The following is a 115,343-nucleotide window of genomic DNA, read 5'->3' as shown; positions in this document are numbered from 1 at the left end:
CGGCCATGAAAGCCGGGCGCACCAGATCGAACAACACCAGTTCCCGATCGGAAAAATGTTCGCGCCGCTTGCCGCGCCGAATGCGCAGATGATCGAAATTCGCTTCGCCCGACCAGACGAACAGGTCCGCGCCCGCATGCAGGCCATCGGCGCGCAGCACTTCGAGCAGGCGCCGCCCCACCTCGAGGCGCAAGGCGCCCTCCGGCAAGTTATGGTCGGCCAGCAGCTTGAAGACGTCGGCGATCAAGGCGAGTTCGCGGCTCGTCAGGTCCATGCTCGGGTGCGATGAGAAGTGGGCGCGTGCCTCGCTTGCGTGGCAGCGCAAACGTCAGAGCTTAATGACCCCGCCTGACGAATTCAAAATGCGGTCTGACTGTGAAGCTGTGAAGCGGAATGCCGGAAAGAAAATGGGGCGGCAAACGCCGCCCCAAGAAAAACACACGCCGGCAAAGGGCTGTCTTCCGCCGGAGGTTGCATAGTACGCGATGAATAACGGAGCGGCATCCCCAAATTTGAGGACAAACGCTCATGTCATGCAAACTTCTGCCACCCCGTGCGAGGTTGCCGATGCGAAATGGTTTGCTTTCATGCGCGGCGCATGGTTTCGCATCGGCGTCGCGGTTTTACTGGATCAAGCGCGACACGCCACGGCCGCGCGGATCGGAAACCGCGTCGGGCGTATCGCCGTTGATACGGATCGCCTGAATGTCACCGTTGAAGTCCTGGCCCTTCAGCACGTAGCCCTTCGCCTCGACCTGCTTGGCGAGTTCGCCGTCGATCGGCTGGTACGGCTCCCAGAAAATCGTGTTGGGCGGCAGCAACTGATGGTGGAAGCGCATCGCCGCCACGGCTTCCTTCAACGGCATGTTGAAGTCGTAGTTGTTGTTGATGACCTGGAACACCGACGTGAAGATGCGCGACCCGCCAGGCGTGCCGATCACGAGCGCCACCTTGCCGTCCTTCGTGAGGATGGTCGGCGTCATCGACGACAGCGGACGCTTCTTCGGCGCAATCGCGTTCGCGTCGCTGCCCACCACGCCGAACATGTTCGGCACGCCAGGCTTGGACGCGAAATCGTCCATCTCGTCGTTGAGCACGATGCCGGCGCCCGGCACGACCACGCCCGAACCGAAGTAGCCGTTGATCGTGTAGGTGTTCGAGACCGCGTTGCCCCACTTGTCGACCACGGAGAAGTGCGTCGTTTCCGCCTTCTCCGGCATCGAGGTACCGAGGCCCGGCTGCACGCTCTTGGTGTCGGAAGGCTTGTCGGGATCGACTTCGGCGACGCGCTTCGCGAGGTACGCGTCGTCGGTGAGCTGCGCGACCGGCACCTTGTAGAAGTCGGGGTCGCCGAGATATTGCGCGCGATCCGCGAAGACGCGCTTCTCGATCTCCGCGATCAGGTGGATGTACTGCGGCGAATTGAGCGGCACGTCCTTGAATTGCGGCGCGAGCATCGCCTTCATCTTGAGTAGCTGCACGAGACCCACGCCACCCGAACTCGGGGGCGGTGCGGTGATGATTTCATAGCCGTTCCACTTCGCCTCGACCGGCTGGCGCCACACGGCCTTGTACTCCTGCAGGTCGCGCTTCGTGATGAGGCCGTGGCCCTTCATCGAGGCGGCGATCAGGTCAGCGGTCTTGCCGTCGTAGAAGTCCTTCGCACCCTGGTTCGCAATGCGCGTGAGCACATTGGCGAGATCGGGCTGCTTGAACGTCACGCCTTCCTTCAGGTTGCCGAAGTATTCGTCGAAATTGGTCTTGCCGGCGAAGTCCTTCGCGGCGTCGTCGCGACGCTTCGCGAGCTGCTCGTCCACGACGAAGCCGTCGCGCGCGTAGGCAATGGCGGGGGCGAGCACCTTCTTCCACGGCAGTTTGCCGAAGCGCTTTTGCGCTTCCCACATACCCTCGACCGTGCCCGGCACGCCCACGGCGTCATAGCCGAACAGGCTCTTGCCCGGGATCACGTTGCCCTTGTCGTCGAGGTACATCGTACGCGTGGCGGCGAGCGGCGCGCGCTCGCGATAGTCGAGGAAGTACGGCTTGCCATTCACGTAGAGCGTCATGAACCCGCCACCGCCGATGTTGCCGGCTTCCGGGTATGTCACGGCAAGCGAGAAGGCAATGGCGACCGCTGCGTCGACGGCGTTGCCACCCTCCTTGAAGATCTGCTCGGCGGCGTCGGCCGCGTACTTGTCGGCAACGGCCACCGCAGATGCGTTGAGGACCGCAGGGCGTTGCTGCGTATCCTTCGCAAAGGCCGGCGTGACTTCGAGGAAGCCCGTGGACAAGGCGGACAGCGAAAGCAGTGCGAGAGCGGCAGCGGAAATTTTCGTTTTTTGAACCAGCTTCATTGAGTTCACCCCATGATTCGGTTTGTTGACCTACCTACCTGATACCTGCCTTGGCCTTATAGCACGCCAGGAAAACGTTTGCGATCCGGCGATCCGCTGATTCCGCTGCTGTGCAAAACGAACGTTGCGTCCTGAATCAAGCCTTGCCGCGCCGGCCGCGCGCAATTTCTTCTCCCGCATTCGCGGGCAAGCGCATCGTCACCGGAATCGACGCCACCGAAAAGAGCCCGACCACGAGAAACGCCGGCCAGAAATCGGACCAGACAATGGTCGAATGCCCTTGCACACGATGCGAAATCTGCAGCACGAGGCCCGCAATCGTCACGCCGAGGCCGAGCGACACCTGCTGGATCACGCTTGCCACGCTCGTGGCGCGGCCGATGTCGCGCGTCGGAATATCGGCATAGGCGAGCGAGTTAAGGCCGGTGAACTGCAGCGAAGGAAAGATCCCGCCCGCAAGCACGATGACCCAGATGAGCCACACCGGCATGCCAGGCGAAAACGAGCCGCATATCGCGATGGCCGTTCCCGCGAGCACTGCGTTGACCATGAGCGTGCGGCGAAAGCCAAAGCGCCCGAGCACGCGCGAAACGATCGCCTTCATGAAGATCGAGCCGAACGCCGAAGCGCAAGTGATGGCGCCTGAAGCGAACGCCGTCATGCCGAGCCCTTCCTGCAGTGCGAGCGGTAACAAAAAAGGTACGGCGCCGAGCCCGATGCGAAACAGCGACCCGCCGGCCACGCTCGCGTTGAACGTGGGAATGCGCAGAAATTTCAGATCGAGCACGGGGCGCTCGACACGTTGCGCATACAACCAATAGGCCGCGAGCAGCAACGCGCCGATCACGCACATCGTCACCGCCGTGCCAGTGGCGACGAGCTCGCCGCCCACGAGCGAAAGGCCGAGCATGAAGAGCGACGCCCCACCCGCGGAGAGCACGAAGCCAGCCCAGTCGAGCCGCCCCGGATGCTCCTCGTGCATGTTCGCGATATGCCGGTTCGCGAGCCAGATGCCGAGCACGCCAATCGGAATGTTGATGAAGAAAATCAGCCGCCAATGCAGATACGTGGTGATGAACCCGCCAAGCGGCGGCCCCACGACAGGCCCGAGCAACGCGGGCACCGTGAGATAGTTGACCGCGCGAATGAAGTCCGACTTGGGCAGCGAGCGGAAGATGATGATGCGGCCCACCGGCACCATCATCGCGCCGCCAATGCCCTGCACGAAGCGTGCGGCCACGAACATCTCGAGCGACCTCGAAGCCGCGCACAGGATCGACCCCGCCATGAAGATGCCGATGGCCGTGCGAAACACATTGCGCGAGCCGAAGCGATCAGCCACCCAGCCGCAAATCGGGATGAACACGCCCAGACCGATCACGTAGCTCGTGACGGCCAGCTTGAGTGTGATGGGGTCCTGGCCGAGATCGCGGGCCAGTGCGGGAAGCGAGGTGACGATGACCGTCCCGTCCACGTTCTCCATGAACATCGAGCACGCGACAATGAGCGGAACGATGAAGGTGCCGAGGGCTAATGGCATGGGCAGAAACGACGATCAGCGCGGCTGATGGCGTAAAGCTGCCATTATGGCCCTTGTTGCGGAAAACGGGAACCCGGCAACAGATGAAGCGGTGCGCTTTTGCAGGTGCGGCAGGAAGCCAACGCGCGCGCAAAAGCAAAAGCCGCGAAGTCCACCGCCGCGTTCAACCGGCGACAGACCTCGCGGCCTATATCAGCAATGAGCGTCAGGCAATCAGCGCCGATGCGCTTCAGACAGCCGTCTGCTTCACACGGCTCACCACCGGACGCAGTTGCGGCAGCACCTGCTCGGCAGCGCGCGTCACGTCATTGGGGAAGTCGATCTCGATCCACGGCGCACCGGTCACGTCCGCGGTTTCGAACTCGCTGCCGCGTTCGAGCAGCAGGTCGCGCAGCGCTTCTTCGTGCGGCAGGTTCGCGCGACCCGTATCGACATAGCCTTCGACGATCTGTGCAAAGCGGCGGGCCGTCGGTTCGTTCAGGCGGAAGAAGCCCACCGATTCGCCGATCGTGTCGTATTGCAGACCGACCGCCAGCTGCTTGCGCAACTCGACCGGCACACCGTCGCGCAGGCACAGCTTCACGGGCTCGTCGCCAGCTTCGAAGTCGCGGTCGATCAGCAGACGGTTGGCCGGCGCCGCCCCCGCCACGAGCGGCGCGAACACGCGCTCGTCGTACAGCACGTCGGCGTCCATGAGCAGCACGTCGCCGCCGCGCGTGAGCGCCTCGGCCGTGCGATGCACCGTGAGGACGCTGCCCAGGTCGAAGCGCGGATTCATCACGACCTCGACCTTGTGCGGCCAGTTGATGCGCTTGAGTTCGGCCTCGACCAGCTCAGGCTGGAAACCGAGCGCGAGCGCGACTTCCGTCACGCCCGCCTCTTCCAGCAATTGCAGATGGCGTTCGAGCAGCGTCACGCCCTCGAACTGCAGCAGACATTTCGGAAACTGTTCTCCAGCTTGTTGCTGAAGGCGCAGGCCGAGGCCTGCCGCGAGAATGATGGCGCGCATGCGCAAACGTTCCTTGGGAGAAAAAAGGTCAATCGGCGACTTCGACAGCACAGACGCGCGAGGCGCGCCGGCGTTGCCAGTTACGTTCGCTGAAATGCAGATACAGAAGGCCCGGCAAGCCGAGCAGGATTTCGCGCGCGCGCTTGGCGAGCGAGAGCGCGAGCGCCGCCTCGGGCGGCAGGCCGACGAGCGGCGCAAGCAGCAGATACCCGCCCTCTTGCACGCCCAGCGAGCCAGGAATGGCGAAGGCCGCACCGCGAATGGCCTGGCCGATGCTCTCGAGCAGCAGCGCATCGATCCAGCCTACGGGGTGGCCGAGAAAGCGCAGCGCGAGCCACACTTCCACCGTGCCCACGAGCCAGCCCGCGAGGCTCAGCGCGAAGCTGGCCGCCACACGCCCACGCTGGGCGTAAAGCGACTTCACGGCCGCGTCGATGGCGTCGGCGCGCGTGGCGAGCGTCGACCAGTCGCGCTTGCCGAACACTTTTGAGGCGAGACGCAGCAGGCGGCCGAACAGACCGCGGCGCTGCGCGACATAGAACAGCGCGATCAGGCCGCCGAGCACGGCGGTCGCAATCAGCGCCGCGACGCCGAGATCGCGCGGCGCGCCGTTCGCGGCATAGGCCGAAAACAGCACGATGCCGAATACGGCGAAGACGATCTGCGCAACGGCCTGCAGCGTGGTGCTCACGGTGATGGCCGCAGCCGCGTCGCGCATCGACATGCCGCGTTGGGCAAGCTGACGCACCATCGCCACGGGGCCGCCGATCTGGCCGGCCGGCAACAAGCTGTTCACGGATTCGCCTGTCCAGCGCGCGAGCAGCGCATCACGCTGATCGACGCGCGCGCCCTTGCCAAAGAGCACGGCGATCGCACCGGCGTCGAGCGCGAGCGGCACGATGTGGAATGCCGCGACGAGCACGAGCCCCCAGCCGGCGGCCGCAAGCGCGCCCGTTACCGAGCCGAGGCCCTGCCAGGCGAGCAGGGCAATGAAGAGTGCCGTGCCGATCGACAGCAGCAGGATGGCAGCACGGCTCACACCTTGCCTCCAAACGCTTTGCGGAACACCTGGCGGAAACCGAAGTACGCAATGGCGTCCTTCATGTTCGAGATAAAACGCCGCCACGGGCGCATGTTCGGGTTCGTCACGTATTCGAGCGTGAGCGAAACGCGCACTTCGCCTTCGAGGCTCGGCGTGACGCGATGGCGAAGCTTGTCGCCGTCGAACACGATGAGCGCACCCGGCGGATACTGCACCGAGCCCGGTTCATCCGCCTTGCTCGGGTCTTTCGTGTGCAGCTCGTAGTCGAGCTTGCAAGACGACTCGTCGATCACGCCGAGCAGCACCGTATAGCGGCGCCCGTCGTAATACGAGGTGTCGTAATGCCAGCCGATATGGTCGCCGGCGCGCGTGTAGTAATAGAGCGCGTACGCGTGCGGATCGTTTTCGGGCGAAAGCTGGAGGCGGTCGCCCGTGATCTTTTCGAGCCACGCGATCAGTTGCGGCGAGCGGTAAAGCTCGGCGATGTACGGCGCGAGGCGGTCGATGGTGTGACGGCTCACGCTGCCGCCCGCCTTATGGCCCGGCAGATAGTTGCGGTTGACTTCGGGAAGCAGCGCGTTGGCCGCATCGATCAACTGTTGCGTGGCGTCGGCGGGCAGGAAATCGGAGAGATACAGGAACGAGCCCTGGCTCTGGTAGTCGTCGCGCAGGCGCGCGGTGTTCAACGGTTGCAGCGCGCGGCCGATCGCGCCGTCCGGGTCGCCGGCCGCGGCGCGTGCGGCGCGGGCTGGAGCGGAGACAGGAGGCGCCACGACCTGTTCTTGTTCTGCTTGCAAGCTCATCTGCTGCTCCACACCTGACTGGTTTCCTTGGCGGGGCGCAGGCGGCGCGTCACGCGCACGTAGTCGAGCACCACCCAGATGGCGAACAACGGCGCCCCGATCGAAGCCGCGATAATGAACGGCGACACGACGCCCGTCAGCGTGACAAGGGGTAGCAGATACAGCACGTCCTCAGTCTCGAAGCCACCGGCGAACGCCTGTTGCGTGCCCGCCTTGCCGGCCATTTCCTCGATACGCATCCGCAGGAAAAAAATCACGGCGACCGCGACGCCCGCGAGGCCGCCGAGCACGGCCGGCGGCACACGCCATTCGGCGCCCGAGTGGCCCGCCACGGCGCCGAGTCCGTAGCCCATGCCAAAGAACAGCAGGACGGTGACGAGCGCGTCCGCCGCGAGATCGTAGAAATGTCCGATACGGCTGGCTTTGCCGCTGATACGCGCCAGTTCGCCGTCGGTATGATCAACAAAATTCGACAATACGATCAGAAATGCGCCAATATTGACGTGCAGAAAGCCGCCGTGCGCCAGATAAAAGCCGCCGGCAACGCCAATCAGGAGTCGCAGCGTGGTCAGGTGATTCGGAGTAACGCTCGTGGGTACGAGCGGAGTGACGAGCCAACGCGCCGCGCGAGCGTCCCACGTGCGCGGTAGCGGCACCGCTCGCGGAGCCGTTTCTACAGGTTTGTCTTTTTCGGTCATAACCGCGAAATATATACGCCTTCCAGAAAACTTGCAGGTGTTCCGACGTTCGCACCACTTTAGCTTGTAGTTTTGTAAGCAAAAGCGCCAGATCGGCACTCGCAGCGCCGCAAGCGAAATCGCCCGAACACGCGTAGAGTGCAACCCTTCGCGCCAGCCCGGGCGTTGTGTCCCCGCCGTATTCCGGCCCCGGCGCACGCACTTTCGCCATTCACGTAATGAAACGCTTTACCTTTGCTGCGCTTCTTCTCGCTTTCCTGACACTTCTTGCCGGCAATGCCCGCGCCGCGGTCATCGACGACTCGCTGACCTGCAGTGAGTCCGCGCACGACTTCATCTCAGGGCTGATCATGCAAAACCTGATCGATCCGAAGCCCATGAAGGTCGAGAGCAATTCGATCAACGCGTTCTGGCCCGCACGCGGCCAACACATGACCGCCTATGGCTTCAGTGTGTTCGCCGTAGTGGGTTTCCAGAAGGACGACCCGCTGTTCAAGACCGGCAACGGCGAGCCTATCGCCCCTTCGGCCTACGGAGCGGTCGTGGTCGGCACCCAGGCCAAGGTGCAGGCGGCGCTCACGGCGGCAGGCAATAACGCCATCGTCCACCATGCTGGTCCGCTATTGACTGCGATCTTCTGCAAGCAGGAGTGACCGGGCAGGTTCTGATAGTTACTCGATACGCCCGAAGCCGCCTTCGGCCCAGGCCTCGGCACGCGCCTTCGTGAGCTTGAAGTTCGGCGCGACGCGCGCCTGTGCGAGTTGCTCGCCAAACGCGTCGATCGCGCTGACGAGCGCATAAGGCTCGTACTCGTCGGGAACGATGTCGAGCGTCACATCCACGTCGCCCTCGGCGGTCTGCACGCTCACGCGCTTGTGAAGCAACGCGCGCAATTGCTGCTCGTGCCGGCGCAACACCTCGGAAGCGGTCTTCACGAGCGTGTTGAACGCCGACGTATCGAGCGGCTTGGGATTCTTCTTGTCACGACCCATGGTCCAAGGGCCAACGAGTGCCGGTTCCGGCTCGCCGTCCTTGATCATTTCGACGGCCCAGCCGTCGTCGTCCTCATTCTTGATCACGCGCGCGGTCCAGCCGTCCTTGCGCCACAGGCGCGCTTCCTGGATCACCTCGGCCGCGGCTGCGGGGTCATCGGCGGGGAAATCGGGATCGGTTGCGGGTGAAGAATCGGTCATGGCGAGGCTTTCATCGGGTTCTACGCGGGACTTGCCCGGCGCGGGGCAAGGGCAAGATTCTACCCGCATCGCGCCGCGCGTCGGGCACCCCGTGTTTGCCCCTGCAAAGTTTCGATTATCCGGCCACCGAACCCGAATATCTGCCGGCGATTTTAATCGTTACATTTTCCGCAACACACCATTTCGCTTCTCGCATTAATTGAAAATGATTTTCCACAGGCAAAAAAAACGCGGCCCGAGAGCCGCGTAAAAACAGATGAAAAAAGACCACCCTTGGTCGAGGGCTGAAGAAATTGTAGCGCCACACGGTGCACGTTTTCAGCCCATGATCTGGAACAGTACCTTTCACCAAACGACGAGAATCACACTTGAAAAATAATTGAAATCACGCTAAGCCAGTACCCGCGCGGCTTTGCCACACCGTCGCAAGTGCGCAACGGATTATTCCCGCGGATCATTTTGTCGCACCGGATAATAGAATTAGAAACCCCTTTAAATGCAGTGACTTACAACGATTAATGCTAATCACGAAATGAAATGAACGTATTGTTGCGCCGATCCGTGTAAAAACTCCGAATCTCAGGCCTACACTTCGTTGCGAATCAGCCGGGCACGAAATCGATTTTCAAAATATTCGGCCTGAGATTTCCCAAGTTCTGACCGGAGAAAAACATGAAAAAGGCACTCATCCTTGCTGGCGTCCTCAGCGCATTCGCCATGAGCGCCCATGCACAAAGCAGCGTCACCCTTTACGGCTCTCTCGACGCCGGCATCGTCTACGCGAACAACGCAGGCGGTCACAGCCTGTGGGCTCAGGGCAGCGGCGCCCTTTCCAACAACTACTTCGGCTTTCGCGGCGCCGAAGACCTGGGCGGCGGCCTGAAGGCGATCTTCACTTTGGAGAGCGGCTTCAATCTCAACAACGGCGGCTACAAGAACGGCGACAACGGTTTCAACCGCCAGGCCTACGTCGGCCTGAAGAGCGACCAGTTCGGCACGCTCACGCTCGGCCGGCAGTATGACTCGATGGTCGATTACCTCTCGCCGCTCTCGGAAGCCGGCGCGGGCTTCGGCAACAACCTCGCGGGCCACCCGTTCGACAACGACAACCTCGCCCAAAGCTATTCGATCAAGAACTCGGTCAAGTACGCCAGCGCCAACTACTCGGGCTTCCAGTTCGGCGGTCTGTACGGTTTCAGCAACGACGCGAACGGCTTCGCAAATGGCCGAGCGTGGAGCGTCGGCGCGTCGTACGGCAACGGCCCGCTAAACTTCGCGGCCGCCTATTCACAGCAGAACAACTCCGGCGGCCTGGGTGCCGCGAACAGCGCCGCTTCGGCTGACCAGAATATCTCGGCAAGGCTGCAGCGCTCGTTCGGGGCGGGCGTGAACTACACCTACGGCCCGGCCCAGGTTGGCTTCGTGTGGACGCACTCGCAGATCGACGGCATGCAGAGTCTATCGAGTGGCGGCAGCGCGCCGCTGCCGGGCCTCTCTGGCCTGAACCTGCACGTCGACAACTATGAGATCAACGGCGCGTACCATCTGACGCCCGCCCTCGCGTTCGTCGGCTCCTACACGTTCACCGACGGCACGGTCACGGGCAACGGCAGCAACAACAGCCCGAAGTGGCACACCGTGGTGCTTGGCACCGACTACTCGTTGAGCAAGCGCACGGACGTTTATCTCGCCGGCGTCTACCAGCACGCTTCAGGCTCGCTCGGCTACAACGCCGACGGCTCGGGCATCGCGAACGTGGCTGCGATCAATACGCTCTCGCCTTCCTCGACGAACAACCAGGTGGCCGCGACGATCGGTCTGCGTCACCGCTTCTGATCGCTCGGGTTTGGGCAAACGCGGTGCGACCCGCCGCGCTGCCCTTCCTTCGCGCAACGCACATGCGCCACACGCGCATGTGCGTTTTTTCTTGTTAGCTGTTGCATCTTTTTACGTCTGCGTGGGCCTTGATCCAGATCAGGGTGCGTATACTCATTGGCATAATCCGCTGCTTCGATACTGTCACGCCGCTTATGAAAACGCTCACGCTACGACTTCTCGCCGCTACCCCGCTCGCATTCATCGCCGCTTGCGGTTCGACACCGCCGTCCGGCACGGCTTCGAACGGCGAGCCGATGATCTACGCTTCGTCGGCACGTTCGGCGTCGTCGGTGGCGAGTTGCCTCGAAGACCGCTTGCCGCACGTGCACGCTTCGCAAGACGGCAGTACAACCGAGTTGAGCGTGGGCTCGCGCTCGGACGCATCGTACTTCGTCACGCTCACGCCGAACGGCCACGGTTCGGTCATTCGCGTGACGCATGGCGCTTCCACGTCGAACGATCCGCCTGAAGAAGAACTGCGCTTCGACGTAGCGCGCTGCGCGACCTGACTGCGCGACCTGACGCGTGAGTGGCTGGCGCGGGCACCGCCCGCGTCGCACGACGTACCTCGTGTCGCCCGCATGTCACCCCTGTCATATCGGCGACACATCTGCGAAGATTGCGCCCCTTCGACTTCGCAACATACCGCTTCATGGCATCAGGCACCGCACATCACGCCACGGGTTGGGCCGCAGGCGTCATCGCCGCCGCAATCGTCACGCATCAGGGCGCCGATAGCGCCTGGCATCTTTATGCCGCGCTCGCATTCGCCGCGGGCGTCGCGGGCGGATCGGCGCCCGACTGGCTGGAAGTCGCATGGTGGCGCAAGAAGCGGCGCCTATGGATCACGCATCGCACGCTGACGCACTGGGGCATCGGCTGGATTGCATTGCTCGTATGGTCGTATCACAAACTCGGGCACGCGCCGCTCGCGGCGCCCGCGTTCGGCTTCGCTTGCGGAGGCATGATCCACCTGTTCGCCGACTGGCCCAATCCGCTGGGTGTGCCGTGGATCTTTCAGCGGCACTCACTCAACTGGTGGCGCAGCGGAAGTTGCGACCTGATCGTTGTCGCCGCGTCATGGGTTGCCGCGTGGTTTTTCGCTGTGCATGGCGTGCCGCACGACTGGTCGCTCGCGCCGTTGCGTCGGCTCGTTTGATTGATCAGGTTTCCCAGGTAATCGCCGCAAACGCACACAGGCATTCGCGATTGAGCAACGTCGATGTGCCATTCGGGACCAGGGTTTATTAACGAGTTAATAACGCCGAAAATAAAAAACGGCGTCCCGTTTAAAGGACGCCGCCCCCTAAATCGCTTCAGCGGTATTCAGGCGGTTTGCTCGCACTCCGCGCGGCCCATGCGGTAGCCGACGATCAGCCCGGCGTCATACGCCGACTCCAGCGCGCGGCCAATATCCTCCGCGCTTACGAGGTGTACGTCGGCTGTCGGCTTACCGGTCAGTTCGAAGCTCTCGATCCCGAGCGTTCTTCGCGAGATTGCCAGCAATAATTCGAGTCGTTCGTCATGCATTTTGCTCTCTCCACTTGATCTACATCATCTGATTACAATGATAAATATCAAATCCCGTGGGAGCCGCGACGCATGGACGCATATTGAAGCGTCACTCTAAACCCGATAAATCTTTAAAATTTGTCAAATTGGCGGCGGATTAAGTTTTAAAAATCTTTAAATCGAATCGTTTTAATTCTCAATTAAATAGGGCAATAATGCACGATGGCTTGCCCCTGCCGCCCGCCGGCGCCGTGCCCCGACCGGGCCGGGCCAAGCCAGGCCAGGCTTTCGCGCGAGCAACCGTTTGATATGATCGGTAACACATCGCGCGGCCCAACAGGGCTTTGCGTCAGTCTTCGAACGTAGCCCATGGACTCCACGCTCACCCCATCCGCCAGTACGGCGACTACCGACCTCGGCCGCCGCGTGCGCGCCGCACGCGTCGCCCAGGACCTTACGCTCGATACGGCCAGCCGCCTGTGCGGTGTCTCGCGCTCGACCTTGTCGAAAGTCGAAAACGGGCTGATGTCGCCAACCTTCGACGTGCTGCAAAAGATCGTCGGCGGGCTCAGGATCGACCTGGCCGAGCTCTTCGGCACCCCACCCAAGCTCAATGCCGGCGGCCGCCGCGCGCTCACGCGCAACGGCGCGGGTCAGCGCCACGCCTATCGCGGCTATCAAATGGAGTTGCTCGCCACCGATCTCGCACACAAGGCGATGCTGCCGTTTCGCATCCGCATCACCGCGCATTCGCTCGACGCGTTCGACGACTGGGGCCGCCACGAAGGCGAAGAGTTTCTCTACGTGATCAGCGGCACTGTGTGCCTGTATTCGGAGCTTTACGCGCCCACCTACCTGGAAACCGGCGACAGCCTCTACTTCGACAGCCGCACGGGCCACGCGGCCATTTCGACAAGCGAGGAAGACGCCGAAGTGCTGTGGATGGCCACGAGCGCGCGCTTGCCCGGCGTTGCACCGGAAGCACCGGCTACGTCGAAGTCGCGCGCCAAGGCGAAGCTCTCCACCGGCTGAATCTAGAGCGCAGCTTCAACGCGTCGCGCTGGGCGAACGCTTGCCAGCGGAAGTGTTTGCAGCACGCGCACGGCGCGTGCGCGGCGCGGCGGAGCCATCCGGTCGCACTTCGCGCTCACGCGCCGCGCGCCTCACGGCCTCGATCAGCGCGCGGCCGGCAGGCGCGGGCTGGGTATCGGTCCGCTGAATCACCCCCACCGGCTCTTCGCCGCCTGCCGATGGCAGCGGCAGCCGCACCAGCGTGCCGCGCCGGAGGTCGTATTCGACGGCGCCGGCCGGCACGAACCACACCGCGTCATTCTGGAGCGCGAGCGCACGGCCCACCGAAACCGAAAGCAATTCGACGAACGCGGACAGCGGCGGCGCGCCCCACGCCGCGAGCAGGCTGTCCGCCGCCTGGCGGATCAATGTGCCGAACGGCGGCAGCACGAGCGGAAACGACGCGAGTTGCGCCGGTAGCCCCGCCCCCTGCGCGAGCGGATGCCCCGCGCGCACCACCACGGCGAGCGGCTCGTTGTACAACTGCTCGAAGCTCAGGCCCACCATGCGCTCGGGGTCGGAAACGCGGCCCACCGCGAAGCTGATCGCCCCGGTCTTCAGCCGCTCGAGCAGCTCGGTGTTGGCTCCCGTCACCAGCCGCACGCTCACGCGCGGCCATTGCTCCCCGAAGTGACGCAGCGCTCCGGGCAGCAACGCCGTCGCCACCGTCGGCAGCACGCCGATATCGAGCGTCGCGGTCACCGCGCCCTCGTCGCGCGCCAGCAAAGCCACGCCCTGGCGCAACGCGCTCACGCAGGCGCTCGCGTGTGGCATGAAAAGCTGCCCCTCGCGGGTCGGCACCGCGCCGTGCCTGCCACGCTCGAATAGCTTCACGCCCAGCACCAGTTCCAGCTCGGCGATCGTCTTCGACACTGCAGGCTGCGTGACCGACAGACTCTCGGCGGCCTGCTGCACGCTGCCCATCTGGGCCACGGCAAGGAAACACTGTAGATGGCGGAACTTGACGCGTCCGTCCGCGAGCCGGTTTTGCATAACGATTCGTTATACGAGATGCGAGAAAACGTCATTTTGCATAACTTTTCGCTTTGGATAAAGTGGCTGCATCGGCTCGCACTGCCAACCGCTGCCGGCGGCAAGCCCTTCCCCCAATAATCCAACTCAGGAGACACCCCATGGCCGAGTCCATCCTGTCGCCGCGCGACTTCGACTCGCACCCCGCGTACGTTTATCCGCCGTACCGTTCGTCGGTCAAACGCGGCCCCACGCTCCCGCTCATCCCCCTGAAGGAAAAGCTGCGCAACCAGCATGCGCCCGTGTACGGCACCGACGACCTCGGCGCGCTCGATCACGATCTCACGCGCAACGCCGCAAAAAACGGCGCGCCGCTCGGCGAACGCATCATCGTGACGGGCCGCGTGCTGGACGAAGGCGGCAAGCCCGTGCGCAACACACTCGTGGAAATCTGGCAGGCCAACGCCGCCGGCCGCTACGTGCACAAGCAGGACCAGCACGACGCGCCGCTCGACCCCAACTTCCTTGGCGCGGGGCGCGCGATCACCGATAACGACGGTCGCTATCGCTTCCTGACGATCAAGCCCGGCGCGTATCCCTGGGGCAATCACCCGAACGCGTGGCGCCCGAATCACATCCACTTCTCGCTGTTCGGCGACTACTTCGGCTCGCGTCTCGTCACGCAGATGTATTTCCCCGGCGACCCGCTGCTCGCGTTCGACCCGATCTATCAGGGCACGCCCGAGGACGCACGCGAGCGCATGATTTCGCGCTTCTCGCTCGACACCACCGAAGAAGGCTACGCACTCGGCTACGAATTCGACATCGTGCTGCGCGGCCCGAACCAAACTCCCACGGAGCGTTGAACCATGGCACTCAAGGAAACGCCTTCGCAAACGGTCGGCCCGTACTTTGCCTACGGCCTGTGTCCACAGCAATATGACTTCGATCTGAAGAGCCTCTTCACAGCCGACGTGGTCGGGCCTGAAACGCCGGGCGAGCACATCACGCTGATGGGCCGCGTGATCGACGGCGACGGCAACGCCGTGTTCGACGCGATGCTCGAGTTTTCGCAGGTCGACGCGAATGGCCGCTATCCGGCTTCGCGCGAGGAAATCGCGAAAGACGGCTTCCGCGGTTTTGCACGCGTCGGGACGGGCACGGACGCGCAGCGCCGCTTCATCGTGCAGACGGTGAAGCCGGGCGTCGAGAACGCCGGCGAAGCGCCGCATCTGAACGTGATCGTGATGATGCGCGGGATGCTCACGCACACCTTCACGCGCATCTACTTCGAAGACGAAGCCGCCGCCAACGCCACGGACCCGGTGCTCTCAGCCGTGCCCGCAGCGCGCCGCGACACGCTCATTGCGCGCCGCAGCGAACAGGCCGGCAGCATCGTCTACACGTTCGACATCCGCATGCAGGGTGAACAGGAAACGGTGTTCTTCGATCTTTAATGCATCGACGGATACGCGAGCCGAATCGCACGGACTTTCACATGCCTTTCATGAACTGGCCCTATGATCGTGCCGCTGCGATCTGATCGCGGAACTCCGAGCTGTACCTTATGAAGCCTGCCACGCGCAGGCTTCTTTTTTTGCAGCGCCCTTGCGGCGCTTGAGCCCTGCCAGGCGCTCAGCCGAGCGGCCGCACACCGATCAGCACGCCGTGCAGCCAGAAGGCGAACACGGCCCAGGCCACGAGTCCGACCACGACGACGATCACATCGCGCGACGCCTGCCCCTCAGGATAGACGACCCCGGCCTCGCGATCACGCCGGTTCTCGCCCCTAAGCTCGAACAGCGCCCAGACGAGGAAAACCGCGAAGAGAATGATGTCGTTGAGCGTGCCGTTGGCGAGCAGATGCGCGAACGCCCAAAGCGCGACGCCGCTCACGAAGGGCTGGCCGAGCGCGCGCTTGAAGTGATTGCCCGGCACATAGGCCGCGACGATCATGATGAAGGCAATGGCGGTGAGGAGCGCCGTGACGTGCGCCATCCAGAACGGCGGCAGCCAGATCGGAACCGGATAGCGGCGTGACAGACCGTAGCCGTAGACGATCAGTACAAAGCCCAGAATGGACAGCACCGCGAACGCGCCTCGCCAGGCACGAGGACCGAAGCGTTCGATCTGCGCGGCGCGCCAGGGCGCCGCCACGATGCGGATCGAATGGACACCAATGAAAATCACGAGGCCCAGCACGAGTATCGCCATGACAACCTCCCTGCCGCAGCAAGAACGGAATGGGCGAGATTGTCGCGCAGCTTGATCGCGTGGCCAACCGGAGTTTTCAAAAAAGCTGACTAATTACGCGCGCGCAAATGCCAGCAAAAGACAATGCATAAATCATTGCGCGCCTATACCTGCGCGGCAGATTAGGAAGCGCAATTAAAACCGGGCTCACGCCGAAAGGCATTTTAAAACTATGCTGAATAATACTGGGCGCCGCGCCAATGCGCGGGCTTTGCGGCATGCGCCGCATACGGTCTGGCGGTCGAACGGCAACACCGGCGCGCATTCACGCACCGTCATGGCTAGCAGCGAAAATGCTCGATATCCTGTCCCGCGTGCTTATAGCGCAACAGCCAGGACGGCATATCGCCCTCGCCATTCCACGTATTTCCGTATGCGTCGCGGTACTTGGGTAGTTTTTCGCTTTCAGCAATAGACGCTTCAAGCTCTTCGAACGTAATGCCGTACTCTTCCATGCGGCGTCGAATCCACACGATGAGCCGTTCGCGCGCCTCTCCATCGAGGTCGAACATCGATTAATTCCTCTCGCTTCGTCAAGGGCAAGGCGCCGATACTACGATCGGCATCGAATCGTCTTCCCTGAAAAGACAAAGGCTTCGCGAACAGACTGCGAAGCCTTGCTGCACTGATGAGATAGCCTGGGTGTGGAGCCCGCGACCGGTTCGGAGGGGACCTGCAGTCCACTGCTCCGCTCTCAGGTGGCGCCGCTACAGGTGAGCGAACGTTTGCTGCAAGCGGAACCCATAATACCTTGCGCTCGCGGCACAGATCAAGCGGTTTCAAGGCGGAGCGGGCTTCTGCGGCCCGCTCCATTTTTTAGCGCGAACCTGCCGCGCCCGTTGCGCGCCGCTCTGGTGCAGGTTTCCTTTCGGCAACGTTCGCGTCGCCCTGGCCGCGCGCCAGCACAGGCGCGAGCGCCGCGCCCGTATGGCTCGCCCGCACCTTCGCGAGCGCTTCGGGATCGGCAGCCGCGACAATGGTGCCACCACCCACGCCCCCTTCCGGACCAAGGTCGATGATCCAGTCGGCCTCGGCGATCACGTCGAGGTCGTGCTCGATCACGACGACGCTATGCCCCGCGTCCGCGAGTCGGTGCAGCACGCTGATGAGGCGCGCCACGTCGGCCATGTGCAGGCCCACGGTGGGCTCGTCGAGCACGTAGAGCGTGTGCGGCGCCTTCTGCCCGCGGCGCGTGATGTCATCGCGCACCTTGGAAAGCTCGGTCACGAGCTTGATGCGCTGCGCCTCGCCGCCCGAGAGCGTGGGCGAAGGCTGGCCGAGCGTGAGGTAGCCGAGACCCACGTCCTTCATCAGCTGTAGCGGATGCGAAATACTCGTGATCGCCCCGAAGAATTCCACCGCCTCGTCGATTTCCATCGTCAGCACTTCGCCGATATTCCGGCCGCGCCACGTAACCGCCAGCGTTTCCGGATTGAAGCGCTGGCCGTGGCATACGTCGCACGGGACCTTCACGTCGGGCAGGAAGCTCATGCCGATGGTGCGCACGCCCTGGCCTTCGCACGCGGGGCAGCGTCCGTCGCCGGTATTGAACGAGAAACGCGACGCGCTGTAGCCGCGGGCGCGCGCCTCGAGCGTATCGGCGAAAAGGCGGCGGATCGCATCCCACACGCCGATATAGGTCGCGGGGCACGAGCGCGGCGTTTTTCCGATCGGCGTCTGGTCCACTTCGAGAACGCGGTCGATGCTTTCCCATCCGCTAATCGAATCGCAGCCCTGCCACGTATGCGAAACGTCGAGCTTCGGCTTGGCGCTCGTGCGCGCGAGCACGCTCGAACGGCGCTCCGCCGCGCTCGGCGCTTTCTCCTTCACCGCCTTGCGCGCGCGGCGCTCGGCTGGCGAGGACAGCACCGAGCGCCCCACGGCGTCGAGCAGATTGGAGAGCAGCACGTCGCGCGCGAGCGTGGACTTGCCCGAACCGCTCACGCCCGTAATCGCCACGAGGCGGCCAAGCGGAATCTGCGCGGTCACGTTGCGCAGGTTGTGCAGCTTGCCGCCGTGCACGGTGAGCCATTGCCCCGGCACCGCTTCACGCCCGGCGCGCGCAGGACGCACTTCGCGGCGCGGTTGCAGCGGATGCTGGATCGGATGCGCGAGATAGCGGCCCGTGAGCGATTCGGGCTGCGCCGCGAGATCGGCAACACTGCCTTGCGCCACCACACGGCCACCGCGTTTGCCCGCGCTCGGGCCAATGTCGATGATGTGATCGGCGCGCCGGATCGTGTCCTCGTCGTGCTCGACCACGACGAGCGTGTTGCCCTTCTCGCCGAGGCTGCGCAACGCGTTCAGCAGAATCTGGTTGTCGCGCGGATGCAGGCCGATGGTCGGCTCGTCGAGCACGTAGCACACACCCTGCAAATTGCTGCCCAGTTGCGCGGCGAGACGAATGCGCTGCGCCTCGCCACCCGAAAGGCTCGGCGCTGCGCGATCGAGGCTCAGATAGCCGAGCCCCACTTCCTCCAGGAACTGCAGACGGCTGCGGATTTCGCTCACCACGTCACGTGCGATTTGCGCATCGCGGCCGTTAAGCTTCAGCGTATCGATCCAGCGGCGCGTGTCCGCCACGGTCCATTGCGCGACGTCGACGATGGGATGCGCGTCGAACGTCACGGCGCGCGCCACGGGATTCAGGCGCGTGCCGCCGCAATCGTGGCACGGCTCGTCGACCATGCCGTCGGGCTCCTGCTCTTCCGAAGGCAAGGTTTGTTCACGGCCACGGCCGTCTTCGGCCACGATCGTGTCGTCGTAGGCGGCGCGCTGTTCGCGCGTCAGTGCGAGGCCTGTGCCCACGCAGGTCGTGCACCAGCCGTGCTTGCTGTTGTACGAGAACATGCGCGGATCGAGTTCGGGATAGCTCGTGCCGCACACTGGGCACGCGCGCCGCGTGGACAGCACCTTCACCTCACCGACGCTCGCCGTCGAGCCGCCATTGCCAAGCACATGATCGAGACCGTCGAGCGGCGCAAGCAAGTGCACCACGCCTTTGCCCGCTTCGAGCGTCGCGCCGAGCATGGCGCGCAATTGCGCCTCGTTTTCAGGCTCGATCACGAGGTCGCCCACGGGCAGTTCAATCGTATGTTCGCGGAAGCGGTCGAGCTTGGGCCACGGCGCGACCGGCACGAATTCGCCATCCACGCGCAGATGCGTATTGCCGCGCGCCTTCGCCCACTTCGCGAGATCGGTATAGACGCCCTTGCGATTGATGACGAGCGGCGCGAGCAAACCGACATGCTGACCGCGATGTTCGCGCAGCAGTTGCGCGACGATCGCATCGACGCTCTGCGACGTCACGGGCGTGCCGTCATGCACGCAGTGCTGCACGCCGAGCTTCACGTAAAGCAGACGCAGGAAGTGCCACACCTCCGAGGTCGTGGCGACGGTACTCTTGCGTCCGCCGCGCGACAGGCGCTGCTCGATTGCGACAGTCGGCGGAATGCCGTACACGGCATCGACTTCGGGACGACCCGCCGGCTGCACGATCGAACGCGCGTAGGCATTGAGCGATTCGAGGTAGCGCCGCTGGCCTTCGTGAAAGAGGATGTCGAACGCGAGCGTGGACTTGCCCGAGCCCGACACGCCCGTGATGACGTTGAAGCGGCCATGCGGAATATCGACGTCGAGCGCCTTGAGGTTGTGCTCGCGCGCGTTCACGATGCGCACCACGTCTTCGCCCTGCACGTCGCGGCGCGCCTGCGCGGCACGCAACGCAGTTTGCAGCGCCACGCCGTCTTCTTCGGCCAGCAGTTCGGCGCCGCTGCCAAGCGCCGCTTCGTAGCGTTCGAGCGCCGCGCCCGTATGCGAGCGCGGGCAAGCGATCGCGTCTTCGGGCGTGCCGACGCACACCACTTCGCCACCAGCGTCGCCACCTTCGGGGCCGAGATCGATCAGCCAGTCGGCGGCGCGGATCACGTCGAGGTTATGCTCGATCACGAGCAGTGAGTGACCGCCTGCTAGCAGCTTGCCGAAGGCGCGCATCAGCTTGGCGATATCGTCGAAATGCAGGCCCGTGGTCGGCTCGTCGAACATGAAGAGCCGGCGACCCGCCTCCTTGCCGCGCGACTGCGCGGTCTCCGCGAGATAGCCCGCGAGCTTGAGGCGCTGCGCCTCGCCGCCCGACAGCGTCGGCACCGGCTGGCCGAGCTTCACGTATTCGAGGCCCACGTCCACGATAGGCTGGAGCACGCGCAATACTTCGGCATCCTCAGCGAAGCATTGAACCGCTTCGCTCACCGTGAGGTCGAGCACGTCCGCCACGGAAAGCGTGCGGCCGGCGCGCTCGATCTTCACTTCGAGCACTTCCGGGCGATAGCGGCTACCGTCGCAATCGGGGCAACGCAGATACACATCGCTCAGGAATTGCATTTCGATGTGCTCGAAGCCCGAGCCGCCGCAAGTCGGGCAGCGACCTTCGCCCGAGTTGAAGCTGAACATGCCCGCCGTATAGCCGCGCTGCTTCGCGAGCGTCGCCTTGGCGAACAGCTTGCGGATCTCGTCGAACGCGCCCACGTAGCTGGCCGGATTCGAGCGCGCCGTCTTGCCTATCGGCGACTGGTCGACGAACACGGCGTCGCTGATTTGCTCCGCGCCGCTCAGCTTGCGGAACGTGCCCGGCGCTTCCGTCGCTTTGCCCAGATGCCGCGCGAGCGCGGGATACAGCACGTCCTGCACGAGCGTCGATTTGCCCGAGCCCGAGACGCCCGTCACGCAAACGAGCCGCTGCAAGGGGATCTGCACGGTCACGTCGCGCAGGTTGTGCTCGCTCGCGCCTTCGAGCAGAAGATTCGGCGTGGACGCATCAACCGGGCGGCGCTCCCAGTGTGAAGCGTCGGCAACGGCGCGGTGGCCGCCCAGATACTCGCCCGTCAGGGTGCCCGAGGAGCGGATATCGTTCGGCGTGCCGTCGTAGACGATCGTGCCACCGCGCTCGCCGGGACCGGGGCCCATGTCGATGAGGCGGTCGGCCGCGAGCATCACGGAAGGATCGTGCTCGACCACGACGAGCGTGTTGCCGGCGTCGCGCAGACGGTGCATCGCTTCGACAATGCGGTTGAGGTCGCGCGGATGCAAGCCGATGCTCGGCTCGTCGAGCACGAACAGCGTTTTCGTGAGCGACGTGCCGAGCGCCGTGGTCAGGTTGATACGCTGCACTTCGCCGCCCGAAAGCGTGCGGCTCTGGCGGTCGAGCGTGAGATAGCCGAGGCCAACATCGCAGAGATACTTCAGACGCGTGCGCACTTCCTCGAGCAGCAACTTGAGCGCGTCGTCGAGCAATGCTGAGGAAAGCGAAAGATTGTCGAAGAAGCGGCGAATGCGCTCGATCGGCAGCAGCATCACGTCATGCACGGTGAGGCCCGGCAGCGCTTCGAGCTGCGCGCGCGTCCAGTCCACGCCGTGCGGCAGGAAGCGCCTCGATGGCGCAAGGACTTCGTCCGCGTTCTGCTGCGTGCCGAGACGCCACTGCAAGGCCTCGGTTTTCAGGCGCGCGCCGCCGCAGGTTTCGCACGGCGTGTAGCTGCGGTACTTCGACAGCAGCACGCGAATGTGCATCTTATAGGCCTTCGACTCCAGATACTGGAAGAAGCGCTTCACGCCGTACCACTGCGTTTGCCAGCTACCCTTCCAGTCCGGCGCACCGTTGATGACCCAGTCGCGCTGCGCCTGTGTAAGTTCGGACCATGCCGTATCGCGCGGGATGCCGGCTTTCGCGGCATAGCGCATCAGGTCGTCCTGGCATTCCTTCCACGCCGGCGTTTGCAGCGGCTTGATCGCGCCCCCGCGCAGCGTCTTGCGCTCGTCGGGGATCACGAGACCCCAGTCCACGCCGATCACGCGACCAAAACCGCGGCACGCGTCGCAGGCGCCGTAGGCCGAGTTGAACGAGAACAGCGCGGGCTGCGGATCGGCGTAGCGCAAATCGCTGTCCGGGCAATGCAGGCCGGTCGAAAAGCGCCAGATCTGCGGCTCGGCCGCAGCCTCCGCGTCGCCGCTCTCCAGCACGTAGATGTTGACGCGCCCGCTGCCGCGCTTGAGCGAGGCTTCGATCGCCTCGATCGCGCGGCTCTTCTCCACGTTCCGCATGCGGAAACGGTCGGCGACCACGTCAAGCAGCTTGCGCGTGCCTTCGGCGGTCTTCACCTCGCGCTGCGCCTGCACGCGCGTATAGCCGCTCGCGGAAAGCCATTGCGAAACTTCTTCCTCGGTGGTCGTGTCGGGCAACTCGACCGGGAACGTGACGACGAGACGCGGATCGCCCGCGGCCGTGCGCGCCATCAGTTCGGAGTAGATCGTCTCAGGCGTGTCGTGCCGCACGGGCTGCGCCGTGACGCGGTCGAACAGATTCGCGGCGCGCGCGTAGAGCAGCTTCAGGTGGTCGTTCAGCTCCGTCATCGTACCGACCGTGGAGCGCGAGCTACGCACGGGGTTGGTCTGGTCGATGGCGATGGCGGGCGGCACGCCGTCCACGCGATCGACCTGCGGCCGGTCCATGCGGTCGAGGAACTGGCGCGCGTAGGCGCTGAACGTTTCAACGTAGCGGCGCTGGCCTTCCGCGTAAAGCGTGTCGAAGACGAGGCTCGACTTGCCCGAGCCCGAAGGCCCGGTGACGACCGTCATTTCGCCGGTGTGCAGGTCAAGGTCGAGGTTCTTGAGGTTGTGCTGGCGGGCACCACGGATTCGGATAGATCGGTTTTCGCTCACTTGCGCTGGCATTCCGGCTGGGATCACGCGTGGGGCCGGGCGGCGCGCGTGGGGCGGCGCGGCCCGGAATCTTGCAGCGCGGCGCGCGCGGGAAAATCGGCGCGCAGCCCTGGCTGTCAGGCTAGGATTCTACTGTATATTTATACAGGCCGCTGGATGCCCATCTGGCCGAGGATATAACGCCGGATGCCCCTTATTTACGGACCGGATCGCCCTATTTCGCCGCGGCGCACCACATGCCTTCGTACGCCGCCTCGACGTCACGCGCGAAACGCTCGCCGTCCATGAGCGGCGAGGCCGCCATGCGCTCGCGCAGCGTCGCGCGCAGATTTACGAGGCGCGGCAGGTCGTTCGCTAGACTCACCGCCGTCTCCACAAACGCGTCGTCGGAATCAGCGGCCAGTTCGGCGAGGCCAAGGTTCGCCAGCTGGCTCAAGCCCGCGCGCCCCGCCACCGTCGCCCCGATGCGCGTGACGACGGGCACGCCCATCCACAGCGCGTCGAGCGACGTGGTGTGGCCGTTATACGGCAACGTGTCGAGCCCGAGATCGATCTCGTGATAGCTGCGCAGATAATCCGCGCGCGGCCTGAACGGCAGGAAGCGCACGCGCGCCGGGTCGATGCCGGCCTGCGCGAGCCGCTGCACGAGGCGGCGCCTCGCTTCGCCTTCGGCGGCCATGAGCACGAGGCGCGCGCGAGGCAAGCGGGCGAATACACGGGCCCACAGATTCAGCGTCGAATCCGTGAGCTTGCAAGGGTTGTTCAGGCTGCCGAACGTGACGTGTCCCGCGTTCGATGCCGGCAGCGCATTCACTTCGGGTTCCGAAGCAAGCGCGTCATAACACCAGAACGTATGCGGCAAACGCCACGACTTTTCGCTGTAGTGGCCATCGTGCTCGGGCGGATCGAGCCAGGGATCGGTAAGCCGCCAGTCCATCGAGCCGATTCCGGTCGTGCCGGGATACGCGAGCCAGGCGACCTGCACCGGCGCCGGCTTGCGCGCGAACAGCAGAGGCCGGCCATCGGACATGTGCATCGTGAGATCGACGAGGATATCGATGCCGTCCGCGCGGATCTGGTCCGCCAGCGCCGCATCGCTCAGCGTGCGTACGTCGTGCCACTTTTCGACGTGCGCGGCGAGACGTGCGGTCGTCGTATCGGGCCGCACTACGCTTGAATACGCGTGAATTTCGAAGCGCGTGTGGTCGTGGTGCGCGAAAAGCGGTGTCATGAACAATGCCTGGCAATGCTCACGAAAATCGCCCGATACGTAACCGATGCGCAATCGCCTTCCCGCTGCGGGTTCGGCAGACACGTGCGAGCGTTGCGCGCTGAGCGGCGCTTCGTGCTGCGCAGACCAGCGTCTCGCCTCGTCGAGAATCACCTGCGGATCGGCGGCCTGGAACGACAACGCGTACAGAAGGTTGCTGTGCGCGATGAGGTTGCCGGGCTCGCTCGCTACGGCCCGGCGAAAGCATTCGATGCCTTCGTCCAGGTCCCCGCTGTCCTTGAGCACGTTGCCGAGATTGTTGAGCGTGGCCGAGCGCGATGGGTCGAGGTCGAGCGCCTGGCGCAATAGCGCTTGCGCCTCGTCGAGGCTGCCGAGCGTGCGCATCAGGTTGGCGGCGTTGTTGAACGCGTCGACGAAATCCGGCCGCGTGTGGATGGCCGTTTCGTACGCCTCCTGGGCGCCCCGATGCTCGCCGAGATCGCGGCACACATTCCCCAGGTTGTTGGCCGCTTCCGCGTGCGCGGCATCGAGCGCGAGCGCGCGGCGATATTGCGCTTCGGCGTCGCGCAAACGGCCACATGCCTGAAGCGCGACACCGTAGTTGTAGGCCGCATGCGCGATATGCGGTTCGATGGCCACCGCGCGCTCGAGCAAGGGCAACGCTTCGTCGAAACGCTCGAGGCGAGTCAGCAGCACGCCGAGGTTGATCATCGCGACTGCGGTGTCCGGTGCGGCCGCCAGCGCTGCGCGCAAACTGTCGAGCGCCTCCTCGTCACGCCCTTGCTCCTGCAACAGCGAACCGAGGTTCGTCAACGCGTTGGCATCGCCCGGTTGCAAGGCGAGCGCGCGACGATAAGCCGCCTGGGCCTCGTCGGAATCGCCCAGCAGACGCAAGCAATTGCCGAGGTTGTTCCAGACATCGGCCCGATTCGCCTCGCGCTCCAGCGCCGCTCGCCACGCTTTCACCGCCTCCGCCAGCGCACCCTGCGCCTGCAACGCCGAGCCGAGCCCACACCAGAGATCGGCGGACGAAGCGTCGTCCGCCAGCAGGCCGTGATAGATCTGGGCCGCTTCGGCATGGCGCGCGGCCATGGCATACGCCTGCCCCAACGCTTCGCGGTAGCGCCGCTGACCGGGGTCGACGGCGAGCGCGCGCTGCAACCAGCCGATCGCATCGGCCGGCGCGCCTTCCTGCAAGCCGATTACGCCGAGGCGAAACATCGCACCCGCGTGCGTTGCATCGACTGCAAGAAGTTGCGCATACAACTGACGCGCGCGGGGCAGGTCGCCTGCGAAATGGCTCTCGCTGGCGCGCTCGTAGAGGGACTCGTTCTGCATCGGGCTCACTGAATTCGTGCAACGGGGTCGTTACCAAACCTTACCCAATATTAACGGCAGTTTCTTTCGAAAACTTCTCCCCATCTTCATTACCAACTATTGAGCACGTTCATCGCACGCGAAAACCCTTTCCTTCAAACTTGAAAGGCAGGCGGACGTGCGGCGGCACCGCGATGCGCAACGCATCCGGCCGCGCGCCGCCACTCAGCTTCGACAGGAGCCCGACGATGAACAAGACGATGCAAGCCGCGGTAGTCCGCGCATTTGGCAAACCCCTCGTGCTGGAGGAAGTGGCCGTTCCCACCCCGGGACCCGGCGAGCTGCTCGTGAAAATCGAAGCGTGCGGCGTGTGCCACACGGACCTGCACGCCGCGCACGGCGACTGGCCCGTGAAGCCGCAGCCGCCGTTCATTCCCGGTCACGAGGGAGTCGGTTATGTCGTGGGTGTGGGCGCGGGCGTCACGCACGTCAAGGAAGGCGATCGCGTAGGTATTCCGTGGCTCTATTCGGCGTGCGGCCATTGCGAACATTGCCTGGGCGGTTGGGAAACGCTTTGCGAGCAGCAGCAAAACACCGGCTATTCGGTCAATGGCGGCTTCGCTCAATACGCGAAAGCCGACGCGAATTACGTGGGCCTGTTGCCGAAAGATATCGACTTCATTGAAATTGCGCCCGTGCTTTGCGCTGGCGTGACGGTCTACAAGGGCCTGAAAGTCACCGACACGCGCCCGGGCAACTGGGTCGTGATTTCCGGCGTGGGCGGCCTTGGCCACATGGCCGTGCAATACGCACGCGCGATGGGGCTCAACGTCGCCGCCGTCGATGTCGACGATACGAAACTCGAGCTTGCGAAACGCCTCGGCGCGACCGTGACGGTCAACGCGAAAACGACCGATCCCGCGGCGTATCTGAAGAAGGAAATTGGCGGCGCGCACGGCGTGCTCGTCACCGCGGTCTCGCCCATTGCGTTTTCGCAGGCGCTCGGCATGGTGCGCCGGGGCGGCACGGTGTCGCTGAACGGCCTGCCGCCCGGCGACTTCCCGCTGCCGATCTTCGACATGGTGCTAAGCGGCGTGACCGTGCGCGGTTCGATCGTCGGCACGCGTCTCGACCTCGAAGAGTCACTGATGTTCGCGCAGGAAGGCAAGGTCAAGGCGACCGTCTCCACCGACAAGCTGGAGAACATCAACGACGTGTTCGCGCGCATGGAGCGCGGCGCGATCGAAGGCCGCGTCGTGCTCGATATGGCGGGTTAGGCGGCGCGCGGCGGCTCAAAGCTGCGTTAAGCCGCTCAAAGTAACAAGCGCCGGACACCGCTGCGAAGCGATGTCCGGCGCTTGCCAGTCACCATGACGAAAGCGGCGTCAGTCCGCGATGTCCACGCCCGTCAACATCGTCACCTCGGGCGGCTGCGCCAACCACGCACCGACCTGCGCGCGGAACGCAGCATAGTGGGCGCTCTCGCGATGCGCCTGCACCGCAGCTTCATCGACATAGGCTTCATAGAGGTAAAAGCCCGGTGCGCCATCTGCGCGGCGCAGCAGGTCGTAGCGCAAATTGCCCGGCTCCTTGCGCGTGTGCGTGACCATGTCGCGCGTCAGCGTTTCCACGTCGGCGACATGTTCGGGCTTGGGCGTGATACTCGCTATTAGATAGACAGTCATCGGAATTCCCTCGTCATCAACGGTTTTGCGGATCGGCAAATTTCAGCCGACCTTGTAGCGCTCGAGCCAGTGCGCGTACGGCGCGGGCAAGGTCCACGCGGCACGCTCGACACCCAGCTCCTGGGCGGCGTAATACGGCCAGTGCGGATTCGCGAGATGCGCGCGCCCGACCATCACGACGTCGAGCTGCTCCTTCGCCACCGAGCGCTCGGCCAGTTCCGGCGTGCCGATACCCCATGCCGACGACACCGGCAGACCGGTTGCGCGGCGCACCTTCTGCGCGATCGGCGCGAGGAACGCGGGCGCCCACGGAATCTGCGCGGCGGGCGTCGAGAAACCGACGCTCACGCCCAGCATGTCGAGGCCTTCGCGCTTGAAACCCTTCGCCACTTCGATCGATTCGGCGAGCGTTTCCTCGTCGCGGCCATCGTACTCGATCACGCCAAAGCGCGCCGTCAGCGGCAGGTGCTCCGGCCAGACCTTGCGCACCGCGGCCAGCGTTTCCAGCAGGAAACGGCCGCGGTTTTCGAGGCTGCCGCCATAAGCGTCGTCGCGGTGGTTCGAGTGCGTCGAGAAAAAGCTCTGACCGAGATAGCCGTGCGCAAAGTGCAGTTCGAGCCATTCGAAGCCGGCTTCGAGCGCGCGTTTCGCCGCGGCCACGAAGTCCTCGCGCACGCGCGCGATGTCGTCGATCGTCATCGCCTTCGGCACCTTCGGCAGATGCGCGCCGAACGGCGTTGCCGAAGGCGCGATGGTCTGCCAGCCGCGCGCGTCGCCTTCGACAATATGGTCGTCGCCTTCCCACGGGCGGTTCGCGCTTGCCTTGCGGCCCGCGTGCGCAATCTGGATGCCGGGCACCGCGCCCGCCGCCTTGATCGCGGCGACGGTCGGCTTGAACGCCTCCATCTGCGTGTCGTTCCACAGGCCCGTGCAACCCGGCGTGATGCGGCCTTCGGGCGAAACCGCCGTCGCCTCGACGATCACGAGGCCCGCGCCGCCGCGCGCGATCTGCGCGTAGTGGACGTGGTGCCAGTCGTTGATCACGCCATCGACGGCCATGTACTGGCACATCGGCGGCACGGCGATGCGGTTGCGCAGGGACACGCCCTTGAGCTTGAACGGTTCGAACAATGCGGACATCTACAGCTCCTTTCTTGGCACAGGTCGCGCATCGCGCGGCACCTGCGCCGGTTGGCAAAAAACGGGATTTCCTTGCGGCAACGCGCAGCACGACACGCGCTGCGAGAACGGCTCGCAGCGTTGCCGAAAGGAAATAGAGAGAAGCGAACGCGCTCGCAGAAAGCCGGCGCGTTCGCGAAGCATCAACGGCGGCGAAGCGCCGCGAGCAGAGCCTCGGCGACCGGTTCGGACGAAGCCGGGTTCTGGCCCGTGATGAGCAGCCCGTCAGTTGCGACGTGCGGCTGCCAGTCGGCGGCCTTCGAATACTGGCCGCCGTTGGCCTTCAACATGTCCTCGACGAGGAACGGCACGACGTCGGTCAGTTGCACAGCCGCTTCTTCGTCATTCGAAAACCCGGTGACCGACTTGCCGGCCACGAGCGGCTTGCCATCCGCAGCCTTCACGTGACGCAGCACGCCCGGCGCATGGCAGACGGCAGCGACAGGCTTGCCCGCGGCGATGGTCTTTTCGATCAGCGCGATCGAAACAGGATCTTCGGCCAGATCCCAAAGCGGGCCGTGGCCGCCCGGGTAGAACACAGCGTCGAACGCGCTCGCGTCGATATCGGCGAGACGTTTCGTATTGGCAAGCGCCGTTTGCGCCTCAGTATCGGATGCGAAACGCCGCGTCGCATCGGTTTGCGCGGAAGGATCGCTGCTCTTCGGATCGAGCGGCGGCTGGCCGCCCTTGGGCGATGCGAGCGTGAGTTCGGCACCAGCGTCGCGCAGCGCGTAGTACGGCGCGGCGAACTCCTCGAGCCAGAAGCCCGTTTTCTTGCCCGTGTTGCCGAGGTCCTCGTGCGAGGTCAAAACGATCAGTACCTTCATCGGCATTCCTTTATCGGTTAGGTTCGGATACCGGTCCCTCATGATCTATTAGACCGGTCGTCTAGTTCATCCGCGCAATACGCGACAATCGCGCGCAGTTCCCGCGCCGCTGCTTCGCGTTGGATTATTTGCCCGGAGGCAGGTTCAGCAGAATTCGTGTGGTCGCCAGGGCCGCATCGAGCGGCTTGCGGTCGCGGTGGATCTTTTCGAGCAGCGTCGCGCCGAGCCACAGTTCGTAGAGCGTCACCGCCATGCTCGTGGCATCGTTCACGCCCGCAAGCGAGCCATCCGCGCGCCCTGCCTCGATACACGCGGTAATGCGCGAGATAGTCGCATCGGTACCGCGACGCAGCGCCTCGCGCATCGCCTCGGAAAGGTCGCTCACCTCCGCGCCCAGCTTCACCGCGAGACACTTGCCTACAGGATCGTCGGCACACTGGATCAGGCGCCAGTCGTCCCAGTAGCGCATCAACTTCTCGGCCGCCGTGCCCGGCGCGCGCAAAAGCATGCCGTCGAGACGCTCCGCATATTCGGCGAAATACGACGTGAGCAACGCTTCGCCGAACGCTTCCTTCGAGCCGAAATAGTGATAGAACGACCCTTTAGGCACACCGGCGGCCGCGAGGATCTCATTGAGACCGACCGCGGAAAACCCCTTGCCCAGCAGAATGGGCATGGCGGTATCGAGGATGTGTTGCCGCACTTCAACGGCTGCCGTCGCATTCATGAGGTGGCATGTTACAGAGCGATTAGACCAGTCGTCTAGTAATCTCCCACGATGAGTAATGGCATTGCAGCGCAACCGGTCACATCACACGCGAGAGAGGCAACCCATGACGTCACGCACCCTGCTCTGTTACGGCGATTCCAATACGCACGGCACGAAGCCGCTTACCGTGCCCGGCGTGTCCGAGCGATTCGGCCCCGCCGAGCGCTGGCCCGGCGTCCTGCGCGAAGCGCTCGGCCCGGGCTGGACGATAATCGAGGAAGGCTTGCCCGCGCGCACCACGGTTCACGACGATCCCATCGAAGGGCGGCACAAGAACGGGCACGCTTATCTGCGCCCATGCCTCGAAAGCCAGTTGCCGGTGGACGTGGTCGCGTTGATGCTCGGCACCAACGACCTCAAGACGCGCTTTTCCGTCACGCCCACCGACATTGCGAACTCCGTGGACGTGCTGCTCGAAACACTCGTCGCGTGCCGCGCGGGTCCGGGCGGCTCGACGCCGCACGTCCTGCTCATGTCGCCGGTGCCGATCGAAGAGATTGGCTTCCTCGGCGAGATCTTCACGGGCGGCGCGGCCAAGTCGCGCCTGCTTGCGCCGCTCTACGAGCGCGTGGCCGTGAAGTATGGCTCGGCGTTTCTCGACGCCGGCGAGTTCGCCACGGTCAGCACGACCGACGGCATTCACTACGAAGCCTCGCAGCACCATCGCCTCGGCAAGGCCGTCGCGGAAGTCGTGCGCCAACGCTTTGGCGCATAACCGCACATAGAGCCGCAGAAATGAAAAACGCCGCCAGCCCGAAGGCCTGGCGGCGTTTCCATTTGCGCTTCACTCGAAACGAGCGAAGCGCAAGTCCAGCAACGATGAGCGCTTAACGCGACATCATGTTCATGCTGACGTTGTGCATGACCCACAGCGTACCGACGACCACGATCAGGACCGTCAACACCGTGAAGCCAAATGCCGTCACGTTCCAGCGCTGGCCCGACGACGTGTTCATGTGCAGGAAGAACACGAGGTGAACCACGATCTGCACCGCAGCCAGCGCGGCGAGGCCGAGCAGCGCGGTTTCGCGCGGAAAGCCGCCGTGCAGCACGAGCCAGAACGAAGCGGCCGTGAGCACCACCGCCAGGACGAAACCTGCCACGTAGCTGCCTACGCTGCCATGGCTTTCTTCTTCATGGATGGAATGAGCACTCATTTAAATCACGCTCGCAAGATAAACAAAGGAGAACACGCAGATCCAGACGATGTCCAGAAAGTGCCAGAAGAGGCTCAGGCACGTCAGGCGGCGCAGTTCGCGCTCGCCCAGCGTCGGGGCCTTCGCGACCTGAACCATCAGGACGATCATCCAGATCATGCCCATCGTCACGTGGATACCGTGCGTGGCGACCAGCGTGAAGAACGACGAGAGGAACGCGCTGCGGCTCGGGCCTGCGCCTTCTTCGATCAGGTGCGCGAATTCATGCAGTTCGAAGTACAGGAAGGTCGCGCCCAGCACGAACGTGATGGCCAGCCACAGCAGAACCTGGCCGGTGCGCTTCTTGTACGCCGCAATCATCGCGAAACCGTACGTGATGGACGACAGCAGCAGCACTGCCGTTTCCATGGCCACGCCCGGAATGTCGAACAGGTCCTTGCCCGTCGGGCCGCCTGCGAACTGGTTCTGCATCACGGCGAACACTGCGAACAGCGAGCCGAACAGAATACAGTCGGTCATCAGGTACAGCCAGAAGCCGAACACCGAGTGTGAAGGCGGGTGATCGTGGTGATCGTGCTCCGCCAGTGCGGCCGCACTTGTCTTCGTCAACATCAGTTGGCCTCCAGTGCTTCTTCAATCTTGCCACCGCGTTGCTTGTCGGCAAACGCCTTGACCAGTGCGCGACTACGCGCTTCTTCGTCTGCCCGGACCTTGGCGGCCGGGATGTAATAGCCTTCGTTCTTCTGGAAGCTGTAGGCGATGGCCGTGCCGAGAATGCCGACGAAGCCAACGATCATGAGCCACCAGATGTGCCAGATGCCAGCAAAGCCGAGCACCAGGCTGAAGAAACCGATGAACACACCTGCGCTCGTGTTCGAGGGCATGTGGATGTCGGTGTACTTCGTGTTCGCGACGTCCACGGTTTCGCGGCCGGTTTCCTTCAGGTGCGCAAACTCGTCGAGCTCGCTCACGTGCGGAATGATCGCGAAGTTATACGACGGCGGCGGCGACGAGATCGCCCACTCCAGCGTACGGCCACCCCACGGATCGCCCGTCAGGTCGCGGTTTTCCGGCAGGTTGCGGTCGCGGATCGACACGTACAGCTGCAGCAGTTGATGCGCGATACCGATTGCCACGAGCACGGCGCCAACCCACGCGATGATCATCCACGGCTGCCATGCCGGATTGTCGTAGTGGTTCAGACGGCGGGTTGCGCCCATGAAGCCGAGCACGTACAGCGGCGTGAAGGCGACATAGAAGCCCGAGAGCCAGAACCAGAACGCGCGCTTGCCGAGCTTTTCGTTGAGCTTGAAGCCGAAGGCCTTCGGGAACCAGTAGTTGAAGCCAGCGAGGTAGCCGAACAGCACGCCGCCGATGATCACGTTGTGGAAGTGAGCAATCAGGAACAGCGAGTTGTGCAGCACGAAGTCCGCGCCCGGGATCGCCATCATCACGCCGGTCATGCCGCCGATGGTGAAGGTGACCATGAAGCCGATCGTCCAGAGCACCGGCGAGGTGAACTCGAGGCGACCGCGGTAGATCGTGAACAGCCAGTTGAAGATCTTCACGCCCGTCGGGATCGCGATGATCATCGTCATGATGCCGAAGAACGCGTTGACGTTCGCGCCCGAACCCATCGTGAAGAAGTGGTGCAGCCACACGAGGAACGAGAGCACCATGATCGAGCAGGTCGCGTAGACCATGGTCTTGTAGCCGAACAGCGGCTTCTTCGCGTAGGTCGCGACGACTTCCGAGAAAATACCGAACGCCGGCAGGATCAGGATGTACACCTCGGGGTGACCCCAGGCCCAGATCAGGTTCAGGTACAGCATGGCGTTGCCGCCGCCGTCATTCGTGAAGAAGTGCGTGCCGATGTAGCGGTCGAGGCCGAGCAGCGCGAGCGTCACGGTCAGGATCGGGAACGCGGCCATGATCAGCACGTTCGTGCACAGCGCCGTCCACGTGAACACCGGCATCTTCATCATCGTCATGCCGGGGGCACGCATCTTGATGATGGTGACGAAGAAGTTCACGCCGGTCAGCAGCGTGCCGACACCCGAAATCTGCAGCGCCCACAGGTAGTAATCGACGCCTACCCCTGGACTGTATGCAAGCTCCGAAAGCGGCGGATACGCGAGCCAGCCAGTCTGCGCGAACTCACCCACGACGAGCGAGATCATCAGCAGGATGGCGCCGACTGCGGTCATCCAGAACGACAGCGAGTTCAGGAACGGGAACGCGACGTCACGTGCGCCGATCTGCAGCGGCACGATGATGTTCATCAGGCCGACCATGAAGGCCATGGCCATGAAGAAGATCATGATCACGCCGTGCGCCGTGAAGATCTGGTCGTAGTGGTGCGGCGGCAGATAGCCCGGCGCGTTGTACGCGAGCGCAAGCTGGGTACGCATCATGATTGCGTCGGCAAAGCCGCGCAGCAGCATGATGAGGGCGAGGACGATGTACATCACGCCCAGACGCTTGTGGTCGACGCTCGTCAGCCACTCGGTCCAAAGATATTTCCACTTACCGAGGTAAGTGATGCCACCGAGCACCAATGCGCCGATGAGTGCCATGCCGATCATCGTGCCGACGATAATCGGCTCGTGATACGGAATGGCATCCAGTGTAAGTTTTCCGAACATGCTTGGCTTACCCCTTGGTCACACACGACGGGTCACTGAAATTCGTGACGTGGCCGTTGTTGTACTTCGCGATGATGTTGTTGAAGAGCTTCGGGTCGACCGTCGAGAAGTACTCAACCGGAGCCTTCTCGCTCGGCTGTGCGACCGTTGCGTATTGATCCATGGAAAGCTGCGTCTGCGACGTCTTCACCTTCTGGACCCACGCGTCGAAGTCTTGCTGGCTCGTGGCGATCGTGCGGAACTTCATGTCCGAGAAGCCCTTGCCGCTGAAGTTCGCCGAGAGGCCGGCATAGTCGCCAGCGTGGTCGGCGATCAGATGCAGACGCGTCTGCATGCCAGCCATCGCATAAACCTGGGTGCCAAGCTGCGGGATGAAGAACGAGTTCATCACCGAGTCCGAGGTGATGCTGAAGTTCACCGGCGTGCCAACGGGCACGGCCAGCTGGTTCACCGTCGCGATACCGAGATCCGGGTAGATGAACAGCCACTTCCAGTCGAGCGCCACAACTTCGACGTTGATCGGCTTGACGTTGGATTCGAGCGGCTTGTAGGGGTCGAGCTCGTGCGTGGTATTCCACGTGAGCACGCCGAGGAACAGAATGATCAGCGTCGGGATGGTCCAGACGACGATTTCGATCGCCGTCGAGTGCGACCACTTCGGCGCGTAGGTGGCGCTACGGTTCGACGCGCGATAGCGGTACGCGAACCAGAGCGTCAGGATGATCACCGGGATCACAACAATCAGCATGGCCCATGTGGAGGTAGCGATCAGCTGCTTTTCCGCCACGCCCACACTTCCCTTGGGGTCGAGGAGCTCCATGTTGCATCCGGAAAGACACAAGGCCAATCCGGCGCTTACGGGAAGCAGTAACCTTTGAAAGGTCGTTCTTTTCATCACGTTTGCCTGAATTTCATTCATTGAATTGTTCCGGACGCGTCCCCTGACATCCGACAAAGGAAGCGCGCCCGCATCATACAGCCGCTTTGATATTTCGCAATCAATGAATGTGGAAAATGACCTTTGTCAAAAGAAGATTGAGACACTTTGTCGCATGTGTTCGCGAGGTTTGTCGCGCCTCGGAAACACACGCACGTCGCGCCCTTCTCCGCCCTTGACAGCGGCCCGCCGCGGCTATTTTTCGAGCTTCAAAACTCGAAACCAGCTGGACGCACAAACGCGCCGCGCCGCCCGGAAGCGGTGCGGCGCGTTGGTTGCGCCGTCAATCTTTAGCGATCACGTCGGCGAGTGCGGAGCACGAACGTCCGTGCCCGCGCGCACTGCGTCAGCAGGCGCTCCATCGTCGACAGGTTGCTTGCTGCGACCGGCCTGGGTGACGAGGTTCGCCGCCGAGAGCTCGATCGCGTCGGTCATCGGCTTCGGGTAGAGGCCGATTGCGAGCACGAACGCTGCGAGCGAAGCGAAGATCAGCGTTTCGCGGCGGCCGATGTCGGCCAGCTTCGCAACGCCCTTGTTCGCCACAGCGCCAAAGATCACGCGCTTGTACATCCACAGGGTGTACGCAGCGCTCAGAATGACGGTCGTCGCGGCGATCGCGCCGACCCAGAAGTTCACGCGGATCGCGCCCATGATGACCATGAATTCGCCCACGAAGCCCGACGTGCCCGGCAGGCCGAGGTTGGCCATGCAGAACAGCATCATGAAGGTGGCGTAACGCGGCATCACGTTGACGACGCCGCCGTAAGCCGAGATCGTGCGCGTCTTGGTGCGGTCGAACAGCACGCCGATCGAGAGCAGCATGGCGCCCGAAACGAAGCCGTACGAGATCATCTGCACGATCGCGCCTTCGGTGCCGATCTGGTTGAAGAGGAACAGGCCCAGCGTGACGAGACCCATGTGGGCGACCGTCGAGTACGCGAGCAGCTTGGTCATGTCGGTCTGCGCGAGCGCGAGCAGGCTCGAGTACACCACGGCCACGAGCGAGAGCGTGATGATGGCCGGCGCGAAGAAGTGCGCGGCGTCAGGCGTGATCGGCAGCGTGAAGCGCAGGAAGCCATAGCCGCCCAGCTTCAGCATGGCCAGCATCACGGTCGCGCCGGTCGGCGCTTCGAGGTGGACGTCGGGCAGCCACGTGTGGAACGGCCACATCGGGACCTTCACCGCGAAGGCCGCGAAGAAGCCGATGAAGATGAGGAGCTGCGGAACGAAGCCAAGCGTGAGGTTGTGCCACACCGCCATGTCGAAGGTGTGCGACTGGCTGTAGAGGTACAGCATCGACACCAGCATCATCAGCGAGCCGCCGAACGAGAAGAAGAAGAACTTGACCGCGGCGTAGGTGCGGCGCGCATTGCCCCACGAGCCGATCAGCAGGTACAGCGGGATCAGCGTGGCTTCGAAGAACACGAAGAACAGCATGCCGTCGGTCGCCGCAAAGGTGCCGACCATCAGGCCCGAGAGAATCAGGAACGCGCCGAAGTACTGGGCGACGCGCACCGTGATCGATTCCCACGAGGCGATCACGATCACAAGCGTCGTGAACGCGGTGAGCACCACGAGCCACATCGAAATGCCATCGATTCCGAGCCGCCACGCCACGCCGAACTCAGGCAGCCATTCGCGGAATTCGACGAACTGCATGCCGGCCGCGTGGTTGTCAAAGCCGGAGATGAGCGGGAGGGTCAGCAACAGACCCACGACGGCGCCAACGAGCGACAGCCAGCGGGCGCGCTGCGGATGACGATCCGACCCGAGGCGCAGCACGGCCACGCCGAACAGGATGGGAATCCAGATCGCCAGACTCAGGAATGGAACGGATTGCATTTCAACAGGACCTCAAAAATGCGGAGCAAATAGCTTCCACGGCGCACGTTCAGGTGCGCAAGCAACTTGAAAGATTGACGCGGGGTGAAAATCGAACCAGGCTGGCTGTAATGTATTTGTCAGCGACGAGGCGAAATGCAACACACGTTCAAGGGTTAACGAGGGTAAACGGAATACGGAAGTTTTGCAGCGCAACAACACGGGCCGGATCGATGATTGACGCAAGTCATTGTTTTTATTCAGAAACGTACTAAGAGAAAAAACAACAAATAGGCCGTTACAGCCCATTTTTGATCGCGAAAACAACGTTTTCGACCTCCTGGGCGCCATGATGCGCGGCAGGCTGTCACGCTGCGCGGCCCGAATAATACATTACTTGTTTCTTTCAGTTCAATGACTTATGCATCGGGGTGTGGCCCCGGACGGCGCACAAAACGCGTGCCAGGCCCGGCCCGCGCGCCCTTGCGCGGTGCAAAAAAAAGCCCCAGCCTTCATGGGGCCGGGGCCAACTCTCACGTTGCGCCAGAGCACTGGAACACGCATGGCCCGCACTTTAGCGGCTCGTGTCCCCGTCATTAAGGGCGCTGGCTGGAACAGTCCCTTCCCGGTTCTGGCAGGTCATGTTTTCGCTGCATGCCGCCCCTATTTACAAATGAGAATCATTTGCATTTGAGCGAAATTTGCCCCAGAATAGAGCCCATGCCGGACGACCCGGCACCACCCGAATGATATGTGCGGGACCGGAGGCTCCATGAACTACACCGCCCCTTTCGCGAGAAATGACACGCTGATCGACGACACGTTCGTCCATCACCCCGACACCGCCGAGCAAACCGTGCTTCGCGCGGTGCGCACCTGGCTGCGCCCCCATTGCGACGCTTACGCCAAGGCCGAAAGCTGGCGCGGCGTGCTCGCCGAGGCCGGGCTCGGCGCGGAAGGCTTCGGCTACTTCGATCTGCTGATGGGGACGCTGTGCCGCGCCTCGTGCCGTCCGTTGGACACGCGCTGCCGCTGCGCATCCGAACTCGCGAAGGACGAAGGCTCGCTGCTGCAGGTCATCGCGCTTTTGCAGTCCACGCGCAGCGAGGCCGCCGTGCAACTCCTCAACGACTGGCTGCCGATGCCGAGCGTAAGCGGCATGCTCAAGACCGCGCGCTGGTTCGCCATCGCGCTGCTCGACGCGGGATTGCAGTTGAGCGACCGCTCGCGCCGCGTCACCTACATGCACTGACTGGCCTGCACCGCGGCATCTGGAATGCGCCGGCATTGGCGTGCATGGAATCTTGCGCAAGGTTGCAGGACACCCGCCCTACGGCATGAGCTCATAACCAAAAACGATTTGGGCGCGAGCCTCGCGGGGGTTAGCATCACACGCTTTGCCGCTACTAGCGCGCCCGCTCGCGTCGCCACGCATGTCCGCCTCAGCTCCCACGTCTTCGTTCAGCACTTCCGGCCGCTCCGTGATCCGCAGCGCGGCCGACGTCTCGCAGCTCGTCAACGCGGGGGCGGCCATTGGCAGCAACGCGCGCATCGTCGTAGCCATCGCGCTGGGCGGTGTGTTCCTCGATGCCTACGATCTCGGCGCCCTCGCCTTCGGCCTCAAGGACGTGGCGCGCGAGTTCTCGCTCTCGCCCGCGGGCACCGGCTTCGTCGCTTCGGCCATCACGTTCGGCGCCATCGTCGGCGCGTTTCTCGGCGGGTTCCTCACCGATCGCATCGGGCGCTATCGGGTGTTCATGGCCGACATGTTCTTCTTCGTCGTCGCCGCGATTGCCTGCGCGCTCGCGCCCAACGCCTGGGTGCTCGGCGGCGCGCGCTTCGTGATGGGGCTGGGCGTCGGCATCGACTTGCCCGTGGCCATGGCCTTTCTCGCCGAGTTCTCGCGGCTCAAGGGCCGCGGCAACAAAGCCGCGCGCGTGGCGATGTGGTGTCCCGTCTGGTACGCGGCGATCAGCGTGTCGTATCTGCTCGTGCTCGCGTTCTATGCAGGCTTGCCCGCCTCGCACGCGCACCTGCTCTGGCGCCTCACGCTCGGCTTCGGCGCCGTGCCGGCGCTCGTCATCATCGCGATCCGCAGCCGCTATATCAGCGAGTCGCCGGTGTGGGCCGCGAACCAGGGCGATCTCGCGCTCGCCGCGCGCATCCTCAAGCGCTCCTACGGCATCGACGCGCAGGTCGCGCCCGAAGCCGCCGCGAGCGCCGCGGCCAGGCCGGCGCGCGTGGCTTCATGGAAGAACTACGGCGCGCTGCTGCGCGGCGTCTACACGCGGCGCACGGTGCTCGCCACGATCATCGGCGTGGCCTCTTCGTTCGCGTACAACGCAGTCGCATTCGGCCTGCCCGTGATCCTCTCGAGCTTCCTCGCGCAGTCCATGCTCACGACGATCCTCGCCTCGCTCGTGCTCAATCTCGGCTTCGCCTTCGTGGGCGGGCTGATCGCCGTGCGGATCGTGCCGCGCTTCGGCGCGTGGAAGCTGACCGTGTGGGGCTATGCGATCCAGTTCGCGGCGCTCGTCGGCCTCGCGATCATCGGCAAGCCGTCGACGGCGCCCGAAGTCGTCAGCGCGGTCGCCCTGCTCGCCGCGTTCCTGTTCGGCCAGGGCGTCGGCCCCGGCTCGCACAGCATGACGTTCGCCTCGCTCGGCTACCCGACCTCGCTACGCGGCGTGGGCGTCGGCTTCAATCAGACGCTCATGCGCGCAAGCTCCACGGTCTCGCTGTTCCTGTTCCCGGTGCTCGCCGCCGCGCTCGGCACGCGCGTGTTCTGGATCATCGCGGTCGCGCCGCTCGCGGGACTCGCGGCGCTCCTCTCGATTCGCTGGGAGCCTTCGGGCTATGACGTCGATGCGGAAGACTTCGACGCCGCAACGCCCACACAAGCGCTAACCAGGCCGGACGTAGAAACGGTGCAATGAATGTCGATGGAGGGCGGTGCGCTTGCAGCACCGCCCTTTTTGGTTGGCTGCGCGCTTGTGCTGCGCATCGGCTGAAATTGCCAGGCGCTAGTCCCGCTTGCTCAACCGCTCGCGCAGATAGCGCCGCACAGCGCGCGCCATTTTCGGATACTGCTCGCCGGGCACGGCGAACAACACGAGCGCGCCCAGCGCGAGCAGGCTGCAAAAAACAAACGTGCCGCGATAACCGAACGCCTGCACGAGCAGGCCGGAAAGCACGCCCGAAAGAATCGAGCCGAGCCGCGACGCATTGAAGAAGAGCGCCGTCGCCCGCCCCGGCGACGAGGGCATCAGATCCTGCACGAAGGTCATACCAAGGCACGACGTGACGGCAACCACGAAGGCGTTGAGGATCTGCATCGGGATCAACGCGTGCACGCCGGGCGCCAGCGACATCGCGACGAAGTACACGGCATGCACGACGGCGCACGCGGCCAGCCACCATGGCTTGTTCAGCACCGAGGCGCGCGCGCCGAGCGCGAGCATCATCGGTATCTCCATGAGCGCGCCGAGGCCGAGCATGATCGACACGTCGATGCGCGTGCCCTTCAGGCCATGCACGATGTAGAGCGGCAGCACGATCATCGTCGCATTGGCCGCGAGGCCGATGAGTGTGAGCGCAACGATCGCTCGCATGATGTCCTTCTGCGAGCCCTCCACAGCGGGCGCAGGCGCGCGCGCCGCTTTGGCCTTCGCTTTGGCCTTCGCTTTTGCCGTTGCCGCCGCTGCAGCGAGCGTTGCTGGGTCGCGTGGCGCACCCGGCTGCACTTCGGCCTGCGTCAGCGGCTGGCCCTCGTACTCCGCAGCGCTTTCGGCGCTCATCTCCTGCGCGACTTCGCCGGAGGTGGGACGCGCCATCAAATGCTGCGTGGCGTGTTCGTCATGGCGCGGCTCGCGCATGCGCCAGACGATCGTGCCGCACGCCGCAAAGCTCGCCGCCGCAAACAGGAAGAGCCCGTAGAAGTTCGTGGCGGCGAGCACGAGCGCGCCAACCGCGGGCCCGAACACCCACGCTGCGGAGAGGATCGTGCGCAACGTCGCGCTCGCGAAGGTCCGCTCGGCGTCGTCGCTTGCAGGCAGCGCCGCGCGGCTGAACGAGAACACGAGCGAGAGCGCGCAACCGCCCGCGCCGATGAACGCAATGCCCACGAGGAGCAGAAGCCGGTAGTCACGCACGACGCACAGGCAGAGATAGCCGAGCGTGGCGGCGCACAGCGAGACGAGCAGCAGGGTTCGGTGCTTGCCGGTGGCGTCGCTCCAGCGACCTGCGGCGGTGCTTGCGATGACGCCGCTCGTGGCGATGGCGGTCATGAACACGCCGAGCCGGAACGGCGTCATGCCGGCGCGCTCGACGCCGAATAGCGAGAGATACGGCGCGGTGAAGGACATCGCCACGCCCAGCATCAAGGTAGCGCCGGCGAGTGGCAGGAAACCAGAAATACGCAGAAGACCGGCAAAGCGCGAGTTTTTGAGCACGGCGCGGCGGGAGTGGCGAGAAGAAAGTTGCCCGTGCACGCGCAGTCACGCGACGGCCATATCGACGGCGATTATCGGGCCGAAGTCCCACACTGTGCAAGGTTGATTCGGCAGCGATCAACATCTGGGTGCGCTATCCACAACTTTCGGGGATAAGTCCGTGGATAACTGTTCCCCCACGGCACTGAACCCCAAACCACAAGGCTTTGCGGCCGATGTGGGGAAAAATTGGGCAGTTCCCGCACGTTTCCCCTCACGCCGTGGTGCGGGGAAACTGCCACTCCCCTTGGCGGAGACGGTCCTAAATATCAAGCGTGGCGGGCTTGGAACCGTGCTTCTTTACGTACAGCGTGAGGCCACGCTCGACCAGCCTCCATGGGCTGCAGGCGATTTCTTTCAACGTATCAGGAATTCCTTCGCGGGTACGAAATGCCACTGCTCCGACTCGGGATCGAACAGCGCCACTTCATCGCAGCGCGATGCATCACAAACCGTGACCTCAATTGATTCCAGCGCACGAAGTGCAGCCTTCGTCATCCTGTCAGCATTCCATGAAAGCGCTGCGCGGGCTGTCTCGCGCCAGGCATATAGCCCCGCGCGCTCGTGGATCGCGTCGAGCCACGCGAACGCGTCCTCGTCCACTTCAAATGACAATGGAGCGCCATCGTCTGGTACGCGCTGGCGCAGACGCTTTGTGATGGTGGCGAACCCCAGCCCTGGTCGCAAGATGATCTTCCGCCTGTGTACCGGCCAGCCGATACGTACGTTCGCGATCAGGCTCTTTCCGTCCCTGCTGTGGAACAGGTGCCGGTCGAACGTGCCCGCGTCTCCGCACCCGAAGCCCGGACGCCCAGCCCGTTCCATCTGTATGGCATCGACCAACGCCGTGACGGAATTTGCGTAGCAGCCTACCGTCTCGTCGTCACCGTTCATGTCACCGGACACGTCAAACCCGCCGCCATCACGCGGACGGGCCAGTACCTGCAGAGGGAAATCTGAAAAGTACGGTCGCACACGACCAGATTGTTCATGCTCCAACGACATGTCTCCTCATTCATGATGGGATAAATCACACCCTGTGATTTTTATGAGGTCCTTGCACTACTCTCTCATCGCTTCGCGGCGGGGGGAAAGGGATTCACAAGGTCGGCGGAGCGGATCCAGCCGGTTGTGACTTTTCCAAAGCTCTGAACGTTTGTTCGTGGATCCGCAAAGCGCACGTATGCAAATTCGCCGTTCACCTGAAGCACGATGACTCCATTCCCTCTAGTCAGGTATCCCTTCCTTTCAATAAATTTCCCGTCCTGCCGGTCGTAAAAAAGAGACTTTTTTTTAACAAGACGTATACCTTTCGCTGGGATTCGTTTTTTCACCGTGAATATCGCACCTCCGACCGTATCTGCTGGCAAAGACATAAAAACACCTAGCGAGTTCTCACAGCCTGCCTGCCCCGTGTCGGTGCGGATAAGCCATGTATCACCTCTCACATACAATTCCCCATCAATATCGAATGTTTTACTGCGCCCTGAAAATGTCAAATCATTCTCGCCCGGGATAAAAGTGAGCAACTTTACTTCAGCATATGGAAATTTATCCCGATAGTTTACTCTCTCATCGCCCTGCGCAAACAAAAAAACACATCCTCTCTTTTCACCTTCCGCATCATAATATCCAGACACTATACCGTTGGCGTCAAAAGCAATCAGCCCCGGATTATCAAAAAATACTCCCTGACCGCCCCATGAGAATTGGGTGATAAAAAAAGAGAAAATTGAGACAAAAAATTTATTTGAATTTTTCATAGAATAATCCTAAATTTTTTGCATAATCCGGATTAGTATCCTGCCAATAAGCACCGTTGTATCCTGATGCGACTCCATCCCAATCGTGGGTGCGGAGAGCGACAGTCGCATCCGGCTTAACGTTTCTCATAAATAAAACGAAAATTTGCGCCTGTTCTTCTGATCCCGACATGAACTTATTTGCAAATTCAAATGACGTCGCGCAACCGCATGATGCGTACGCACTAGCGAGTATCTGAAAGCCTCCCCAAGAACATGCTTGAATTGCCAAATCAAAATCCAAAGCCGCCGCCCTTGTGAGTTTCTCGTACTGGTGCAATCCATCCGAACCATATCCACCCCCTTCAGGGAAGCACAATTCAGGATATTGTGGATATGGATTCGCAAAAGGTGTGCCTTTTCTCTTTACGCCTTTCTTGTGAGCCGCCTTATCTGCTCCTGCTTCCTGCGCCTCATACCTCAATTTCAATGCCCGATAGAAAAGGTGGCGTTCATATCTAATTTTCGGCAAACCGTTCTCTTCAAACGGGATTCCAGAGCACTCCTGCATCACAATAGCCTTAATTGCCGCCACCTCAACGTCCAGTTGCGTCGCCATGGACTTGTACTGATCCTCCGAAAACAAGGCCGGATTTGGAAAATTAAGTCGCGAACCAAGCACATTCAGCACAATTGTTCGTGGCTTTCCAGTGTCCACAACCTTGTAATGGTGCTCGATTGTGATTTGTGTTGTCTTGTTATGCGTCTTCTGGTCCTCAGTCACTTCCTTCTTTTTCGTCGGGAAATCTTTCTTGACCTGTCCCTGCTCGGTTACCTTCTGCGACCAGCCAATGAACGGTCCGAAGTCGTGAACCAGACGCTCAATGGTCATGATCTCGCCTTCCCTCACGACAGGCAAATCAAGATCCTGCTCCAGTTCATCCTTCGGCGTCAGCTTCGTCGTCGCTTCCAGGTGGTACTCGGGACTAACAATCGTAAAGGCGCTAACGTCCTTTTTCGGCGTTACGGTCGCCTTCCACGCATACTTCCCACGCCGGTTCTTTACCCCAATATCGACCGGCTGGTTACGCGCGGCATTCTGGATCGTTACGGCATATCCACTAGCGTCCGTAACCACCTCCGTCCTGTTGTCCACCAATGGCGCTGAGGCATCCGGCGCAGGTGCCGATGCTCCGTCAGGAGCCGATGCCGGATTCGCGGCTGGAGGATCGGCGCTGTCCTGCCCCAGCTTCCATTCAGGGGCCTGCGGTGCACCTTTGCCTGCCTTGACCAGCACCGACAGTCCTTCAATCGGCTTTTGCAGGGTATCCCGGAACAAGATTGTTACTTCCACAAAGGGCGATGGCGGGGCCTTCGGTGCCACCGGTTTACGTGGATGTCTTGAATATGCCATCTGTTAGCCTCAACAAGTCACTTTAAGAAAGCGTGCAGATATCAAGCCTGCGTGATGTCATTTTCCGGTTCGCCATGATCGTAAGCGTCTTCGACTACCCCCCAATCCCCGGCTCCAATTTCACACCTGACCTTTACCGGTTCCGCAGTGCTGACGCTAAACGTTGCCCCTTCAACCAGCACACCCTGCTGCTTGATTGTTCCATCCGGCAGATAGACACGGTACGGCTGGCTAGCGAGAGTCAGCCCATCTCCCCGATTGGTGACAACCGTGCTCGCATCAAACGTCTGCATGTACAGTTCAGCCGCGTTCTGCTCGATAGGCACGGGCGGAAGTGATGCGGGAATGTGCATCGACGCCTTGCCCTTCTTCTGGACCGTGATGACCTTCAGGAACAGGTCGTTGGGACCGCCCAGGGTAATGCTGCCGTCCTTGAACTGGATGAACGCACCGCCGCATTCCAGGATGATTTCCTTTGCCGCCGAGACCTGGACCTTGCCGTTGACGCTAGCGACGCTCACGTCCGTGTCTGCGGTGAACGACATGGGGCCGCTTTGCGCCTGAATTTCAACCGGTCCCTTCGCCGCAAAAATCTTCACGCCGAGCTTCTGCGCGAACAGCGATATCTTCTCGCCCGCTGCGACCGTGAAGCGCTTGAGCACGCTCCAGGCGGCGTTCCTCCCGGCCACCGTGCTGATGTCGCCCTGCGCCGCGAACTGGATGCCCTGGCCCGCCACGATCCCCGCCGAGGCGGGCGTGCCCGCGAGCAGCCCCGGCTTCTTCAGACCGTCGAAATCCTCCTTCATCTGCTGCTGCGCGTCGGTGTCAGCAGGCTCGGCCTTCGCGCTGCTGGCGGACGCGGCCAGCGCCTTCGCCGTGGCCAGCGCGCTTTCCAGCTGCGCGATGATTTCCTGCATGTCGAGTTGCGTGCCCGTGGCAGCGGGCCTGTCGTATGCCGTCAGAAGCAGGCCCTTGCCTGCGCGGCTGACGCCCCAGCCCGATGTCCGGACCTCAAAGCCCTCACCCCGGTATTCGAGCTTCTGGTTCACCAGATAGCCGAGATTCAATTGCGACTTGCCCGAGTGCTCGGTACTGAGCTTGATCCCCTCCTGGCCCGCCCAGTCCTCCATGCGCAGCTTGTTGTTCGACTGCGTTCGGATCATGTTGCGCGAGAGCCAGCGACGGTCGTTCGTGATGAGGTCGCGCGCCTGGCTGTGGTGATGGAAGCCGACGATTTCCGGCTTGTCCGGGTCGCCATCCCGAAATGAGATCACGGCCTCGTCATTGTCCAGCGCGACGAAGTGCATGCCGGTTTGCAGCTTGCCCGCGAAGGGTTTGGCCAGGCGCAGCGGCACGCTCTCGCCGCCTTTGGGCCAGTTGCCGAAGTCGGCGTCCAGACGAACGACGTAGTAGCCGACGGAATTGAGATAGCCGTAAGAATATTTGTCCGGGCTGCAAATTCGTGCTGAGAGTGTGCCGGAGATACGCGCCCATTTTTCCGGTTTGAGCTGGAGCCTGAAACGCCGGTCGGCGGGAATGGCCCTGAAGCGGTTCGTATAGGGCTGGTCGCGCGCACCACTGTGCCTGACCTCGATCACAACCTGGCCTTTGAGCGCGTCGGGCAGGACGAAATCCGTCTCCAGCACGCTTGCGCACTGCAACGCCAGAACGTTGCTCCCGCCCTCGTAGATGACCTGCCGTGCAAGGGCTGCCTCGTGACGCAACTGCGCTTCCCACTTCGCCCCGGCCTGGTCGATGTGGTGGGTGCCGTAGACATAGGGCTGGCCATACGTGGTCGGGTCCTGCGGCGCGACATTGGTGCTGTCCTTGAATCGCTCCCAGGCGCTTTCCGGGTTGTAGTCTGCAACCGTGTACGACTGCGGCACCGTTTCCGCGTGAGTCTTCAGTGCCGTGACCGCCTCCACTCCCGCTTCCAGACCCGCTGTCTCGCGGTACGGCACAATGCGCTGAGGCTCGTCGTAAAGATAGTGGTCGATGTCATCGGCAAAAACGATCTGGTCGCCGTACTCCGTCTCCTGGATAAAGGAGTAGACGCCCGCCTTCTGCATCAGCATCTGGACATATGCAAGGTCGGTCGTCTGGTGCTGGAAGTGCCACAGATGAACCGGATACTGGCGGCGCAGCTGGAACGAAACCTGATGGTCCTTGATGCCGTGCCGGCGCAGCACCGCCATGATGATTTCGGGTGTCGTCCTGTGTTGATAGACTTCGGTGGTCGTCACTGCCGCCAGTCGTCCGAAGTGTGACTTCAGAACAAACTGGTGCATCGTAAAGTCGTTCGTCTTCTGGATGACCGAAACGCGTTCGAGGTAGCCTGAGAATCTCCGCACGGCCCCATCGTCGTTCACGATGCTGAAGACGGCATCAAGGTTCACGTAGTCCGCGCGGGGCAAGTGCGACGGATGGGTTGCCTCGATAATCACTTCGGTCGGCTCTCCCATCGCTTCGGTGGCCGTGAACGACACAACCGATAAATCTAGCGCGCTCTGCGTTCCGGGAACCTCCAGGCGATACGCCTGCCTGCCCGTGATATCGGGACGTAGTGGATCAAATTCCGCCATGCCTTCTCCTTTTTCAGACCGGCGGATCGTGTTGCAGGCATCCGCCCATTTCCACTTCCAGAAAAGGAAAAATAGGGCATCTTCTGCTGCGTGGGCTATACCGAAATCAAATGCTTGACGTGGCGCAAGCTCGCCAACACCAATGCAGAATTGCAGGCCTTCGAGCCATTGTTATCCATCTGCATAACGAAACATTCCGTGCACGGCAAAGTGCCATCTTGCTGTCGGGGCGCGCGATTCGAACTGCCGTATGCGCTCGCGCAACTCCGCGGCTTGGGCGGTTCTTCATCTGAAGCCTTTGCACGCTGAGGCGTGGTCTCCGCCATTGCCTCGGATGCCAAGCTTTGAACATGGCTGCGACCGTCAGTCGCCGCTCGGTCCGCTCCTGTTCGCGCGCATCCTGCCGCTGGTGCCGGCATCCGACGGCCCGCTTCTGGGCCGTCGGGTCGCCGCCACGCCCGACGCGCTGCTTCGTTTCCTCGAAGTTAGAACGGATGGCGTCGAGCGGGTTGCGCGGCCATGCACCCAGCGCCATTTCGCGCGACTCGCCCTGGAAGCGGTAACGGTAGTGGAAGTGCAGACTGACGCCCTTGGCTTCCCGGACAGAACAGATGCGTTGGCGGGATTCCAGTTCGAGCCTGGACCAACGTCATAACCTGCGAGCTATTGAATCCAAACAGAACAGATGTTTGTGGGACTTGTTCAAAGCAGCGTAGTTTTGTCCACAGATTCTGTTCACAGCCTTGTGCGTAACCCTGGGACGACCGCGCCAAGTGCTTGATGCGATTCGGGTTGTGCGCTGAGTCAGCGATTGTTGCAGCGGCAGCATCTCATGGAAAAACGCGCTGGGGCTTTTCCACAGATTTTGTTCACAGCCCTGTGGGCAACTTCTGGACATCCGCACCAAGTCACTGATTGGAAACAGGAAGCTCGCAAACGACACAGAAGATGCATATTTTTTGCGCACCAAAGTTGTCCACAGTTTTTGGTGACAAACCTGTTGATAACCGCCTGACGAGCGCGCCAACTCATTGATCGGATGGAGAGTTCGTCGCTTGTGTCGCGCTTGCATCAATTTGCGTTTCCGATGGGCAACCGGGGCGGCGACGCAAACGTTTCGCGACGGCCACCGCCCTCTCCCCATCGATGCGCGCAGCACTCAGGCCAGATCGAGCGCCGCCGTGAGATCGCCAGGCGGCGTCTGCCCTCGCGAGAGGAACGCCTGATCGCGCGCGGCCACGCCATCGAGCGGCGCGAGCCCATGCACGCGGCTGATGAAGCGCAGGATCGAAACCGTGTCGTAGAACGTGTGATCGACGTAGCCCTTCTTCGCGAACGGCGCGATCACGAGCGCCGGAATGCGCGAGCCCGGGCCCCAGCGGTCGCCCACGGGCGGCGCGACCGGATCCCACCAGCCGCCGTTCTCGTCGTGCGTCACCACGATCATCGTGTTCGCCCATTGCGGGCCGCGCTGGATGTGCTCGATCACGGTCGCGACGTGACGGTCGCCCGATTCGACGTCCGCATAGCCGGCGTGCATGTTCAGGTTGCCCTGCGGCTTATAGAACGTAACGGCAGGCAACCGCCCTGCGTCGATGTCCGCGAGCAGACGGTTGGTCGACGGATCGTCGCCCACGCCCGCATCGCGCAGGTGACGCGACCGCGCGGCCGTGCCCGGCGCGAAGCTGGCAAAGTAGTTGAACGGCTGGTGGTGATACTGGAAGTCGGGCACCGCGCCAGTGTCCTGATGATCCAGCGCGTACTGCCAGGCCCCGCTGTACCAGGCCCAGTCGACGCCCTTCGCCGAGAGCCGGTCGCCGATCGTCGCGTAGGTCTGCGGGCGCAGCACGCGCGGATTGGACGGATCGGCGAGCGCGCGGTTGCCGTCTTCCGACGCTCGCACATTGCTCGGCTGATACGGCGGCGCCATCGTATTGACGGCGTAGCCATCGGGCGTGAAGAGGCCGTCGTTCACGAACTTCGGCGGGCCATCGAGCGCCGAGGCCGGCGAGTTCGCCGCGACCTTCAGGCGCGTGCCGGTGGGGTCAATGCCCTCGACGACCGAGGCGAGATGCTTTGCGGCGCTCGTCTGGATATCGGCGTATTGCGGCACCTGCGCCGAGATCAGGAAGATGTGGTTGAGCCATGAGCCGCCAAACGCGGCCATGAAGAAGTGATCGCAGAGCGTGTACTGCTGCGCGATATTCCAGAGCCGCAGCGTCTGCGCGGAATTCTCGTAGTAGCCCATGACGAGGCCGCCCGCATCGCCCCACGCGGCAAACTGGTTGTTGCGCCCCGCGTTGATCTGCATCTGGTTCTGATAGAAGCGATGGACCAGATCGCGCGTGATGATGCCGTTCGGCAGCGGATTGCCATGCGCATCAACGATAAGAAACGGGCGGTTCGAGAGACCCGTGATCTGATGCTCCGCAATCATGTAGCGCTTGCCATCCAGCTCCTGCGCCTGGGGCACGAGGCCACCCCAGATCTTCGGCAACTGCGCCAGCGGCGTCTTGCCGTCGCGATCGAGCTGCGCGTAGCGCTCGGCGCTCACGCTCGCAAGTGGCGTTTGCGCACCGGGAAAGTTGCCGTACAGATTGACGAAGCTGCGATTCTCCGCGTAGATCACGACGATCTGGCGCACCTGGTCGCGCAGCGCGGCATCGACACGCGCGTCGGCGGCGGTGCGCGGCGCGCTCGCGACGCTTTGCGCCGGCGTCTCGCAGCCGCCGAGCGCGAGGCCCACGCCAACCGCCGCGATGCCGCCGAGCACACGGCGGCGCGCGGGGTCGTCCGGGCCGGTGGGAATGGAAGGGTCTTCGGGGCGCCCGTTCTTCGGGTCGTCGTTCTGCTTCATCAGTCTGCCTCCTCGTCGAAGGGACGCGCATTACGCGCGCCGTACCGCGAATATTACGCAGGAGGATACCGGTTGCGCAGTTGGCGAGGCAAAAGGGAAGTTCGCGCGCACGACGCGCAAGCCGCCGTTTTAGCCGTCGCGCAGCATGCGCGGCGTGCTCGAAGCGCCGTGCGGCTGGGCTTGCGCGAGCGTTTGCGCGGGCCGCGGTTCGCTCGCGTGCCCTTCATGCCCGGCGCGCGGCGCGCTCGGCAGCGTCGTGCGCTCGTGGCGCGGCACATCGCCTTCGTCGGTCCAGAGCGGATCGGGAATCTCGCCGAACACCTGGCGCAGCCGCTCGCCCCATGTCGAATGAATCATCTGGAAATACGTATTCGACTGGTCGAGCGACGCGTATCGCGTGACACGCAGCGCGTCGCGCTCGTACACGAGCAGGTCGAGCGGCAGGCCGACCGAGAGGTTCGAGCGCAGCGTCGAGTCCATGGAGATGAGCGCGCACTTCGCGGCTTCGTCGAGCGGGGTGTGCGGCGTCAGCACGCGGTCGATGATCGGCTTGCCGTACTTCGACTCGCCGATCTGGAAATACGGATTGACGCTCGACGTCTCGATGAAATTGCCTGCCGCGTAGATCTGGAAAAGCCGCATGGGATGGCCGCCGATCTGGCCGCCGAGGATGAAGCTGCAGTTGAACTCGACGTTAAACGTCTTGAGCGCTTGCGCGTCGCGCCGGTGCACTTCGCGCACGGCTTCGCCCACCACGCGCGCGGCCTCGACCATGGTTGGCGTGTTCCAGAGCGTGGCGCGCCCCGCTTCCTGCGGCTCGGTCAAGACCTGGAGCGTAGCCTGCGTGATAGCCAGGTTGCCCGCGACGAGCAGCACGAGCACGCGCTCGCCGGGTTCTTCGAACACGGCCATCTTGCGCGACGTGCTGATGTGATCGACACCCGCGTTCGTGCGCGTGTCCGAAAGAAACACGAGCCCCTCTTCCACTGCCATTGCCACACAGTACGTCATGCGCCTCCTTGCCTGTCCCTGTCTTCGTCGCTGTTTTTGTTATAGCGGGAAAACTATTGCTGCGACTGGTGCGCGCTCACGTGCACGCTGACATCGAGCGTTTCTCCGGCCCCGCCCACGCGACGGCCGCGAACCGGCGCCGCTGCATCGTAGTCGCGCCCCACCGCGATCCGGCAATATTTTTCGCTTGCGAAACACGCGTGCGTGACGTCCACGGTCACCCAGCCGTTGTCGAGCCACACGTCGACCCAGGCGTGGCTCGCCATCTCGGGCACGTCGCCGGGGTCGATATAACCACTCACATAACGCGCCGGCACGCCGCGCGCGCGGCACACCGCCAGCATCACATGCGCGTGATCCTGGCACACGCCACGGCCTAGCGCCAACGCGTCCGCCGCGGTATGCGTCACATCTGTGACACCAGATTCATAGCGCACGCGCTCCGTGATGCGCGAAGCCGCGTGGAGAATGGCCGCTGTATCGTCCAGCGGCGGCAGACTGAACGCGAATTCCGTGAGTGCGGCGTCGGCCTCGGTGAGGCGCGTGGGCGAGGTGAAATGGTGCATCGGCACCATGCCCTCGCCTTCGGGCAGCCGGCCGTCGGGCAGCGCCACAGTCTCGACCTCGCCGCGCACGCGCACGCGAATTTCCCTGTGAGGTCGTGTGAGCACCAGCGTCATCAGCGCATTGCCATAGGCGTCGCGGCTCGTGTCGAGCTTGCCGGGCGCCTCGACGTGCCATTGCGTGACGACCTGCGTGGGCGAGGTGAGCGGCGAAAGCCGCAACTGCTGGATCGAATAATGCACGGGCGCTTCATAGCGGTAGACCGTGTCGTGCCGGATCGCGAGCTGCATGAGGTGATTCCTCCATCGAGACGTTTTGGATATCGACGAGCGCTCAATCGCGCTAACCAACCGGCAACATCAAATAGGTGCGCGCAACCTGATTGCCCAGCTCGTACACGCGCGCGAGAAACTGCGTGAGAAACGTATGCACGCCCATCGAGAAGATCTGCCGCAGGTCCGCGTAAAGCAGCTCGGCGCGTAGCTTGCCCGCGGTGCGCTCGACTTCGCGCGAGCTCTCGGTGCGCAGCATCGCGAGATTCGTGCAGACGCCGTCCAGCGATGCCAGTAGCGAGCGCGGCATTTGCTCGTTGAGTATGAGCAGCTCCACCACGCGCGCGGGCGTCACCACGTCGCGGTAAACCTTGCGATAGATTTCGAGCGCGGAGACCGAGCTGAGAATCGAGGTCCAGTAATAGAAGTCCTCGAGCTGACGCGCGGCCGAGCGCGAGTCGGCGTTCTCCACGTCGACGAAACGCACATCGAGAATCCGCGCCGTGTTGTCCGCGCGTTCGAGGAACGTGCCGAGCTGCGTGAAGAACAGCGCGTCGTCCTGCAACGCCGTGCCAAGGCGCACGCCGCGCGAGAGATGCGAGCGGAACTTCACCCACTCGAACAGCGCATCGGGACGGGCCTCCAGCTCACTGCCGCGCAACAGCTCGACGAATTGCAGCCACGTGTCGTTGATCGTTTCCCACCATTCCGTGGTGAGCGTGCCGCGCACCGCGCGGGCATTCTCACGGGTCGCCTGCAAGCACGAGTAAATGCTCGACGGGTTCGTTGGGTCCGCAACGAGAAACTTGAGCACGTTGCTGCTGGTCGTTTCTTCGTGGCGGGCATCGAAGGCGGGCTCCAGTTCGGAGATGCGCAGCATCGCGCGATGCGTGCGCGCCTCCGCGTCCGCGCTGCCAGGCAGCAGGAGCGCCTTCAGGTTGATGTCCAGCATGCGCGCGGTATTTTCCGCGCGCTCCATGTAGCGGGCCATCCAGAACAAATGATCGGCGGTGCGGCTCAGCATGATCGACCCTCTTCTTGTACGTGCATCATGGCAATTGAAATCATTCGAGCACCCACGTGTCCTTGGTCCCGCCACCCTGCGACGAGTTGACGACGAGCGAGCCTTCCTTGAGCGCCACGCGCGTGAGGCCGCCAGCCGCCATCTGGATCGTCTTGCCGGAGAGCACGAAGGGCCGCAGATCGATATGTCGCGGCGCGATGCCCGCCTCGACGAAAGTCGGGCAAGCGGAGAGCGACAGCGTGGGCTGCGCGATGTAGTTGCCTGGGCGCGCCAGGAGCCGCGCACGAAATGCCTCGATTTCCTCGCGCGTGGAAGCGGGCCCAACGAGCATGCCGTAGCCGCCTGCGCCGTGCACCTCCTTCACGACGAGGTCCGGCAGATGTTCGAGCGTCCAGGCGAGATCGTCAGGCCGGCGGCATTGCCACGTCGGCACGTTCTTCAGGATCGGCTTTTCGCCGAGATAGAACTCGATCATGTCGGGCACATACGGATAGATCGATTTGTCGTCGGCCACGCCCGTGCCCATTGCATTCGCAAGGACGACGCGGCCCGCGCGATACGCCGTGAGCAGTCCCGGCACGCCGAGCGCGGAGTCAGAGCGAAACGCCAGGGGATCGAGAAAATCGTCGTCCACGCGCCGATAGATCACATCCACGCGACGCGGTCCCTGCGTCGTGCGCATGAATACGTAGTTATCCTCTACGAAGAGATCCTTGCCCTCCACCAGCTCGACGCCCATCTGCTGCGCGAGGAACGTATGCTCGAAATACGCGGAGTTGTACATGCCGGGCGTGAGCAGCACCACGGTCGGATCGTCCACGCCTTCGGGCGCCACCGCGCGCAGCGTTTCGAGCAGCAGGTCGGGATAGTGCGCAACCGGCGCCACTTTGTGCTGGACGAACAACTCGGGAAAGAGCCGCATCATCATCTTGCGGTTTTCGAGCATGTACGAGACGCCCGAGGGCACGCGCAGATTGTCTTCGAGCACGTAGAACGCGCCGTCGCGCCCATCGCGCACGATGTCGATGCCCGCGATATGCGCATACACGCCGAGCGGCAAGTCGATCCCCTGCATCTCCGGACGGTACTGCGCATTGGTGTAGACCTGCTCGGCCGGAATCACGCCGGCGCGTACGATGTTGCGCTCGTGATAGACGTCGTGCAGGAACAGGTTGAGCGCCTGCACGCGCTGGCGTAGTCCGCGCTCGAGCAGAGCCCATTCGTCTGCAGGAATGATGCGTGGAATAAGATCGAAAGGAATCAGGCGCTCGGTGCCGGAGAGGTCGCCATTCACCGCGAACGTGATGCCGACTCGCCTGAACAACAAGTCCGCCTCGGCGCGTTTGCGCGCCATCGTCTCGCCAGTCTGCCTCTCCAGCCATTGCTGGAAGCGTTCGTAGTGCGGGCGCACCGCGCCCTCGTCGCGCATTTCGTCATGGACTTGCATCGGTTCGTTCTCGCGCGTGAGTGCAACTGCGTCAGCGGCGCTGCCGCGTTTCGTCTCATGATTGAGGCGAGATGCGTCGCGCGCTGCGGTACAAGCTAAAAAGCAAGGCGTATGCCATCGCGATCGGGCCTTGTTTCATGCGCTCGATTGGTGCAACACAGGCATGATCGGCAGTATCGAAACGGGGCATGTCAATGCTGCGCCGCATTTGCGCTTCAAGCTGGTGCAACGTGCTCGCGCGGCACGGTATATGCAGAAACGACATGCAACTGAATGGGTCAGGGTTTCAATGACCGAAGCGACCTGCTTAGACGAGCGTCCTACGAAAATCGCTGCGTGGCAAGCGCTTGGCGCGATCGTGCTCGCGCTCGGCGCGTGCACGAACGTGGGCGGGCCCTTGGCCGCCGCGATCGAACCTGTGGCCGATGGCCCAACGCACACCTACATTGCCGTTGTGCAGCGCGATTGGCACACCGACATCTGCCTGCGCGTGCACGACGTCGATGCCTGGGTCATCGCACTCGCGCGCGGCTTCGACAACGCAATGGTCCTGTGCTTCGGCTTTGGAGAGAGGCAGTACGTGGTGGAGCGCCGCCACGATCCGCTGACGATCCCTGACCGGATAAAAAGCCGGCGCCGCGCGCCTGGCGCGGCCGATTAACGTGGGAGCAAGTCGAATACCACTGGAATCAGATCATTGGGACGCCGCGCTCTCGCGGCTGCGCGCCGCCGCGAGGCCCGTGCGGTTTTGCACGCCCCACTTGCGCCGCCCGAGCAGGAAATGCAGCCAGCCGAGTGCCGCGCCGCTGTGGCGCATCAACTGGAACGAGAACGGCTCGAAGATGGCGGCAAGCAACGCCATGCCGAAGCTCGAGTGCGTGCGGTCACCGCTCCAGCGCCGGTAAAGATGGACGGAGTACAAATGAAACGCGAGGTCGATCGCGATCTTGCCGACAATCACGCCGAGCACCGGCAGCACGATCGTAAAGCGGCCGTCGAACAAAAAGCCGATCAACAGCGCGAACGCCGTCAGCCCATAAATAGGCTGCACCGTGTCGAACGCCTTCACGGGCAGCATCATGAGACCGAGCTTTCCATACTGGCGGTTGCCGGTCATGTCGCGATACCAGTACTGCGTCTGCAGGAAGCCCGCGAACCAGCGGCGGCGCTGACGCAGGAAGGTCGTGAGCGTGCCGGGCGCGTCGGTGCGCGCGCGGGCCGTGCCGAGCACGCGCACGTCCCAGCCCAGCCCCCTAAGTGCCGAGTAACGGCGCAACCGGTGAATCAGTTCGTAGTCCTCCACGAGGCAATCCGCATCGAAGCCGCCCACGGCCATCACGGCATCGCGGCGAAAGCCGGCAAACGCGCCCGAGATGAGCAACAGGCTGTCGGCGCGCATCCACGCGAAGCGCGAGATGAAATTGCGGATGTACTCGTAGGTCTGGAACCACTGGAAAAAGCGGCCGCTGAGCGTATGGTCGCAAACCGGCGTGAGCAGGCCCGCCGCTGCGACCAGTGCCGGCTCACGACCAAATGCGCTCGCCATCGCCGCGCATGCGTCGGGTTCGAGCAGCGTGTCGGCGTCCACGGTCATGACCGTTTCCGTTGCGATCGCAAGCAGCGCCGCGTTGAGCGCGCGCGCTTTGCCGCCGTGCGCGAGCTTCAGCCAGCGCAGATTCGGATACTGCGGCGAAGGCGCGCTCAACTGCCCAACGCCTGGATCGGCCAGACCGTAGCGCTGCGCGAGCAAGGCAGCCGTGCCGTCGGTCGAGCCGTCGTCGGCAATCACGATCTGCTGCGGGGCGCGGGTCTGCGCGAACAGCGCGTCGAGCGTGATCGGCAGCACGGCCGCTTCGTTGTGCGCGGCGACGATCACGCCGAGCGTCGGCAACTTCGCCTCGCCGGCGGCGGCGGGCGTTGCCGCAGGCGCAAGCAGCACGCGCGCCTTCCAGGCGACGAACAGCAGCAACACCGTGTCGTAGACGACATAGGCAATGCCAGTGGACCATGCGACCACGCCGTGCAGGAAGAACGCGCGCGCGAACAGCACGAACCAGAGCGCCATGACGCCCAGATGAATCGCAATGCTCGCGAACGGCGTGGGAGGCGGCACGAAGCGCGGCGACGTGCGGGCGAGCGCCTCTTCAAGCGTGTTTTTCAAGTCGTACCCTTACGTGTTGCTCACGGCATCATCCGGCGAATCACCGAATGACGATCGATCCATTGATGCTTGAGCGCGCCCGCAATATGCAGCGCGAGCACGCCATAAAGCGCATAGCTGCACGCCGTGTGCAGCGCGCCGAACTGGTTGTGCAACTGTTCCTTCGTGGCCGGATCGAGATTCATGATGAAGCCGATGCGCGGCCATTGCACGAGGCCGAAGAGATACATGGGATGCGAGGCGGCGGCGACCCAGGCGGAGTCGTGCAGCCAGCCCGAGAGCGGCATCGCGAAGATCAGCACATAGAGCGCGACGTGCGCGGCGTGGGCCGACGCGCGCTCCCAGCCGGGAAATTCGGCGGGCAGCGCCGGCGGGCGATGGGTGAGACGCCACAGCACGCGCAGGATCGCGAGCCCCAGCACGGTGATGCCGATCGACTTGTGCGTGTCGATCACGAAGCGGATGGCCGTGTCCGATAGCGCGCCGTCGGGCAGCAGCGCGGCGGTCAGACCCAGCGCGACGTTCGTGAGGATCAGTAGCGCGATCAACCAGTGCAATAGCACGGCAACACGCGTGTACTTCTGCGCGCCGGCGGCGGCATCGGCAAAGTCGGTTTCGGCGGAAAGGGAGGTTTTCACGTGGGCCTGGCTGTTGCGGATCAGTAGGGATAACGCACCGCGCGGCCAATTTATTCCCGCCGCGCGTTGCACGCCGGCGGGGTTGCGCGATGCTGCCCACACAGCGACTCGCGCATTATGCCCCCTCGTCCCTGACGGTGCAGAATCCGCTAGATGGCGGTTCTGCCAGTTTGGCGGCAGTCGGCCGTCCGCAGTCGGCCGTCATGTGGCGCCCCTGAAATGGTGTGATGCAAAAGAAAAACCGGAACGGCTCCTGAAGACCGTTCCGGTTCATTCGCGGCGGCGCCGCGTTCGCAGCTTCGGCGGCTTACTTCCCGCTGCCCGCCTGCGTTTCGATCTGCCCGCCCACTTCGGCGTCGATCTTCTTCCAGTAGTCGAACACGCGCTCGCGCACGGGGCTGCCCACGCCGTTCAGGCTCGCCACCACCTGCTGGATCAGCGCCTCGCGCTGCTTGTCGTTGAAGACGTTGCGCACAAGATCGTGCGGCTGGCCGAAATCGTCGTCTTCGGCATGCAGCGAGTAGGCGCTGCGCACCATGTCGCCGTCGGCTTCCCAGCCGTCGTCGGCGGCGCCCGTCGTATCCGCCCACGGACGGCCGAAGCTGTTCGGCACATAGGTCGGCGCGTTGCCGCTGTGTTCGTAGGCCATGTTGCCGTCGAACATATAGGTCTGCACCGGCACCTTCGGACGATTCACCGGCAGCTGGTTGAAGTTCGTGCCGATACGCGCACGCTGCGCGTCGTTATACGCGAACGCGCGACCCAGCAGCATCTTGTCCGGCGAGAGCCCGATGCCCGGCACCGTGTTGCCCGGCGAGAACGCAGCCTGCTCGATCTGCGCGAAGAAGTTCTCCGGGTTGCGGTTGAGCGACATCGTGCCGACCTTGATGAGCGGATAGTCCTTGTGCGACCACGTCTTCGTGAGATCGAACGGATTGAAGCGGTACTGCTTCGCCTCCGCATACGGCATGACCTGCACGGAGAGCGTCCACGACGGAAATTCGCCGCGCTTGATCGCATCGAACAGATCGCGGCGGTGGAAGTCGGCGTCTTCGCCCGCCATTGCCGCGGCTTCGGCGTTGGTGAAGAACTGCATGCCCTGGTTCGTGTGGAAGTGGTACTTGACCCAGAACTTCTCGCCCTTCGCATTCACCCACATATAGGTGTGCGAGCCGTAGCCGTTCATGTGGCGCCACGTTTTCGGCAGGCCGCGCTCGCCCATCAAATAGGAGACCTGGTGCGCCGACTCGGGATTGTTGGTCCAGAAGTCCCATTGCATCTCGGCATCGCGCAGGCCCGAGTCGGGCAGACGCTTCTGGCTGCGGATGAAGTGCGGGAACTTCATCGGGTCGCGTACGAAGAAAACCGGCGTGTTGTTGCCGACGAGATCGTAGTTGCCCTCGGTCGTGTAGAACTTCAGCGAGAAGCCGCGCACGTCGCGCCAGGTGTCGGGGCTGCCCATTTCGCCCGCGACGGTCGAAAAGCGCGCCAGCATTTCCGTGGCGGCGCCCTTCTGGAACAGCGCCGCCTTCGTGTAGCGCGACACATCCTCGGTGGTCTTGAATTCGCCGAATGCGCCAGCGCCCTTCGCGTGCGGCTGGCGCTCGGGCACCTTCTCGCGATTGAAATGCGCCATCTGCTCGAGGAAATGCACGTCGTGCAGCACGATCGGACCGTCGGGGCCGATCGAGAGCGAGTTACGGTCGCTGACAGCCGGCGCGCCGGTGCTCGTCGTGGAGTGGCCAAGAGACTTGTCGTTCGATGCACCCATTACCGCTCTCCTGATGGATTCGCGAATGGCGGCTGCGCGCACCACGCCGGTTCGACTGCTTCAGCGTGTTCGAGCCGTGCTCGGGGCCGCCATCGCTAGATTGGGGACCAACCCGGGTGGAGCGCGGGCCACCCTTCGCCGCCCGCGCGCCCCCGAGGGAAAGGCCATTTTGCCCGCAGACGCGAAGCGCTGCGCTCAAGCGGTTCATACACTTCGCAGCCTGTCTGGACGCCTGCCACGCTGTTGGAAATTTCCACCAAAAATCAGGCGTTTACATAATTGTTGCGACGCACAAAAACTTCTTGACACGATTTATGGATGGGTTACTATGAACTCGATTGCTGCATCGCACAAAATCTTCTCTGCGCGAACCGGTGATCGAACCGAATGTTTTCGCATTTTCGTAACCGAAACCGACGCGTAGCGTCCATCAAAAGGAAAGAGACATGAACCTGCCGACCCCCGAACAGTTCGCCGCCAACCAGAAAGCCGGTCTCGAGGCCCTCTTCGGCCTGACGAGCAAGGCATTTGAAGGCGCGATCAAGCTCGCCGAACTCAACATCGAAACGGCCCGCTCGGCGTTCGCCGAAAGCCAGGAACAAGCCCACCGCGCGCTGTCGGCCAAGGACCCGCAAGGCTTCTTCGCCGCGCAAGCCGGCTTTGCCCAGCCCGCCGCTGAAAAGGTGCTCGCCTACGGCCGCAGCGTCTACGGCATCGTCTCGGCCACGCAAGCTGAATTCGCTACCGCCGCCCAGTCGCAGTACGAAACGCAACAGCGCGCGCTCGAAACGTTCGTGGACAACGCCGCGAAGAATGCGCCGGCCGGCTCGGAAGCCGCTGTCGCCGCGCTCAAAACGGCGCTGAACGCCGCCAACAGCGCGTACTCGTCGGTGAACAAGGCTGCGCAGCAGGCCGTGGAATTCGCGGAAAGCAATTTCGACGCCGCCGGCAAGGCCGCGACGAAGGCCGTCGCGCAAGCGTCGGCGCGCGCCGCCAAGCAGTCTGCTTAAGCGTTACGCTTCGCTTTCCACTGGCGGGGGCAACCCCTGCCGCCAGTCGGATTGAAGACGGGCGTGGATCTCGTGCAATACGAGGTTCACGCCCGTTTGCTTTTTCAGTCCTTTGCAACACGGCGTGAGCCATCAACCGCCGCAGTTTCCCGTATCGAACATCGTCGCCAGTGCGCAGCTCGAGGTGAGCATGCGCGCGCCGTCGTGTCCCACGCCGGGGACAATATGAAACGTCTGGTTCAAGCCCTCCGGGTGACGGGTTTGCAGGTAGCGATAGAAGCCCTGTGCACGCGCTACGCGTTGCGCGCCCTGCGCCTGCGCGGCACAAGTTTTGTCGAGTGATGTCGAGGCCGGGTCGACATCGTTGCCGCCCGCGAGATAAACGATGCGCCGCTTCACGTAGTCCGCTTCGAGCTGCGCGGGGGTGCGGTCGGCGATGAAGGCCGGCCGGTGCTCCATGCCGTATTTCCAGCGGTTGAAGTCCGCGCAGCGCGAGGCGTCGAATGCCGATGGCGCGCCGTTCGCGTCGGGCCGCTGCGCATCGAAATACGCGTACGACGACGGACTCGCCACCACGAAACGCACGTCGATTCCCTCGGCGGCAAGCTCATCCGCATGAAAGGCGATCGCGTAACGTTGCAGCAACTGCGCGCCGCCCGAATGCCCCGCGAACACAATCGTTTTCAGATTGGGAAACCGACGCCGGTCGGCAAGACGCCGCGCGATGTCGTCGAGCACGGCGTATGAACTCACCGGCACACCACTCGTGGCATTCGATCCGGCCATCCACGCGTTGCCGCGCCAGCTCAGGAGATCGTCGGGGGCATCGTGCGCGCGCACGTCGTCGGTGGCGAGAAATTGCGGCGCGACGAGCAGCGTGTTCGCGGGATCGACGCCCGCCAGCTCGCGCGCATGCTGCGCGGTGCGAAAGTAGGTATCGGCGTTACGCAGCCGGCCATGCACGATGACCACCGCGCGCTGCACGCCGGGCTGCGGCGCGTTCCAGTCTGCGCTCACATAAAGCGGAAATTGCGCGTGGCCTTGCGGCGTAACGACGGGCATGCGCGCGTCCGCGATCACGCTGACGGGACGCACGGGCCGCGCCTGCGCGAATGCGGGCGCAACGGCCAGCGCGCTCGCCGCGAGCGCAACTGTCAGTTGCCGCAGAACGTTTGAACCCATGAAGGCACTCGCCGCGAATTTCAGCCGAAGGGAAAGTGCGCGCGAGAGGGGAACCAGCGACAGCGTAAAGGCGGCACGCGCGCCGCCGTTACGAGCAAGCCAGAATGCTCAGGAGCCGAACATCCGGTTCACCGCGCGCTCGAGATGCGCGCGCATGGCGTTCGATGCGCGTTCGGCGTCGCGCGCCTGGATCGCTTCGAGCACTTCGAGGTGTTCCTGCTGCACGAGGCGCTGCCGCTCGATCGACTTCACGAGCGAGAGGTTGCGCGACAGGTTCATGCTGAACACCATCTGTTCCTGGATGCCCGAGAGCGCCGTGATGAAGAACTGGTTCTTCGAGGCGCGCGCGACAGCCATATGGAACGCGAAGTCGTCTTTCGCGCCAATGCCCGAGGTCTCGATGATGGTCTGCAGGTTGTCCCACTCGCGTCGGATCGCGGCGATGTCTTCGTCTTCCGCCTTTTGCGCAGCGAGCGAGGCCGCCCCGGCTTCGACCACCACGCGGTATTCGTAGCAGCGGCGTATGTCCGACAGCGTTTCGAGCGGCGCGAAGCGGCGCACGTCCGGATCGGGGCGCCGCATGACCGTCGTGCCCGAACCGTGACGCGTGGCGATGATACCGTCCGCGCGTAACTGGGCGAGCGCCTCGCGCACCGTGGGGCGTGAGGTCGCGAAGCGCTCCGCGAGCATGTGCTCGGTCGGCAAGCGCTCCCCTTCCTTGTACTCGCCCTCGATGATGCGATTGAGGATGTCGCTGTAAATCCGCGCCGGCATATTCGGCGCTTTCTGCTCAGACATGATCGGACGGTGCACTTTGGGTTGTCAGGAGTGTCGTCAATTGTAAGTCATATGGCGGGCCGATAGCGTCCACGCGCCCCCGGCCAGCCCCGTTTCGCGGCTGTTTCAGCCCGCTCGGGCCCGTTTGGACCCGCTTTACCAATTCGCGGCCACTTTACGGCTGCCAGCACTTTTGCGCTCGCTCGCCCTATCGCAGTGCGCTCACGCGCATGCGCAGCTCCGCTTTCTGCGTCTGCCCCGGTTCCAGCCAGCGCAGGCCGAGCCCGGTATGGATCGCGTCGGGCAGGCCGAGCCACGGCTCGATGCAGTAAAAGTCCGAATCGCTCGCGAGCGTCCAGGTCGTGACCGCATACCACGCCGCCGAACCGGGCCGGCGCAGATCGATTTCAATTGCGCGCTGTTGCGACGGCATTTCGATGCGCACGGGCACATCCGGCTCGCCATCGAGGCAATGAAAGCGGTCGATGATCTGCGTGTCGTCGAAGCGATAGTGCGTCTCGCCCGGCGCGGCCTTGGTCGTCGTGCCGTCCGGCAACTGACGGCGATGGACGTTGCGCGGCAGCGTGATCGTCGTCTCGCCGCGCTGTGTGTGCGGCAGCGCGAAATAGAAGTGATGGCCCGCGTAGTACGGCATGCGCGCATCGCCCGTGTTCGTCGTGGTCAGCGCCACGTCGAGCGTCGTTTCGTCGGCAAGGCGGTAGGCCGCCTCGAAGCGGAAATTGAATGGGTACATCTCGCGCGTTGACGCGCTGTCGCTGAGCGTCATGCGCACGCCGTCGCGTTGCGATTCGATCTGCGCCACGAACGGCAGATCGCGCGCGAAGCCGTGCAGCGGGATCTCCCGCACGACGCCCTGCGCGTCGCGCCATTGGCCCACGCGGCCATCCACCCACTGCCGCGCGATGAACGGAAACAGCAGCGGATTGCCGCCGCGGATCAGCCCCGGTTTGCTCCAGTCCGGCGCCTCGGGCCAATGGATGACGGGCGCACCGCCGATCGTCCACGAAAGCAGACGCCCGCCGGCCTGCGGCGCGACCCGCAGCCGCGAAGCGCCGCACGCGAGTTCGATGACGTCCTGGTTCTGAAACTGCGGCATATCGTGTCGCGTCATGGGCAATGGTCAGGCAGTCGCGCGCAGCGAACCCGCGAAGTCAGGCTCAGGCAAGCCACGCACACCGGCGTCGATGGCGAACACCAGGCCGTCCTGCTCGCCGGTTTGCGGCGGGCAGATCGTCGTGACGTAAAGCACATCGAGATTCGCGCCGCCGAACGCGCACATCGAAGGCTTCGCGACCGGCAGCGCCACGCTGCGCTCGAGCCGGCCTTCAGGTGTGAAGCGCAGCAACTGGCCCGCGTCGTTCGCGCAGATCCAGTAGCAACCGTCAGCGTCCACGGCCGCGCCGTCGGGGCGCCCCGTGTAGTCGTGCAGATCGGCGAATACGCGGCGATTCGTGGGCACGCCGTCGTCGATGTCGTAGTCGAAGGCCCAGATCAGGCGGCTCGACGCATGTGAATCGGAGAGATACATCGTGCGGCCATCCGGCGACCATGCGAGGCCGTTCTGCGTGCACAACCCTTCGATCACGGGCGCCGACAAGCCGTCTTCCGCCGTATAGCGATAGAGCTTGCCCGCCGGGTTCGGCTCCGCCGCGTCCTGCACCATCGTGCCGGACCAGAAACGGCCTTGACGATCGCAGCGGCCGTCGTTGAAACGCATGCGCGCGGCTTCGTGCGCCACGCTCGCGAGCGGTCGCACGCTCACCTCGCCCGCCCGCGCGTTCGCGGCCGGTTCGTGCAGCGTCACAGCGAAAAGTCCCGTCTCCAGCGCCGCGAGCACGCCGCCATCGTGGGCAAACGCGAAGCAGCCAATGCGCTCCGGCAGCGCCCACTCCGTGCGACGCGCCGTATCGACCGCATAGCGCACGAGCATTTGCGCGGGAATATCGACCCAGTAAAGCGCGCTTTCCTCAGCGCGCCAGACGGGGCACTCGCCTACCGACGAGCGGCGCGCGTCGTGCGCCTCGAGCGGACGCACTGGCGGTCTCGACACCGCATCTAGCGTCGCTTCATGTTGCGTGCTCAACGCTGCTCCTTCTTCCAGGCTTCGTAGGCGGCAAGCGTCGCCTCGTTCGGCGGATAGGTGCCCGGCAGCGCCGCGCCCGCCTCGATGCGCTCGGTGATGAAGCGCTCGAGCGTTTCCTGCTCCGTCGCGTCGCGCGCGACGTCCTCGGCCAGATGGCGCGGGATCACGACCACACCGTCCGCGTCGCCGACGATGATGTCGCCCGGAAACACGGCCACGCCGCCGCAGCCGATCGGCACGTTCAGGTCGACCGTGTGGTGCTTGCAGAGATTGAGCGGCGCCGAGGCGCCCGCGCAGAACACCGGAATGCCGAGCGCCGCGATGGTCGCGCTGTCGCGCACGGGGCCGTCCGAGACCATGCCCGCCACGCCGCGCACCTTCATGCGCGTGGCGAGGATCGAGCCCATTGAGGCGGCGTCGGTCACGCCGCGGCAGTCCTGCACGAGCACCGCGCCCGCGGGCACGGTTTCGACGCCCTTGCGCTGCGGATGTTCGGGGTTCTGGAACGCGCTCAACTGGTCGAGGTCCTCGCGCGCCGGGATGTTGCGCATCGTGAAGGCCGGGCCGACCAGGTTCGGCGCGCCCGGCGCCGGTGCGGCGAGCGGCTTCACGCCCTGCAGGAAGACATTGCGCAGGCCGCGCTTGAAGAGCTGCGTGGTGAGCGTGGCATTGGAAACGTGGCGCAGTTGTTCGAGCGCGGCATCGCTCACGGGGATGGCGGGGGAATTCATCGTGTCTCGTCCGTTGTCGTGTGTCGTGGTGCGCGTGGCGCAGGCGGCGGCTCGAAAAACTGTCGAGCGGATGGATCGCATTGTTGTAATACAACACGGAAATTGTCAACCTGCCATTGCGCTGCGGGCCGCACCAGGATGTATGACGACTAGCCGGCAGACTGTCGCGGAATACATCGCAGAATTCGGCGAGCGCGGTGGGCGCCAACACGATCCAGGTCAAGAAACCCGCGCCCAGAAGCCGCTTCGAGCGTCCGACCCCGAGTTCGCACTAGGGAAATCCCCAGCACATCAATATTTGCTTTACAACTTTGCTCCAAATAGAATGATGTCTTACATGAGGGGTCCGATACGCACCGGCACCGTCCTCCATCCCGGCCAGCGGGAGACCAGCAACGCGGCTACCTAAAGCTACCTAAAGCTACCAAGGGCTAACAAGGCCACCAGGCCAGCACCGGGCGCCACGCACAGAAACACAGCCATTCGGGCTCACCTTCCGGCACCGCTTCATGCCAGAGCCCGCCAACAGCAGGAGACGAGCAGTGCAACGCAAGACAATCAAGGGGGTGCGGTGGTGGATCATCGGCCTCATCATGATCGGCACCATCTTCAACTACCTCGCGCGCAGCTCGCTCGCGGTGGCCGCGCCCACGCTGACTGAAACGCTTCACATGACCACGCAGCAGTACTCATACGTGGTCACGGCCTTCCAGGCCTGCTATGCCCTCGCGCAGCCTGTCGCCGGTTTCGTGCTCGACTCCGTGGGCATCAAGATCGGCTTCGCGATCTTCGCGTTCGGCTGGGCCATCGCCAACATGCTGCACGGCCTCGCTGGAAGCTGGCCCGCACTCGCGGCCTTCCGCGGCATGCTCGGCTTGACCGAAGCCGCAATCTTCCCGGCCGGCATGAAGGCCATCAGCGCATGGTTCCCGGCCAAGGAGCGCTCGGTCGCGACCGGCTGGCTCAACACCGGCACCTCGATTGGCGCGATGCTCGCTCCGCCGCTCGTCGTGTGGTGCATTCTCAGGTTCAACTGGCAGTTCGCGTTCGTGCTGACCGGCGGCGGCGCGCTGATCTGGGTGGCGCTGTGGCTCGTGTTCTTCAAGATGCCCGCCGAGCACCCGCGCCTGTCGACGGAAGAAGCCGAGTACATCCGCGAAGGCCAGACCGAAGCGCAGAAGTCGAGCCGCGGGCGCCGTGCCTCGTTCAAGGAAGTGCTCAAGACGCGCCGCTTCTGGGGCATCGGCATTCCGCGCATGCTCGCTGAACCGGCATGGCAGACCTTCGGCGCGTGGATTCCGCTGTACATGGTCACCGTGCGCCACATGAACCTCAAGGAAATCGCGATGTTCGCGTGGCTGCCGTTCCTCGCCGCCGACCTCGGCTGTCTGGTGGGCGGCTACCTTGCGCCGCTCTTCATCCGCTGGTTCGGCTGCTCGCTCATCACCTCGCGCAAGCTCGTCATCACGACCGGCGCGCTGCTGATGGTCGGTCCGGCCTGCGTGGGCCTCGTTGCGAGCCCCTACGCCGCCATCGCCCTCTTCTGCGTCGGCACGTTCGCACACCAGACGATTTCGGGCGCGCTGTTCACGCTGGCTTCGGACGTGTTCGGCCAGCACGAAGTCGCCACAGCCACGGGTCTCTCGGGCATGTTCGGCTACCTCGGCGCGACGGTGTTCTCGCTCATCGTCGGCGCAGTGGCCAGCACGATCGGTTATAACCCGTTGTTCGTGTGCCTCATGCTGTTCGACATCATCGGCGCCTGCGTGGCATGGCGACTGATCTCGAACGAGCAGAAGGACAACACGGCCAACCCCACGCTCCAGTCCTCGCATAAAGTGAAGGCTTGATCGACATCATCACCGGCCGGCGCCCGCGAGGGTGCCGGCTTTCGGCATTTCTACCTGAGGACAATCACAGTGAAGAAAGTTGCATTGACCGGCGCGGCCGGCCAGCTCGGCACCGTGTTGCGCAAGGGCCTGCTCGAACGCGGCGTGAACCTGCGTTCCGCGGCCGGCTCGAAGCCGCTTGAACCGCTCGTCGCGGGCGAAGACGTGATGCACGGCGACCTGCGCGACCCCGCCGTAGTCGACCGCCTGCTCGACGGCGTGGACGTGCTGATCCACATGGCCGGCACGAGTGTCGAGCGCCCGCTGCCCGAGATCATCGAAAACAACCTGCGCGGCCTCGTCGAAGTCTACGAAGGCATGCGCCGCCACGGCACGAAACGCATTCTGTTCGCGAGCTCGAATCACGCGATCGGCATGTACCCCGTGGAAGAAAAGCTCACGCTCGACTGCGCGTTTCGTCCGGACGGTTTCTACGGTCTTTCCAAGGCATGGGGCGAATCGCTCGCGCGCCTGTACTGGGACAAGCACGGCATCGAGACCGTGAACGTGCGCATTGGAAGCTGCCTGCCGAAGCCTACCGAGTTCCGTCAATTGAGCACGTGGTTCGGCCACGAGGACCTGTTCCATCTCGTCGATCGTGTGATCAATGTGGATGAGATCGGCTTTGCCGTAGTGTGGGGCGTGTCGAACAACACGCGCAGCTACTGGATTCAGGAAGGCGCGCACGACGACGCGAAGCGCCTGGGCTACGAGCCGAAGCAGAACTCGGAAGATTGGGCCGCTGAAATTCTGGCGCAGAAGAACCCGCTCGACGCCACTGCGCAGCGCTATCAGGGCGGTAGTTTCGCCAGCTTCGATTTCACGCCGGTGGACAAGCGCGGCAAGCAATCGTAATACGCCGCTTCTCCGGTGTTTGCGTTTTAGCGCCCCTCGTGGGCGCTTTTTTTTGCCTACCCATTCATCAATTAAATACCGATGATTCCGATATTTAATTTGTAAATGGCTCGTCGGATCGATAATGTGGAGTGCTCAATCGCCACCGAGCCGGAACAATGATCGAGCGCCTATTCACGAATGCCGTTGAGGCAAACGGCAACCCACTCAACCTCGCAGTGAGCAACGGAAGCTTCGTCGCCGTCGGTGCGGAGCGTCCCGAATCCGCCGCAGCCGAAGTGATCGATTTGCAGGGATACCTGGTACTGCCAGGATTCGTCGACGGACACATTCACCTCGATAAAAGCTTCGTGGGCGACCGCTGGCGCCCTCATCGCCCCGCAGCGAGCCTGCGTGAACGCCTCGCGATCGAGAAGCAGGCGCTTGCCGATGCGCGCCCGATCGCCGAGCGCGCCGATGCGCTGATCCGCCACGCCGCGTCATTCGGCACGATTGCGATGCGCTGCCACGTGGATGTTGACGCGACGACGGAGCTGACCCATCTGCATGCCGTCATGCAAGCGCGCGAAAAGTGGCGCGGCATCGTGGATATCGAACTTGTCGCGTTTCCGCAGGCGGGCGTCGTGTCGTGCCCGGGCACGGCGGAGCTGCTCGATGCAGCGGCCCGCGAAGGCGCGCAGGTCGTGGGCGGCATCGATCCCACCACGCTGGATGGCGATGCGCAGCGCCAACTCGACATCGTGTTCGGTATTGCGGAAAAGCGCGGCGTGAAAATCGATATCCATCTGCACGAGCCGGATCAACAGGGCATCGACCAACTGCATCGCATTGCTGCTCGCACGAAGGCATTGGGCATGCAGGGTCGCGTCGCGGTGAGCCACGCCTATGCTTTGGGCGATGTCGCGCGAGGCGTAGTTGAGCGCGTCGCCACGGCGCTCGCGGAAGCCGGTGTGTCGATCATGACGAATGCGCCGGGTGACCGGGCGTTTCCGCCTGTACTCCAGCTGCGCGCCGCCGGTGTGCGAGTGTTTACCGGCAACGACAACATCCAGGACGCCTGGTGGCCTTACGGCAACGGCGACATGCTGCAGCGCGCGATGCTGGTCGGTTATCGTTCGGGCTTCTATACCGACGACGAATTGCACGTCGCACTCGACATGGCGACGCATGCCGCCGCGGCCGTAGTGGGTAAACGCGGGTATGGCCTCGAGGTCGGCAACGAGGCGACGTTCGTCGTCGTGAACGCGCCGAACGCCGCGGCCGCCGTTGCCGCTGCGCCCGCCGATCGAGCCATCGTCAGGCGCGGGCAATTCTGGGGCGACACAGCGAGCGCTCAGTAGTGGCTGCGGCCCCACAGCGTGGGCGGCGCTGCCATCAGATGACGCAGCCCCGCCCGCTCTAGCGCCAGTTCCGCTGCTTCGTGCACACGTTCGAGGACGTCGCTCTCAGTGACCGAGCGCACGCGATAATCCTCCATCAGAATCTTGCCGCCCACCATCGTCATGCAGACGTCGCCCGCATTGGCGAAGCACGTGACGCGATAGACAGGCATATGCATCGGCATCATATGCGGCTTGAACAGGTCGACCAGAATGATGTCGGCGAGCTTGCCCGCCTCGAGCGAGCCGAGTTCGTCGTCAATCGACAGTGCTCTCGCTGCGTCGATCGTGACCATCTCGAGCACCTTGCCGTGCGGCAATACATCCGGGTCCCGAAAGTGACGGCGATGGTAATGCATGCACTGCCACATATGGCGGAACATGTCGTAGCCCCGGTCGGGTGCCGCGCCGTCCGAGCCGATTGCCACCGTGACGCCCGCGTCGATGAGCTCCGGCACGGGGCAACGGCCGATGATCGACATGATCGCGCTCGGGTTGTGAACGATCGAAGCCCCCGTCGCGACGCACGCCTCGATGTCCGCGGGGCGCAGATCGATGGCATGCGACATGAACGATTTTTTGTTCAGCAGTCCCAACTCACGATGCGCGAAATCCAGCGTGCCGGCCCGATGCCCGTCCTGCGTCAACCGTAAGCCGCGTTCGCCGGCTAACCCAGCGTATCGCGCGGCCTCGCGTCGATAGTCACGTTCGTATGCCGCAGCCGCCGGGTCGTGCTCCGGTGCATAGACCGGCAGCGCCAGGGCGATCTCGATACGGCCGCCGGCGTCGCCGTGACAGTCGTCGATGATGGCTTTGCAGACATCGTGCATCTGGGCGAAATCGACGTTGCGCGTTTCGCTGCCGCTCGCACCGTGGCGAGTGTATGCGCGTGGTTCGGGCGGACGCGACGGACCCACAGCCACAATCGAGCGCGTGCCTGTCCTGACTACGGCGTCGCAATGACGCCGCGCATAGACGGGGTCATCCACGCGCATGATCGAGTCGCCGCCGCCCAGCAGCGACACGCCTGTCGTCACGCCCGCCTTGAGGCGCTCCAGCGCGGCGAGGTGCGACTCCAGCTCCCAGAACGCTTCGTCGGACGCGCGTGTATAGATCGCCTCGCACGCCGCCGTCCACGCCTCGCCGTTCGCGCCGCCGAGCGTTCTGAGCATGGCGTGCCCCGCATGGGCATGCGCGTCGATCAGCCCCGGCAGCACCGCCTTGCGGCGCGCGTCGATCCGGCGCGCCGCGCGATACCGCTGCGCAAGCGCATGCGTCTCGCCAACCTCGACGATGCGCTCGCCCTTCACGGCTACGGCGCCATCGTCGATCACGCGGCGCGCGGCGTCGAGCGTGATCACGCAACCGTGCTCGATCAGCACGTCGACATCCTGAACGTTCTGCTGATCGTTCATACGGTCAACTCACCATCACGCACGACGATGCGCCCGTTCGCGACGACGAGCTTGCGCTTTGGCCGTGCGACAACGGCATGCGCGACGCTCTCCGCCTCCACGACCACGAGGTCCGCACGCGCGCCCACGCGCAGTCCATAGTCGGAGAAGCCGCAGCCACGCGCGGCGGCATCGCTCACGCAGTCAAATGCGATTGCAATATCGTCGTCGCGGCGCAAGTCATAGCGCAGGCCGATCAACATGGCACGCTCCAGCATGTCGGGCACGCCATACGGCGACCACGTGTCGCGAATGCCGTCGTTGCCGCCAAACACCGTAACGCCCTTGTCGCGGCAGAGCTTGAGCGGCGGAACCGGGCGCGAAGGCGGCGCGCTCGTGAGCAACGCCACGCGCAGTTGCGCGATGCGCTCGATCAATCCGTCGCGCTCGCGCTCCGGCAACGCGCCCAGACAAAACGCGTGGCTTACGACAACCTGACCTTGCATGCCGAGCGCCTGCACGCGATCGAGCAGCAGTTTCAGCGTGAATGCCCCAACCTCGCCGGGCTCATGAAGATGAATATCGATCGGTTTGCGATGGCGCTCTGCCAGTTCGAACGTGGCGTTCAGCGAAGCCACGGGATCGCCGTCGATCAGCGCCGGGTCGAGCGCGCCGAGCACGTCGGCGCCAGCCGCCAGTGCGCTGTCGAGCAGTTCGACCGTGCCAGGGCGGATCAGCATGCCCGACTGCGGGAACGCGACGATCTGCATGTCCAGCACATCGCGCAGGATCTGCCGCGTGGCGAGCACGCCTTCGAGATAACGCAAGCGCGCATCGGTGTCGATGTCGACGTGGGTTCGCATGCGCGTCGTGCCGGCCTGCACGAATGCGCGCGCCAGTGCGAGCGACTGCGCAGCGGCATCGTGGCCCGACGTCTTGCGCCATTCGCGCTCGTTGCCGATGCGATCGGTGAGCAGCGGCCCAACCTCGTTGCGATACCACGGGCGGCCCCAGTTGCTCTTGTCGATGTGCGTGTGGCCTTCGACGAAACCCGGCAGCAGCAAAGCCGCGCCGCCGTCCACAACCGGTACGCCCGGCTGCGCGGCGACGTGTGGTCCGATCGCCTCGATGCGGCCGTTGGCGAGCGCTACGGAAACGCGCTGGCCATCGGCCAGGCAGACGTTGGAGAGATGAAGTGAGGAAGTCATGAATGTCATGCCGATTCTACGGAGCCAGAAATACGGGTGCCCAGTGTGCGCTGAATCGCGCTGATCGCGACGAATACCACGGCATTGGCGGCCAGCGCAACGAGGCCGGTGTTGATCGAAGTGAAAGCGACGCTCGCATGCGGGAAGAGCGAAGCGAGCGTCACGTCGCCCCAGTTCGTCAGCGCAAGTACGATTGCCCCTGCGAAGATGCCACCAAACGCCGCTTCGCGCGTGCCGAACGGCCGCTTGAGAAAGCTCGACGCGAGCATCGGCACCAGTTGGGTCAGGAGGCTCGACGCGAAGATCGCGAGCGACACGAACGTCGCGCCGCCACGCAGCACGAAGTAGACGACGACGAGCGTAAAGACTGGCAGCGCGATGCGGGCTACGCGCGCCACCTCCTTGTCGCTTGCGTGCGGTGCGAAACCTTCACGATAGATGTTGCGCGCAATCGTCGTGGACGCGTTGAGCATGATCAGCGAGCCCGGCACCAGTGCGGTGAGCAACCCCGCCCCGCCGACGACGCCGACGAACCACGCGGGGAAAGTCTGCTTGACGAGCCGCAACAGCGCGAGATCGGTTTGCGCGCCTTCGAGCCCGTGCACGGTCAGCACGGCCGCAAAGCCGACGAGAAACAGAAATGCAATCAGCACCTGATAAAGCGGCATCAGCACGGTGTTCTTGCGCAGCGCGGACGCATCACGCGCCACATAGACTGCGGTGAAGCCGTGCGGATACAGGTAGTAGCCAAGTGACGTGAGCAGCAACGTGGAGTTGTACCAGCTCAGGTTGAGACCATGCTCAGGCATGCGAAGCAGTTCGGGACGCACCGCATCGATGCGCACGAACATCTCGCCAAAGCCGCCGAAATAGTGGAGCGGCAGATACGTGCCGAGAAAGACGGCGAGCCCTAGGATCAACACGTCCTTGAAGATCGCAATGCTCGCCGATCCATGAATGCCCGAAACGGACATATAGACCACCATCAACAGCGCACTCATCCAGATCGCCGTGTTCTGTGAAATCTGACCATACGACATTTCGGAGACGATAATGCCGAGCCCCCGCAACTGGATGATCAACAACGACACCATCGCGAAGACAGCCACCAGCGAGACGAGCACGCCCACTGCGCGACTCTCGTACTTCGACGCGAAATAGTCCGCGAACGAAACGAGCTTGCGCTCCTTCGCGTAGCGCCATATGGCGGGCAGCATCCAGTAGCCGACGACATAGGCGAGGCAGCCATAGGAAAGGATATAGAACGCGGGGACGCCCTTGCTGTAGGTCCAGCCGCTCGCGCCGAGAAATGAGAAGGTCGAAAACGCCTCCCCCGCCATCAGCAGGAAGGTAAGCAGCGCGCCAAAGCCGCGCCCTCCCACGGCCCATTGTTCGAGGCTAAGCGTTTTGCCGCGACGCGCATACAGGCCTACAGCCAGCGCGAAGATCGCAAACATGACGATGATGATCAGGGCCGCGTTCACTTTTCGACTCCCTTGCCTGCGCCTGCGTGCGCCGCCTCGTCGCGAGTATCAAGGCAATAGATGATCGCGAGAATGGCCGCCGTTGCCGCCATCCAGATCAAATTCCACACGAGCAGAAACGGCAAGCCGAACAGGAATGTCGTGCTGGCGGCGAGCGTGCCGCCGGAATAAATGCCTATGAATGGCAAGGCGGCCAGCCAATAGCGAAGTTTCATGTGTCTCCTGCCTATCTCGTCTGAACTTATGACGCGGCGGGCGGTAATGGCCCGTTATGCGTTTGCCTTGAGGCATCGCTGGATGTTATCGATTTGGCCAAATATTCAAAAATTAAATGTTCTACTGCGATGTAGTGCAAAATCGAATACCATGAGCGGCGGCTGCGCCGTGCATTCAGCGTTCTTCTTCGAGGCACAATGGGTTCAATGAAACGCAACGCCAAAGCACGTACACCGCTATTCGATCTGGACCTGCTCAAAGCCATCGTCATGGTTGCCGACTCCGGCACCTTCACCGCGGCCTCCGCGCGGCTTCACTCCACGCAGTCCACCGTGAGCCAGAAAGTGCGTCGCCTCGAGGAGATGGCGGGACATAAGCTGCTCGAGCGCGGGAGCCGCGACGTGACGCCGACCGACGCGGGCGAGACGCTGCTCGCCTACGCACGGCGCATGCTCGCGCTCAACGATGAAATGATCGAAGCGCTCTCGGGCGCGACGGTGGGCTTGACGGTACGCCTCGGCGTGCCGGAGGACTTCGTCGGCGGCCCGACGACCCACGCGCTCGCTGCATTCAATCGCAAGCACCCGCAGGTAAAACTCGAAGTGACGAGCGGGTTGAGCCGCGACCTCGCGAGCAGCTACGATCGCGGCGATCTCGATCTCATCCTCGTCAAGCAGCGGCGCAACAGCCGCGAGGTCATTGCGTGCTGGCCCGAGCAGTTGCGATGGATCGACAGCGCAAAAAACCCCTCCTTCCAGCTCGACCCCATTCCGCTCGTCGCCTTTCCGCCTCGTGGCCTCTACCGCGACGACATGACCAACGCCATCGACGGGATGGGCCGCCGCTGGCGCATCAGCTTCATCAGTTCGAGCCTGAGCGGAATCCAGGCAGCCGTTGCCGATGGCCTTGGCGTGAGTCTGTTGCCCGCACGCGCGGTAACGGCGGATCATGCCGTGCTGACACCGAAAAGCGGGCTGCCCGCCATCGAAACGATGGATATCGCCTTGCTGCATCGCCCAACCGCCGACGCCGTCGTCAAGGAACTCGCGCGCGCGTTGTGCCGTATGCTCGGCCCGCAGCGTCAGTGAGCGGCGCGACTGTGTCGTCGCCATCGCGTACGTGCGTGCGCGTCTCATACGCAAAAATCATGAATCGGTTCAGCGCGCGAATATGCGGGAAAACTAGAGGCGCGCGCGATTGCCGCTGTGTATATATTGAGGCCCACCGGGTGTGCGCTGGACAACGCACGCACATTCTGACCAGGAGAAGCGGTGGAGACCTATGGCGAATTACACCGGGCCATTCTGAGCAATATTCCCGACCAGGCATGGCTCAAGGACACCGAGTCCCGCTACGTTCTCGTCAACGAAGCGTTCATCGGCGCGTGCGGACGCGGGGAGAACGAGATCATCGGCAGCACACCTGACCAGGTCTGGCCGCCTGAATGGGGCAAGGTGTATATGTCGACGGATCGCGCCGTGCTCGAAAGCGGCGTGCGGCGCCGCTACGAGGAAACCCGCAGCGGCGCGGACGGCACGCCACGCTGGTTCGACACGGTCAAGATGCCGATCCGCAATGCCAAGGGCAGCATAGTCGGCACAGTCGGCATTTCGCGCGACATCACCGACCTCAAGCGCTCGGAAACGGAATTGCGCGATTCGCGCTCGCAATTGCGCAAACTGTCGGCTTATCTGCAGTCCATACGCGAAGCCGAGCGAACCCGCATCTCGCGCGAACTGCACGACGAGCTGGGCCAATTGCTGAGCGGCCTGCGACTCGGCCTGAATTACCTGGAAGCGCAGGCGGGTGAGGCAACGTCAGGTCAGGCCGCTCATGTGCAGATGCTCAAGGAACTGGTCGACGCCACCATGGATGCGGTGCACCGCATCGCCTCCGACCTGCGCCCTGCGGTGCTCGACGAGCTTGGACTTCACGCCGCGCTCGAATGGCTCACGGAATCATTCGTTCAACGAAACGGCTTGCCTTGCGAACTCCGAATGGAGATGTCCGAGGCTCAGGTAACCGGTCTCGATACGGAGCGCAGCACGGCGATCTTCCGTATCGTCCAGGAGGCGCTCACCAATGCCGGGCGGCATGCCCGCGCCAAACGGGTCCTGGTGGAAGTCAACGCGCGCGGCGGCGACTGCCTGCTCGCGATCACCGACGAGGGCTGCGGCATGGACACCTCGCGCGCCGCGAACGGCGGGAGCCTTGGCCTGCTCGGCATGCGCGAGCGTGCGCTCATGCTTGGCGGGCAGCTCAGCGTGCAGAGCCGGCCCGGTCACGGCACGACGGTGGCCGCGCGCATCCCCTTGCACGGCGTAGCAACGGCGGAAGCACTGCGATGATTCGGCTCATGGTCGCCGACGACCACGCGATCATTCGCGATGGCCTGAAAAAGATCCTCTCGACCGCGCAGGACATGCACGTCGTCGCCGAGGCGTGCGACGGCGCGGAGGTGATCGAAGGGCTGCGCAGCACGGCCGTGGACGTGCTGCTGCTCGACATGTCGATGCCGGGCAAGAGCGGCATTGCGCTGATCCAGCAGATCAAGGCCAGCCACCCATCGCTGCCCGTGCTGGTCCTGAGCATGTACCGCGAATCGCAGTACGCCGTGCAGGCGATCCGGTCGGGCGCGGCGGGCTATCTCACCAAGAACGCCGAATCCGCGGAACTGATGGACGCGATCCGCAGGGTCGTGCGCGGCGGCAGCGTCGTTTCCGCTCTCGTGGCCGAGAAGCTCGTCAAGCAGTTGCACCAGCCCGCGAGTTCGTTCCCGCATACGCTTCTCACGGCACGCGAGTTCCAGATCTTCCAGATGCTCGTGGAAGGCAACGGCATCAATGAAATCGCGCACTGCCTGTCGCTATCGAACAAGACAGTCAGCACTCACAAAGCCAATATCCTCACGAAAATGGATATCCCGTCCACGGCCGGGCTCGTCCACTACGCGATTCAACACGGCCTGATCGTCGCCAGCACCGGCGTCTGAACACCCCATGGTTTGTGCGCCGCATCTCGGGAAAATCCTGGACGAAATCCAGCCAATCCCGATGGTTTGCGCGCGCTACCAACCTTAATCTTTTCATAACCGTACGAGGCTCCTGGGCCCCAACGCCGGAGCGCGCGGCACAGCGTGCGCCGCGATCCTATTCCCATCGCCATTCCGTAAGGAGACCACACCATGCATGTGGACTTGCTGATCAACAACGTATGCGTTCGCGACGACGATCCGCTCGTCGACATCGCGATTCGCGACGGCCGTATCACAGCGCTGGAGCCGGCGATCGACGCTTCGGCGGACGAGGTCATCGACGCGGGTGGCCGGGCCGCCATTCCGGGCATGATCGAAGCGCATCTGCATCTGGATAAGGCCCTGCTGCATCGCCGGCTGCCCGCACGCTTCGGCACGCTCGACGAAGCCATCCGTGTGACAGGCATTCTCAAGAGCAAACAGGAGCGCGAAGACGTACTGGAACGCTCGCGCCAGGTGCTGGACATGGCGGTCAGGAACGGCACCGTTGCCGTGCGCGCGCATCCCGACGTCGACCTCATCCAGGGGCTGATCGGCGTAGAAACGCTGCTCACGCTGAAATCCGAATACGAAAACCTGCTCGACCTGCAGATCGTGGCCTTTCCGCAAGAAGGCATCCTGAAGTCCCAAGGCACCCGCGAGCTAATGATCGAAGCCCTGCAGATGGGTGCGGACGTGGTGGGTGGTTGTCCGTACAACGAACTGAACTGGGCCGACACCCGGCGGCATGTCGACATCGTTTTCGAACTGGCCCAGCGCTTCGACCTGCCCATCGACATGCATGCCGACTTCGCCGACGACACGAGCGATGCACGCTTCGCGGCGATTTCGTATATCGCGCAGAAGACCATCGAAACGGGCTACCAGGGGCGCGTGGCGCTCGGCCATGTCACGAGCCTCGGCGCACTCGATGCCGATGCGCTCAAACCCGTCATCGAGCAGATTCGCGCGGCCGGCATCAGTATCGTCACTTTGCCCGCCACGGATCTGTATCTTGGCGGGCGCAAGGACGATCGAAACCCGCGCCGCGGCCTCACACCCGTCAAGGCGCTACATAGCGCGGGGGTGAATGTCGCTTACTCCTCGAACAATGTCCGCAACGCGTTCACGCCATTTGGCAACGCCGACATGCTGCAGATCGGCAATCTCCTCGCGCACGTTGCGCAGTTCGGTGTGCCGGAGCATCAGAACGCGATCCTCGACATGGGCACCCACAATGCCGCGCGGGCGATCGGCATTGGACATGACTATGGGCTCGCCGTTGGCAAGCAGGCCGATATCGTCATTCTCGATACGTTCAGGGTGGCGGACGCGTTACTCGACATTCCGCCGCGCCTGTGGGTCGTGAAGCGCGGGCGCATCACCGTGGTGACCCGCCACCACTGCGAGATTCACCGGCATACCTGTTGTTGCGCGCAATGAAGTCCACAAGAATGCAAGGAGACGATCATGAAGAAACTGCCTGCTGAAATAGTCGCGTCGTTGCTCGCCGTCACGACCATCCCCATCGCGATGGGGCCGTTGCATCTGCCGCCATGGGCGATCTTCATCAGTTGGGCCGCGACCTTCGCCATGGGCGGCCCCACCGCACAGAATCTCAAGCGCATCTGGCCAACGTTGCCAGTCGGATCGTGCTTCGCATTTCTTGTCGTGCTGGGTTTCGAACAGGTCTCGAGGCAATTCAGCGGCAACTCGTTGGTACTCGCGCAAATGCTCGTGCTCTTCACGCTCAATGGCACCATGATGGCGCTCGCCAGATTGTTCGTCATGCTGAACTTCATTCCGGGAATGTTCTTCGGCTTCGCCACGTATTTCGGCACGCTCTTCGGCGGCTTCGGCCCCGTGGCGCACGATCCTGTCATGGCGCTGGGCGCAGCCATCGCCATGAATGCACTCGGGCCGGCTTATGCATGGGTGAAGGAACATTGCTCCGCACCCGAGGTGACCGCCCATCGCTGGTGGAAAGGCTGGAAGCCGGAGGTGTAAGAACCCGCGCATGCCGCGGCCGACACGATAGACACAATGAGGATGACATGGCGTTCATGACAGCAGCGCAACCGGCCGACGACGAGAAGGCGCGTGACTTCGAGGCGGATACTTCGGTGCTTGCGGGCGACGCCGCGCGCCCGGTCATCGCAGATGCCTCTAGAGCAATCAGGGCGACGCGGCCCGCGCAATCCACGCGTGGCATGGTCACCAGCCCGCACGACCTGGCTAGCGAGGCCGGCCTCGAGATTCTGCGTGCGGGCGGCAATGCGATCGAGGCCGCCATCGCCGTTGGCGCGGTGCTGAGCGTGACCTATCCGCACTTCACTGGACTCGGCGGCGACGCGTTCATGGTCATCAGCGACCGCGGCGGCAATGTCCGCACGCTATCGGGCATTGGGCAAGCGGCCTCGGTGGTGCCGCAATACGCAGGCGAAATACCCGTGCGCGGTGCGGGCGCGACGCTCACGACGGCCGCGACCGTGGCGGTCTGGGACCAGGCCTACACGTTCAGCCGTTCGGCCTGGGGCGGCAAGCAAGGGTGGCCGTCGCTGTTCTCACGCGCCATAGCGTATGCGGCCGAGGGCTTTCCCGTCACGCCATCGCAGCAGTTCTGGCAGGAGATGCGCGCAGACGATCTGAACGGGTGGGATGGCTTCGCCGAGGTATTCATGCCGCGGGGGCGCATTCCACAGGCCGGCGAGCGATTCTTCCAGCCTGCCCTCGCCCGCAGTCTGGAGCGCATTGCCTCACAGGGCGGCCGCGAGTTTTACGAGGGAGACCTGGCCGCGCGCATTGCCACCGGCCTGAAGCAGGTGGGCTCGCCGCTCACCGCAGTCGATCTGGCGCGCACCCGGGCGCGCGAGGAAGCGCCGCTGCGCGTGGCGTACCGCGACGGCGAACTGCTCGGCTTGCGCCCGCCGACTCAGGGCGTGACCACACTCGAGATCATGGGCATTCTCGATCGCTTCGACCTCGCCGCGATTCCGGAAGGCAGCGCCGACTACTACCACGTGCTGGTCGAAGCCGTGAAGCTCGCGTTTCTGGACCGCAACCGCTACGTGGCCGATCCCGACTTTGTGGACGTGCCCGTCGAGCGTCTGCTCTCGGCCAGCACCCTCGACGCACACGCCCAGCGTATCCGCATGGATCGCGCGATGCACTGGCCGCATCGGTTCAAGACGGGCGATACCGTGTATATCGCCGTTGCGGACGGCGACGGCAACTGCGTGAGCATGCTGCAGACCGTCTACTTCGATTGGGGCAGCGGTGTCGTGCTGGGCGATACCGGCGTGCTGTGGCACAACCGCGGGGCGTCGTTCAGCCTGGACGCGCGCAGCCCCAACATGCTGCGCGGCGGGAAGCGGCCATTTCACACGCTCAATCCCGGCATGTACCTCAAGCAAGGCCGCCCGCATCTGCTCTATGGAACGCAAGGCGCCGACGGACAGCCGCAAACCCTCGCAGCCGTGCTGACACGTCTGATCGACTATGGAATGGATCCCCTTAGTGCGCTTGGCCGCCCGCGTTTCCTGCTCGGCAAGACCTTCTCGGATAGCCGCGACAGCCTGAAACTCGAAAGCGATGCCGGGGCATCCGTCTTCACTGAGTTGGCGGCGCGTGGACATCAACTGAGCCCGCTTCCTGCGCAAAGCCAGCTGGCCGGACATCCCGGTGCCATTCGCGTCGATGGCCAGGGGTTCACGGGCGCACACGATCCACGCAGCGATGGACGGGCGCTGGGTTTGTAGCGCAAAAAAACGGCGGTGCCGGCCAAACCCGGCACCGCCGAAGATACGGCTTTCGGAGTGTGAAAAGACTTAGAAGCGGTGAACGATACCGATCGCGCCCGCAACCTGGCTGCGCGACGAGGACGGCGCGCTGTTCTGGCCGTCGCCGATGTCGGCAGTTGCGTTGATGATGCTGCTCGCGCCGGTCGCGCTAGGCGTGCCCAGCGTCTGGCCGCCCGCGCGCTGGTACGCTTCGACGAAGTAGATACCCGTACGCTTCGAGAGCGTGTAGTACTGCGACATGTTGTACTGTGCGTACGAAGCCGCGCTCTGGATGGCGTTGGCCTTGGTCGCGCGCGTATAGGAGAAACCAGCCGCGAGGTCGAGCACGGTGAGCGGCTTGTAGTGCAGCACGACGCCGCCCGTGTTCCAGATCTGCGTGTCGACGAAGCGCGAATTCACGCCCGGAATGTACTGGACGTTCGAGTAGGCCACCGAGATATCCCACTGCGAGCTGAACTGGTAGCCGGCCGTCACGGCGAGGCGCTGTTGCGTCTGCGCCCACTGGAAGCCGTTGGTGAGCCCCGAAACGCCCGGCTCGCCGCCGCTGTTCGCCGTCGAGTTCGCGTCCCATGGGCCGCCGCCGTTCGCCGCGTTGCTCAGGCGCTCGAAGCCCACTGCGATGCCTGCCGGACCATGCAGATACTGCGCGGCAACGCTCCACGTCTGGCCCGCACCGGTGGCACCCGCCACGCCGCCCAGCGCGTACATGCCGCTCACGGTCAGGCCCGCGATGTTCGGCGACGTATAGACCAGCGAATTGTTGATGCGATAGATCGTGTCCATCGAGTCGATATCGCCCGGGTGCGCGCCGTATGCGCCGGTCAGCCACGTGGTCGGGCTGTACGGCGAGAGCAGCGTGTAGTACGGAGCGTACTGGCGGCCAGCCGTCAGCGTGCCGTAGTTCGTGTTCGCGACGCCAACCCACGCAGCGCGGCTGAACATCAGGTTCGTGGTCGATTGCGCGCCGGTTGCCGAGTTGTAGCCTTCTTCCAACTGGAAGATCGCGCGCGTGCCGCCGCCCAGATCTTCGCTACCCTTCAAGCCGAAACGCGAGCCGGCCCACACGCCCTGCACCATCTTGACAACTGAAGCGCCGCCAGCATTGCTGCCCAGCTTGGCCGAACTGCTCTGATAACCAATACCGGTATCGACGATACCGTACAGCGTGACGCTGCTTTGGGCGTGTGCGCCCAGCGCGGCGAGTCCAAGCGCAGATGCGAGGATAGTTTTTTTCATCGGTAGTCCTATCTTTAGTCGTTGTGGTTTGATACTCGTTAAAACCCTGGTTGCTACATTGCCTCCTGTCCGGCAGGGAGCGCATCACCCCTGAAACGCTCCTTGCCGAATGTGTCTCCTTAGTGAATCTCGGGTTCGCCGCCCGCGCTGGCGCACGCGCCGCCCGCGCCGTCACGCTGCATGAAGTCGAATTCGCAGCCATTGTTGGCCTGCATCACGTGCATCTGGTACATCGCGCCATAGCCGCGCTTGAAGCGCGGTTCCGGTGCGACCCACGCGGCCTTGCGGCGCGCCATCTCTTCGTCGGAGATCAGCACGTTCAGGCGTCGCTCCGGCACGTTCAGCTCGATCAGGTCGCCGTCCTCCACGAGGGCGAGCGGACCGCCGATGAACGATTCCGGCGCCACGTGCAGCACGCACGCACCATAGCTCGTACCACTCATGCGCGCGTCGGAAATACGCAACATGTCGCGCACGCCCTTCTGCAGAATCTTTTGCGGAATCGGCAGCTGGCCCCACTCGGGCATGCCCGGCGCGCCCACAGGACCCGCGTGCTGGAGCACGATCACGCTGTTCTCATCGCAGTCGAGATCTTCGCTGTCGATGCGCGCGGCCATGTCGTTGTAGTCCTTGAACACGACGGCCTTGCCCGTGTGCACGTGCAGATGTTTTTCCGCCGCGCCCGGCTTGATCACGGCGCCGTCCGGCGCGAGATTGCCGCGCAGCACGGCCAGGCCCGTATCCGGCATGAGCGGCTTCGCACGGCGATAGATCACCTCTTCGCTGTAGATTTCGGCATCGGCAATGTTCTCGCCGAGCGTCTTGCCGTTCACGGTCATCTGCGTGCCGTCGATCAGGTCGCCGAGTTCCTTGAGCATCGCGCGCAGGCCGCCAGCGTAGTAGAAGTCCTCCATGAGGTACTTGCCGGTCGGGCGGATGTTCGCGAGCACCGGCGTGTGGCGCGCGATTTCGTCGTACTGCGCGAGCGTGAGATCGACGCCGGCGCGGCGCGCGAGCGCGATCATGTGCACGATCGCGTTGGTCGAGCCCGAGAGCGCGAGACACGTGGTCACGGCGTTATCCACCGACTTGCGCGTGATGATGTCCGAAGGCTTCAGGTCTTCCCACACCATCTCGACGATGCGCATGCCCGTTTTCGCCGACATCTGCGCATGGCGCGAGTCCGGCGCGGGAATCGAGGCGAAGCCCGGCAGCGTGAAGCCCAGCGCTTCAGCGGCGCTCGTCATCGTCGATGCCGTGCCCATCGTCATGCAGTGGCCCGGCGAGCGTGCGATGCCGCCTTCCACACCCTTCCAGTCTTCTTCGGTGATCTTGCCCGCTCGCAGGTCGGCCCAGTACTTCCAGGTGTCCGAGCCCGAGCCGAGCGTCACGCCGTTCCAGTTGCCGTTGAGCATCGGGCCCGCGGGCAGGAAGATCGTGGGCAGGTCCATCGAAATCGCGCCCATCAGCAGCGCGGGCGTGGTCTTGTCGCAGCCGCCCATCAGCACGACGCCGTCGGCCGGGTACGAGCGGATCGTCTCTTCCGCTTCCATCGCGAGGAAGTTGCGGTAGAGCATCGTGGTGGGCTTCTGGAACGGCTCGGAGAGCGTTTGCACCGGCAGCTCGATCGGGAAACCGCCCGCTTGCCAGATGCCGCGCTTGACCTCTTCCACGCGCTGCTTGAAGTGCGTATGGCAAGGGTTGATCTCGCTCCACGTATTGAGGATGGCGATCACCGGCTTGCCCGCGTACTCTTCGCGGCTGTAGCCCATCTGCGCGGTGCGCGAGCGATGGCCGAACGACCGCAGGTCGTTCACGCCATACCAGCGGTGGCTGCGCAGTTCTTCGGGGGTCTTTCGCTTCTTGCTCATCTTGCGTTGCTCCAGGTGTTTCCAGTAAAGCCGCCGGCGTTGGCCTAGCGCTGCTCCTTCACGCGCGACACGAGTTGTGTCGGGCTGACGAACTGCAGGGCGACCAGCACCCACGCAAGCGTGATGGCCATATAGATCATCGCCATGGCGTCGATGGATTGCGGCGCACGCACGCCCGTCGAGAAGACGGCGTAGTACAGCGCAACCACCAGCGTTTGCGTGTCGGGTCCGGCGGTAAAGAAAGTGAGTTCAAACATGCCGATCGTGCGCACGAGCACGAGCAGCCCCGCCGCCAGCATCCCGGGCACGAGAAGCGGCAGCAATACATAACGGAAATAGCGCAGTGTGTTCGCGCCGAAAATGCGCGCGGCCGACTCGAGGTTCGGGTCGATCTGCTCGATGAACGGCGTCATCACGAGGATCACGAACGGCAGCGCGGGCACCAGGTTCGCGAGGATCACGCCAGGTAGCGTGCCCGCGAGACCGATCTGGTACATGGCGGTCGCCATTGGAATGCCGTACGTGACGGGCGGCACCATGAGCGGCAGCAGGAACACGAGCATGGCAATGCGCTTGCCGGGAAACTGCGCGCGCGCCAAAGCATAGGCGGCGGGCACGCCCAGCGCGATGGAGAGCAGCACGACCGAGCCCACCACTTCGAACGTCACCCACAGCACGCTCGAAAGCTGGAAGTCGCGCCACGCCTGCGCATACCAGTGCAGCGTGAAGCCTTGCGGCAGCGGCGTGCCGAACCAGCGCGTGGCGATGGAGTTCACACCCACGGTAGCGATCAGCAGCACCACATTGAGCAGGAAGAACACCACACCACCCCAGACGAACACTTTCCAGAGCACGTCGGGCAGGCGCGAAGCGGGCTTTGGCTGCGCAGCATCGGCGGCCGGCGTGGAACGTTCTTCGCTCGCCTGCGCACCCGTGCCGAGGCCGGCCGCGTTACGTTGATGTGCGGTCATCAGCCTTTCCCTCCGCTCACCGGGCCCGAGTAGAAGAAGCGCTTCGCGCTCAACATCGCGGCCACGACGATCAACTGCACGAAGCCCATCACGATCGCGATGGTCGAGGCGAGCGAGTAGTCGTAACTCTCGAACGCGGCTTCTGCAGCCGCAATGGAGATCACGCGCGTGGGACCTGCGGGCGCACCGAGCAGCACCGCCGAAGGAAACACCGAATACGCCTGCACGAACGACAGGCACGCGGCCATCGTGAGACCGGGCGCGAGCAGCGGCAAATAAATCTGGCGGAACTGCTGCCACGGGCCTGCGCCGAGCGTCGCCGCCGCGCGCGCGAGCGTCGGGTCGATGCCGGTGACGTAGGAGAGCGTGAGCAGAAACGCGAACGGGAAACCCGAAACGATCAGCGAGATCAGCACGCCCCAGTAGTTATGCGTGAGGCGAATCTCTTCGTTCGTGTACAGATGCAGCGCGTGCAGCGCCTGCGGGAACCAGCCGTTCGGCCCGAAGTAGCTGAGCATGCCGTCGGCGATCAGCACCGTGCCAAGCGTGACGGGAATCACGAGCAGCGTGGTCACGAGCTTCTGGTACGGCGACTTGCGGCGCAGCGCAAAGGCCACCGGCAGCGAAAGCCCAACGTTGATGATGGTCGCGGGCACCGCCAGCTTGAGCGTGACGAATACCGTGGGCCACAACGACAGATCGTGCACGAAATGCAGGTAATTCGCGAACATGCCGCCGCCGTTCATCGGCTTGAACGACAGCACGAGACCGTAGGCGAACGGATAGAGGAACATCGCGATGATGAAGCCGAGCGCAGGCGTGATAAGCCAGCCGCGCGAATCGCGAGGCGCCCTGGTCAGCGACGCAATGTGCGTGCTCACGACACACGCTCCGCATAGGCCAGCACGTGCGCAGGCGCGACGCGTAGCGTGGCGCGCTCGCCCGCTTCGAATTCGCCTTCCACGCGCGCCCACAGCTTGCCGAACGGCGCGTTGGCGAGCAACAGCGAATCGCGGCCGCCGTACTCGACCATTTCCACTTCCACGTCGAAGGCGTTGGCGTCACCCGCGTTGGCGCGCTCGAAATCTTCGGGACGCATGGCGACCGAAATCTCGCCGCCATTAAACTCACCCATCGGCACGCCGGTCAGCGTGATGCCCGACGACGACATCGCGATGTGGTCGCCCTGCTCGCCCGTAATCGCGAACGACAGCACATTGCGAAAGCCCATGAAGCGCGCGACGTGCAGGTTCGACGGACGGCTATAGACTTCCTTCGGCGTTGCCACCTGCTGCACGACGCCCTCTTTCATCACGACGATGCGGTCCGCCATCGAAAGCGCTTCGTCCTGATCGTGCGTCACGTAAATGGTGGCGCGTTCGAGCTGGCCGTGAATGCGGCGGATTTCCGCGCGCATTTCAATGCGCAGCTTGGTGTCGAGGTTCGAGAGCGGCTCGTCCATCAGCACGAGCGGCGGTTCGATGACGATCGCGCGGGCAATCGCCACGCGCTGCTGCTGGCCGCCCGAAAGCTGGCCCGGCAGCTTGCTTTCATGGCCGACGAGCTGCACGAGCTGCAGCGCTTCGCGCGCGCGGCGCTTGGCCTCTTCGCGCGGCACGCCCTGCATCTTCAGGCCGAAGCCGACGTTTTCCAGCACCGTCATGTGCGGGAACAACGCGTAATTCTGGAACACCATGCCGAAGCCGCGCTTCTCGGGCGGCAGCACGTCGATACGCAGGTCGTCCAGCCAGATGCTGCCGCTCGTGAGCGGTTGCAGACCTGCAATGCAATTGAGCGCCGTGGATTTCCCGCAGCCCGAAGGTCCGAGCAGCGCGATGAATTCGCCACGGCGAATCTCGAGGTCGAGACCACGCAGCGCAGCGAGCTGCGTGCCCTCCGCGTTAGTGAAGCTACGGCCCACCGAGTCGAGGCGCAGACGATCGAAAGAATGCTTCATGACACGTTCCTGACCAACAAGATCAACCTGGATGAGCAGGGATCGAGGACGGCGCTCCCCAATCGAAACCACGAAAGCACCGTCCGTCCATTGCTGCTTCTTCCGCTCTCTTCCTCTCGTTACTGCGACTTCTGCGAACCGACTTCGCGGTCCCACTTCTGGAACGCGGCGACCATCGCCTGCGCCGAAAGCGGCTGGACATGCGGGTAGGCCGTGAGCCATTTCGCGTATTCGGGGCGGCCGTACTTCGCGATCACATCCTGGCTTTCCTTGGGCGCCATTTGCAGCGTGACATCCTTCACTGCGGGGCCCGGGTAGAAGTAGCCGTCGTCATACGTCATGGCCTGCTGCTGCGGCTCGAGCATGAAGTTCATGAGCTTGAGCAGCACCGCGAGCTTCTCTTTCGAAACGCCCTTCGGCACGACCATGTAGTGAGCGTCGTTCACCCACGTCATGTTGTTGAACGCCTGCACCTTGAAGTCGGCCGGCACGATGCCGAGCGCGCGCGGGTTGATATCCCAGCCCGTCACGGTCACCGTCATGTCGCGCGTGCCTTCGCCCAGTTCCTTCATCACCGCCGAGGTGCCGCCCGGGTAGTACGGCACGCACGAGTTCAGCTCCTTCAGGAACGCCCAGGTCTTGTCCCAGCCGTTGATCGGGTCTTGCGGGTTCTTGTCGCCGAGCAGGTACGGCAGGCCCATCAGGAACGTGCGGCCCGGACCCGAGTTGGCCGGACGCGCATAGATCAGCTTGCCGGGGTTTGCCTTGCACCATGCCAGCAGTTCCTGCGGCGTTTGCGGCGGCTTGGCGACCTTGGCCGGGTTGTATTCGATCAGCGGACCGGCCGGCATGTACGACACTTCGAGGCCATAGCCTTGCGCGAGATCCTGCATCTTGCGCGGACCTGGCGCGTACTTGTCGAGCACGCCCGGCAGCGCTGCCTGCTCATCCGGCAGCAGCTTCATCCACAAATTCTGTTCGATGCCGGCGGCGAGCGCGTCGGTGCCCGTCAGCACGAGATCGATGTCGGCGCGGCCGGCGGCCTGCATCGCCTTGATCTTGCCAGGCAATTGCGGCGCGGGCGCGTTGGTGTAGGTGATATTGGAGACGAGATTCGGGTTTTTCGCCTTGAACGCTTCGAAGGCCTTCTGCGTGAGCTGCAGGTTACCGGCCACGTCGACTATGTTCAGGGAAACGGGATCGGCCTTGGCTGCGCTCATGCCGAGCGCCGTGGCGGCCGCCACACACACGGCCAGCACGCTGGCCTTGAAGCGTCCATCGAACATCGCATCTCCTCACATCTGTTTATGGAATTTGTTCTAACGCGACCCGTTAATTCTTGTAATGTCCAAGCCGGACACAGGATGCCGAACCACGCACCAAGTTGTCAAGCAACGTCAGGCCCTTTGTGAGACTACTGTGAGCCCCTTGTCGGAATCTGCTTGGAGAAAGCGCCTGCAAGGCTTCTGCAGGCGCTTTCCTGACCGCTTTCGCGGGATTACTGCTTCACCAGCTCGCCGTCGCGCAAACGCCACAGCGCGAGCGGATTGTCGTTCTGCAGTGTGACCGGCAGAAGTTCGGCCGGCAGGTCCTGGTAGCAGACCGGACGCAGGAAACGCTCGATCGCCATCGCACCCACCGAAGTCGTGCGCGCGTCCGAGGTGGCCGGGAACGGGCCGCCGTGAACCATCGCATACGACACTTCGACGCCCGTCGGGAAGCCGTTCGCGAGAATGCGGCCGGCCTTGCGCTCGAGAATCGGCATGAGCCGCGCGGCCATCGCGTAGTCGTCGCGGTCGATGTGCAGCGTCGCCGTGAGCTGGCCTTCGAGGTGCTCCGCCACGCGCGCGAGTTCGGCTTCGTCGCGGCACGCCACGACCACCGAGGTCGGCCCGAAAATCTCGTCCGACAATGCGTGCTGCGCGAGGAATTGCTCGGCGCTGGCCTTGAAGAGCACCGGCAGCGCGTCGCAATGCGCATCCGTCTTCGCGCCTTCGGCCAGGTTCTCGATGCCGGGCAACTGCTTGCGCGCAGCAATGGCTTCGCCATACGTCGAGGCGATCCCCGCCGTCAGCATGCTTTGCGACGGCTTCTGCGTGAGTGCGGCACTCGCCGCCTTCACGAAGCGGTCGAGTTCAGGCGAGTCGATGGCGAGCACGAGGCCCGGGTTCGTGCAGAACTGGCCCACGCCCATCGTGAGCGAATCCACGAAGCCTTGCGCGAGCGCTTCGCCGCGAGCGGCCAGCGCCGCGGGCAGCACGAACATCGGGTTGATGCTGCTCATTTCGGCGTAGACCGGAATCGGCTCGGGGCGCGCGGCCGCGATATGCGAGAGCGCGAGACCGCCGCGGCGCGAACCCGTGAAGCCAACGGCCTTGATGGCCGGATGCGCCACGAGCGTTTCGCCCGCTTCATTGCCGCCGCCGAAGACGAGCGAGAACACGCCCTCGGGCAGACCTAAGTCGGCCACGGCCTGCTGGATCGCGCGGCCCACGAGTTCCGAGGTGCCGGGGTGCGCCAGGTGCGCCTTCACGACGACCGGGCAGCCGGCAGCCAGCGCCGAAGCCGTATCGCCGCCCGCCACCGAAAACGCCAACGGGAAGTTGCTCGCGCCGAACACGGCCACGGGGCCGACCGGAATGCGATGCGCGCGCAGGTCCGAGCGCGGCAGCGGCTTGCGCTCCGGCAGCGCCGAGTCGAGCACGGCGCCGCACCAGCGGCCGTCACGCACGAGCGATGCGAAAAGACGCAGTTGGCCGACCGTGCGGCCGCGCTCGCCTTCCAGACGCGCCTTGGGCAGCGCCGATTCGAGATGCGCGCGTTCGATCAGCGCGTCGCCGATGCCGAGAATGCGTTCGGCGATCGCTTCGAGCAGGCGCGCACGCGTTTCGTGCGGGGCCGCGCGGAAGGCGTCGAACGCCTGCGCCGCGAGTTCACAAGCGCGCGCGACTTCGGCCTTGCCGCCGAGGCCGAACGACGGCTCGATCTCCTGACCGAGCGCGGGCGCGAAGGCGCGCATCTCGCCCGCCTCGCCGCGCACGGCTTGCGCGCCGAGCAGCATTGCTCCAGTAATCTGCATGTTCGCTCCGTTCAATTGCTTGTTGCCGCCGTTCAGGCGTTGGCGGTCTGTGCCGAAGCGGCCAGCTTCTGCTCGAATGCGAGCAGCGCCTTGGCTGCGTCGCCGATCGCCGGCAGCGCCTCAGCGGGCGACTGCGAGAGCAACGGCAGGATCGGGCCCATGTCGGCGATGCCCGAGAGCGTCACGGCGTCATGCAGCACGCGGATGAGCGAGATGTTGTCGCGCAGCGTTTCGAGCGGCATGAAAGCATCGTAGAGGCGTTGCGCTTCTTCCGCACGGCCTTCCTTCGCGGCCTTCAGCAGCGCCATGATGGTGTTCGAAGCGATGCAGCCCGAGCCCGTGGTCCAGGCGGCCAGACCGAAGTCGCGCACGTGAACCAGTGCCGGACGCTCGCCCATGCCCGAGACGACCTTCGAAGCCGGCACGCTTTGCAGCAGGCGGCGCAGATAGGGGTCGTTCGCCGGGTCGGCGCGCACGATGGCGTACTTGACCGCAATCAGGATGCCGCGGTCGATCAGGCGCACGAGCGTGTCCACGTCGACATAGTCTTCGCTCTTGATATAGAGCGTGAGCGGAATGCCGGCGGTGTCGGCGATGCGAGTCAGACCCGCTTCCACCCCTGCGGGCGTGGTGAAGCCGGAGAGCGGCAGGACCATGGCCGTCTTGTACTGCGTTTGCGCGAGGATGCGCGCCTGGTCGAGCATCTTGCCGTAGTCGGGACCGATGGCCGGAATCACGCGCGTTTCGGGCGCGGTGAGGTCGGCGAGCATGTCTAGCAACTCACGGAATTCGCTCACAGCGACGTGGTACAGGTTTGCATTGCCGCCGTACAGCAGCGTACGGATGCCGCCCGCTTCCATATGGCGGATCAGCTTGCCGTTCTGTTCAACGTCGAGGGAGAAGTCGGGGCGGCGTGCGAGCGGCGGCACTGCCATCACAGTCGAGGCGAATTCGCTCTCGACAATCGGGGACACGTTCATGAGGCCTCGTGCTGGGATGGAGGGTTGTCAATATCGAGCACAGTAGCACCGGCTCGCCGTAGTTGTCAAACAACTTGTTGCATTTGTTAGGGTTTGTTCTGAGGGCACGGTAACAGGCGGCCGCCCGCCCTTGCGCGACCGGTACAGGCCCCGTAAAGGAATATTGTAGAATCGCGGCCGAATCATGGAACCGGTTCCATCTAACATCTCCGTTCCGTAGCCGCCGCGGCGGCGTGTCATGCGCAGCGGGCAAGATCGCCACGCAGACACGGTCGAACCACGCCCCGCCGAACTCATACAGAATCCCACAATGTCTGAATCTCCTCTCACGACACGCCGCGGCTTCCTACGCACGGCAGCGGTGCTCGTACCCGCCAGCGCACTGGCGGGCTGCGAGGGCGGCAAGCAGCCGTCGAGCGAAACCGCCACGGCGGGCAGCGCCGCCTCTGCGCCGAACGCCAAGCCTGAAGCCGGGCAGGCCGCCGCCTACAAGCCGCGCTTCTTCGACGCGCGCGAGTGGGCCTTTGTCGAAGCCGCCGCCGACCGCCTGATTCCCGCCGATTCCGAAGGCCCCGGCGCGCTGGAAGCGGGCGTCCCCGAATTCATCGACCGGCAGATGGACACGCCCTACGCGCACGGCGCGCTCTGGTACATGCAGGGGCCATTCCAGCAAGGCGTGCCCGAACTGGGCTACCAGTTGAAGCTTGTACCGCGCGACATCTACCGGCTCGGCATCAAGGCCGTAAACGCGTATTGCACGAAGGCGTACGGCAAGGACTTCGACGCGCTCGACACCAACACGCGCGAGCGCGTGCTCAGCGCGCTCGAAGCGGGCAAGGTCGAACTGGACGGCGTGCCTGCCTCCTTGTTCTTCGGCCAGTTACTGCAGAACACACGCGAAGGCTACTTCTGCGACCCGATCCACGGCGGCAACCGCGACATGGCCGCGTGGAAGATGATCGGCTTCCCCGGCGCCCGCGCCGATTTCATGGATTTCGTGAACCAGAACGGCAAGCCTTATCCGTACGGCCCGGTCTCGATCAACGGAGAGCGTACGTAAATGGCGATCAAGAAAGCTCACGTCGATGCCGTGGTTGTCGGCTTCGGCTGGACCGGCGCGATCCTCTCGAAGGAACTGACGGAAGCGGGCCTCACCGTGGTCGCGCTCGAGCGCGGCGAGTATCGCGACACCTACCCGGACGGCGCGTACCCCAACACCATCGACGAGCTCACGTACAACATCCGCAAGAAGCTGTTCCTCGACCTTTCGAAGACCACCGTCTCGATCCGCCACGGCGTGAACGACACGGCGCTGCCCTACCGCCAGCTCGCCGCGTTTCTGCCCGGCGAGGGCGTGGGCGGCGCGGGCCTGCACTGGTCGGGCGTGCATTTCCGCATTACGCCGGAAGAGCTGCGTTTGAAGAGCCACTACGAAGAGCGCTACGGGAAGCAGTTCATCCCCGAAGGCATGACGATCCAGGACTACGGCGTGAGCTACGACGAACTGGAGCCGCACTTCGACTTCGCGGAGAAGGTATTCGGCACCTCGGGCCAGGCGTACAAGGTGAAGGGCAATGTCGTCGGCGACGGCAACGTGTTCGAAGCCGCGCGCAGCGACAACTTTCCGTTGCCCGCGCAACTGAACACGTATTCCGCGCAGCGCTTCTTCGACGCGGCGAAGTCGATCGGTCTGCATCCTTACCGGCTGCCTTCGGCCAACACTTCGGGGCCGTACACGAACCCGTACGGCGTGCAGATGGGCCCGTGCAACTTCTGCGGCTTTTGCAGCGGTTATGCGTGCTACATGTATTCGAAGGCTTCACCGAATCTCAACATCCTGCCCGCGCTCAAGCAGGAAAAGCACTTCGAGCTGCGCTCGAAATGCCACGTGCTGCGCGTCGAACTCGACGACACGAAAAAGCGCGCCACGGGCGTGACCTATATCGATCCGGCGGGCCAGGAAGTGTTCCAGAGCGCTGACCTCGTGATCGTCTCGGCGTTCCAGTATCACAACGTGCACCTGCTGCTGCTCTCGGGTATCGGCAAGCCCTATGACCCGGTGTCGGGCGAGGGCGTGGTGGGCCGCAACTTCGCGTACCAGAACCTCTCGACCATCACGGCGTTCTTCGACAAGGACACGTGGACGAATCCGTTCATCGGCGCGGGCGGCAACGGCGTGGCCGTGGACGACTTCAACGCCGACAACTTCGACCACGGCCCGCTCGGCTTCGTGGGCGGCTCGCCGCTGTGGGTGAACCAGGCGGGCGTGAAGCCGATCAGCGGCATCGCCACGCCCGCTGGCACGCCGAACTGGGGCGCCGGGTGGAAGAAGGCCGTGAAGGACCACTACGCGCACACCATTTCGATGGATGCGCACGGCTCGAACATGTCGTACCGCGACGTGTACCTCGACCTCGATCCGACCTACCGCGACTCGTACGGCCAGCCGCTTTTGCGCATGACCTTCGACTGGAAGGACAACGACATCAAGATGGCGCAATACGTGACGGGCCAGATGCAAAAGATCGCCGAGGCGATGGGCCCGAAGGCCATCAACGTGTACACACGCGAATTCGGCGCGCACTTCGACTCGCGCCGCTACCAGACCACGCACCTCGTTGGCGGAGCCGTGATGGGCAACGACCCGAACACCAGCGTCATCAACCGCTATCTGCAGAGCTGGGACGTGCCCAACGTGTTCGTGATGGGCGCCTCCGCGTTCCCGCAGGGGATCGGCTACAACCCGACCGGCCTCGTCGCCGCCCTCGCCTACTGGAGCGCGAAAGCCATTCGCAACCAGTATCTGAAGAACCCCGGTCCCCTCGTGAGCGTGTGAAGAGCCGCATGAAGAAAAACCTTTTCTCCGCGTGCGCGAACGTTGCACGCGCAACGGTTTCGGGTGCGGCTATCGCGACATTCACGTCATTCGCGGCGCACGCAGCGGAACTGCCGAACGCCGCGCTCGTCGCGCATGGCGAATACCTCGCGCGCGCCGGCGACTGCATTGCCTGCCACACCCCACAAGGCGGCAAGCCGTTCGCGGGCGGCCTGAAGTTCGATACGCCCATCGGCGCGATCTACTCGACCAACATCACGCCCGACGCGAACACCGGCATCGGCAAATGGAGCTACGACGACTTCGCCAGGGCCGTGCGGCAAGGCGTGCGGCCGAACGGCGAAACGCTTTACCCCGCGATGCCCTACCCTTCGTACGCACGCCTGAGCGATGACGACATGAAGGCGCTTTACGCGTACTTCATGCACGGCGTTGCGCCCGTGCAGGCGCAGAACCGCGCCGTGGACATTCCCTGGCCGCTCTCGATGCGCTGGCCGCTCGGCGCCTGGCGCATGCTGTTCGCACCGAAGGTGCAGGCGTTCGACGGAGCGCACTACAACGATGCGATCGTCGCGCGCGGCGCGTATCTCGTGCAGGGCCTCGGCCACTGCGGCGCGTGCCACACGCCGCGCGCACGCACGATGCAGGAACTCGCACTCACCGACCGCGAAGGCGACGACTTCCTCGCAGGCGGCGGCCCGATCGACGGCTGGGTGCCCTCGAGCCTGCGCGGCAACCCGCGCACGGGCTTAGGCAGCTGGAACGAGGACGACATCGTGCAGTTCCTCAAGGCGGGGCGCAATCTGCACACCGCTGCGTTCGGCGGCATGACCGATGTGGTTCAGCACAGCATGCAGCACATGAACGACGCGGACCTGCTCGCCATCGCGCGCTACCTGAAGACGCTGCCCGCCAGCGACCCGAAGGAAACGCCGTACGCCTACGATCCCGCCGCCGCGAACAAGCTGCAAAACGGCGACGCGAGCGCACGCGGCGCGGCGGTCTATCGCGACAACTGCATGGCCTGCCACCGCAGCGACGGACGCGGCTACACGCGTGTGTTCCCGGCACTCGGCGGCAACCCCGTCGTGCAGGGCAAGGACCCCACTTCGCTGATTCATGTGCTGCTCTCCGGCAGCGCGCTCGAAGGCACGAAATCCGCGCCCTCGTCGTTCACGATGCCGGCGTTCGGCTGGCGTCTGTCCGACCAGGAAGTGGCCGACGTGTCCACCTTCGTGCGCGCGAGCTGGGGCAACGCCGGCACACCAGTGAGCGCCGAAGACGTCGCGAGGGTCCGCAAGACCGTTACCGCGAGCACGCCGGCGCTGCCGCCCGGCGCAACGCTCAAGCGCTAACGCGCTCCACGCCGCACCTTTCCATTCCCCGCGTTTCGCACTTGCGGTCTCGTTCAACGAGGCCGCGAGTGCGTGCGCGCATAACCAGAAATCGCTCACGAGGCGATCCATCGACGTTGAAACAACAAATGATGAGAAAACACCTGCTCGCCGCACCAGTCCTGTTCTCGCTCGCCGGCGTCGCTCTGGCGCAAGGTTCGGTCACGCTGTATGGCATTGCCGACGCCGGCATCACGTATCGCAGCAACGAGCGCACCGGCACCACGGGCGCGTACACGGGCCATTCGAACGTGGGCCTTTCCACCGGCAACCTCTCGGGCAGCCGCTGGGGCATCAAGGGCCAGGAGGATCTGGGCAGCGGGCTCGCGGCCATCTTCCTGCTCGAAGACGGCTTCGACATCACGAACGGTACTTCGGGCCAGGGCGGGCGTCTGTTCGGCCGCCAGGCCTTCGTGGGCCTCTCGGACCAGCGCTACGGCTCGCTCACCATGGGCCGCCAGTACACCTCGCTCGACGACTTCGTCGGGCCGGTCGCGCCCGTGAACTTCATCGGCGGATTCGGCGCGCATCCGGGCGACATCGACGACCTCGACCAGACCACGCGCGTGGACAACTCGATCAAGTACACGAGCGCGAATTACGCGGGCCTCACATTCGGCGCGCTGTACGGTTTTGGCGGCCAGCCGGGCAGCATGAAGCGCAAGAACACGTGGAGCGTGGGCGCGGGCTACGCAAACGGCCCGCTGCGCATGGGCGTGGGCTATGAGCGCTCGGACAACAGCAAGACCGGCCTCGACGATCCCACCTACGGCAAGTGGCAAGGCACCTACGACGGCACCTTCAACTCGTCGATCAACGAAGGCTATGCGAGTGCGCAATCGCAACAGGTCGTGGCGGCGGGCGCGACGTGGGACTTCGGTCCCGCCGTGGTCGGCGTGAACTACAGCAACGTGCAGTACCGCTCGGGCGCGAATTCGCTGTTCTCGGGCAACGCGATCTTCAATATCGCCGGTATTTTCACGCAGTGGAATGTGCAGCCGCGCACGCATGTGTTCGCGGGCTACAGCTATACGCGTGGCAGCGCCGTAGAAGGCGTGGATGAAGACGCTCAGTACCACAACGTTTCGGTGGGCGCGACCTACGATCTCTCGACGCGCTCGACGGTGTATCTGCTCGCGGGCTACCAGCATGCGTCAGGCATGACGCTCGACGCCGCGGGCGATCCGGTCGCGGCGACGGCTTCGGTGTCCGACAAGGGTAACGGCCACTCGTCGGCCACGCAGTCGCAAGCCATTGTGAGCGTGGGCTTGCGTCAGAAGTTCTAGGCAGCCTCCGACTTCGTTGCCTATGCAACGAAACCGCGGGTGCTCATGCCATGAGCGCCCGCTTTTTTGCCAGCCGCGCAGCCGTTCAGTGCAGCACCTCGGGCCGGTCCAGCAGGCCGTAGAACTCGTCGATCGTCACGGTCGGCGCGAACTGCGAGAGCGTGGCGACGATCACGTCGTCGGTAATCGCCGATCCTGCCGCCGATTCGAGCTGAACCCCGGCCGCGGCGGCCTGGCTTTCGGCCAGTTCGAGGGCGATCGACAGGATAAAGCGTGCGTCGGTTTGGGTGAGTAGGGCTTTCATGCCTGCTCTAACGGCGCACGCGCGGGGAATCTTTAGGGTTTTGTGGGGTTTCGTGAGGTTTGGTAATGCTTGCGCGCAGCCCTATGCTCAACGCGTGCGCGCCACGAACTGCCCGGGACTCGTGCCCGTTAATCTCCGGAACATCGCAATGAAAGCCGACGACGTGGCGTACCCCAAATCCAGCGCCACGGCCTCGACGCTGCGCCCTGCGTGCAACATGGGCAGCGCATTCACGAGCCGGATGCGCTGGCGCCACTCCGTCAACGACATGCCCAACTCGTTTTGCGCGCGGCGCATGAGCGTGCGCTCGCTCATGTGAAACGCATCGGCCAGCTCGGCGAGCGAGCGATTGTCGGCGGGATTCTGCCGCAGCACCTGGAGGATCGCGTTGAGATCGGCGTCGTCGGTATGCGGCACGAAGCTGCCCGTGGTCGCGCAGGTCGAAAGCTGATCCACGAGCACGCGCAAGAGACGCGCGCGCGGAGCTTCCCCCTCCTCCTCCACCGGCGTCACGCGCAGATGCTCGAGAATCGCGCGCACGAGCGGCGACACCATCACCGCGCAACTCGTTGACGGCATGCGCGTGCACAGGTCTCGGCTGATGTACACCGAGCAATGCACCGTCTCCTGCTCGTTGAAGCCCACGTGCTCGGTGCCCGGCGCGATCCAGAGCCCGAGATGCGGCGGCGTGATGTAGTGCTCATCGCCCGCCTTCACCTCGGTCGTGCCGCTGAACGCGTAGACGAACTCGCCCCACGGGTGGCACATCTGCGGATAGGTGGCGTGCGAGGGCATGTGCTCCATGCGGAAGAACACGGGCGTGGGCAGCACGTCGGTGAAGGGCGGCAGGCGCAGATGGCGCGCCGGGCGACCACGGTCAGGCGCTTTAGGCATTTGGGGCATGGCGGTCTGGGGCTATCGATTGTCAGTTTTGCGCTATATGCGCGCATCCCGACGCATCAATACTACGCCCACTGCCAACAAACTTCAGCCGAATACTTCAAGTCAGCGAGTCCGCAATGAGAAAGCAAGTCGACGCAACGGCCGTGGCCATCATGGTGGCGCTATGCCTCGCATGGGGTCTGCAACAGGCCGCGATCAAGGCGGTGGCCGGGGACATCCCGCCCATGCTGCAGATCGGGCTGCGCTCTGGCGTGGCGGCGGCACTCGTATGGCTCTTCAACCAGCTCGTTTCGCGCGAGCGTTGGCTGCAAGGCGTGGCGCGCGGCGCCGGGCTCGTCACAGGCGGCTTGTTCGCGCTCGAATTCGTGTTCGTGGCCATGGGCCTGCGCTGGACCAATGCCTCGCACATGGCCGTGTTTCTCTATACCGCACCGATGTTCGCGGCCATCGGCTTGCATTTGCGCCTGCCCGACGAACGGCTCGCGCGGCTGCAATGGTGCGGCATTGCGATCGCGTTCGCGGGCATCGCCATCACGTTCCTCGGCCCGGCGCTGCTGGGCGGCGGCACACCCGGTTCGCCGATGTGGCTGCTCGGCGACTTCATGGGCCTGTGCGGAGGCGCGGCGTGGGGGCTCACCACCGTTGTCGTGCGCACGAGCCGCCTGAGCGAGGCGCCCGCCACGCAAACGCTCTTCTATCAACTGGCGGGCGCTTTCGTCGTGCTGGTGCCGTCCGCGGTTCTGACCGGACAGGCGCACTTTCGAGGCACGCCGCTCGCCCTGACTTCCCTCGCGTTCCAGACGCTGCTCGTCTCGTTCGTGAGCTATCTCGTGTGGTTCTGGTTGCTGCGCCGTTATCTGGCCGCGCGCCTCGGCATCCTCTCGTTCATGACGCCGCTGTTCGGCGTGGCGTTCGGCGTCGTGCTGCTGCACGAGCGCGTGGAGCCCGCGTTCCTCTTTGGCTCGGCGCTCGTGCTGATCGGTCTGCTGGTGGTGAACGCGCAAGGCTGGGTCCGTCAGGCTTTCGGCCGTCGTGCCGCTAACGCGCGCGGCGCGCAGGCTTCCTGAGCGGAAGTCATTCGGTTGGCGAAGAAGGCATTGCGCGCGCGCTCAAAGCGCTCAAGCGTGAGGACGCAACGACCCTGATCGGCCACGAACTTACGGCGATCAGCCGCGCGCTGCTCGCCGAAGGCGTAATGGACGCCGTGCTCGACCAAAGCCCGTTCGTCGAAGCCGTGCGCGCCGTCGAAGTGATCCTCGCCCACTACAACCGCGGCGCGGCCGCGAGCTTGCCGCTGCAAACGCCGATGTCGATTTATCCGCGGGCGAATCTACCGCCGGCCACGGCCTGACACGCGATTCGACCGCAGAGGGGCTACGGCCTCGCACCACGAGCTTCGGCTTTCTGAGGTAAAGTCGCTCGGGTTCCGACTCACTGCGAATCCAGCAACGATGGAAAATCTCTCCACTTTCACGCCGGTCGCGCTCGAACACGCGAGCCGCCTCATCAACCACGGTCCCACGGTGCTCGTCACCAGCAGCGACGGCGAGCGCCGCAACGTCATGGCGGCCGCGTGGTCAATGCCCGTGGAATTCACGCCGCCGCGCATCGCAATCGTGATCGACAAACGCACGTACACGCGCGAACTCATCAGCGCGAGCGGCACGTTCGGCGTGATCATTCCCGGCGCCGCCGCAATCGACCTGACCTACGCCGTGGGCAGCGTGAGCGGCCGCGAGACCGACAAGTTCCAGCGCTTCGGGATCGCCGCCATTACGGGCCCGAAGCTCGGCTTGCCGTTGCTCGAAGCGGGCTGCTCCGCGTGGATGGAATGCCGCCTGATTCCCGAGCGGCATACCGAAGACGCCTACGATACGTGCTTCGCCGAAGTGATCTCAGCCGCAGCCGATCCGCGCGCCTTCCGCAATGGCCACTGGGAACTCGACAGCAGCAACGCGGATCTGCACACGATCCATCATCTGGGTGCCGGCAATTTCGCGCGCGCCGGCAACACGATCAAGGCACGCGAACTCGCGTAAGCGCGCAAGCTTGCTCTTGAGAAACGTGGACAGCCATTTCGCATGACAAACATTTAAAAACATCCAGCGGCGCGCTTTTCTGAACAGCCAGGAGCCACGCATGAGCGATCGCATCGAAACGCCGGCCTCGTTTGGCAGTCCGAAGGCGACCGCACAGGCCGGGCGACTCGGCTACCTGCCCGTTGCGCTGTTCGGCTCGGTCATGGGGCTTGCCGGGCTCTCGTCTGCATGGCGGCTCGCGCACCGCGTGTATGGCATGCCGCTGTGGGTCGCCCAGGCCATTGGCGTGCTCGCGGTGTTGGCGTTCTTGTTGATCGGCTTCGGCTACGCCGTCAAATGGGTCACCGGCCCCATCGCCGTGAAAGCCGAATTCAATCATCCCATTGCCGGCAATCTCTTTGGGACCCTGTTCATCAGCCTGCTTCTGCTTCCCATCCCGCTTGCCGACTTGAGCGTGCCGTTCGCGCGCGCGGTGTGGATCGTCGGCGCAATCGGCATGATCGTGTTTGCGTGGTTCGTCATCATGCGCTGGCTCAATCAGCGTCAGCATCCGTCCCACGCCACGCCCACGTGGATCGTGCCGGTCGTTGGGCTCATCGACATTCCACTCGCCACGCCCTCCATCCAGATCACGGGTGTGAATGGCGTCCTGCTGCTCGCGCTCGCTGTGGGGCTCTTTTTCGCCGTGCCGCTTTTCACGCTCATCTTCTCGCGCCTGATGTTCGAAGAGCCCATGCCCAACAATCTGCAGCCGACGCTCCTCATTCTGCTCGCGCCGTTCGCCGTGGGCTTCTCGGCCTATGTCACCGTGACGGGTGAGGTCGACCGCTTCGCCGACGCGCTCTACATGCTCACGCTGTTCCTCCTCACCGTGCTCGTGGGCCGGTTGCGCTATCTCGCGATTACCTGCCCCTTCCGGCTCTCGTGGTGGGCCGTGAGTTTTCCGCTTGCGGGCGCGGTGAGTTGCGCCGAACGCTACGCCGACCATGCGCCGGGCCCCATCACGCATGGCATCGCGATCTTCCTGCTCGCAACGGTCACGCCACTGCTGCTCGTGCTGGCCGCCCGCACGTTGTGGGGCGTGCTGCGAGGGGAACTCGAAGCACTGGCCCACTAGCGACCTGATACAACCGCGAGCTTGAATTTTATAGACGATCGGTCTAATATCGTCGGCATGGAACCGACCATCGTCAAACCACGCCGCGGCAGGCCGCCGAAAGACCCGCGCGCGCATGCCGACACACGCGCATCGCTCATTCGCGCGGGCATGGAAATGCTGACCGAACAGAGCTTCGCGGCCACGGGGCTGGACGCCGTACTCAAGCGCGTGAACATACCCAAGGGCTCGTTCTATCACTACTTCGAGAGCAAGGAAGCGTTCGGGCGCGAACTGATGACCGCGTACGATGCGTACTTCTGCGCGAAGCTCGACCGCTGGCTGCAGGATGAGACGCGCCCCGCGCTGGAGCGGCTTGGCGCCTTCGTCGAAGACGCCAGCAAAGGCATGGCCCGCCACCGCTACACGCGCGGCTGCCTCGTTGGGAACCTCGGCGTAGAGGTGGATATCCTGCCCGAGGACTTTCGCGAGACGCTCGAACGTATTCTGCAGGGCTGGCAGGGGCGTATCGTGGCGTGCCTGCGCGAGGCCCAGCGCGAAGGCGTGCTCGCGAAGCGAATCGACCTGGCTTCACTCGCCGCTTTCTTCTGGATTGGCTGGGAAGGCGCCGTGTTGCGCGCGAGACTCGTGCGCAGCGCGGCTCCACTCGACACATTCTTCAGAGGTTTCATCGCCGGGTTGCCTCGCGCGTGAGCCGCGGCAACGCCAACCATTCACTGTTTCAGGAGCAGGATGCATCATGTTCAAGGCCATTGTCATTGATAAGGAATCCGGATCGTATGAAGCACGTATCGCCGAGCTCGACGACGCGCGTCTGCCGGAAGGCGACGTGCTCGTCGATGTCGGCTACAGCACGCTGAACTACAAGGACGGCCTCGCGATCACCGGCAAAGGCCCGGTCGTGCGCAGCTTCCCCATGGTTCCAGGCATCGATTTCGCAGGCACGGTCGAGCACAGCGCGAACCCTGCCTACGCGGTGGGCGACGCGGTCGTGCTCAATGGATGGGGCGTTGGCGAACAGCATTGGGGTGGGCTCGCGCAGAAGGCACGCGTCAAGGGCGATTGGCTCATTCCGCTTCCGCCTGGATTCACGCCGCGGCAAACGATGGCAGTCGGCACGGCGGGATACACGGCCATGCTCTGCATTCTCGCGCTCGAACGGCACGGCATCACGCCCGCGCATGGCGACGTGCTCGTCACCGGTGCGAGCGGTGGCGTGGGCAGCTTTGCCATTGCACTGCTCACGCGCCGAGGCTATCGCGTGGTGGCTTCGACCGGCAGGCCGCAAGAGGCGGAGTATCTGAAGCAGCTTGGCGCCGTGGAAGTCATCGACCGCGCCTCGCTATCGGAGCCGGGCCGCCCGTTGCAAAAAGAGCGATGGGCTGCCGCAATCGATTCGGTCGGCGGCCACACGTTGGCGAACGTCTGCGCGAGTCTGCGCGCAGATGGCGCAGTGGCCGCTTGCGGCCTTGCACAAGGGATGGATCTTCCCGCCACGGTCGCGCCATTCATTCTGCGCGGCGTGAGCCTCCTCGGCATCAATAGTGTGACGCGTCCGTTTGCGCAGCGGCAGCAAGCGTGGCACGCGTTGGGCGAAACGCTCGACCTGAAGCAGCTCGACACCATTACACATGAAATCGGCCTGGCCGAAGCCATCCCGGCCGCAGGCGAACTGCTCGCCGGGCATGTGCGCGGGCGGCTCGTAGTCGACGTGAACCGGTAACGTGCGCAGCAGCGGCGATTCGACACTGGACGATTTCGCCGCTTTCACGAAGCCTTCGCGAACGCGCGCGGCGTGACGCCGAGAAGCCGCGTCATCCAGTGCGCCATATGGCTTTGATGCGCGAACCCTGCTTCGAGCGCCACCTGGCTCAGGCTGAGTTTGCCCTGGATGAGGAGTGCCCTCGCCCGTTCGACGCGCCGCCGCACGACGTATTGATGTACCGGCATGCCCAGCGTTTCGCGAAACAGGGCCTTGAAATGCGGCACGCTCAAGTGGACTAGTGCAGCGAGTTCGCCGAGCGTGAGACGCCGATCGAGATGGCTCTCGATGTAATCGGTCACGCGGGCCGCTTTATGTGCCGCGAGCACTGCGGCCCGGCCGCGTGGTGCATCCGTGCCACCGAGCAGCCGCACGACCATTGCGGTCGAAATGCTCTCGGCGAATAGCGGGTCGCACGCCGTTCCCGCTTCGATCTCGGCCAGCAGCGCTCCCGCCAGCGCATTGATGCGTGGGTCGCGCAACTGGAGCTGCGGCAGCATCTCGCGCTGATCCCTGGAGTTCTCCATCTGCTGCGCAATCGATTGCACGAAGTGGTCGTCGAACCACACGCGCAGAATCGTGCAGTCCCCGTCATCAGTCCATTCGCCTTCAACCCCTGCAGGCACCACATCCGCGTCGCCGTGTGCCTGGAGCCTCGATTGCCGGCGGCTGTCGCACGCGCATCTCGCACGCACTGGCGCGCCGACATGGATGCCGATGCGGTGATACGTCATCGCGGGAAAGCGATGCTGCCCCGCACTAACACTGAGCAGTTCGGCGCCACCGCCGTGCCAGCCCAACCCAACGCTCGAACGCAGGCTAATGCTTGCTCCAGTCTGCTGGTTCGAATCTGCAGTCACTGCGCTCATGACATTCCTTTTCGACGCTAAAGCCGTGCGGGAAATCGTGCGATGTTTGCGGCCAGTTTACTGGAATACGGCGACGCTCGCGCACCGTGCCATGGTGGACGTATTCAATCATCCGTTTCTGCGCAACACCATCCTTTCCTGCGCGCCACGCAACGTCCGCATGCCTACGATGACGCAGACCACGCAAACCAGGAGAAAGCGATCATGTTCGTGATTTTTGGAGCATCGGGAAAGGCCGGGCGCGTCACCGCTGCCGCGTTGCGTCGTGCGGGCAAGCCTGTGCGCGCCGTAGTGCGCCATGCTCGTCAGGGCGAAAGCCTCGCGGAGCTGGGCTGCGAAATCGCGCTCGCCGATCTCACCGACCCGCAATCGGTCGCGGCCGCGATCAAAGGCGCACACGCCGTTCAGTTGCTGTGCCCCGTTCCATCCGGTGATACGGATCCCGAAACAACCATGCGCACGATGATCGACGTCGCCACCAACGCCCTGTGCGAAGACCCGCCCGCCACCTTGCTCGCCATTTCCGACTATGGTGCGGAACTGCCGTTGAATACGGGCATTACGCGGCTATACCACTACCTGGAAAAGCGACTGAAGCCCGTGGCGACGCAACTCACCTTGCTGCGCTCAGCGGAACATATGCAGAACTGGGCGGCATTCATTCCCGGGGCGCTCGCGACCGGTACGCTGCCAAGCCTCCATCTGCCTTTGGAGCGCCGCTTTGCCTCGGTTGCCGCACAGGACGTCGGCGCGGCGAGCGCCGGGTTGCTGCTCGAATCGCAGCAGTCCGGCACACCGAGAATCGTGAGCATTGAAGGACCGCAGAGAGTCAGCGTGAACGACATCGCGGCGGCACTCAGCGAAGCGAGCGGTCGCACGATCACGCCTCATGCGCTGCCGCGCGAATCGTGGACACCGATGCTTCTCAAGGCCGGACTCAGCGAGAATCACGCGCGGCTCATCACCGATCTTTACGACGTCCACAACACCGGCCGCATCGACGTGGAAGCGAGCCGCAGCGAGCGGCGTTTCGGCACGACCGCATTACGGGACGTGTTCGGCCCACTCGTTGCGAAATTCAACAGCCAATAGTACGCACACCGCAAAAAAACGGCCGGGCGCTACGCACGACCGGCCGTTCCCGCATGACTACGCGGCGATCAGAACCACTTGCCGAACTGGCCTCCCGGCGCAAGCGACACGCCACGCAGCACTTCGCCGAAGCCGGCGTTGCGCAGCGTCACAAAGCGCTCGTTCGCAGCACCCGAAGCCGTGCTGTTGCGCAGCACGTCGCGCACGGCGACGAGGCGATTCGGGTCCGCGCCCTGGTCGCCGTTGCCGCTCACCGTCGAGGTGATCGCCCAGATCGTGACCGTGCCATCCTGCTCGACGTGACCCGTGATGTTACGCAGGCCGTCCGTGGCGGGCGACCACGGCAAGTTGGTCGCGCTGTTCGTGCCGAGCGGATAACCTGCTACGGTGTACGAAGTACCAAGATTCAGGCCATTCTGAAGGGTGTAAGCGAGCTTCCACGACTTCGTCCCCGCGTTGTACACCCACTTTTGCAGGCCCGCGCTGGTCTGCTGGGCCGCGTGCGTGTACAGGTCCGTGCCACCCGAATAGCCATCGCCCTCGTCGGCGACATAAAGCGTATTCGCGTCGGCGAACCACAGCCCGAAGGGGTACGAAAGCGTCGTCGCAGTTTTGTTCGGCGTGGCCGGGAAACCCGCGAGCACGCATACGTTGCTCGGCAAGCCGCTGGTCGTCAACGTGGAAGCGTCGTACGCAAGCGGGTTGGCCGGCAGTTTCGCGCCCGCCACCGGCACGCCTACGCCGCCCGAGGGACACGCCTTGCCCGTTGTGTCGACGAAATACACCGTGTTCACGCCGTTGCTACCGCTGCCCTTCGTGAAGTACACCACGTTGTTGAAGACGGTAAGCCCGCGGTAGTTGTCATCCTTGCCAACCTTGTCGGCCTTCGCGCCGAGTTCCGTGACCGAAAAACTCGCGAGCGGCGTGGGCGTGCCAGGCGTTTGCTGCGCTTCGTGCTGGTGCGTCGCTTCGATGAATTGCGCGCCCGCGCCAAGAATCACGCCTGCCGGCTGCGGATTCGAGCCGTTGCCCGCGTTGCCCACTGTGAAGTAAAAGCCGTTGCCCTCACCGTTACCGTTGCCGTTGTTGAGCAGCGCGCTGCGGCCATTGTTGCCGCTGTACGCATTGGTCTCCGTGAAGGAAAAGTGCCCTTCGGCATCGACCCGCGCCACTGCGCGATAGAACGCCTGACCGTCCGGATTCGTCGGATCGATCGCACCAGGCGTATTCGAGTTCGATACGTCGATCGTGTTGACCGGCGCAACGTAGCCCATGAAAGTCAGGTAACGGCCGTCGCTCGAGAGGTTGAGCCCGAGTTCGGACTTGGAGCTGAAGCTTGTCACGAGCTGGTCGTGATCATGGCCCGCATGCAGACTGTTGGGCACTTCCAGCGTGTGGACAACCTGGCCTCCCGGCGTGATGGTGTCGAGGAAAATGCGCGAAGTGATGCCGAAGCTCGGATCGTAAAGCACGTTGTTCCAGACCGCCGGATAGGTGCCGTCAGTGGGCGCACCGCCCGTGGGGCAGCTCGCCTGCGCGCTATTGCAATTGGGCGGCAGCGCCATACCGGCGGTGACGTTGCTCGACATATTGTCGTACACACTGCGGCTCACGACGAGCAGGCCCGAACCACCAAAAAAAGCGTCCGCATTTTGCGCGGCTGTGGCTGCACCTGTACTGGCACAGACCAAAGCAGCGGCAATTGCAAGACGTGAACGACGTGCGGCAAAACAAGCGCCGTACAATGTTGAGCGAAGGGTATGGATGGCCATCTGTAGCGTCTCCGAAAGGAATTACAAGCGTTTTGTCAAGACGAACTCGGGGTCAATCCCGCTTACCGTAGCGAAATTTTGTGAAAGATTTGTTGCAGCGTCGCGGCTTCGCGCACGCGATTTCCTCTGCTGAATTCGATCATTTCAGCCTGTTTCGGTTGAAGTCACTTAGTTTGTTATCCTCATCATCTGTTTGAGCGCACACGCAACGCTTCATCGAAAAACCGCAGCACGATAGGAGGATTCAATTTGAATCCTGCTTGTCACCATACTGTAATTGACTCTGCGCGGACCCCATTAGACTTCCGCGACGCCCCGCAGAACATGAATAACGGGAGAGGCTCGTGAGACCATTGCGCCCGCTGATTACCGCGCTCATTTGCGGTGTTTGCGCGCTGACGTGCCGCGCGCAAGATGTGACTGGCTGCGGCAGCACGCTCGCCGCTCCCCTCTACACCCACTGGGCCACGGACTACCAGAAGTCCGGGGGCGGCAAGGTGGTCTATCGCAGCACCGGCTCGACAGACGGACTCAAGGCGATCGTCGCGCACACGGTCGACTTCGCCGGTTCCGACGCCCCGCTCACGAGCGAGCAATTGAGCAAGGAAGGATTGCGACAGTTTCCCACCGCGATCGGCGGCGTGGTTCCCGTCGTGAATCTCCCGGGCATCAAGGCCGGGCAGTTGATGCTGACCGGCGAGGTGCTGGGCCAGATCTTTCTCGGCAAGATCCTGTATTGGGACGACCCGGCGATCGCGCAGCTCAATCCGAAGATCAAGATGCCCAACACGCCGATCGCTGTCGTGCGGCGTCTGGATGGTTCGGGCACGACGCTGATCTGGACTCACTATCTCTCGCAGGTGAGCCCCGAATGGAAACGCAAGGTCGGTGAAGGCACCAGTGTTCACTGGCCCTTGGGGATTGGCGGTAAGGGCAATGAAGGCGTCGCCACGTTCGTGGGCTATCTGCCCGGGGCGATTGGCTATATCGCCTGGGACTTCACGAAGCAGAATCATCTGACCTACACGGCCATGACCAACGCGGCGGGCGCGGTCGTTGAGCCGGGCATCCAGACATTCAGCGCAGCTGCCGCGAATGCGGACTGGTCGAGCTCGCTCTTTCAGGTGCTGACCAATCAGCCAGGAAAGGACGCGTGGCCCGTGATGGGCGCGACCTACGTGCTGTTGCAGGCCGCGCCGGACCACTCGCCCCGTAGCGCCGAAACGCTGAAGTTCTTCGATTGGGCGTTGACGCATGGCGAGCCGACGACTCAGGCACTGGACTATATTCCGCTGCCTGCCATAGTCGTGACGAAAATCCGCGCGCAATGGCACGGCGACAAAAACGACGAAGTCGCAAACAAAGCGGTTGCCGTGCAATAGCTTCCACGTCAGTTCACGAGTGTTCTCACGCCAGGCGCCGATGCGCCAGGGAGGCGTTGATGAAACATCCCGCTGCCGAAGAGGTGGTGAAGGCGATCGCGAACGAAACACAAACGCCGCTGGAGATCGTCGCGAAGATGTATGAGCAAACGTGGGCGGCGTTCAGTGACGGCGCACGCGTCATGGATTATCTGACCGTGCTCGTCTCGCGGCGCGTGCGGGAGGACCTTCGCAACATGCGCAAGAACGCGCACTGAATGCTTGCGTGGTCACATGCCGATGCCACGCACATGCACGCATCAACGCCTGGCCGCCTTACGCCTGCGGGGATCGGTTTTACGGCAGAGGTCAGTCAACACCCAGCGGGCGATGATCTCAGGGCGATTCGTTCCGTACTGTGCGGATTTGATTTCGTTTTCGAAGTAGACGATAACGCTTCCGGCCATCACGCGGTACGCGCCCGCGTAGTTCACGCCATCCAGTTCGATATTCAAGGGATGGGTGGTTTCGTATTCTGCAAGAGCCAAGGTAAGCGCGGAAATGTCTAAATTATGACAATATCGTTTCGCGCCCCTATTGGTCAATTAAATATGCGTTTTGTTTCATATTGACGATTGCGGTCCCGATTTTGGCCCAGATTTTTGCTCACTACGTGCGCCTTTCGCGCCCTTTAATGGGGCACGCATTAATGCCGCATGACTGAGCCTGCCATAGGGGCTTGCCGCGAACCATCGCTCGCCAACGGAAGCGCTCCAGGCATTCACCCAGCGCGTCGCCATCATTTTCTCGGCTGTCGCTTCGGCATTCATCAGCCGCTTCATTGCCAGGCCAAGGCGGTGCATTGCGTACCGCTTGCGCCGTGCTTCGGTGTCCATTCGCGCATTCATCGTCTCGCCTCTTCCGGTTGAGTATTGCGCAGACAAAAGCCTGGAGACTCACCTGCACCGATACCTTGCGAAGCGTGTGCATCACTCGCGCTGAACCCCACGAGAACGCTCATTAAGGCACGGAAAAAACGGCGGAAACATCAGGGAGAGTATGGAGGGCAGTCGCCATGAAAGCGCTTTCGCCCGGCAGTGCGAACCAGGGCGTGCCACCCAGGGCGATCTGGCTCTCCATTCACTCACAACACTACGCCGGCCATATGACACTCCACTCGCCAGTAAGCCACGGATTCGCGCCTCTTGTCGAAATACAACCGATGAATGGCGGCGGCTTAACGTCGCGCCGCGCGATGATGACGGATCGGCAACCCCATTCCAGAATGGTTCACCGCGCGTAAATCCATGCGAACAACGACACACGGCGGCCCCCGATTCGCGCTCGGACGCGCACTGAAGCAACCGCTGTTGAATGCGGTGGCCCGGTTGCCCGACAGCGTACAGCGAGCGATGTTCATTCCGCCAATACGCCGCGTCTGCATTCGCGTACCGGTATTGCGCGCGGTGTATTCTGGCTGCCTGCGGCGCCATCCCATCGACCTCCAGTACGGCACCGACACGAGCGGCCTGGTCGATTCCCACGCGCTGCAGCGCGACGCCCGCCTCGCCGGGCAGCTAAGGCCTTATATGGGCTCGCAGCCGACCATCATCCGCCGCGCGCTCGACACCCTGGGCGATATTACCGGCTATACGTTCATGGACATCGGTTGCGGTAAAGGCCGCCCGATGATCGTCGCCTCCGAGTATCCGTTCTCTTTGGCGCTGGGCTACGACATCAGCGCGGACCTGGTGAGGACGGCGAACGCGAACGCGGTCGTTATGGCACGGCACTTTCCACAACGGCCGCCCATTCGCGCATTGCACGCGAATGTCGCCGATTTGAAGGTGCCGTCGGGCAATGTAGTTGTCTTTCTGTTCAATCCATTCGGTCCCGAGTTGATGACGTCATTGCTGGAGAAACTCGAAGCGGGCCTCTCGAGCGGCACCATCCAGCATCTCTTCATCGTCTACGACAACCCTGTGTGTAGTGAAGTCTTCGACGGATCCCAACAGTTGCAACGCTGGTTCGCTGGCGTATTTCCGTACGATCACGACGAAGTCGGCTTTGGACCCGAGGACCACGAGAACGTCGTCGTCTGGCAAAGCGTGCGCGGCGCGCGCCCTGACACATTCGCGGACCGCAACCGCCGCATTACGACTAAAGACCGGCTCAGCACTTCCCTTGAAGGCTGAATCATCAGCACCACGAATTCATTGAGGAGACGCAAGTGCCGACCTCCGTCGTGGCGATATACGAGTCGTCGCCGGCCGCATCCTTGCGGTACGCGTTGCGCACGTGCGAGACCGTCGATGCGTTTCGTGCGTTCGAGCCGCAATGGCAAGCGCTTTTATCTGGAGCCGACGCCTGGTCGCCTTTCATCAGCTTTGCCTACTGCGAGGCTGCAGTCGCGGTAGCGCTGAAGAGCGGCGCGAAGGTCGAAGTCGCGACGGTGCACGACGCGGGTGACCTTCTGGCGCTATGGCCCGTTGCAATCACGCGCAATGGCGCGTGGCGAGCTGCCCACACGCTGGGCTGCGGATGCGGCGAGGAATACGGCGGCCCGTTGATCGCCGACACCCGACGCGCGGAACTTTACGATGCGGCGGTCCAGGCGGTCTTGCGGATACACGCCGACGTGCTCCACATTCCGATGCTGGAAAACGGCAGCACGCTGCAACGCGCGCTCGACGCCGCGCCACAGTCATGGGTGCAGCGCGCGCTGCCGCCGCGCTGGCGCGTGATGCCCGGCTATTCGATCAACCTGCGTGCCGTGCCCACATGGACCGACTTCCTCGCAACGCGGCACTCGACGCTGCGCGCCGCGCTGCGCTCGAGCGCGAAGCGTTTGCGGCGCGAAGGCGACGTCAGTTTTGGGTGGTGTGACAGCGCCGAGGACACCGAGCGCGTATTGCGGTGGCTATTCGCAAACAAACGCCAATGGGCGCTCAAGCGCGGAATCGATTCGCCCTATTTAATGGACGACTGCGTACGCGACTTCTTCGTCGGCCTTGCAAAGAACACCGAGCTGACCAGCCTGCCACTCGTCGCTTATGTTCAGGTCAACGGGCAGCCGGTGGCGGCTTCGGTCAATCTCGTCGGCACGCGCAGCGTCGAGTATTTGATCACCACCTATGACGAGGCGTTCGGCGTGTTTTCAGTGGGGAACCTGCTGATCGAATACATCGCGCAGTGGGCCCACGCGCATAGCCGCGATTTCGACTTTCGGCCGCTGCACGGCGACTACAAGGTGCGTTGGGCAGATCGCGAAACAAGGCACGAATCGCGCATCGTCGTGCTCAATGCGCGCGGACGGCTCATCGAGTTGGCGCTGTCATGGGCGCAGGTCAAGCGCGTCTATCGGAAATTCGCGACGCTTGTTATGGCGCGCTTGAAATGAGCGAATAGCGTGCATATGCACCGCTCAAGGCCTCACCACACCGCCCTCCCCAGGCGTTTCGCTGTGCGCCGATTCGTCGAGCGTTTCGAGCGCCGGGTTGTGATGGAGGACGAGCGCGGCGCCCGCGCCCACGAGACCGGCTCCCGCGAGACATAGCAGGCCCGCGCCGAAGCCGCCCGTGCTGTCCTTGATCCAGCCCATCGCATAGGGGCCGAAAAAGCCCGCGAGATTACCGAGCGAATTGACGGCGGCAATGCCGCCGGCGGCCGCCGCGCCAGAAAGGAACGCGGCCGGCAGTGTCCAGATCACCGGCAGGCAACCGAAAATACCGAAGCCCGCAATGGAGAGCGCCAGCATCTTGAGCACCGGATTATCGAGTCCGGCCGCAGCCGCAATACCGGCCGCAGCGACGGCCAGCGCAAACGCCACATGACGCTTGCGCTCGAGACGGCGGTCGGAACGCCGGGCCCATAGCACCATCGAAACGACGCCGACCGCGTACGGCAGCGCAGTGACAAAGCCAGTCTGCAAATTCGTGAGCCCAAATGCCTTGACGATCTGCGGCAGGAAAAAGCTCAGGCCGTAATTGGTTGCGTTCGCACCGAAATAGATCAATGCCACGGCCAGCACGCGCGGGTTGATCAGCGCCTCCAGCACACTGAACGTGCGCACCTTCTCGCGGTGACGGCGCTCCTGCGCCTGGCGATCGACGAGCCAGCGGCGCTCGTCGTCGGCGAGCCAGCTGGCGTCGGCGGGCTTGTCGGTCAGATAGAGCAACACCGCTACAGAGAGCACGAGCGCGGGTATCGCCTCGATCAGGTAGACCCACTGCCAGCCTGCGAGACCCCCTCTTCCGTCTAGCGAAAGCAGCGAGCCGGATACCGGGCCGCCAATGACCGTCGACAAGGGAATGGCCGCCATGAAATAGCCCACCACGCGCGCGCGATATTTGGCAGGAAACCAGAGCGTAAGCAGGAAGATGATGCCTGGGAAGAAGCCCGCCTCTGCGATGCCCAGCAAGATACGCAGTCCGTAGAAAACATGCGCGTTCGACATGCCGGTGATGCGGGCGATGTCTGGAATGAACGCCATGGCCCCCGCAATGATGCCCCACGTGAACATGATGCGCGCGATCCAGCGCCTAGCGCCAAAGCGTTCGAGCAGCAGATTCGACGGCACCTCGAAAAAGAAATAAGCAATGAAGAAGATCCCAGCGCCAAAGCCGAACGCGCTCGCGGAAAGATCGAGCGCCTTGTTCATCTGCAGTGCGGCAAAGCCCACGTTGACCCGATCGAGATACGCCACGAAATAGCAAACGATCAGGAACGGAACGAGCCTCGCGGTCACGCGCGCCATGGTCCGGGCTTCGATCTCCATATCTGTCTCCTTCGAGGCCGGCGGTGCGGCGCGGTGCGCCAGTCACGGGCCGGTCGGTTTGGTATCGTTAAAGACTAGTCGCTCGCGGCGCGATACGAAAGGACGGTTCACATGGTGGGATATGGGCCGAAAGCGGGATTAAAGCGGAATCAAAGCTTCGGACAGGAAAGCACTTGCAATGGCTGCGTGGCGACGCCGGGCTGAGCGCCAGTGGTGGGCGTGCCCTGCGGTGGCGTTGAGACGAGGCGCACGCCGTCTGGACCCGCGTTCGCGAGTGCGTATTTTTCTTCGCTGCCTTGCGGTTGCCAATAGGCTCGAAATACAGGGCCGTCGCTGAAAACGAGCAGCACGCCATGCGTGGCCTGCCCGGCGGAGACGAAATCGACCGGTTCGCCGCTGCGCAATGCGAAGCCCCCGGCGGCGTTCACCCCCACGAGCCTGCCGCACGGCGGCGCGGCGTCGGGGGCGGGATCTGCGCCGTGTGCCGGCTGGGTCGCGAGCAACGCCACGCCAAGACATGACGCTAACGCAAGCGTAAGAGTCGTTTTCACGCGCAACCTCGTCAACTCGGATTCGGTCATTCCGAAGCGCGCAAACCGCATTCCCGTGTGTGGACCGGCGCCGGCTAACGGGGATGACAAGCCTTAATAGTCACCGGAGTCCTTACCGAGCGTGTCGATATCGATCTCGAGGGCGCGACAGACATCGCGCACGAACTCGTCCATGGCAGCCGTGCACTCCGGGCTTCCCGCCGGGAAATCCTCGGGGTTCTTCTTGCCTTGCGCACGGCGGATGGCGCGAATGCTCGCCTCGAGCGCGCGCGCCTCTGCCCAGATGGGAGGTTTGTCGGGATAGTCAGAATGTTTGCGCGCCATGGCCGGTATTTCGGCAACGGCCGGGCGAACTTTAGGCTGTCGCAGCGTGCTACCCCAAGGACAAAACGGGCCGTCCAGCGATTCCCCGAATGCGTGGATAGAGACTTACGCTGCCCTTCGCCCGTGCAAACGTTTGCGCCGACATCATGCCGTTGAGGTTTGCTCCGCTGATGCTGGGGGCCTCGTTTGCGGCCGTCAAAACCGCGCTTATCCAGTGCGCATCATAGGGAACGCCGGCGGGGTCGTTGCGTACTGATCCTCAGCGCTCGCTTTGCGGGCTTTCGCCATAAATTGCATTCCTTATCAAATTGTCGGCACCCGCAATGGCTCATCGAATAGCAATCGCCCTCCAACTCGTTGACAAAACGAAAGACGCGAACGCAGGCACATTGAAAGCCTGATGAAAAATGAGGACCGCGGACGACAATGAAAAGCACACGCGTTTCCTCCAGAAATAATGCGAGCGGTCGTAAACGGAGGTATTACATTTCGTTCCCGGCAGTTGCAACGGGACGGCATCGACTCGCAAGACCATGTTCAACGTTCTGGCCCAGTATTGGGGAACGATTCGGCGCACTTTCATCGCCGGAAACAATGCGGCACTGAAGCAGGCGCAGTTGCGCGTGATGATCTATCAGCTTCCCATGATGTATGGGCTGTTGGTCGTCAACACGTGGGGCATGGTGCTGCCGCACGAGAACGAGATTCCCGCATGGCAGGGCATCATCTGCCCGCTCGTGCTCACGGGGTTTTGTTTCGTACGCGTCCTCTCCTGGTTGCGGCTCGCGAGGATCCGTGTCACCGCGGATGATGCGGTTACGCTCCTGCGTAATTCCGGCAGGCTCGCCTGGGTCTTCTCCATCTCGTTCACAGCCTGGTCGCTGTCCCTCTTGCCTCATGGCGGCGCGGCATTCAAGCTTCATGTTGCCTTTTACATGGCCATTACGGTCATCGGCGTCATCTTCTGCCTGATGAACGTCGTCAAGGCAGCTTTCACCGTGACCGCCATTGTCAACGGCGCGCTCGTTGTCACGTTCCTGAGTTCGGGAAATGGGGTATTCCAGGCCATTGCAATCGATACGTCACTGGTATCGATGGCGATGCTGGTCGTTGCATTCACGCAATTCAAGAACTTCTCCGACCTCGTTGCAACGCAAGGCGAAAACAAGCGCCTCGCGAATATCGACAGTCTCACGAACCTGCCCAACCGGCGGGCCTTCTTCGCTTCGCTCGACAAGCAGTTCGATTCCGCTGTGGCGTCGGGTGGTCGGCTCGCGGTGGGACTGGTCGATCTCGACGGTTTCAAGTCCGTCAACGACATTCACGGCCACTCACTGGGAGACCACGTGCTGGCCGAAGTCGCGTCGCGCCTCGCGCAAGCGGCGCGCAGCACGATCACCCTTGCAAGGCTGGGTGGCGACGAGTTCGGCGTCCTTGTCACCCACGATTGTTCGGACGCCGGCCTCTCGCAACTGGGTCGATCCATTTGCGATGTCTTTCACTATCCCGTGCTCGTTGGCGAGATTTCCGTGCGCCTCGGGGCGACGATCGGCTTCTCGACCTATCCGCACATATCGCGCAACAAGGCGGATTTATACGAAACAGCGGACTACGCGCTTTACGAAGGCAAGCGCCGCTCGCGCGGGTCGGTGACGATCTTTTCGGAGACTCACCGCAACGCAATCATCCGCGAGTCGCAGATCGCCCAGGCGCTACGCTCCCCCGATCTCGCCAGCGAGCTTCACCTCGCCTTCCAGCCGATCTTCTCGCTCGAGCGCCAGCGCACCGTCGGCTTCGAAGCCCTCGCGCGCTGGCAGAGCGCCTTGCTCGGCACGGTCCCGCCCGGCGAATTCATTCCTGCCGCGGAACGCAACGGGGTCATCAACGGCTTGACCCTCGCGCTGTTTGCCAAGGCCTTGGCCTGCGCGAAACAATGGCCGGCGCATATCGGCTTGTCCTTTAACCTCTCCGCGCATGATTTCGCCAGCGAATCGGCAGTGAAAGAACTGGCGCGGTGCATTGTCAGCAGCGGCATCGACCCGGCCCGGCTGGACTTCGAGATGACCGAAACCGCAATGGCCAAGGACTTCGACCAGATCCAGAAGACGGCCAAAGTGCTGCGCGCGCTGGGCTGCGGTTTGTCAGTGGACGATTTCGGCACCGGCTATTCGAGCCTCTCCTACCTGTGCAAGCTTCCGCTCACGCGCCTGAAGATCGACAGGATGTTCGTGAGCGGTCTCAAGGAACGCACGACGGCGTTCACCGTCGTGCGCACGCTGCTCAATCTGAGTCGGCAGATGTCGCTCGACTGCGTGGTCGAAGGTGTGGAAACGGCCGCCGAACTGCAAGTCGTCGCGGCGCTCGGAGCAACGCTTGTTCAGGGATACTATTGTTCCCGCCCGATGGAAGCGTCCGCGGTGGTGGCCTTTCTGCAGCGAGAGAACGAGCACGAAGCGATGGTTCGCGAAGCGGCGCAATGACGAGTAGTTCGCATACCAGAATGGCTGCTGAACTGGTTGTGCCACCGCCCGCTGATTACGATGAGGCAAAGCTTGAGCCGACCAATCACGGAGACCATCATGAAGCGCTTTCATATTGCACTGGCCGTTTCGAACCTCGAAGCCTCAATCGCGGACTATAGCCAGCGGCTCGGACAGCCGCCGTCAGCCGTCGTGCCGGGCCAGTATGCGATGTGGCGCACGGAGATCCTTAACTTTTCGATCAACGAAAAGCCGGCGCAAGCGGGAATGTTGCGCCATGTTGGATTCGAGGACGACGCGGTCACAGGCTATTCGAGCAGTGTCGATGTGAACGGTCTCGAATGGGAGCTGTTCTCGGCAGCCGAACAGGACGCGCGCATCGTCAGCGCGTACGGGTTTCCGGTCAAGCCATGAAGCACAGCATTATTCGTCACGCTATTCGAATCCTTGCGCCCGCTATTGCCGCGAGCGCAATGGTGGCGTGCACCTCGGCTGCCGACGTGAGTTCCCCTGTCACGACTTCTCTCGTCGACGGCCGTAGCGGAAGCATTACGTTTGAATCGGTAACGCCCACGAACACCCGCGACTTTCTCCTGCATTACGCCACCACCAGCAAGGTCGCGATTACGGGGGATCTGAGCATGCCGGACAACGCGCCGCGCGTCGTACCCGCGGTGATCATTCTCCATGGAAGTAGCGGCGTCAACCCCGGTGAGCGGGTCTGGGCAAAACGCATGAACGCGCTGGGTTACGCCAGCTT

Annotated in this window: 103 protein-coding genes (2 of these 103 cut by a window edge); 40 read left to right on the top strand and 63 right to left on the bottom strand. The window is 63.5% G+C overall.

The window, feature by feature from the left end:
* The 7 genes from JMY28_RS39420 to JMY28_RS09995 form a co-directional block, all read right to left on the bottom strand.
* On the bottom strand, positions 1–274 hold the 5' portion of the coding sequence (locus JMY28_RS39420) for a helix-turn-helix transcriptional regulator (RefSeq protein ID WP_328809390.1). 269 nt of this gene lie to the left of the window's left edge; 274 of the gene's 543 nt are visible here — the first part of the coding sequence; its start codon is at positions 272–274; the stop codon falls past the left edge of the window.
* 349 nt (positions 275–623) lie between these two features.
* Complete coding sequence (ggt, locus tag JMY28_RS10020; protein WP_201695744.1) at positions 624–2,354, bottom strand: gamma-glutamyltransferase; 1,731 nt, start codon at positions 2,352–2,354, stop codon at positions 624–626.
* Positions 2,355–2,490: 136 nt separating this feature from the next.
* Positions 2,491–3,894, bottom strand: coding sequence for an MFS transporter (locus tag JMY28_RS10015; RefSeq protein WP_201695743.1), 1,404 nt, complete (start codon positions 3,892–3,894; stop codon positions 2,491–2,493).
* A 229-nt stretch (positions 3,895–4,123) separates the two neighbouring features.
* Positions 4,124–4,903, bottom strand: a complete 780-nt coding sequence (locus tag JMY28_RS10010) for a phosphocholine cytidylyltransferase family protein (protein ID WP_201695742.1) — start codon at positions 4,901–4,903, stop codon at positions 4,124–4,126.
* Positions 4,904–4,931: 28 nt separating this feature from the next.
* Positions 4,932–5,942, bottom strand: a complete 1,011-nt coding sequence (locus JMY28_RS10005) for a flippase-like domain-containing protein (protein ID WP_201695741.1) — start codon at positions 5,940–5,942, stop codon at positions 4,932–4,934.
* Positions 5,939–6,748, bottom strand: a complete 810-nt coding sequence (locus JMY28_RS10000) for a 2OG-Fe(II) oxygenase (protein ID WP_201695740.1) — start codon at positions 6,746–6,748, stop codon at positions 5,939–5,941. Before JMY28_RS10000 ends, JMY28_RS10005 begins: the two co-directional genes overlap by 4 nt.
* Entirely contained in the window at positions 6,745–7,446 is a 702-nt protein-coding gene (locus tag JMY28_RS09995) for a CDP-alcohol phosphatidyltransferase family protein (protein WP_201695991.1), read from the bottom strand. The genes JMY28_RS10000 and JMY28_RS09995 overlap by 4 nt, the downstream gene beginning before the upstream one ends.
* A gap of 218 nt (positions 7,447–7,664) precedes the next feature.
* Between JMY28_RS09995 and JMY28_RS09990 the strand changes: the two genes are divergently transcribed.
* Positions 7,665–8,099, top strand: a complete 435-nt coding sequence (locus tag JMY28_RS09990; protein ID WP_201695989.1) for a hypothetical protein — start codon at positions 7,665–7,667, stop codon at positions 8,097–8,099.
* A gap of 18 nt (positions 8,100–8,117) precedes the next feature.
* On the opposite strand, the gene JMY28_RS09985 is transcribed toward JMY28_RS09990, so the two are convergent.
* Positions 8,118–8,639, bottom strand: a complete 522-nt coding sequence (locus JMY28_RS09985; RefSeq protein WP_201695739.1) for a hypothetical protein — start codon at positions 8,637–8,639, stop codon at positions 8,118–8,120.
* Positions 8,640–9,311: 672 nt separating this feature from the next.
* Here JMY28_RS09985 and JMY28_RS09980 point away from each other — a divergent pair.
* The 3 genes from JMY28_RS09980 to JMY28_RS09970 all read left to right on the top strand — a co-directional run bounded on the left by JMY28_RS09980 (position 9,312) and on the right by JMY28_RS09970 (position 11,676).
* Positions 9,312–10,475, top strand: coding sequence for a porin (locus JMY28_RS09980; RefSeq protein ID WP_201695738.1), 1,164 nt, complete (start codon positions 9,312–9,314; stop codon positions 10,473–10,475).
* A gap of 194 nt (positions 10,476–10,669) precedes the next feature.
* Complete coding sequence (locus tag JMY28_RS09975; RefSeq protein ID WP_201695737.1) at positions 10,670–11,026, top strand: sugar ABC transporter ATPase; 357 nt, start codon at positions 10,670–10,672, stop codon at positions 11,024–11,026.
* A gap of 143 nt (positions 11,027–11,169) precedes the next feature.
* Positions 11,170–11,676 carry a metal-dependent hydrolase gene (locus tag JMY28_RS09970; protein ID WP_201695736.1) on the top strand — a complete coding sequence of 169 codons (507 nt, stop codon included), beginning with the start codon at positions 11,170–11,172 and terminating at the stop codon, positions 11,674–11,676.
* A gap of 167 nt (positions 11,677–11,843) precedes the next feature.
* On the opposite strand, the gene JMY28_RS09965 is transcribed toward JMY28_RS09970, so the two are convergent.
* Positions 11,844–12,047: a DUF6900 domain-containing protein gene (locus JMY28_RS09965; RefSeq protein ID WP_201695735.1), complete on the bottom strand. Its 204-nt coding sequence runs from the start codon at positions 12,045–12,047 to the stop codon at positions 11,844–11,846.
* Between the two features lie 351 nt (positions 12,048–12,398).
* Between JMY28_RS09965 and JMY28_RS09960 the strand changes: the two genes are divergently transcribed.
* Complete coding sequence (locus JMY28_RS09960) at positions 12,399–13,061, top strand: helix-turn-helix domain-containing protein (RefSeq protein ID WP_201695734.1); 663 nt, start codon at positions 12,399–12,401, stop codon at positions 13,059–13,061.
* Between the two features lie 15 nt (positions 13,062–13,076).
* Here the strand turns inward: JMY28_RS09960 and pcaQ are convergent, their stop codons facing one another.
* Positions 13,077–14,093, bottom strand: a complete 1,017-nt coding sequence (gene pcaQ / locus JMY28_RS09955; RefSeq protein ID WP_201695733.1) for a pca operon transcription factor PcaQ — start codon at positions 14,091–14,093, stop codon at positions 13,077–13,079.
* A gap of 140 nt (positions 14,094–14,233) precedes the next feature.
* Here pcaQ and pcaH point away from each other — a divergent pair, with 140 nt between their 5' ends.
* Positions 14,234–14,938 (top strand): protocatechuate 3,4-dioxygenase subunit beta, encoded by a 705-nt coding sequence (gene pcaH / locus JMY28_RS09950; protein ID WP_201695732.1) that lies wholly within the window; start codon positions 14,234–14,236, stop codon positions 14,936–14,938.
* A 3-nt stretch (positions 14,939–14,941) separates the two neighbouring features.
* Entirely contained in the window at positions 14,942–15,529 is a 588-nt protein-coding gene (pcaG, locus tag JMY28_RS09945; RefSeq protein ID WP_201695731.1) for a protocatechuate 3,4-dioxygenase subunit alpha, read from the top strand.
* 178 nt (positions 15,530–15,707) lie between these two features.
* Here pcaG and JMY28_RS09940 read toward each other — a convergent pair whose 3' ends face one another.
* From JMY28_RS09940 to JMY28_RS09925, 4 genes are all read right to left on the bottom strand, one after another.
* The gene (locus JMY28_RS09940) at positions 15,708–16,286 is read right to left on the bottom strand and encodes an NnrU family protein (RefSeq protein WP_201695730.1); all 579 of its coding nucleotides are present in this window, start codon (positions 16,284–16,286) and stop codon (positions 15,708–15,710) included.
* A 320-nt stretch (positions 16,287–16,606) separates the two neighbouring features.
* The gene (locus JMY28_RS09935; protein ID WP_042263577.1) at positions 16,607–16,837 is read right to left on the bottom strand and encodes an H-NS histone family protein; all 231 of its coding nucleotides are present in this window, start codon (positions 16,835–16,837) and stop codon (positions 16,607–16,609) included.
* Between the two features lie 304 nt (positions 16,838–17,141).
* Complete coding sequence (gene uvrA, locus JMY28_RS09930; protein WP_201695729.1) at positions 17,142–23,039, bottom strand: excinuclease ABC subunit UvrA; 5,898 nt, start codon at positions 23,037–23,039, stop codon at positions 17,142–17,144.
* Between the two features lie 214 nt (positions 23,040–23,253).
* Positions 23,254–25,608, bottom strand: coding sequence for a tetratricopeptide repeat protein (locus JMY28_RS09925; RefSeq protein WP_201695728.1), 2,355 nt, complete (start codon positions 25,606–25,608; stop codon positions 23,254–23,256).
* A gap of 227 nt (positions 25,609–25,835) precedes the next feature.
* Between JMY28_RS09925 and adhP the strand changes: the two genes are divergently transcribed.
* On the top strand, positions 25,836–26,864 hold the full coding sequence (gene adhP, locus JMY28_RS09920; protein ID WP_201695727.1) for an alcohol dehydrogenase AdhP: 1,029 nt from the start codon (positions 25,836–25,838) through the stop codon (positions 26,862–26,864).
* A gap of 108 nt (positions 26,865–26,972) precedes the next feature.
* Here the strand turns inward: adhP and JMY28_RS09915 are convergent, their stop codons facing one another.
* The 4 genes from JMY28_RS09915 to JMY28_RS09900 all read right to left on the bottom strand — a co-directional run bounded on the left by JMY28_RS09915 (position 26,973) and on the right by JMY28_RS09900 (position 30,005).
* Complete coding sequence (locus tag JMY28_RS09915; protein WP_201695726.1) at positions 26,973–27,272, bottom strand: putative quinol monooxygenase; 300 nt, start codon at positions 27,270–27,272, stop codon at positions 26,973–26,975.
* A gap of 42 nt (positions 27,273–27,314) precedes the next feature.
* Complete coding sequence (locus tag JMY28_RS09910; RefSeq protein ID WP_201695725.1) at positions 27,315–28,412, bottom strand: NADH:flavin oxidoreductase/NADH oxidase; 1,098 nt, start codon at positions 28,410–28,412, stop codon at positions 27,315–27,317.
* Between the two features lie 182 nt (positions 28,413–28,594).
* On the bottom strand, positions 28,595–29,278 hold the full coding sequence (locus JMY28_RS09905) for a type 1 glutamine amidotransferase domain-containing protein (RefSeq protein ID WP_201695724.1): 684 nt from the start codon (positions 29,276–29,278) through the stop codon (positions 28,595–28,597).
* 124 nt (positions 29,279–29,402) lie between these two features.
* Positions 29,403–30,005 (bottom strand): TetR/AcrR family transcriptional regulator, encoded by a 603-nt coding sequence (locus JMY28_RS09900; RefSeq protein ID WP_201695723.1) that lies wholly within the window; start codon positions 30,003–30,005, stop codon positions 29,403–29,405.
* Positions 30,006–30,111: 106 nt separating this feature from the next.
* Here JMY28_RS09900 and JMY28_RS09895 point away from each other — a divergent pair, with 106 nt between their 5' ends.
* Positions 30,112–30,762, top strand: a complete 651-nt coding sequence (locus JMY28_RS09895) for an SGNH/GDSL hydrolase family protein (RefSeq protein WP_201695722.1) — start codon at positions 30,112–30,114, stop codon at positions 30,760–30,762.
* Positions 30,763–30,874: 112 nt separating this feature from the next.
* On the opposite strand, the gene cyoD is transcribed toward JMY28_RS09895, so the two are convergent.
* The 5 genes from cyoD to JMY28_RS09870 form a co-directional block, all read right to left on the bottom strand.
* A complete protein-coding gene (gene cyoD / locus JMY28_RS09890; RefSeq protein ID WP_201695721.1) occupies positions 30,875–31,204 on the bottom strand; it encodes a cytochrome o ubiquinol oxidase subunit IV in 330 nt (109 codons plus the stop codon).
* On the bottom strand, positions 31,205–31,816 hold the full coding sequence (cyoC, locus tag JMY28_RS09885) for a cytochrome o ubiquinol oxidase subunit III (protein WP_042263565.1): 612 nt from the start codon (positions 31,814–31,816) through the stop codon (positions 31,205–31,207).
* Positions 31,816–33,849, bottom strand: coding sequence for a cytochrome o ubiquinol oxidase subunit I (gene cyoB / locus JMY28_RS09880; RefSeq protein ID WP_201695720.1), 2,034 nt, complete (start codon positions 33,847–33,849; stop codon positions 31,816–31,818). Before cyoB ends, cyoC begins: the two co-directional genes overlap by 1 nt.
* 7 nt (positions 33,850–33,856) lie before the next feature.
* Complete coding sequence (cyoA, locus tag JMY28_RS09875; RefSeq protein WP_201695719.1) at positions 33,857–34,744, bottom strand: ubiquinol oxidase subunit II; 888 nt, start codon at positions 34,742–34,744, stop codon at positions 33,857–33,859.
* A 339-nt stretch (positions 34,745–35,083) separates the two neighbouring features.
* Entirely contained in the window at positions 35,084–36,628 is a 1,545-nt protein-coding gene (locus JMY28_RS09870; protein ID WP_201695718.1) for an NADH-quinone oxidoreductase subunit M, read from the bottom strand.
* Between the two features lie 751 nt (positions 36,629–37,379).
* On the opposite strand from JMY28_RS09870, the gene JMY28_RS09865 reads away from it, so the two are divergent.
* Entirely contained in the window at positions 37,380–37,859 is a 480-nt protein-coding gene (locus JMY28_RS09865) for a hypothetical protein (protein WP_201695717.1), read from the top strand.
* A gap of 181 nt (positions 37,860–38,040) precedes the next feature.
* Positions 38,041–39,543 (top strand): MFS transporter, encoded by a 1,503-nt coding sequence (locus JMY28_RS09860; protein ID WP_201695716.1) that lies wholly within the window; start codon positions 38,041–38,043, stop codon positions 39,541–39,543.
* A gap of 87 nt (positions 39,544–39,630) precedes the next feature.
* Here JMY28_RS09860 and JMY28_RS09855 read toward each other — a convergent pair whose 3' ends face one another.
* From JMY28_RS09855 to JMY28_RS09810, 11 genes are all read right to left on the bottom strand, one after another.
* Positions 39,631–41,058, bottom strand: a complete 1,428-nt coding sequence (locus JMY28_RS09855) for a sugar efflux transporter (protein WP_201695715.1) — start codon at positions 41,056–41,058, stop codon at positions 39,631–39,633.
* Positions 41,059–41,454: 396 nt separating this feature from the next.
* Positions 41,455–42,102 carry a hypothetical protein gene (locus tag JMY28_RS09850; RefSeq protein WP_201695714.1) on the bottom strand — a complete coding sequence of 216 codons (648 nt, stop codon included), beginning with the start codon at positions 42,100–42,102 and terminating at the stop codon, positions 41,455–41,457.
* 65 nt (positions 42,103–42,167) lie between these two features.
* Positions 42,168–42,860, bottom strand: coding sequence for a hypothetical protein (locus tag JMY28_RS09845; RefSeq protein WP_201695713.1), 693 nt, complete (start codon positions 42,858–42,860; stop codon positions 42,168–42,170).
* Entirely contained in the window at positions 42,844–44,178 is a 1,335-nt protein-coding gene (locus JMY28_RS09840; protein ID WP_236596780.1) for an N-acetylmuramidase family protein, read from the bottom strand. Before JMY28_RS09840 ends, JMY28_RS09845 begins: the two co-directional genes overlap by 17 nt.
* 116 nt (positions 44,179–44,294) lie before the next feature.
* Positions 44,295–46,835 (bottom strand): type VI secretion system Vgr family protein, encoded by a 2,541-nt coding sequence (locus JMY28_RS09835; protein ID WP_201695711.1) that lies wholly within the window; start codon positions 46,833–46,835, stop codon positions 44,295–44,297.
* Positions 46,836–46,941: 106 nt separating this feature from the next.
* On the bottom strand, positions 46,942–47,415 hold the full coding sequence (locus JMY28_RS39515; protein WP_407945492.1) for an integrase arm-type DNA-binding domain-containing protein: 474 nt from the start codon (positions 47,413–47,415) through the stop codon (positions 46,942–46,944).
* Positions 47,416–47,994: 579 nt separating this feature from the next.
* Positions 47,995–49,692 (bottom strand): acid phosphatase, encoded by a 1,698-nt coding sequence (locus tag JMY28_RS09830; RefSeq protein ID WP_201695710.1) that lies wholly within the window; start codon positions 49,690–49,692, stop codon positions 47,995–47,997.
* Between the two features lie 129 nt (positions 49,693–49,821).
* Entirely contained in the window at positions 49,822–50,703 is an 882-nt protein-coding gene (locus JMY28_RS09825; protein WP_201695709.1) for a proteasome-type protease, read from the bottom strand.
* Positions 50,704–50,756: 53 nt separating this feature from the next.
* Complete coding sequence (locus tag JMY28_RS09820; RefSeq protein ID WP_201695708.1) at positions 50,757–51,557, bottom strand: transglutaminase family protein; 801 nt, start codon at positions 51,555–51,557, stop codon at positions 50,757–50,759.
* A 52-nt stretch (positions 51,558–51,609) separates the two neighbouring features.
* Positions 51,610–52,563 carry an alpha-E domain-containing protein gene (locus JMY28_RS09815; protein WP_201695707.1) on the bottom strand — a complete coding sequence of 318 codons (954 nt, stop codon included), beginning with the start codon at positions 52,561–52,563 and terminating at the stop codon, positions 51,610–51,612.
* A gap of 40 nt (positions 52,564–52,603) precedes the next feature.
* Positions 52,604–54,010 carry a circularly permuted type 2 ATP-grasp protein gene (locus JMY28_RS09810; RefSeq protein WP_201695706.1) on the bottom strand — a complete coding sequence of 469 codons (1,407 nt, stop codon included), beginning with the start codon at positions 54,008–54,010 and terminating at the stop codon, positions 52,604–52,606.
* A 358-nt stretch (positions 54,011–54,368) separates the two neighbouring features.
* Between JMY28_RS09810 and JMY28_RS09805 the strand changes: the two genes are divergently transcribed.
* Positions 54,369–54,671 (top strand): hypothetical protein, encoded by a 303-nt coding sequence (locus JMY28_RS09805; protein WP_201695705.1) that lies wholly within the window; start codon positions 54,369–54,371, stop codon positions 54,669–54,671.
* A gap of 33 nt (positions 54,672–54,704) precedes the next feature.
* On the opposite strand, the gene JMY28_RS09800 is transcribed toward JMY28_RS09805, so the two are convergent.
* From JMY28_RS09800 to JMY28_RS09790, 3 genes are all read right to left on the bottom strand, one after another.
* Positions 54,705–56,171, bottom strand: coding sequence for a glycosyltransferase family 2 protein (locus JMY28_RS09800; RefSeq protein WP_201695704.1), 1,467 nt, complete (start codon positions 56,169–56,171; stop codon positions 54,705–54,707).
* 20 nt (positions 56,172–56,191) lie between these two features.
* Entirely contained in the window at positions 56,192–56,809 is a 618-nt protein-coding gene (locus tag JMY28_RS09795; protein WP_201695703.1) for a cytochrome b, read from the bottom strand.
* Positions 56,810–57,116: 307 nt separating this feature from the next.
* Complete coding sequence (locus JMY28_RS09790; protein ID WP_201695702.1) at positions 57,117–58,580, bottom strand: catalase; 1,464 nt, start codon at positions 58,578–58,580, stop codon at positions 57,117–57,119.
* Between the two features lie 446 nt (positions 58,581–59,026).
* Here JMY28_RS09790 and phaP point away from each other — a divergent pair, with 446 nt between their 5' ends.
* Positions 59,027–59,590, top strand: coding sequence for a TIGR01841 family phasin (phaP, locus tag JMY28_RS09785; RefSeq protein WP_201695701.1), 564 nt, complete (start codon positions 59,027–59,029; stop codon positions 59,588–59,590).
* A 132-nt stretch (positions 59,591–59,722) separates the two neighbouring features.
* Here phaP and JMY28_RS09780 read toward each other — a convergent pair whose 3' ends face one another.
* From JMY28_RS09780 to JMY28_RS09760, 5 genes are all read right to left on the bottom strand, one after another.
* Positions 59,723–60,772: an alpha/beta fold hydrolase gene (locus tag JMY28_RS09780; protein WP_201695700.1), complete on the bottom strand. Its 1,050-nt coding sequence runs from the start codon at positions 60,770–60,772 to the stop codon at positions 59,723–59,725.
* A gap of 108 nt (positions 60,773–60,880) precedes the next feature.
* Positions 60,881–61,570: a FadR/GntR family transcriptional regulator gene (locus JMY28_RS09775; RefSeq protein WP_201695699.1), complete on the bottom strand. Its 690-nt coding sequence runs from the start codon at positions 61,568–61,570 to the stop codon at positions 60,881–60,883.
* 187 nt (positions 61,571–61,757) lie between these two features.
* Positions 61,758–62,666, bottom strand: coding sequence for an aldose epimerase family protein (locus tag JMY28_RS09770; protein WP_201695987.1), 909 nt, complete (start codon positions 62,664–62,666; stop codon positions 61,758–61,760).
* 24 nt (positions 62,667–62,690) lie between these two features.
* A complete protein-coding gene (locus JMY28_RS09765) occupies positions 62,691–63,653 on the bottom strand; it encodes an SMP-30/gluconolactonase/LRE family protein (RefSeq protein WP_407945491.1) in 963 nt (320 codons plus the stop codon).
* Positions 63,650–64,384, bottom strand: a complete 735-nt coding sequence (locus JMY28_RS09760; RefSeq protein ID WP_201695698.1) for a ribonuclease activity regulator RraA — start codon at positions 64,382–64,384, stop codon at positions 63,650–63,652. The genes JMY28_RS09765 and JMY28_RS09760 overlap by 4 nt, the downstream gene beginning before the upstream one ends.
* A 542-nt stretch (positions 64,385–64,926) precedes the next feature.
* Here JMY28_RS09760 and JMY28_RS09755 point away from each other — a divergent pair.
* The 3 genes from JMY28_RS09755 to JMY28_RS09745 all read left to right on the top strand — a co-directional run bounded on the left by JMY28_RS09755 (position 64,927) and on the right by JMY28_RS09745 (position 68,468).
* Positions 64,927–66,234 carry an MFS transporter gene (locus JMY28_RS09755; protein ID WP_407945490.1) on the top strand — a complete coding sequence of 436 codons (1,308 nt, stop codon included), beginning with the start codon at positions 64,927–64,929 and terminating at the stop codon, positions 66,232–66,234.
* Positions 66,235–66,303: 69 nt separating this feature from the next.
* Positions 66,304–67,128, top strand: coding sequence for an NAD-dependent epimerase/dehydratase family protein (locus JMY28_RS09750; protein WP_201695696.1), 825 nt, complete (start codon positions 66,304–66,306; stop codon positions 67,126–67,128).
* A gap of 158 nt (positions 67,129–67,286) precedes the next feature.
* Complete coding sequence (locus tag JMY28_RS09745) at positions 67,287–68,468, top strand: amidohydrolase family protein (protein WP_201695695.1); 1,182 nt, start codon at positions 67,287–67,289, stop codon at positions 68,466–68,468.
* Here JMY28_RS09745 and JMY28_RS09740 read toward each other — a convergent pair.
* The 4 genes from JMY28_RS09740 to JMY28_RS09725 are packed head-to-tail and all read right to left on the bottom strand — an operon-like array spanning position 68,462 to position 72,808.
* Positions 68,462–69,922 carry an amidohydrolase family protein gene (locus tag JMY28_RS09740; RefSeq protein ID WP_201695694.1) on the bottom strand — a complete coding sequence of 487 codons (1,461 nt, stop codon included), beginning with the start codon at positions 69,920–69,922 and terminating at the stop codon, positions 68,462–68,464. The two genes, JMY28_RS09745 and JMY28_RS09740, sit on opposite strands and share 7 nt — an antisense overlap.
* Positions 69,919–71,109: an amidohydrolase family protein gene (locus tag JMY28_RS09735; protein ID WP_201695693.1), complete on the bottom strand. Its 1,191-nt coding sequence runs from the start codon at positions 71,107–71,109 to the stop codon at positions 69,919–69,921. The genes JMY28_RS09740 and JMY28_RS09735 overlap by 4 nt, the downstream gene beginning before the upstream one ends.
* Positions 71,110–71,114: 5 nt before the next feature.
* A complete protein-coding gene (locus JMY28_RS09730; protein WP_201695692.1) occupies positions 71,115–72,593 on the bottom strand; it encodes a sodium:solute symporter family protein in 1,479 nt (492 codons plus the stop codon).
* Positions 72,590–72,808: a DUF3311 domain-containing protein gene (locus tag JMY28_RS09725; RefSeq protein ID WP_201695691.1), complete on the bottom strand. Its 219-nt coding sequence runs from the start codon at positions 72,806–72,808 to the stop codon at positions 72,590–72,592. The genes JMY28_RS09730 and JMY28_RS09725 overlap by 4 nt, the downstream gene beginning before the upstream one ends.
* Positions 72,809–73,015: 207 nt before the next feature.
* Between JMY28_RS09725 and JMY28_RS09720 the strand changes: the two genes are divergently transcribed.
* The 6 genes from JMY28_RS09720 to JMY28_RS09695 all read left to right on the top strand — a co-directional run bounded on the left by JMY28_RS09720 (position 73,016) and on the right by JMY28_RS09695 (position 79,580).
* Complete coding sequence (locus JMY28_RS09720; protein WP_201695984.1) at positions 73,016–73,897, top strand: LysR family transcriptional regulator; 882 nt, start codon at positions 73,016–73,018, stop codon at positions 73,895–73,897.
* Between the two features lie 183 nt (positions 73,898–74,080).
* Positions 74,081–75,157 carry a PAS domain-containing sensor histidine kinase gene (locus JMY28_RS09715; RefSeq protein ID WP_201695690.1) on the top strand — a complete coding sequence of 359 codons (1,077 nt, stop codon included), beginning with the start codon at positions 74,081–74,083 and terminating at the stop codon, positions 75,155–75,157.
* Complete coding sequence (locus JMY28_RS09710; RefSeq protein ID WP_201695689.1) at positions 75,154–75,801, top strand: response regulator; 648 nt, start codon at positions 75,154–75,156, stop codon at positions 75,799–75,801. The genes JMY28_RS09715 and JMY28_RS09710 overlap by 4 nt, the downstream gene beginning before the upstream one ends.
* Before the next feature lie 192 nt (positions 75,802–75,993).
* Positions 75,994–77,265, top strand: a complete 1,272-nt coding sequence (locus tag JMY28_RS09705) for an amidohydrolase family protein (protein ID WP_201695688.1) — start codon at positions 75,994–75,996, stop codon at positions 77,263–77,265.
* 27 nt (positions 77,266–77,292) lie between these two features.
* Positions 77,293–77,829, top strand: coding sequence for a DUF1097 domain-containing protein (locus JMY28_RS09700; RefSeq protein ID WP_201695687.1), 537 nt, complete (start codon positions 77,293–77,295; stop codon positions 77,827–77,829).
* Between the two features lie 203 nt (positions 77,830–78,032).
* Positions 78,033–79,580, top strand: coding sequence for a gamma-glutamyltransferase family protein (locus tag JMY28_RS09695; protein WP_236596797.1), 1,548 nt, complete (start codon positions 78,033–78,035; stop codon positions 79,578–79,580).
* A 69-nt stretch (positions 79,581–79,649) separates the two neighbouring features.
* Here JMY28_RS09695 and JMY28_RS09690 read toward each other — a convergent pair whose 3' ends face one another.
* The 8 genes from JMY28_RS09690 to JMY28_RS09655 all read right to left on the bottom strand — a co-directional run bounded on the left by JMY28_RS09690 (position 79,650) and on the right by JMY28_RS09655 (position 89,716).
* Positions 79,650–80,858 carry a porin gene (locus JMY28_RS09690; RefSeq protein ID WP_201695685.1) on the bottom strand — a complete coding sequence of 403 codons (1,209 nt, stop codon included), beginning with the start codon at positions 80,856–80,858 and terminating at the stop codon, positions 79,650–79,652.
* A 119-nt stretch (positions 80,859–80,977) separates the two neighbouring features.
* On the bottom strand, positions 80,978–82,729 hold the full coding sequence (araD, locus tag JMY28_RS09685) for an L-arabinonate dehydratase (RefSeq protein ID WP_201695684.1): 1,752 nt from the start codon (positions 82,727–82,729) through the stop codon (positions 80,978–80,980).
* A 44-nt stretch (positions 82,730–82,773) separates the two neighbouring features.
* A complete protein-coding gene (locus JMY28_RS09680; RefSeq protein WP_236596779.1) occupies positions 82,774–83,700 on the bottom strand; it encodes an ABC transporter permease in 927 nt (308 codons plus the stop codon).
* Positions 83,700–84,581, bottom strand: coding sequence for an ABC transporter permease (locus JMY28_RS09675; protein WP_407945489.1), 882 nt, complete (start codon positions 84,579–84,581; stop codon positions 83,700–83,702). The genes JMY28_RS09680 and JMY28_RS09675 overlap by 1 nt, the downstream gene beginning before the upstream one ends.
* Positions 84,578–85,657: an ABC transporter ATP-binding protein gene (locus JMY28_RS09670; protein WP_201695683.1), complete on the bottom strand. Its 1,080-nt coding sequence runs from the start codon at positions 85,655–85,657 to the stop codon at positions 84,578–84,580. Before JMY28_RS09670 ends, JMY28_RS09675 begins: the two co-directional genes overlap by 4 nt.
* 119 nt (positions 85,658–85,776) lie before the next feature.
* Positions 85,777–86,877 carry an ABC transporter substrate-binding protein gene (locus JMY28_RS09665; RefSeq protein ID WP_236596795.1) on the bottom strand — a complete coding sequence of 367 codons (1,101 nt, stop codon included), beginning with the start codon at positions 86,875–86,877 and terminating at the stop codon, positions 85,777–85,779.
* 278 nt (positions 86,878–87,155) lie between these two features.
* Entirely contained in the window at positions 87,156–88,736 is a 1,581-nt protein-coding gene (locus JMY28_RS09660) for an aldehyde dehydrogenase (NADP(+)) (protein ID WP_201695681.1), read from the bottom strand.
* Between the two features lie 32 nt (positions 88,737–88,768).
* On the bottom strand, positions 88,769–89,716 hold the full coding sequence (locus JMY28_RS09655; RefSeq protein ID WP_201695680.1) for a dihydrodipicolinate synthase family protein: 948 nt from the start codon (positions 89,714–89,716) through the stop codon (positions 88,769–88,771).
* A 310-nt stretch (positions 89,717–90,026) separates the two neighbouring features.
* Here JMY28_RS09655 and JMY28_RS09650 point away from each other — a divergent pair, with 310 nt between their 5' ends.
* The 4 genes from JMY28_RS09650 to JMY28_RS09635 all read left to right on the top strand — a co-directional run bounded on the left by JMY28_RS09650 (position 90,027) and on the right by JMY28_RS09635 (position 95,232).
* Positions 90,027–90,776, top strand: coding sequence for a gluconate 2-dehydrogenase subunit 3 family protein (locus tag JMY28_RS09650; RefSeq protein WP_201695679.1), 750 nt, complete (start codon positions 90,027–90,029; stop codon positions 90,774–90,776).
* Complete coding sequence (locus tag JMY28_RS09645) at positions 90,777–92,552, top strand: GMC family oxidoreductase (RefSeq protein ID WP_201695678.1); 1,776 nt, start codon at positions 90,777–90,779, stop codon at positions 92,550–92,552.
* 8 nt (positions 92,553–92,560) lie between these two features.
* On the top strand, positions 92,561–93,907 hold the full coding sequence (locus JMY28_RS09640) for a cytochrome c (RefSeq protein WP_201695677.1): 1,347 nt from the start codon (positions 92,561–92,563) through the stop codon (positions 93,905–93,907).
* Positions 93,908–94,038: 131 nt separating this feature from the next.
* Positions 94,039–95,232, top strand: coding sequence for a porin (locus JMY28_RS09635; protein WP_201695981.1), 1,194 nt, complete (start codon positions 94,039–94,041; stop codon positions 95,230–95,232).
* An 85-nt stretch (positions 95,233–95,317) separates the two neighbouring features.
* Here JMY28_RS09635 and JMY28_RS09630 read toward each other — a convergent pair whose 3' ends face one another.
* Positions 95,318–95,536: a hypothetical protein gene (locus JMY28_RS09630; protein WP_028207581.1), complete on the bottom strand. Its 219-nt coding sequence runs from the start codon at positions 95,534–95,536 to the stop codon at positions 95,318–95,320.
* Positions 95,537–95,623: 87 nt separating this feature from the next.
* Entirely contained in the window at positions 95,624–96,439 is an 816-nt protein-coding gene (locus JMY28_RS09625; protein WP_236596777.1) for an AraC family transcriptional regulator, read from the bottom strand.
* 116 nt (positions 96,440–96,555) lie between these two features.
* Here JMY28_RS09625 and JMY28_RS09620 point away from each other — a divergent pair, with 116 nt between their 5' ends.
* The 6 genes from JMY28_RS09620 (at position 96,556) to acuI (ending at position 101,318) form a co-directional block, all read left to right on the top strand.
* A complete protein-coding gene (locus JMY28_RS09620) occupies positions 96,556–97,506 on the top strand; it encodes a DMT family transporter (protein WP_201695676.1) in 951 nt (316 codons plus the stop codon).
* Positions 97,507–97,634: 128 nt separating this feature from the next.
* The gene (locus JMY28_RS09615; RefSeq protein ID WP_201695675.1) at positions 97,635–97,790 is read left to right on the top strand and encodes a hypothetical protein; all 156 of its coding nucleotides are present in this window, start codon (positions 97,635–97,637) and stop codon (positions 97,788–97,790) included.
* Positions 97,791–97,890: 100 nt separating this feature from the next.
* Positions 97,891–98,478 carry a flavin reductase family protein gene (locus tag JMY28_RS09610; protein ID WP_201695674.1) on the top strand — a complete coding sequence of 196 codons (588 nt, stop codon included), beginning with the start codon at positions 97,891–97,893 and terminating at the stop codon, positions 98,476–98,478.
* A gap of 100 nt (positions 98,479–98,578) precedes the next feature.
* Entirely contained in the window at positions 98,579–99,595 is a 1,017-nt protein-coding gene (locus JMY28_RS09605) for an SLAC1 anion channel family protein (RefSeq protein WP_201695673.1), read from the top strand.
* A 57-nt stretch (positions 99,596–99,652) separates the two neighbouring features.
* Complete coding sequence (gene acuR / locus JMY28_RS09600; protein ID WP_201695672.1) at positions 99,653–100,288, top strand: acrylate utilization transcriptional regulator AcuR; 636 nt, start codon at positions 99,653–99,655, stop codon at positions 100,286–100,288.
* A gap of 46 nt (positions 100,289–100,334) precedes the next feature.
* Positions 100,335–101,318, top strand: coding sequence for an acrylyl-CoA reductase (NADPH) (gene acuI / locus JMY28_RS09595; RefSeq protein WP_201695671.1), 984 nt, complete (start codon positions 100,335–100,337; stop codon positions 101,316–101,318).
* Between the two features lie 44 nt (positions 101,319–101,362).
* Here acuI and JMY28_RS09590 read toward each other — a convergent pair whose 3' ends face one another.
* The gene (locus JMY28_RS09590; protein WP_201695670.1) at positions 101,363–102,226 is read right to left on the bottom strand and encodes a helix-turn-helix transcriptional regulator; all 864 of its coding nucleotides are present in this window, start codon (positions 102,224–102,226) and stop codon (positions 101,363–101,365) included.
* Between the two features lie 204 nt (positions 102,227–102,430).
* Between JMY28_RS09590 and JMY28_RS09585 the strand changes: the two genes are divergently transcribed.
* Positions 102,431–103,318, top strand: a complete 888-nt coding sequence (locus JMY28_RS09585) for an NmrA family NAD(P)-binding protein (RefSeq protein ID WP_201695669.1) — start codon at positions 102,431–102,433, stop codon at positions 103,316–103,318.
* A 68-nt stretch (positions 103,319–103,386) separates the two neighbouring features.
* Here the strand turns inward: JMY28_RS09585 and JMY28_RS09580 are convergent, their stop codons facing one another.
* Positions 103,387–104,931, bottom strand: coding sequence for a hypothetical protein (locus JMY28_RS09580; protein WP_236596776.1), 1,545 nt, complete (start codon positions 104,929–104,931; stop codon positions 103,387–103,389).
* A 503-nt stretch (positions 104,932–105,434) separates the two neighbouring features.
* Between JMY28_RS09580 and pstS the strand changes: the two genes are divergently transcribed.
* The gene (pstS, locus tag JMY28_RS09575) at positions 105,435–106,472 is read left to right on the top strand and encodes a phosphate ABC transporter substrate-binding protein PstS (protein WP_201695668.1); all 1,038 of its coding nucleotides are present in this window, start codon (positions 105,435–105,437) and stop codon (positions 106,470–106,472) included.
* Positions 106,473–106,531: 59 nt separating this feature from the next.
* Positions 106,532–106,729 (top strand): DUF3562 domain-containing protein, encoded by a 198-nt coding sequence (locus JMY28_RS09570; RefSeq protein WP_201695667.1) that lies wholly within the window; start codon positions 106,532–106,534, stop codon positions 106,727–106,729.
* A gap of 42 nt (positions 106,730–106,771) precedes the next feature.
* Here the strand turns inward: JMY28_RS09570 and JMY28_RS09565 are convergent, their stop codons facing one another.
* The gene (locus tag JMY28_RS09565) at positions 106,772–106,966 is read right to left on the bottom strand and encodes a hypothetical protein (RefSeq protein ID WP_201696009.1); all 195 of its coding nucleotides are present in this window, start codon (positions 106,964–106,966) and stop codon (positions 106,772–106,774) included.
* Positions 106,967–107,074: 108 nt separating this feature from the next.
* Complete coding sequence (locus tag JMY28_RS09560; protein WP_201695666.1) at positions 107,075–107,347, bottom strand: hypothetical protein; 273 nt, start codon at positions 107,345–107,347, stop codon at positions 107,075–107,077.
* A gap of 411 nt (positions 107,348–107,758) precedes the next feature.
* Here JMY28_RS09560 and JMY28_RS09555 point away from each other — a divergent pair, with 411 nt between their 5' ends.
* The gene (locus tag JMY28_RS09555; protein WP_201695665.1) at positions 107,759–108,646 is read left to right on the top strand and encodes a class I SAM-dependent methyltransferase; all 888 of its coding nucleotides are present in this window, start codon (positions 107,759–107,761) and stop codon (positions 108,644–108,646) included.
* Between the two features lie 35 nt (positions 108,647–108,681).
* Positions 108,682–109,851, top strand: a complete 1,170-nt coding sequence (locus tag JMY28_RS09550; protein WP_201695664.1) for a GNAT family N-acetyltransferase — start codon at positions 108,682–108,684, stop codon at positions 109,849–109,851.
* Between the two features lie 24 nt (positions 109,852–109,875).
* Here the strand turns inward: JMY28_RS09550 and JMY28_RS09545 are convergent, their stop codons facing one another.
* The 3 genes from JMY28_RS09545 to JMY28_RS09535 all read right to left on the bottom strand — a co-directional run bounded on the left by JMY28_RS09545 (position 109,876) and on the right by JMY28_RS09535 (position 112,103).
* Complete coding sequence (locus tag JMY28_RS09545) at positions 109,876–111,228, bottom strand: MFS transporter (protein ID WP_201695663.1); 1,353 nt, start codon at positions 111,226–111,228, stop codon at positions 109,876–109,878.
* A gap of 149 nt (positions 111,229–111,377) precedes the next feature.
* Positions 111,378–111,779, bottom strand: a complete 402-nt coding sequence (locus tag JMY28_RS09540; protein ID WP_328809388.1) for a hypothetical protein — start codon at positions 111,777–111,779, stop codon at positions 111,378–111,380.
* A 93-nt stretch (positions 111,780–111,872) separates the two neighbouring features.
* Entirely contained in the window at positions 111,873–112,103 is a 231-nt protein-coding gene (locus tag JMY28_RS09535) for a hypothetical protein (RefSeq protein ID WP_201695662.1), read from the bottom strand.
* 533 nt (positions 112,104–112,636) lie between these two features.
* Here JMY28_RS09535 and JMY28_RS09530 point away from each other — a divergent pair.
* From JMY28_RS09530 to JMY28_RS09520, 3 genes are all read left to right on the top strand, one after another.
* Positions 112,637–114,583: a putative bifunctional diguanylate cyclase/phosphodiesterase gene (locus JMY28_RS09530; RefSeq protein ID WP_201695661.1), complete on the top strand. Its 1,947-nt coding sequence runs from the start codon at positions 112,637–112,639 to the stop codon at positions 114,581–114,583.
* Positions 114,584–114,682: 99 nt separating this feature from the next.
* The gene (locus tag JMY28_RS09525; protein WP_201695660.1) at positions 114,683–114,997 is read left to right on the top strand and encodes a VOC family protein; all 315 of its coding nucleotides are present in this window, start codon (positions 114,683–114,685) and stop codon (positions 114,995–114,997) included.
* Positions 114,994–115,343, top strand: the start of a protein-coding gene (locus JMY28_RS09520) for a dienelactone hydrolase family protein (RefSeq protein ID WP_201695659.1). It continues 700 nt past the right edge of the window; only the first 350 of its 1,050 coding nucleotides appear in the window; it begins with the start codon at positions 114,994–114,996; the stop codon falls past the right edge of the window. Before JMY28_RS09525 ends, JMY28_RS09520 begins: the two co-directional genes overlap by 4 nt.

Origin of the sequence: Paraburkholderia hiiakae (assembly GCF_904848665.1) — a bacterium.
Taxonomy (GTDB): Bacteria; Pseudomonadota; Gammaproteobacteria; order Burkholderiales; family Burkholderiaceae; genus Paraburkholderia; species Paraburkholderia hiiakae.
This window is presented reverse-complemented; position numbering and strand designations above follow the sequence as displayed.

Bases quoted from the DNA above. Each gene is read 5' to 3' on its own strand.
- ggt (WP_201695744.1), bottom strand. From the start codon at position 2,354: ATGAAGCTGGTTCAAAAAACGAAAATTTCCGCTGCCGCTCTCGCACTG.
- JMY28_RS10015 (WP_201695743.1), bottom strand. From the start codon at position 3,894: ATGCCATTAGCCCTCGGCACCTTCATCGTTCCGCTCATTGTCGCGTGC.
- JMY28_RS10010 (WP_201695742.1), bottom strand. From the start codon at position 4,903: ATGCGCGCCATCATTCTCGCGGCAGGCCTCGGCCTGCGCCTTCAGCAA.
- JMY28_RS10000 (WP_201695740.1), bottom strand. From the start codon at position 6,748: ATGAGCTTGCAAGCAGAACAAGAACAGGTCGTGGCGCCTCCTGTCTCC.
- JMY28_RS09995 (WP_201695991.1), bottom strand. From the start codon at position 7,446: ATGACCGAAAAAGACAAACCTGTAGAAACGGCTCCGCGAGCGGTGCCG.
- JMY28_RS09990 (WP_201695989.1), top strand. From the start codon at position 7,665: ATGAAACGCTTTACCTTTGCTGCGCTTCTTCTCGCTTTCCTGACACTT.
- JMY28_RS09985 (WP_201695739.1), bottom strand. From the start codon at position 8,639: ATGACCGATTCTTCACCCGCAACCGATCCCGATTTCCCCGCCGATGAC.
- JMY28_RS09980 (WP_201695738.1), top strand. From the start codon at position 9,312: ATGAAAAAGGCACTCATCCTTGCTGGCGTCCTCAGCGCATTCGCCATG.
- JMY28_RS09975 (WP_201695737.1), top strand. From the start codon at position 10,670: ATGAAAACGCTCACGCTACGACTTCTCGCCGCTACCCCGCTCGCATTC.
- JMY28_RS09970 (WP_201695736.1), top strand. From the start codon at position 11,170: ATGGCATCAGGCACCGCACATCACGCCACGGGTTGGGCCGCAGGCGTC.
- JMY28_RS09965 (WP_201695735.1), bottom strand. From the start codon at position 12,047: ATGCATGACGAACGACTCGAATTATTGCTGGCAATCTCGCGAAGAACG.
- JMY28_RS09960 (WP_201695734.1), top strand. From the start codon at position 12,399: ATGGACTCCACGCTCACCCCATCCGCCAGTACGGCGACTACCGACCTC.
- pcaQ (WP_201695733.1), bottom strand. From the start codon at position 14,093: ATGCAAAACCGGCTCGCGGACGGACGCGTCAAGTTCCGCCATCTACAG.
- pcaH (WP_201695732.1), top strand. From the start codon at position 14,234: ATGGCCGAGTCCATCCTGTCGCCGCGCGACTTCGACTCGCACCCCGCG.
- pcaG (WP_201695731.1), top strand. From the start codon at position 14,942: ATGGCACTCAAGGAAACGCCTTCGCAAACGGTCGGCCCGTACTTTGCC.
- JMY28_RS09940 (WP_201695730.1), bottom strand. From the start codon at position 16,286: ATGGCGATACTCGTGCTGGGCCTCGTGATTTTCATTGGTGTCCATTCG.
- JMY28_RS09935 (WP_042263577.1), bottom strand. From the start codon at position 16,837: ATGTTCGACCTCGATGGAGAGGCGCGCGAACGGCTCATCGTGTGGATT.
- JMY28_RS09925 (WP_201695728.1), bottom strand. From the start codon at position 25,608: ATGCAGAACGAGTCCCTCTACGAGCGCGCCAGCGAGAGCCATTTCGCA.
- adhP (WP_201695727.1), top strand. From the start codon at position 25,836: ATGAACAAGACGATGCAAGCCGCGGTAGTCCGCGCATTTGGCAAACCC.
- JMY28_RS09915 (WP_201695726.1), bottom strand. From the start codon at position 27,272: ATGACTGTCTATCTAATAGCGAGTATCACGCCCAAGCCCGAACATGTC.
- JMY28_RS09910 (WP_201695725.1), bottom strand. From the start codon at position 28,412: ATGTCCGCATTGTTCGAACCGTTCAAGCTCAAGGGCGTGTCCCTGCGC.
- JMY28_RS09905 (WP_201695724.1), bottom strand. From the start codon at position 29,278: ATGAAGGTACTGATCGTTTTGACCTCGCACGAGGACCTCGGCAACACG.
- JMY28_RS09900 (WP_201695723.1), bottom strand. From the start codon at position 30,005: ATGAATGCGACGGCAGCCGTTGAAGTGCGGCAACACATCCTCGATACC.
- JMY28_RS09895 (WP_201695722.1), top strand. From the start codon at position 30,112: ATGACGTCACGCACCCTGCTCTGTTACGGCGATTCCAATACGCACGGC.
- cyoD (WP_201695721.1), bottom strand. From the start codon at position 31,204: ATGAGTGCTCATTCCATCCATGAAGAAGAAAGCCATGGCAGCGTAGGC.
- cyoC (WP_042263565.1), bottom strand. From the start codon at position 31,816: ATGTTGACGAAGACAAGTGCGGCCGCACTGGCGGAGCACGATCACCAC.
- cyoB (WP_201695720.1), bottom strand. From the start codon at position 33,849: ATGTTCGGAAAACTTACACTGGATGCCATTCCGTATCACGAGCCGATT.
- cyoA (WP_201695719.1), bottom strand. From the start codon at position 34,744: ATGAAAAGAACGACCTTTCAAAGGTTACTGCTTCCCGTAAGCGCCGGA.
- JMY28_RS09870 (WP_201695718.1), bottom strand. From the start codon at position 36,628: ATGCAATCCGTTCCATTCCTGAGTCTGGCGATCTGGATTCCCATCCTG.
- JMY28_RS09865 (WP_201695717.1), top strand. From the start codon at position 37,380: ATGAACTACACCGCCCCTTTCGCGAGAAATGACACGCTGATCGACGAC.
- JMY28_RS09860 (WP_201695716.1), top strand. From the start codon at position 38,041: ATGTCCGCCTCAGCTCCCACGTCTTCGTTCAGCACTTCCGGCCGCTCC.
- JMY28_RS09850 (WP_201695714.1), bottom strand. From the start codon at position 42,102: ATGTCGTTGGAGCATGAACAATCTGGTCGTGTGCGACCGTACTTTTCA.
- JMY28_RS09845 (WP_201695713.1), bottom strand. From the start codon at position 42,860: ATGAAAAATTCAAATAAATTTTTTGTCTCAATTTTCTCTTTTTTTATC.
- JMY28_RS09835 (WP_201695711.1), bottom strand. From the start codon at position 46,835: ATGGCGGAATTTGATCCACTACGTCCCGATATCACGGGCAGGCAGGCG.
- JMY28_RS09830 (WP_201695710.1), bottom strand. From the start codon at position 49,692: ATGAAGCAGAACGACGACCCGAAGAACGGGCGCCCCGAAGACCCTTCC.
- JMY28_RS09825 (WP_201695709.1), bottom strand. From the start codon at position 50,703: ATGACGTACTGTGTGGCAATGGCAGTGGAAGAGGGGCTCGTGTTTCTT.
- JMY28_RS09820 (WP_201695708.1), bottom strand. From the start codon at position 51,557: ATGCAGCTCGCGATCCGGCACGACACGGTCTACCGCTATGAAGCGCCC.
- JMY28_RS09815 (WP_201695707.1), bottom strand. From the start codon at position 52,563: ATGCTGAGCCGCACCGCCGATCATTTGTTCTGGATGGCCCGCTACATG.
- JMY28_RS09810 (WP_201695706.1), bottom strand. From the start codon at position 54,010: ATGCAAGTCCATGACGAAATGCGCGACGAGGGCGCGGTGCGCCCGCAC.
- JMY28_RS09790 (WP_201695702.1), bottom strand. From the start codon at position 58,580: ATGGGTGCATCGAACGACAAGTCTCTTGGCCACTCCACGACGAGCACC.
- phaP (WP_201695701.1), top strand. From the start codon at position 59,027: ATGAACCTGCCGACCCCCGAACAGTTCGCCGCCAACCAGAAAGCCGGT.
- JMY28_RS09780 (WP_201695700.1), bottom strand. From the start codon at position 60,772: ATGGGTTCAAACGTTCTGCGGCAACTGACAGTTGCGCTCGCGGCGAGC.
- JMY28_RS09775 (WP_201695699.1), bottom strand. From the start codon at position 61,570: ATGTCTGAGCAGAAAGCGCCGAATATGCCGGCGCGGATTTACAGCGAC.
- JMY28_RS09770 (WP_201695987.1), bottom strand. From the start codon at position 62,666: ATGCCGCAGTTTCAGAACCAGGACGTCATCGAACTCGCGTGCGGCGCT.
- JMY28_RS09760 (WP_201695698.1), bottom strand. From the start codon at position 64,384: ATGAATTCCCCCGCCATCCCCGTGAGCGATGCCGCGCTCGAACAACTG.
- JMY28_RS09745 (WP_201695695.1), top strand. From the start codon at position 67,287: ATGATCGAGCGCCTATTCACGAATGCCGTTGAGGCAAACGGCAACCCA.
- JMY28_RS09740 (WP_201695694.1), bottom strand. From the start codon at position 69,922: ATGAACGATCAGCAGAACGTTCAGGATGTCGACGTGCTGATCGAGCAC.
- JMY28_RS09735 (WP_201695693.1), bottom strand. From the start codon at position 71,109: ATGACTTCCTCACTTCATCTCTCCAACGTCTGCCTGGCCGATGGCCAG.
- JMY28_RS09725 (WP_201695691.1), bottom strand. From the start codon at position 72,808: ATGAAACTTCGCTATTGGCTGGCCGCCTTGCCATTCATAGGCATTTAT.
- JMY28_RS09720 (WP_201695984.1), top strand. From the start codon at position 73,016: ATGAAACGCAACGCCAAAGCACGTACACCGCTATTCGATCTGGACCTG.
- JMY28_RS09710 (WP_201695689.1), top strand. From the start codon at position 75,154: ATGATTCGGCTCATGGTCGCCGACGACCACGCGATCATTCGCGATGGC.
- JMY28_RS09705 (WP_201695688.1), top strand. From the start codon at position 75,994: ATGCATGTGGACTTGCTGATCAACAACGTATGCGTTCGCGACGACGAT.
- JMY28_RS09700 (WP_201695687.1), top strand. From the start codon at position 77,293: ATGAAGAAACTGCCTGCTGAAATAGTCGCGTCGTTGCTCGCCGTCACG.
- JMY28_RS09695 (WP_236596797.1), top strand. From the start codon at position 78,033: ATGGTCACCAGCCCGCACGACCTGGCTAGCGAGGCCGGCCTCGAGATT.
- JMY28_RS09690 (WP_201695685.1), bottom strand. From the start codon at position 80,858: ATGAAAAAAACTATCCTCGCATCTGCGCTTGGACTCGCCGCGCTGGGC.
- araD (WP_201695684.1), bottom strand. From the start codon at position 82,729: ATGAGCAAGAAGCGAAAGACCCCCGAAGAACTGCGCAGCCACCGCTGG.
- JMY28_RS09680 (WP_236596779.1), bottom strand. From the start codon at position 83,700: ATGACCGCACATCAACGTAACGCGGCCGGCCTCGGCACGGGTGCGCAG.
- JMY28_RS09670 (WP_201695683.1), bottom strand. From the start codon at position 85,657: ATGAAGCATTCTTTCGATCGTCTGCGCCTCGACTCGGTGGGCCGTAGC.
- JMY28_RS09665 (WP_236596795.1), bottom strand. From the start codon at position 86,877: ATGAGCGCAGCCAAGGCCGATCCCGTTTCCCTGAACATAGTCGACGTG.
- JMY28_RS09660 (WP_201695681.1), bottom strand. From the start codon at position 88,736: ATGCAGATTACTGGAGCAATGCTGCTCGGCGCGCAAGCCGTGCGCGGC.
- JMY28_RS09655 (WP_201695680.1), bottom strand. From the start codon at position 89,716: ATGAACGTGTCCCCGATTGTCGAGAGCGAATTCGCCTCGACTGTGATG.
- JMY28_RS09650 (WP_201695679.1), top strand. From the start codon at position 90,027: ATGTCTGAATCTCCTCTCACGACACGCCGCGGCTTCCTACGCACGGCA.
- JMY28_RS09645 (WP_201695678.1), top strand. From the start codon at position 90,777: ATGGCGATCAAGAAAGCTCACGTCGATGCCGTGGTTGTCGGCTTCGGC.
- JMY28_RS09640 (WP_201695677.1), top strand. From the start codon at position 92,561: ATGAAGAAAAACCTTTTCTCCGCGTGCGCGAACGTTGCACGCGCAACG.
- JMY28_RS09635 (WP_201695981.1), top strand. From the start codon at position 94,039: ATGAGAAAACACCTGCTCGCCGCACCAGTCCTGTTCTCGCTCGCCGGC.
- JMY28_RS09630 (WP_028207581.1), bottom strand. From the start codon at position 95,536: ATGAAAGCCCTACTCACCCAAACCGACGCACGCTTTATCCTGTCGATC.
- JMY28_RS09625 (WP_236596777.1), bottom strand. From the start codon at position 96,439: ATGCCCCAAATGCCTAAAGCGCCTGACCGTGGTCGCCCGGCGCGCCAT.
- JMY28_RS09620 (WP_201695676.1), top strand. From the start codon at position 96,556: ATGAGAAAGCAAGTCGACGCAACGGCCGTGGCCATCATGGTGGCGCTA.
- JMY28_RS09615 (WP_201695675.1), top strand. From the start codon at position 97,635: ATGGACGCCGTGCTCGACCAAAGCCCGTTCGTCGAAGCCGTGCGCGCC.
- JMY28_RS09610 (WP_201695674.1), top strand. From the start codon at position 97,891: ATGGAAAATCTCTCCACTTTCACGCCGGTCGCGCTCGAACACGCGAGC.
- JMY28_RS09605 (WP_201695673.1), top strand. From the start codon at position 98,579: ATGAGCGATCGCATCGAAACGCCGGCCTCGTTTGGCAGTCCGAAGGCG.
- acuR (WP_201695672.1), top strand. From the start codon at position 99,653: ATGGAACCGACCATCGTCAAACCACGCCGCGGCAGGCCGCCGAAAGAC.
- acuI (WP_201695671.1), top strand. From the start codon at position 100,335: ATGTTCAAGGCCATTGTCATTGATAAGGAATCCGGATCGTATGAAGCA.
- JMY28_RS09590 (WP_201695670.1), bottom strand. From the start codon at position 102,226: ATGAGCGCAGTGACTGCAGATTCGAACCAGCAGACTGGAGCAAGCATT.
- JMY28_RS09585 (WP_201695669.1), top strand. From the start codon at position 102,431: ATGTTCGTGATTTTTGGAGCATCGGGAAAGGCCGGGCGCGTCACCGCT.
- JMY28_RS09570 (WP_201695667.1), top strand. From the start codon at position 106,532: ATGAAACATCCCGCTGCCGAAGAGGTGGTGAAGGCGATCGCGAACGAA.
- JMY28_RS09560 (WP_201695666.1), bottom strand. From the start codon at position 107,347: ATGGACACCGAAGCACGGCGCAAGCGGTACGCAATGCACCGCCTTGGC.
- JMY28_RS09555 (WP_201695665.1), top strand. From the start codon at position 107,759: ATGCGAACAACGACACACGGCGGCCCCCGATTCGCGCTCGGACGCGCA.
- JMY28_RS09545 (WP_201695663.1), bottom strand. From the start codon at position 111,228: ATGGAGATCGAAGCCCGGACCATGGCGCGCGTGACCGCGAGGCTCGTT.
- JMY28_RS09535 (WP_201695662.1), bottom strand. From the start codon at position 112,103: ATGGCGCGCAAACATTCTGACTATCCCGACAAACCTCCCATCTGGGCA.
- JMY28_RS09530 (WP_201695661.1), top strand. From the start codon at position 112,637: ATGTTCAACGTTCTGGCCCAGTATTGGGGAACGATTCGGCGCACTTTC.
- JMY28_RS09525 (WP_201695660.1), top strand. From the start codon at position 114,683: ATGAAGCGCTTTCATATTGCACTGGCCGTTTCGAACCTCGAAGCCTCA.